102 protein-coding genes and 1 other annotated feature (2 of these 103 only partly in view) are annotated in these 115,343 nt (G+C 50.4%); of the genes, 88 read left to right on the forward strand and 14 right to left on the reverse strand.

All coding sequences use genetic code 11. The annotated features are described in order from the left end of the window. Nucleotides 1-111: the start of an acetoin utilization AcuB family protein gene (locus B0X71_RS06595; RefSeq protein WP_077588667.1), read on the reverse strand. It extends 531 nt beyond the left edge of the window; the window shows 111 of its 642 coding nt (coding positions 1-111); the start codon lies at nucleotides 109-111; the stop codon falls past the left edge of the window. A 22-nt stretch (nucleotides 112-133) separates the two neighbouring features. Further along, nucleotides 134-766, reverse strand: a complete 633-nt coding sequence (locus B0X71_RS06600) for a GNAT family N-acetyltransferase (protein WP_077588668.1) — start codon at nucleotides 764-766, stop codon at nucleotides 134-136. A gap of 161 nt (nucleotides 767-927) precedes the next feature. Here B0X71_RS06600 and acsA point away from each other — a divergent pair, with 161 nt between their 5' ends. Further along, nucleotides 928-2,646 carry an acetate--CoA ligase gene (gene acsA / locus B0X71_RS06605; RefSeq protein ID WP_077588669.1) on the forward strand — a complete coding sequence of 573 codons (1,719 nt, stop codon included), beginning with the start codon at nucleotides 928-930 and terminating at the stop codon, nucleotides 2,644-2,646. Nucleotides 2,647-2,697: 51 nt separating this feature from the next. On the opposite strand, the gene B0X71_RS06610 is transcribed toward acsA, so the two are convergent. Next, nucleotides 2,698-5,676: a transglycosylase domain-containing protein gene (locus B0X71_RS06610; RefSeq protein WP_077588670.1), complete on the reverse strand. Its 2,979-nt coding sequence runs from the start codon at nucleotides 5,674-5,676 to the stop codon at nucleotides 2,698-2,700. Between the two features lie 352 nt (nucleotides 5,677-6,028). Between B0X71_RS06610 and tyrS the strand changes: the two genes are divergently transcribed. Continuing rightward, nucleotides 6,029-7,294 carry a tyrosine--tRNA ligase gene (gene tyrS, locus B0X71_RS06615; RefSeq protein ID WP_077588671.1) on the forward strand — a complete coding sequence of 422 codons (1,266 nt, stop codon included), beginning with the start codon at nucleotides 6,029-6,031 and terminating at the stop codon, nucleotides 7,292-7,294. Between the two features lie 186 nt (nucleotides 7,295-7,480). Here tyrS and B0X71_RS06620 read toward each other — a convergent pair whose 3' ends face one another. Both B0X71_RS06620 and rpsD read right to left on the reverse strand, forming a co-directional pair. Beyond that, complete coding sequence (locus B0X71_RS06620) at nucleotides 7,481-8,281, reverse strand: cobalamin-binding protein (protein WP_077590920.1); 801 nt, start codon at nucleotides 8,279-8,281, stop codon at nucleotides 7,481-7,483. A 939-nt stretch (nucleotides 8,282-9,220) separates the two neighbouring features. Further along, nucleotides 9,221-9,823, reverse strand: a complete 603-nt coding sequence (rpsD, locus tag B0X71_RS06625) for a 30S ribosomal protein S4 (RefSeq protein WP_077588672.1) — start codon at nucleotides 9,821-9,823, stop codon at nucleotides 9,221-9,223. A gap of 346 nt (nucleotides 9,824-10,169) precedes the next feature. Here rpsD and megL point away from each other — a divergent pair, with 346 nt between their 5' ends. Beyond that, the gene (gene megL, locus B0X71_RS06630; RefSeq protein ID WP_077588673.1) at nucleotides 10,170-11,378 is read left to right on the forward strand and encodes a methionine gamma-lyase; all 1,209 of its coding nucleotides are present in this window, start codon (nucleotides 10,170-10,172) and stop codon (nucleotides 11,376-11,378) included. Between the two features lie 253 nt (nucleotides 11,379-11,631). Here megL and B0X71_RS06635 read toward each other — a convergent pair whose 3' ends face one another. Further along, the gene (locus B0X71_RS06635) at nucleotides 11,632-12,111 is read right to left on the reverse strand and encodes a GAF domain-containing protein (RefSeq protein ID WP_077588674.1); all 480 of its coding nucleotides are present in this window, start codon (nucleotides 12,109-12,111) and stop codon (nucleotides 11,632-11,634) included. A gap of 183 nt (nucleotides 12,112-12,294) precedes the next feature. Between B0X71_RS06635 and B0X71_RS06640 the strand changes: the two genes are divergently transcribed. The 5 genes from B0X71_RS06640 to rarD all read left to right on the forward strand — a co-directional run bounded on the left by B0X71_RS06640 (nucleotide 12,295) and on the right by rarD (nucleotide 19,270). Then, nucleotides 12,295-13,989 carry a septation ring formation regulator EzrA gene (locus B0X71_RS06640; RefSeq protein ID WP_077588675.1) on the forward strand — a complete coding sequence of 565 codons (1,695 nt, stop codon included), beginning with the start codon at nucleotides 12,295-12,297 and terminating at the stop codon, nucleotides 13,987-13,989. Nucleotides 13,990-14,042: 53 nt separating this feature from the next. Then, on the forward strand, nucleotides 14,043-15,155 hold the full coding sequence (locus B0X71_RS06645; RefSeq protein WP_077588676.1) for a cysteine desulfurase family protein: 1,113 nt from the start codon (nucleotides 14,043-14,045) through the stop codon (nucleotides 15,153-15,155). Beyond that, nucleotides 15,152-16,354, forward strand: a complete 1,203-nt coding sequence (gene thiI / locus B0X71_RS06650; protein ID WP_077588677.1) for a tRNA uracil 4-sulfurtransferase ThiI — start codon at nucleotides 15,152-15,154, stop codon at nucleotides 16,352-16,354. The genes B0X71_RS06645 and thiI overlap by 4 nt, the downstream gene beginning before the upstream one ends. 117 nt (nucleotides 16,355-16,471) lie before the next feature. After that, a complete protein-coding gene (mbcS, locus tag B0X71_RS06655; RefSeq protein ID WP_077590921.1) occupies nucleotides 16,472-18,043 on the forward strand; it encodes an acyl-CoA synthetase MbcS in 1,572 nt (523 codons plus the stop codon). Nucleotides 18,044-18,364: 321 nt separating this feature from the next. After that, nucleotides 18,365-19,270: an EamA family transporter RarD gene (gene rarD, locus B0X71_RS06660; RefSeq protein ID WP_077588678.1), complete on the forward strand. Its 906-nt coding sequence runs from the start codon at nucleotides 18,365-18,367 to the stop codon at nucleotides 19,268-19,270. Nucleotides 19,271-19,292: 22 nt separating this feature from the next. Here rarD and B0X71_RS06665 read toward each other — a convergent pair whose 3' ends face one another. Further along, nucleotides 19,293-20,093 carry an NAD kinase gene (locus B0X71_RS06665; RefSeq protein WP_077588679.1) on the reverse strand — a complete coding sequence of 267 codons (801 nt, stop codon included), beginning with the start codon at nucleotides 20,091-20,093 and terminating at the stop codon, nucleotides 19,293-19,295. A 239-nt stretch (nucleotides 20,094-20,332) separates the two neighbouring features. Between B0X71_RS06665 and B0X71_RS06670 the strand changes: the two genes are divergently transcribed. Continuing rightward, the gene (locus tag B0X71_RS06670; protein WP_077588680.1) at nucleotides 20,333-21,256 is read left to right on the forward strand and encodes a class I SAM-dependent methyltransferase; all 924 of its coding nucleotides are present in this window, start codon (nucleotides 20,333-20,335) and stop codon (nucleotides 21,254-21,256) included. A 60-nt stretch (nucleotides 21,257-21,316) separates the two neighbouring features. Next, nucleotides 21,317-22,507: an acetate kinase gene (locus B0X71_RS06675; protein WP_077588681.1), complete on the forward strand. Its 1,191-nt coding sequence runs from the start codon at nucleotides 21,317-21,319 to the stop codon at nucleotides 22,505-22,507. A 44-nt stretch (nucleotides 22,508-22,551) separates the two neighbouring features. Here the strand turns inward: B0X71_RS06675 and B0X71_RS06680 are convergent, their stop codons facing one another. Then, the gene (locus tag B0X71_RS06680) at nucleotides 22,552-23,013 is read right to left on the reverse strand and encodes a universal stress protein (protein ID WP_077588682.1); all 462 of its coding nucleotides are present in this window, start codon (nucleotides 23,011-23,013) and stop codon (nucleotides 22,552-22,554) included. 204 nt (nucleotides 23,014-23,217) lie between these two features. Between B0X71_RS06680 and ald the strand changes: the two genes are divergently transcribed. Next, nucleotides 23,218-24,333, forward strand: coding sequence for an alanine dehydrogenase (ald, locus tag B0X71_RS06685; RefSeq protein ID WP_077588683.1), 1,116 nt, complete (start codon nucleotides 23,218-23,220; stop codon nucleotides 24,331-24,333). 208 nt (nucleotides 24,334-24,541) lie between these two features. Here ald and B0X71_RS06690 read toward each other — a convergent pair whose 3' ends face one another. Then, complete coding sequence (locus tag B0X71_RS06690; protein WP_077588684.1) at nucleotides 24,542-25,642, reverse strand: M24 family metallopeptidase; 1,101 nt, start codon at nucleotides 25,640-25,642, stop codon at nucleotides 24,542-24,544. 81 nt (nucleotides 25,643-25,723) lie between these two features. Here B0X71_RS06690 and B0X71_RS06695 point away from each other — a divergent pair, with 81 nt between their 5' ends. Together B0X71_RS06695 and B0X71_RS06700 are read left to right on the forward strand one after the other, a co-directional pair. Next, nucleotides 25,724-26,404, forward strand: coding sequence for a metal-dependent hydrolase (locus tag B0X71_RS06695; protein ID WP_077588685.1), 681 nt, complete (start codon nucleotides 25,724-25,726; stop codon nucleotides 26,402-26,404). A 102-nt stretch (nucleotides 26,405-26,506) separates the two neighbouring features. Further along, a complete protein-coding gene (locus B0X71_RS06700; protein WP_077588686.1) occupies nucleotides 26,507-27,808 on the forward strand; it encodes a DRTGG domain-containing protein in 1,302 nt (433 codons plus the stop codon). Nucleotides 27,809-27,934: 126 nt separating this feature from the next. Here B0X71_RS06700 and B0X71_RS06705 read toward each other — a convergent pair whose 3' ends face one another. Then, nucleotides 27,935-28,234: a YtpI family protein gene (locus B0X71_RS06705; RefSeq protein WP_077588687.1), complete on the reverse strand. Its 300-nt coding sequence runs from the start codon at nucleotides 28,232-28,234 to the stop codon at nucleotides 27,935-27,937. Between the two features lie 99 nt (nucleotides 28,235-28,333). On the opposite strand from B0X71_RS06705, the gene B0X71_RS06710 reads away from it, so the two are divergent. The 34 genes from B0X71_RS06710 (at nucleotide 28,334) to pheT (ending at nucleotide 66,485) form a co-directional block, all read left to right on the forward strand. After that, complete coding sequence (locus B0X71_RS06710) at nucleotides 28,334-29,275, forward strand: DHH family phosphoesterase (protein WP_156889804.1); 942 nt, start codon at nucleotides 28,334-28,336, stop codon at nucleotides 29,273-29,275. 15 nt (nucleotides 29,276-29,290) lie between these two features. After that, the gene (dnaE, locus tag B0X71_RS06715; protein WP_077588689.1) at nucleotides 29,291-32,347 is read left to right on the forward strand and encodes a DNA polymerase III subunit alpha; all 3,057 of its coding nucleotides are present in this window, start codon (nucleotides 29,291-29,293) and stop codon (nucleotides 32,345-32,347) included. Nucleotides 32,348-32,464: 117 nt separating this feature from the next. Next, nucleotides 32,465-33,112 (forward strand): FadR/GntR family transcriptional regulator, encoded by a 648-nt coding sequence (locus tag B0X71_RS06720; protein WP_077590922.1) that lies wholly within the window; start codon nucleotides 32,465-32,467, stop codon nucleotides 33,110-33,112. Next, nucleotides 33,099-33,977 (forward strand): acetyl-CoA carboxylase, carboxyltransferase subunit beta, encoded by an 879-nt coding sequence (accD, locus tag B0X71_RS06725; protein WP_077588690.1) that lies wholly within the window; start codon nucleotides 33,099-33,101, stop codon nucleotides 33,975-33,977. The genes B0X71_RS06720 and accD overlap by 14 nt, the downstream gene beginning before the upstream one ends. Continuing rightward, entirely contained in the window at nucleotides 33,952-34,935 is a 984-nt protein-coding gene (locus tag B0X71_RS06730; protein ID WP_077588691.1) for an acetyl-CoA carboxylase carboxyltransferase subunit alpha, read from the forward strand. Before accD ends, B0X71_RS06730 begins: the two co-directional genes overlap by 26 nt. A gap of 92 nt (nucleotides 34,936-35,027) precedes the next feature. Continuing rightward, nucleotides 35,028-35,987, forward strand: coding sequence for a 6-phosphofructokinase (gene pfkA, locus B0X71_RS06735; RefSeq protein ID WP_077590923.1), 960 nt, complete (start codon nucleotides 35,028-35,030; stop codon nucleotides 35,985-35,987). Between the two features lie 25 nt (nucleotides 35,988-36,012). Then, the gene (gene pyk / locus B0X71_RS06740) at nucleotides 36,013-37,773 is read left to right on the forward strand and encodes a pyruvate kinase (RefSeq protein WP_077588692.1); all 1,761 of its coding nucleotides are present in this window, start codon (nucleotides 36,013-36,015) and stop codon (nucleotides 37,771-37,773) included. A gap of 26 nt (nucleotides 37,774-37,799) precedes the next feature. Further along, nucleotides 37,800-38,189, forward strand: coding sequence for an FxsA family protein (locus tag B0X71_RS06745; RefSeq protein WP_077588693.1), 390 nt, complete (start codon nucleotides 37,800-37,802; stop codon nucleotides 38,187-38,189). A 193-nt stretch (nucleotides 38,190-38,382) separates the two neighbouring features. After that, nucleotides 38,383-39,498: a citrate synthase gene (gene citZ, locus B0X71_RS06750; protein WP_077588694.1), complete on the forward strand. Its 1,116-nt coding sequence runs from the start codon at nucleotides 38,383-38,385 to the stop codon at nucleotides 39,496-39,498. A 69-nt stretch (nucleotides 39,499-39,567) separates the two neighbouring features. Further along, complete coding sequence (gene icd / locus B0X71_RS06755; RefSeq protein WP_077588695.1) at nucleotides 39,568-40,836, forward strand: NADP-dependent isocitrate dehydrogenase; 1,269 nt, start codon at nucleotides 39,568-39,570, stop codon at nucleotides 40,834-40,836. A 559-nt stretch (nucleotides 40,837-41,395) separates the two neighbouring features. Then, nucleotides 41,396-42,334: a malate dehydrogenase gene (gene mdh, locus B0X71_RS06760; protein WP_077588696.1), complete on the forward strand. Its 939-nt coding sequence runs from the start codon at nucleotides 41,396-41,398 to the stop codon at nucleotides 42,332-42,334. Nucleotides 42,335-42,484: 150 nt separating this feature from the next. Then, nucleotides 42,485-42,961, forward strand: coding sequence for a MaoC/PaaZ C-terminal domain-containing protein (locus tag B0X71_RS06765; protein WP_077588697.1), 477 nt, complete (start codon nucleotides 42,485-42,487; stop codon nucleotides 42,959-42,961). A 29-nt stretch (nucleotides 42,962-42,990) separates the two neighbouring features. Next, on the forward strand, nucleotides 42,991-43,695 hold the full coding sequence (locus B0X71_RS06770; protein ID WP_077588698.1) for a response regulator transcription factor: 705 nt from the start codon (nucleotides 42,991-42,993) through the stop codon (nucleotides 43,693-43,695). Continuing rightward, complete coding sequence (gene pnpS, locus B0X71_RS06775) at nucleotides 43,692-45,104, forward strand: two-component system histidine kinase PnpS (protein WP_077588699.1); 1,413 nt, start codon at nucleotides 43,692-43,694, stop codon at nucleotides 45,102-45,104. Before B0X71_RS06770 ends, pnpS begins: the two co-directional genes overlap by 4 nt. A gap of 88 nt (nucleotides 45,105-45,192) precedes the next feature. Continuing rightward, entirely contained in the window at nucleotides 45,193-47,814 is a 2,622-nt protein-coding gene (polA, locus tag B0X71_RS06780) for a DNA polymerase I (RefSeq protein ID WP_077588700.1), read from the forward strand. Between the two features lie 16 nt (nucleotides 47,815-47,830). Then, nucleotides 47,831-48,700, forward strand: coding sequence for a bifunctional DNA-formamidopyrimidine glycosylase/DNA-(apurinic or apyrimidinic site) lyase (mutM, locus tag B0X71_RS06785; RefSeq protein WP_077588701.1), 870 nt, complete (start codon nucleotides 47,831-47,833; stop codon nucleotides 48,698-48,700). A gap of 9 nt (nucleotides 48,701-48,709) precedes the next feature. Next, nucleotides 48,710-49,306 carry a dephospho-CoA kinase gene (coaE, locus tag B0X71_RS06790; protein WP_077588702.1) on the forward strand — a complete coding sequence of 199 codons (597 nt, stop codon included), beginning with the start codon at nucleotides 48,710-48,712 and terminating at the stop codon, nucleotides 49,304-49,306. A gap of 106 nt (nucleotides 49,307-49,412) precedes the next feature. Next, nucleotides 49,413-50,435 carry a glyceraldehyde-3-phosphate dehydrogenase gene (locus B0X71_RS06795; protein WP_077588703.1) on the forward strand — a complete coding sequence of 341 codons (1,023 nt, stop codon included), beginning with the start codon at nucleotides 49,413-49,415 and terminating at the stop codon, nucleotides 50,433-50,435. A gap of 254 nt (nucleotides 50,436-50,689) precedes the next feature. Next, on the forward strand, nucleotides 50,690-51,073 hold the full coding sequence (gene speD / locus B0X71_RS06800; protein ID WP_077588704.1) for an adenosylmethionine decarboxylase: 384 nt from the start codon (nucleotides 50,690-50,692) through the stop codon (nucleotides 51,071-51,073). A 279-nt stretch (nucleotides 51,074-51,352) separates the two neighbouring features. Further along, nucleotides 51,353-51,832, forward strand: coding sequence for a transcriptional regulator NrdR (nrdR, locus tag B0X71_RS06810; RefSeq protein ID WP_077588706.1), 480 nt, complete (start codon nucleotides 51,353-51,355; stop codon nucleotides 51,830-51,832). A gap of 11 nt (nucleotides 51,833-51,843) precedes the next feature. Continuing rightward, nucleotides 51,844-53,202, forward strand: a complete 1,359-nt coding sequence (locus B0X71_RS06815) for a replication initiation and membrane attachment family protein (RefSeq protein WP_077588707.1) — start codon at nucleotides 51,844-51,846, stop codon at nucleotides 53,200-53,202. A gap of 3 nt (nucleotides 53,203-53,205) precedes the next feature. Beyond that, complete coding sequence (gene dnaI, locus B0X71_RS06820; protein ID WP_077588708.1) at nucleotides 53,206-54,144, forward strand: primosomal protein DnaI; 939 nt, start codon at nucleotides 53,206-53,208, stop codon at nucleotides 54,142-54,144. 393 nt (nucleotides 54,145-54,537) lie between these two features. Further along, nucleotides 54,538-56,466: a threonine--tRNA ligase gene (gene thrS / locus B0X71_RS06825; protein WP_077588709.1), complete on the forward strand. Its 1,929-nt coding sequence runs from the start codon at nucleotides 54,538-54,540 to the stop codon at nucleotides 56,464-56,466. 1,055 nt (nucleotides 56,467-57,521) lie between these two features. Next, nucleotides 57,522-58,070, forward strand: coding sequence for a translation initiation factor IF-3 (infC, locus tag B0X71_RS06830; RefSeq protein WP_077588710.1), 549 nt, complete (start codon nucleotides 57,522-57,524; stop codon nucleotides 58,068-58,070). Nucleotides 58,071-58,097: 27 nt separating this feature from the next. Next, the gene (rpmI, locus tag B0X71_RS06835) at nucleotides 58,098-58,295 is read left to right on the forward strand and encodes a 50S ribosomal protein L35 (protein WP_077588711.1); all 198 of its coding nucleotides are present in this window, start codon (nucleotides 58,098-58,100) and stop codon (nucleotides 58,293-58,295) included. Between the two features lie 38 nt (nucleotides 58,296-58,333). Beyond that, on the forward strand, nucleotides 58,334-58,693 hold the full coding sequence (gene rplT, locus B0X71_RS06840) for a 50S ribosomal protein L20 (protein WP_077588712.1): 360 nt from the start codon (nucleotides 58,334-58,336) through the stop codon (nucleotides 58,691-58,693). A 59-nt stretch (nucleotides 58,694-58,752) separates the two neighbouring features. Further along, the gene (locus tag B0X71_RS06845; protein WP_232336803.1) at nucleotides 58,753-59,049 is read left to right on the forward strand and encodes a DUF1294 domain-containing protein; all 297 of its coding nucleotides are present in this window, start codon (nucleotides 58,753-58,755) and stop codon (nucleotides 59,047-59,049) included. A gap of 34 nt (nucleotides 59,050-59,083) precedes the next feature. After that, nucleotides 59,084-59,569 carry a dUTP diphosphatase gene (locus B0X71_RS06850; protein ID WP_077588713.1) on the forward strand — a complete coding sequence of 162 codons (486 nt, stop codon included), beginning with the start codon at nucleotides 59,084-59,086 and terminating at the stop codon, nucleotides 59,567-59,569. 67 nt (nucleotides 59,570-59,636) lie between these two features. Then, a complete protein-coding gene (locus B0X71_RS06855) occupies nucleotides 59,637-60,725 on the forward strand; it encodes a M42 family metallopeptidase (RefSeq protein ID WP_156889805.1) in 1,089 nt (362 codons plus the stop codon). A gap of 124 nt (nucleotides 60,726-60,849) precedes the next feature. Beyond that, nucleotides 60,850-61,686 carry a nuclease-related domain-containing protein gene (locus B0X71_RS06860; RefSeq protein ID WP_198038697.1) on the forward strand — a complete coding sequence of 279 codons (837 nt, stop codon included), beginning with the start codon at nucleotides 60,850-60,852 and terminating at the stop codon, nucleotides 61,684-61,686. A 270-nt stretch (nucleotides 61,687-61,956) separates the two neighbouring features. Next, a complete protein-coding gene (locus B0X71_RS06865; protein ID WP_077588715.1) occupies nucleotides 61,957-62,724 on the forward strand; it encodes a TrmH family RNA methyltransferase in 768 nt (255 codons plus the stop codon). A 35-nt stretch (nucleotides 62,725-62,759) separates the two neighbouring features. After that, nucleotides 62,760-62,927, forward strand: coding sequence for a hypothetical protein (locus B0X71_RS20850; RefSeq protein ID WP_156889806.1), 168 nt, complete (start codon nucleotides 62,760-62,762; stop codon nucleotides 62,925-62,927). A gap of 108 nt (nucleotides 62,928-63,035) precedes the next feature. Beyond that, entirely contained in the window at nucleotides 63,036-64,073 is a 1,038-nt protein-coding gene (pheS, locus tag B0X71_RS06870) for a phenylalanine--tRNA ligase subunit alpha (protein ID WP_077588716.1), read from the forward strand. Between the two features lie 12 nt (nucleotides 64,074-64,085). Further along, nucleotides 64,086-66,485, forward strand: a complete 2,400-nt coding sequence (gene pheT / locus B0X71_RS06875) for a phenylalanine--tRNA ligase subunit beta (protein WP_077588717.1) — start codon at nucleotides 64,086-64,088, stop codon at nucleotides 66,483-66,485. Between the two features lie 158 nt (nucleotides 66,486-66,643). Here the strand turns inward: pheT and rnhC are convergent, their stop codons facing one another. Beyond that, nucleotides 66,644-67,582, reverse strand: coding sequence for a ribonuclease HIII (gene rnhC, locus B0X71_RS06880; protein WP_077588718.1), 939 nt, complete (start codon nucleotides 67,580-67,582; stop codon nucleotides 66,644-66,646). An 83-nt stretch (nucleotides 67,583-67,665) separates the two neighbouring features. Here rnhC and zapA point away from each other — a divergent pair, with 83 nt between their 5' ends. From zapA to B0X71_RS06995, 23 genes are all read left to right on the forward strand, one after another. Continuing rightward, nucleotides 67,666-67,926 carry a cell division protein ZapA gene (gene zapA, locus B0X71_RS06885; RefSeq protein WP_077588719.1) on the forward strand — a complete coding sequence of 87 codons (261 nt, stop codon included), beginning with the start codon at nucleotides 67,666-67,668 and terminating at the stop codon, nucleotides 67,924-67,926. 5 nt (nucleotides 67,927-67,931) lie between these two features. After that, entirely contained in the window at nucleotides 67,932-68,471 is a 540-nt protein-coding gene (locus B0X71_RS06890) for a CvpA family protein (RefSeq protein ID WP_077588720.1), read from the forward strand. A gap of 143 nt (nucleotides 68,472-68,614) precedes the next feature. Beyond that, a complete protein-coding gene (gene polX / locus B0X71_RS06895; protein WP_077588721.1) occupies nucleotides 68,615-70,318 on the forward strand; it encodes a DNA polymerase/3'-5' exonuclease PolX in 1,704 nt (567 codons plus the stop codon). Nucleotides 70,319-70,331: 13 nt separating this feature from the next. After that, nucleotides 70,332-72,689, forward strand: coding sequence for an endonuclease MutS2 (locus B0X71_RS06900; RefSeq protein ID WP_077588722.1), 2,358 nt, complete (start codon nucleotides 70,332-70,334; stop codon nucleotides 72,687-72,689). A 25-nt stretch (nucleotides 72,690-72,714) separates the two neighbouring features. Then, nucleotides 72,715-73,128, forward strand: coding sequence for a DUF350 domain-containing protein (locus tag B0X71_RS06905; RefSeq protein WP_077588723.1), 414 nt, complete (start codon nucleotides 72,715-72,717; stop codon nucleotides 73,126-73,128). A 213-nt stretch (nucleotides 73,129-73,341) separates the two neighbouring features. Then, nucleotides 73,342-75,039: a long-chain-fatty-acid--CoA ligase gene (locus B0X71_RS06910; protein WP_077588724.1), complete on the forward strand. Its 1,698-nt coding sequence runs from the start codon at nucleotides 73,342-73,344 to the stop codon at nucleotides 75,037-75,039. Nucleotides 75,040-75,127: 88 nt separating this feature from the next. Next, nucleotides 75,128-75,709 carry a fatty acid metabolism transcriptional regulator FadR gene (locus B0X71_RS06915; protein ID WP_077588725.1) on the forward strand — a complete coding sequence of 194 codons (582 nt, stop codon included), beginning with the start codon at nucleotides 75,128-75,130 and terminating at the stop codon, nucleotides 75,707-75,709. Between the two features lie 16 nt (nucleotides 75,710-75,725). Beyond that, nucleotides 75,726-76,499, forward strand: a complete 774-nt coding sequence (locus B0X71_RS06920; protein ID WP_077588726.1) for an enoyl-CoA hydratase — start codon at nucleotides 75,726-75,728, stop codon at nucleotides 76,497-76,499. Nucleotides 76,500-76,519: 20 nt separating this feature from the next. Next, the gene (locus tag B0X71_RS06925; RefSeq protein WP_077588727.1) at nucleotides 76,520-77,293 is read left to right on the forward strand and encodes an electron transfer flavoprotein subunit beta/FixA family protein; all 774 of its coding nucleotides are present in this window, start codon (nucleotides 76,520-76,522) and stop codon (nucleotides 77,291-77,293) included. A gap of 30 nt (nucleotides 77,294-77,323) precedes the next feature. Continuing rightward, on the forward strand, nucleotides 77,324-78,289 hold the full coding sequence (locus B0X71_RS06930; RefSeq protein WP_077588728.1) for an electron transfer flavoprotein subunit alpha/FixB family protein: 966 nt from the start codon (nucleotides 77,324-77,326) through the stop codon (nucleotides 78,287-78,289). A gap of 629 nt (nucleotides 78,290-78,918) precedes the next feature. Next, nucleotides 78,919-79,278: a thioredoxin gene (gene trxA / locus B0X71_RS06935; RefSeq protein WP_269750109.1), complete on the forward strand. Its 360-nt coding sequence runs from the start codon at nucleotides 78,919-78,921 to the stop codon at nucleotides 79,276-79,278. A gap of 111 nt (nucleotides 79,279-79,389) precedes the next feature. Further along, nucleotides 79,390-81,183, forward strand: coding sequence for an excinuclease ABC subunit UvrC (gene uvrC / locus B0X71_RS06940; protein WP_077588730.1), 1,794 nt, complete (start codon nucleotides 79,390-79,392; stop codon nucleotides 81,181-81,183). A 193-nt stretch (nucleotides 81,184-81,376) separates the two neighbouring features. Next, nucleotides 81,377-81,985, forward strand: coding sequence for a succinate dehydrogenase cytochrome b558 subunit (locus B0X71_RS06945; protein WP_156889807.1), 609 nt, complete (start codon nucleotides 81,377-81,379; stop codon nucleotides 81,983-81,985). 50 nt (nucleotides 81,986-82,035) lie between these two features. Beyond that, a complete protein-coding gene (sdhA, locus tag B0X71_RS06950; RefSeq protein ID WP_077588731.1) occupies nucleotides 82,036-83,784 on the forward strand; it encodes a succinate dehydrogenase flavoprotein subunit in 1,749 nt (582 codons plus the stop codon). 22 nt (nucleotides 83,785-83,806) lie between these two features. Beyond that, entirely contained in the window at nucleotides 83,807-84,577 is a 771-nt protein-coding gene (gene sdhB / locus B0X71_RS06955) for a succinate dehydrogenase iron-sulfur subunit (protein WP_077588732.1), read from the forward strand. 222 nt (nucleotides 84,578-84,799) lie between these two features. Further along, entirely contained in the window at nucleotides 84,800-85,270 is a 471-nt protein-coding gene (locus B0X71_RS06960) for a hypothetical protein (RefSeq protein ID WP_077588733.1), read from the forward strand. Next, on the forward strand, nucleotides 85,267-86,496 hold the full coding sequence (locus tag B0X71_RS06965; protein ID WP_077588734.1) for an IS200/IS605 family element transposase accessory protein TnpB: 1,230 nt from the start codon (nucleotides 85,267-85,269) through the stop codon (nucleotides 86,494-86,496). Before B0X71_RS06960 ends, B0X71_RS06965 begins: the two co-directional genes overlap by 4 nt. Nucleotides 86,497-86,874: 378 nt before the next feature. Continuing rightward, a complete protein-coding gene (locus tag B0X71_RS06970) occupies nucleotides 86,875-87,351 on the forward strand; it encodes an acyl-CoA thioesterase (RefSeq protein ID WP_077588735.1) in 477 nt (158 codons plus the stop codon). Nucleotides 87,352-87,422: 71 nt separating this feature from the next. Continuing rightward, nucleotides 87,423-87,872 (forward strand): MarR family winged helix-turn-helix transcriptional regulator, encoded by a 450-nt coding sequence (locus B0X71_RS06975; RefSeq protein ID WP_077588736.1) that lies wholly within the window; start codon nucleotides 87,423-87,425, stop codon nucleotides 87,870-87,872. 17 nt (nucleotides 87,873-87,889) lie between these two features. Beyond that, entirely contained in the window at nucleotides 87,890-88,687 is a 798-nt protein-coding gene (gene racE / locus B0X71_RS06980) for a glutamate racemase (protein WP_077588737.1), read from the forward strand. Between the two features lie 184 nt (nucleotides 88,688-88,871). Continuing rightward, on the forward strand, nucleotides 88,872-89,621 hold the full coding sequence (gene rph, locus B0X71_RS06985; protein WP_077588738.1) for a ribonuclease PH: 750 nt from the start codon (nucleotides 88,872-88,874) through the stop codon (nucleotides 89,619-89,621). Further along, the gene (locus tag B0X71_RS06990) at nucleotides 89,618-90,214 is read left to right on the forward strand and encodes an XTP/dITP diphosphatase (RefSeq protein WP_077588739.1); all 597 of its coding nucleotides are present in this window, start codon (nucleotides 89,618-89,620) and stop codon (nucleotides 90,212-90,214) included. Before rph ends, B0X71_RS06990 begins: the two co-directional genes overlap by 4 nt. Nucleotides 90,215-90,878: 664 nt before the next feature. After that, a complete protein-coding gene (locus B0X71_RS06995) occupies nucleotides 90,879-91,868 on the forward strand; it encodes a HEPN domain-containing protein (RefSeq protein ID WP_077588740.1) in 990 nt (329 codons plus the stop codon). Between the two features lie 44 nt (nucleotides 91,869-91,912). Here the strand turns inward: B0X71_RS06995 and B0X71_RS07000 are convergent, their stop codons facing one another. Both B0X71_RS07000 and B0X71_RS07005 read right to left on the reverse strand, forming a co-directional pair. Beyond that, nucleotides 91,913-92,413: a DUF6241 domain-containing protein gene (locus tag B0X71_RS07000; protein WP_077588741.1), complete on the reverse strand. Its 501-nt coding sequence runs from the start codon at nucleotides 92,411-92,413 to the stop codon at nucleotides 91,913-91,915. A 386-nt stretch (nucleotides 92,414-92,799) separates the two neighbouring features. Then, entirely contained in the window at nucleotides 92,800-93,591 is a 792-nt protein-coding gene (locus tag B0X71_RS07005) for an SDR family NAD(P)-dependent oxidoreductase (protein ID WP_456299477.1), read from the reverse strand. Nucleotides 93,592-93,907: 316 nt separating this feature from the next. Between B0X71_RS07005 and B0X71_RS07010 the strand changes: the two genes are divergently transcribed. Next, complete coding sequence (locus B0X71_RS07010) at nucleotides 93,908-94,465, forward strand: class I SAM-dependent methyltransferase (protein WP_077588743.1); 558 nt, start codon at nucleotides 93,908-93,910, stop codon at nucleotides 94,463-94,465. Nucleotides 94,466-94,773: 308 nt separating this feature from the next. Further along, nucleotides 94,774-94,992 carry a hypothetical protein gene (locus B0X71_RS07015; RefSeq protein WP_077588744.1) on the forward strand — a complete coding sequence of 73 codons (219 nt, stop codon included), beginning with the start codon at nucleotides 94,774-94,776 and terminating at the stop codon, nucleotides 94,990-94,992. A gap of 87 nt (nucleotides 94,993-95,079) precedes the next feature. Here B0X71_RS07015 and B0X71_RS07020 read toward each other — a convergent pair whose 3' ends face one another. Then, nucleotides 95,080-96,216 carry a D-alanyl-D-alanine carboxypeptidase family protein gene (locus B0X71_RS07020; protein ID WP_198038698.1) on the reverse strand — a complete coding sequence of 379 codons (1,137 nt, stop codon included), beginning with the start codon at nucleotides 96,214-96,216 and terminating at the stop codon, nucleotides 95,080-95,082. Nucleotides 96,217-96,643: 427 nt separating this feature from the next. Here B0X71_RS07020 and B0X71_RS07025 point away from each other — a divergent pair, with 427 nt between their 5' ends. The 16 genes from B0X71_RS07025 to B0X71_RS07100 all read left to right on the forward strand — a co-directional run. Further along, nucleotides 96,644-97,168, forward strand: coding sequence for a DUF421 domain-containing protein (locus B0X71_RS07025; RefSeq protein ID WP_077588746.1), 525 nt, complete (start codon nucleotides 96,644-96,646; stop codon nucleotides 97,166-97,168). A 153-nt stretch (nucleotides 97,169-97,321) separates the two neighbouring features. Further along, entirely contained in the window at nucleotides 97,322-98,308 is a 987-nt protein-coding gene (locus B0X71_RS07030) for a tetratricopeptide repeat protein (protein WP_077588747.1), read from the forward strand. Nucleotides 98,309-98,409: 101 nt separating this feature from the next. Next, complete coding sequence (tig, locus tag B0X71_RS07035; RefSeq protein ID WP_077588748.1) at nucleotides 98,410-99,720, forward strand: trigger factor; 1,311 nt, start codon at nucleotides 98,410-98,412, stop codon at nucleotides 99,718-99,720. Nucleotides 99,721-99,926: 206 nt separating this feature from the next. Continuing rightward, nucleotides 99,927-101,198, forward strand: coding sequence for an ATP-dependent protease ATP-binding subunit ClpX (clpX, locus tag B0X71_RS07040; protein ID WP_077588749.1), 1,272 nt, complete (start codon nucleotides 99,927-99,929; stop codon nucleotides 101,196-101,198). 120 nt (nucleotides 101,199-101,318) lie between these two features. Beyond that, nucleotides 101,319-103,640, forward strand: a complete 2,322-nt coding sequence (gene lon / locus B0X71_RS07045) for an endopeptidase La (protein WP_077588750.1) — start codon at nucleotides 101,319-101,321, stop codon at nucleotides 103,638-103,640. Continuing rightward, a complete protein-coding gene (yihA, locus tag B0X71_RS07050; protein ID WP_077588751.1) occupies nucleotides 103,640-104,221 on the forward strand; it encodes a ribosome biogenesis GTP-binding protein YihA/YsxC in 582 nt (193 codons plus the stop codon). The genes lon and yihA overlap by 1 nt, the downstream gene beginning before the upstream one ends. A gap of 608 nt (nucleotides 104,222-104,829) precedes the next feature. After that, nucleotides 104,830-106,197: a glutamyl-tRNA reductase gene (hemA, locus tag B0X71_RS07055; protein WP_077588752.1), complete on the forward strand. Its 1,368-nt coding sequence runs from the start codon at nucleotides 104,830-104,832 to the stop codon at nucleotides 106,195-106,197. A gap of 91 nt (nucleotides 106,198-106,288) precedes the next feature. Further along, complete coding sequence (locus B0X71_RS07060; protein WP_077588753.1) at nucleotides 106,289-107,119, forward strand: cytochrome C assembly family protein; 831 nt, start codon at nucleotides 106,289-106,291, stop codon at nucleotides 107,117-107,119. Between the two features lie 80 nt (nucleotides 107,120-107,199). Continuing rightward, nucleotides 107,200-107,412: a hypothetical protein gene (locus B0X71_RS07065; protein ID WP_077588754.1), complete on the forward strand. Its 213-nt coding sequence runs from the start codon at nucleotides 107,200-107,202 to the stop codon at nucleotides 107,410-107,412. After that, the gene (gene hemC / locus B0X71_RS07070; protein ID WP_077588755.1) at nucleotides 107,409-108,344 is read left to right on the forward strand and encodes a hydroxymethylbilane synthase; all 936 of its coding nucleotides are present in this window, start codon (nucleotides 107,409-107,411) and stop codon (nucleotides 108,342-108,344) included. The genes B0X71_RS07065 and hemC overlap by 4 nt, the downstream gene beginning before the upstream one ends. Continuing rightward, nucleotides 108,328-109,035 (forward strand): uroporphyrinogen-III synthase, encoded by a 708-nt coding sequence (locus tag B0X71_RS07075; protein ID WP_077588756.1) that lies wholly within the window; start codon nucleotides 108,328-108,330, stop codon nucleotides 109,033-109,035. Before hemC ends, B0X71_RS07075 begins: the two co-directional genes overlap by 17 nt. After that, nucleotides 109,028-110,017 (forward strand): porphobilinogen synthase, encoded by a 990-nt coding sequence (gene hemB / locus B0X71_RS07080; protein WP_077588757.1) that lies wholly within the window; start codon nucleotides 109,028-109,030, stop codon nucleotides 110,015-110,017. Before B0X71_RS07075 ends, hemB begins: the two co-directional genes overlap by 8 nt. Then, the gene (hemL, locus tag B0X71_RS07085; RefSeq protein ID WP_077588758.1) at nucleotides 110,014-111,306 is read left to right on the forward strand and encodes a glutamate-1-semialdehyde 2,1-aminomutase; all 1,293 of its coding nucleotides are present in this window, start codon (nucleotides 110,014-110,016) and stop codon (nucleotides 111,304-111,306) included. Before hemB ends, hemL begins: the two co-directional genes overlap by 4 nt. Before the next feature lie 275 nt (nucleotides 111,307-111,581). Then, a complete protein-coding gene (locus tag B0X71_RS07090; protein WP_232336805.1) occupies nucleotides 111,582-113,012 on the forward strand; it encodes an MATE family efflux transporter in 1,431 nt (476 codons plus the stop codon). A gap of 117 nt (nucleotides 113,013-113,129) precedes the next feature. After that, complete coding sequence (locus B0X71_RS07095; RefSeq protein ID WP_077588759.1) at nucleotides 113,130-114,182, forward strand: AbrB family transcriptional regulator; 1,053 nt, start codon at nucleotides 113,130-113,132, stop codon at nucleotides 114,180-114,182. A 31-nt stretch (nucleotides 114,183-114,213) separates the two neighbouring features. Then, nucleotides 114,214-114,443, forward strand: a binding site (T-box leader). Between the two features lie 135 nt (nucleotides 114,444-114,578). Continuing rightward, a protein-coding gene (locus tag B0X71_RS07100) for a valine--tRNA ligase (protein WP_077588760.1) crosses the window boundary here: on the forward strand, nucleotides 114,579-115,343 show its 5' portion. 1,884 nt of this gene lie beyond the right edge of the window; only the first 765 of its 2,649 coding nucleotides appear in the window; it begins with the start codon at nucleotides 114,579-114,581; its stop codon lies off the right edge, out of view.

The following is a 115,343-nucleotide window of genomic DNA, read 5'->3' on the forward strand; positions in this document are numbered from 1 at the left end:
AATCGGTGCATGACGGATCCGTTTTTCTCTGAACAGTTTTAATACATCTTCCACAGTAGAAGAAGGACTTAACGTATGCACTTCTGTAGCCATGATTTCTTCCAGCAGCATTCACATTACACTCCCTTATGGATTAATACATGAAGCGGTTCATGAACCGCAATGAATCGAATTGCTGTATGGATTCCGTATCGACCCGATTGCCGATCCGGGCCATCAGGCAATTGGCAGGGTGCGAACTGATTTCAGGATCATCCGTCGCAAAGTATTCAAGTCCACCTGCCTGCATCATTTTCTCCATGACTTTGCGGTACTCCCAAACATTCAGTCCGGTGCCTTTCAAATCCCAATGCCAATAATATTCCGTTGTAATGACGATATAATCTTCAAACGAATCGTCCATCATGGAGACTTTCAGTAATGCCTTGCCTACACCTTCGCCTCTGAACTTCGGGATCACTTCAATGGCCCCCAGTTCAATCAGATTCTCCATATTGCCTTCTGACCAGCGTTCCATAGGATCCGGATACAGATATGTAACGTAGCCGACAATTAGATTATTGTGGCGGGCAATGAGGATCCGGCCTTCCGGAAGCTCTGCAATTCCAATAATAGCTTTATGCTGCTGTTCCGGCGGACGGAATGCAGTCAGGTGTTCATGAAAATCAAGACGGGAAAGCTCGTCTGGAGAAACAGGACCTTCGATGATGATTCGTCCTTGGCGTGTCTTCAATTCCATTGCATTATACGTTTTTGTGTGTTCCATCATTTCACCGCCTGTGGTAGCAATTAAGTCCATTATACATGAAGCGCATAGTTATTTGAAAAAAAAGAAGATTTCCCAAAGAAGTTAAAGCGTTTTATTTCACACAAAATTGTCAGAATGTTGTAGAATGTAAGAGTATCCAAAGGGAAAGGGTGATTGTGATGAAGACGGAAGAACTTCCGGCACGTATTGGGAATCACGAACTACATAATTACGAAGAGCTCGCAGCTGATTTTGACTGGACTGAAGTTGAGAAGGAATTCAGCTGGCATACGACGGGCAAAGTAAATATGGCCTACGAAGCGATTGACCGCCATGCCGAATCGGACCGCAAAAACAAAGTAGCTCTTTACTACAAGGATCAAAAACGGAAAGAATCATACACATTCTATGAAATGAAGCGTATGACAAATAGGGCTGCTAATATGCTGAAAGCGCATTCAAGTCTTGAAAAAGGTGATCGGCTGTTCATTTTCATGCCACGTTCTCCGGAGTTGTACTTCACACTACTCGGAGGGCTGAAAATGGGACTGATTGTCGGACCGCTCTTTGAAGCATTCATGGAAGGAGCAGTGTTTGACCGCCTGGAAGACAGTGGCGCTAAAGCCATTGTAACAACACCCGATCTGCTGCCACGAGTGCCTGTTGACCGGTTGCCAAACCTTGAGACGATTTTCCTTGTCGGTGAAGACATTCAGGAAGATGACCGAACCGTGGACGTTCTCCGGCATATGGAAACCAGCTCTGAGGAATTTGAAATCGAATGGCTGGATCGGGAAGATGGTCTGATTCTTCATTATACATCCGGGTCTACAGGAAAACCAAAAGGCGTTCTGCATGCCCAGAATGCCATGGTTCAGCATTATGCCACAGGGAAATGGGTGCTTGACCTGAATGATCAGGATATCTATTGGTGTACGGCAGATCCAGGTTGGGTGACCGGTACTTCTTATGGTGTGTTCGCCCCATGGCTCGTCGGTGCCACAAGCCTGATTGTCGGCGGACGTTTTTCGCCGGATGCCTGGTACAATGCAATCGAAGAATATGGAGTAACGGTTTGGTACAGCGCCCCGACAGCATTCCGCATGCTAATGGGGGCAGGTGATGCTCTTGTCCAGGAACATAACCTGTCTACGCTTCGCCACGTGCTGTCTGTTGGAGAACCGCTTAATCCGGAAGTCATCCGATGGGGGATCAAGGTATTCGATAAACGGATCCATGATACATGGTGGATGACAGAAACCGGTGCGATGATGATCTGTAACTATCCGACAATGACAATCAGACCCGGCTCGATGGGCAAACCGCTGCCAGGTGTAAAAGTGGCGATCGTGGATGACCGGGGCAACGAACTTCCGCCGAACCGAATGGGGAATCTCGCCATTCAAAAAGGCTGGCCGTCCATGATGCGGCAAATCTGGAACAATCCAGAGAAGTATGCTTCTTATTTCCTGAATGATGAGTGGTATGTATCCGGTGATTCTGCTTACATGGATGAAGACGGGTACTTCTGGTTCCAAGGTCGTGTCGATGATGTTATCATGACATCGGGCGAACGGGTTGGCCCGTTTGAGGTAGAAAGCAAACTGATCGAACATCCGGCGATTGCAGAAGCGGGCGTCATCGGGAAACCGGACCCGGTGCGCGGTGAGATTATCAAGGCATTTATCGCATTGCGGGAAGGTTACGAACCATCAGAAGAGCTGACGAAGGAAATTCAGCAGTTTGTGAAGAAAGGGCTTGCTGCACATGCGGCACCGCGGGAAATCGAGTTCAAGGACAAGCTGCCGAAAACCCGAAGCGGAAAAATCATGCGCCGGGTGCTGAAAGCCTGGGAGCTGGACTTGCCAACAGGCGATTTGTCTACAATGGAAGATTAATATTTTCTCCACTAAAAAAGTTCCGAAAGCAATTTGCTTTCGGAACTTTTTTTATGCTGCGTCATCTTCCGGAGGAGTAGGCTCTTCAGCCGGAGGAGCTGGTTCTTCAGCAGTACCGTTGTCCCCCTCATCAGCTGGAGGTGACTCCGCTGCACCGTCTCCTTCTGCCGGAGCAGGTTCTTCAGCAGGAGGAGACGGCTCTTCAGCTGCCGGTTCAGGTTCCGGTTCTGCAGGTTCTGGTGCTGAAGCAGGGACCGGATCGGGCTCCGGCAGCGCGACGATCACCCGGTTGGATGCCGAAGACGTTCTGCCGGTAATATCCACTGCCACTACATAATAGCTGCCAGGCCGCGGAAGCCGGTACGTGTTTTCTTCCGATTCAGCAATGGAAGCAATCCGGCTGCCGCTGCCGGTGTAAATCCGGTAGCCAACAACGTCATTGGAAGAAGAGTTGGACCAGCGGATGCTGTCTCCGCTTCTTTCTGCAGTTACCGCTGCAGGTGCAGAGCTGTCCGCTTTGAATTTAGCACCTGATACCACATTCGAGAATGGGGAGCCGGGCGGGAACAGCTTGCCTGGCTCGCCGCCGAGTTCTCCAAGCATCCGGTCGACGAATTCAGAAGAGACACCGACTCTGCCACCTGAAGTGAAATCAGATGGCGTGGATGGCAATGCGGCGTAACGGGTGCCATTGACAGTTGTATAAGAACCGCTTGTGATGCTGTCATCCGGTTGGGATGGAACCATGGCTTCCGCATTGAACAGGTCTTCCCGAACGAGTGACCCCGTACAGCCGCCACCTGGTGCCATTCCGGAGAATGCACAGAACGGGCGGGTGACGACACCTTCAGGCGCTACAAATGCCTCTTCTTCACCACCGACAAGTTCAGGATTCACTTCATAAATTGAATTCATCAATGTTGCCCACAATACATTATTTCGGGTGGATGGATGCGGGAAAGAATTATTGGCCGGATCATCTAATGTGAAATATTCATTATCGTAACCGAGCCAGGTTGTCAGCGTGACATTCGGGTTAAAGCCGGTCAGCCAAGAGTCCTTCGATTCCTGGGTCGTACCGGTTTTACCGGCGAAATCAGCAATGAATGCCAATTCGCTTTCTGCCCGCCGTGCAGTTCCGACGGAGCCGGTGAACGTATCCCGCATCATATCGGTCAGAATGTATGCTGTCTGCGGTGAAAATACCTGCACAGGATCAAGTTCCTGTTCAAAGACGATATTCCCATCAGCGTCTTCAATTCGGTCAACCATATAGGCATCGATGAATTCACCGCCATTAGCAAACGTAGTATAAGCATTTGCAACTTGTTCGACAGTACCTTCAATTCCGCCGCCAAGCGGTGCGGAAGGAACATTTTCGTATTCCGGATCAATGCTGGTCAATCCCGCTTTCATGGCGTATTCAAGCGGGTTGTCATCCATCATTTGATAGTAAAGCCGCAGAGCCGGCAAGTTCTGGGAAGATGCTAATGCAGCCCGGGCCGGCATGATGCCTTGCTCACTGCTGCCATAGTAATTCGTCGGTTCATAGACATCACCATTGGGCTGTTCCAATTCGAACTTTACATCGACTACGGGACTTCCTGCGCCGATCAGACCTTTTTCAACAGCCGGTCCATAAACGAGCAGCGGTTTAGCCGAGGATCCGATTGACCGGTAAGCCTGCGTTGCATGATTGTAATTTTCAAGCTCGTAATCCCGGCCGCCGACAAAGCTGACAATGCGTCCTGTGCGGTTTTCGATCAGGACACTGCCGACTTGGACGGGAAGTGAATCTTCGATCGGATTGCCTTGTCCATCAAGTGTGCCGGCCGGATACGTATAGCCATATTGTTCGTAGGCATCCTTTGCTTCCTCCATCGCGATATAGGTTTCCTTATCAATGGTGGAGTGAATGCGGTAACCGCCGGAATAGAGTGCCCGTTCTGCAAGAATGGCATATTCTTCATAGAGCTTGTCATTTTCCAGCAGGGATTCCGGTTCAACGCCGTTTTTCTCTGCAAGCACATCCATCAGAATGCGTGTTGCCCGGCGCTCCAATTCGAAGGTCAGGAATGGATATTCCTCAAAAGAACGAGGCTCGTTCTCACGGAAATCCTGTGTGATGTCATATGCGTTTGCTGCGTTATACTCTTCTTCTGTGATATATCCTGTCTCTTTCATCCGGAACAATACGGTTTTCATCCGGTTGATGCCTGGTTCAAGCCCTTCTGCATCTTTTACTGCCCCGGCGCGCGTAAATGGCGTGTAGCTGAAAGGTGCTTTCGGGATCCCGGCAATGAAGGCTGCTTGAGGCAGGGAAAGTTCATCGGCTGATACACCGAATATGCCTTGGGAGGCAGTTTCAATCCCGGCGATATTGGCGCCGGACGAGTTCCGGCCGTATGGAATGATGTTCAGGTAAGCTTCCATGATTTCATCTTTATTCATGAATTGTTCCAGCCGCATAGCGAGCAGCATTTCTTTTGCTTTCCGCTCATAGGAAACTTCGTTCGTCAGAATCTGGTTTTTGATGAGCTGCTGTGTCAATGTGGAGCCGCCCGTCTGTTCCGGTGCATTAGTCAAATCCTGCACAAGACCCCGAAGGACAGCTTTTGGCACAATGCCTTCATGCTCATTAAAATATTCATCTTCTGTTGCGAGAACTGCATCGATCGCTGTCTGGGATACGTCATCAAGCGTAATTTCTTCACGCTCCAAGTCCGTCCGCAGTTTCCCCAGATACTGTTCATCGCTGAAAAAGAGTTCCGATGTCTGGGTATAAGCGAATATCTGCTCGCGCATTTCCTCTTTCGTCAGGAGTTTTGTTTCATCCACAAGCGAAGCGAAGTAGCCGGCGCCTACCGATGCGGCAAAGATACCGCCGGCAACAAGGAAAATCGCCAAGAGCAATGCCAAATTCCAGAAAACTCCGGAGGTGATGCGGAGGCCTTTCATCCAGCGGCTAGAGACAAATTTATCGTACGACTCTTCGGCTTTAGTAAACCAAGTCGTCAATCGATCTTTCACTTAATTCCCCCCCTAAAATTCTTTTCCCATTATAGCACAATCTTCCCAGCATGACGAAAGGATTGACAACGCCGGAAAATGAGATAGACTACTAATTATATCTGAATAAGCAAAACGAAGAAGAGTCCGGAGTAGGGCACGCAATATCCGTTTCAGAGAGTCGGTGGCTGGTGAAAACCGACCGGAATGCGCGCTGCGAATTACAGGCTTGGAGTTTGCCGTGAGCGCCGCGTATGGCGCAGACAAGCGGGAGAATTTTTCTCCAAGCCGGGTGGTACCGCGCAAATTGCGCCCCTGCATGATGATAAATCGTGCAGGGCTTTTTTTGTTTAATTCTAAAGGAGGAATAATTATGACGAATGCATTGATCGAGGATCTGAAATGGCGGGGCGTGCTGTACCAGCAGACGGACGAGGAAGGGCTCGAGAAGCTGCTGAACGACGAAAAAACGGCCCTGTACTGCGGAGTTGACCCGACTGCAGATAGCATGCACATCGGCCATATCGTGCCGCTTTTAGTGCTGCGGCGCTTCCAGCTCCATGGCCATCAGCCGATTCTTCTGGTTGGAGGCGCCACTGGTATGATCGGCGACCCATCCGGACGGAACGAAGAACGGCAGCTGCAGACGACTGATCAGATTGATCGGAACGTCGCCGGCATTAAGAAGCAGATGGAACAGATTTTTGACTTCAAGACAGAAAATGGCGCAAAGCTTGTGAACAACCGAGATTGGATCGGCAAAATGGACATCATCGAGTTTCTGCGGGATTACGGGAAACTGATGTCGGTCAATTACATGCTGGCAAAAGACACGATCGCCTCACGGCTGGAAAGCGGCATTTCGTTCACCGAGTTCTCGTACACGCTGATCCAAGCCATCGATTTCAACCATTTATACGATCATCACAGCTGCCGGATTCAAATCGGTGGATCGGATCAATGGGGCAATATCACATCGGGACTTGAAGTGATCCGGAAAACCCATGATGAAGAAACGAAGGCGTTCGGCATCACCATTCCGCTTATCACAAAAGCGGATGGGACGAAGTTCGGCAAGAGTGCCGGCGGGGCTGTCTGGCTGGATCCCGAAAAAACCTCACCGTATGAGTTTTACCAATTCTGGATCAATACCGCAGATGCCGATGTAGTCAAGTACCTGAAGATTTTCACGTTCCTGGAGCGGGAAGAGATCGAAGCGCTGGCCCAATCGGTGGAGCAGGAACCGCATCTGCGGAAAGCGCAAAAAGCACTTGCCGAGGAAATGACGAAACTGATTCACGGGGAAGAAGCGCTCGAAACGGCCATCCGGATTACGAACGCGTTATTTAAAGGAGACTTGAAGGCGTTGTCGGCTGCTGAAATGAAAGACGCATTCAAAGACGTGCAGTCTGTTGATCTGGCGAAAGAAGATCAGAATATCGTGGAATTGCTCGTCCACGCCGGGGTCTCCCCGTCCAAACGCCAGGCCCGGGAAGATGTCACGAACGGTGCGATTTCCGTAAACGGTGAGAAAATTCAGGATCTGGATTACACAATCAGTGCCAATGATCGATTGGAAGATGCGTTTGCTATCATCCGCCGCGGGAAGAAAAAGTATCACATGGTGCGGTTTCAATAAAGAAAAAACCGGCGGGTTATTAGGCGGAAATTATATGGGTTGATCCGTTCCTTCCGTTCATTATGATTCCATTCAAAAAAATCCGTGTCCCATCTGCAGATTGTCTGCGGAACGGGCACGGATTTTTCGAGTTTCTTCTATAAGAAATGGAAGGAGTTCTCTCTTGCTTGCTGCTTGTATAGCGTGTCAGAGATTTGTGAGCCAGTGAGGAATTTCCATGTCCTCGTATTGTTCGGGGTGAATCAGTTTGCCAAGCCGGATGGCACCTTCCAAGAGGCGGGGGGAAGGGCGGCAATACAGAAATTCTTCCATTATATGAATATTGCTGATCGCCTTCATCTCCATCCAGCCGGGCCGTTTTTTCACGACTGCCGGTTTAACATTCGATGCAAGAACGCCGACCCACGCCAGCAAAATATAATCGGGATCCAGTTTCCGGACAGCTTCCCAATCTGTCTGGATGCTGGCTTCATCCACATCGCCGAAAACATTTGAAGCTCCGGTGATACGGCTGATTTCAGTCAGCCAATTAATCCCTCCTGGCGTGAACACCGGCTTTGGCCACCATTCCCAGTACAGGGACGGTGTCGACGCTGTGCGTCTGCCCCTTTCCCGGATTTCTTCCAGAATGATGTCATATTGCATCAGGCTGGATGTGGGATCGGTTCCGATGGCTTTGCCTGTCTTCTGCAGATCCTGCCGGATATCAAACAAGGACTGGGGATTCAGGACAAGATGAGGAATCCCGCGTTTTTCGAGCTCCGCCACATTTTTTTCCATGCCCGGCACACTGAGGGATGCGAGTACCAGATCCGGCTGCAGGCCCTCCAGGTCATCCATCCGGATAGAGAGGTCCGGGCCGAGACGCGGAAGCATGTTAACCTGCTCCGGCCAGTCGGAGAAATCATCAACGGCGATCAGCTGATCCAAGGCGCCCAGATAGGCGAGTAATTCCGTGTTGCTTGGACAGATTGAGATTATACGAATATGCGCCACCTCCATTTATTAAAGTGTAGCATACGCTCGCATTTCACTTCAGCCTGGAAGGGAAAATGTATAAAACGGATGAACACAAGGAGGAGGGGCGGAATGAATGCGGTGAAACTGATGGACCCGGATCATTTTCTGATCATCGCCCACAGAGGTGCCAGCGGTTTTGCGCCTGAACATGCAATTGTATAATTCGCTGACCAGCTCGCTTTCCTGCGTGCTTGCGCCGAACTAACTCGGGCTTTACGTCCGAGTGGATTTTGCCACATTGCTGTCCCGCGGGAGTCGCAGCTGATTTGCTCAGTTCTTATGGATAACGGAAGTTATTAAATATTATTATTTTCGTAAATTTAAAATGGAGACAACTGGCAGAACTTCTAATGAATAAAGGTATATCTTATACCCGCTACCAAATCCGTATGTGAAAACACTTAGCTATTTAATTGCGTTCACATGGCAGTATGAGTGTGATGGATATTAATAATACTTATTTTGCTATTAGGCGTTACTAATGGATTCCGTATTATTGCAGGATTTCCACCTCATTTATAGAAATATAGTATCTATCAGAAGGGGGAAATCGATTACGAGAGGAAAGTTTAGTGAATTTTGAAGAAGGCGAACTTTTAAACGTATATTTGTATGAATTGTATTATTTAGCAACAGGCTGTTGCCTGAAGGCAAATTCTGTCCAAGAATTGGGGGTCACTGCACCGGCAGAGGCGGCTTGACCGTTCGTCCGCAGCAAATGGTTTTGCCTGCGACGAGCTTGCGCAGGAGCAAGCGAGCTTTTACGGCCGGAATGCTGGTCTTGAAAAAATGTGAATTCTTTAGACAACTTAATATAGTTTGATTGATTCTATGAAGTAACGTAAAAGAAAAACCCGGAAAACCTGCATATCGCAAGGTTTTCCGGGTTTTAGGTGTCGCATGCTATTAACGTGAGTAGTACTCAACGATAAGAGCTTCGTTGATTTCGCCGGACAGTTCGCCGCGCTCAGGGAGGCGAGTGAATGTGCCGGTTTTCTGTTCGCCGTCGAATGTTACGTAATCCGGTGTGAAGTTGTTCACTTCAACTGATTCGTTCACGATGTCGAGGTTCTGTGATTTTTCGCGGAGCGAGATCGTCTGACCAGGCTTCACGATGTATGATGGGATGTCGAGACGAGCGCCATCTACCATTACGTGGCCGTGGCCGACGAGCTGGCGTGCTTGGCGACGCGTACGTGCAAGACCCATACGGTATACAAGGTTATCCAGACGTGACTCCAAAAGGATCATGAAGTTATCGCCGTGTTTGCCTTGCAATTTGCCTGCTTTGTTGAACAAGTTTTTAAACTGACGCTCAGTCAGTCCGTACATGAAGCGGAGCTTCTGTTTTTCCTGAAGCTGCAGACCGTACTCGGAAGTTTTGCGGCGCTGGTTGGCACCGTGCTGACCTGGAGCGTAAGGGCGTTTTTCTAATTCTTTTCCTGTGCCGCTCAATGAAATTCCGAGACGGCGTGACAGTTTCCAAGCTGGACCTGTATAACGGGACATGGATGTTCCTCCTAAATTGGTTTTTGTCGTAAAATAAAAACCAGATGCACTCATGCGGCAGCCATTTTATAGTTCTGCATCTTCGCCCAGCAGCCTAAGGTTACGGGATGCACCTTCACTTAAAGAGAAGGAATAAAATGGACAGACACGCCCATGCAACTGCTGCGATTATTTTACACAAGGACCAGTATACCTCGTAGAGGCTTATAAAGTCAACTAAAGGGATCCTATTCATTCGCTTTGCAGGTGCGAAAACCGGAAGGGCACCACTTTCTTTTTTAAACCCCTTGATGATAAGATAGAGTTGAAATGAAAGCGCTTTCTAATACATGGAGGGGTGTAAGGGATGAAAGAACAGAAAACGAATTTCGAGACGGCGATCGTGCATGCCGGTTATGACAGCAGAGAGCATCACGACAGCCTGACGGTACCGCTTTATCAGACCTCCACATTCACATTTGGAACTGCGGAAGAAGGGGAACGCCGCTTCGCAGGTGATAGCTGCGGCAATATTTATTCGCGGCTTGGCAATCCGACTGTCCGTGTACTTGAAGAGCGGATGGCGGAACTGGAACACGGGGAAGGGGCACTGGCCTTCGGATCGGGGATGGCGGCAGTCAGTGCTGTGCTGATCCATCTGACGAAAGCGGGAGATCATGTGCTTTGTTCGCGAGGGGTATATGGCTGCACGTTTGGCCTCCTGGAAATGATGGAAGAGAAGTACAACATCACACACGACCTTGTCTCGATGAAAACAGAGGAAGAAATCGAAAAGCATATCCGTCCGGAAACAGTATGTATTTACGTTGAGACGCCGATCAATCCGACGATGGAAATTGTGAATCTCCAGGCTGCGGCTGCAGTTGCAGAACGCCATGGCTTGAAAATGGTGGTGGACAATACATTCTGTTCACCTTATCTGCAGAACCCGCTGCTATTGGGAGCGGATTTCGTACTGCACAGCGCAACGAAATACCTGAATGGTCATGGGGATGTGATTGCAGGTGTACTGATCGGCAGAGATAAGCCGGAAATGGAGAACCTGCGGATGACGGTTCAGAAGGATGTCGGCGGCATTATATCGCCTTTTGATGCCTGGCTGATCTTGCGGGGATTGAAGACGCTCCCGGTTCGGATGGATCGCCATACAGATAATGCAGAGCGTGTGCTTGAATTTTTAAAAGAGCATAAGGCCGTGCAAACGATCTATTACCCGCTTGACGAAGAGAACGTGCAGGTCGAGACAGCGAGACAGCAAATGCGCCGGGGCGGCGGACTCATTTCATTCGAAATTGAAGGAGGAAGGAAAGAAGCGCAGGTGTTCATGAATGCTTTATCGCTGATTAAGATTGCCGTCAGTCTTGGGGATGCGGAAACGCTGATCCAGCACCCGGCGACGATGACCCATGCTGTAGTGCCGGAAGAACAGCGCAGCGCAATGGGCATCAGCGATTCGCTTCTTCGGCTATCGGTCGGACTTGAGCATGCCGATGATATCCTCCGGGATCTGGACCAGGCGTTCAAGCAATTGAAGACTGACTTGCAGCAAGCGTGAGAAAAATCCGCTTAGCGGTACAGACAGCTGGCAGTGGACTTGATTACTCTTAATCTCAAGCGATAAAAAGGAAGAACCCATCTCTCTTTGCAAACGGACTGCTGAACTTTGTGACTGCTCTGCAGGCAGCAAAGAAGTTAAACAGCCGGTCATGCTGCAAAAAGACATGGGTTCTTTGGTTCGTCAACACGTTTTCCGTGTACATAAGGAGACATACGGTCCAGCCATTGACTGCTCTTTGAACTGTGGGTTTCTAGAGATGCTTCAGTAAAGTTTCAGCGAATTTCTCAATGCCCGCCCGGTCTTCATCACTGAACCGGTTTTTCACAGGACTGTCGATATCAAGGACGCCAATAACCGTGTCCTCTTTAATAAGGGGAACGACGATTTCAGACTGGGAGGCTGCATCACATGCGATATGGCCCGGAAATGCATGGACATCTTCCACGACAATCGTTTTCCGGTCAGCGGCTGCTGTGCCGCAAACCCCTTTGCCGACTTGGATCCGGACACACGCCGGCATTCCCTGGAATGGTCCAAGCACAAGTTCTCCTTCTTCCATTACATAAAAGCCGACCCAATTTACTGTTTCCAGAAATTGATTGAGCAAGGCGGATGCGTTGCTCAGGTTGGCAACCCGGTTCGTTTCGCCTTCAAGCAGGGCATCGAGTTGCTTGGCCAGCAGGCCGTATTGTTCAGCGCTTGTTCCGCTGTAAGCAGTTTGAGTAAACATGGACGTCTCTCCTTTAATCATGAATGTGCCTATTATAATTCTTTCAGCTTTTTGGTGGCAAATGTGCAGTCTTCAGTAAATAATTTTCTTCTTTCTTTACAATTTAGCAAACATAATAACAGAAAGCATGTTAAAATGGAATGTAAATGTTATGCTTATGCAATCGGGAACAGGGGGCTTATGATGACGACAACTCTCATCATTGCGATACTACTATTAATCGTAATTTTTATCGTATTGTACTTTAAGCGAAATGAACATAAAAATGAAATAGATCGTTTGGAAGATATGAAAATACAAGTGGAATCGAAGCCGGTCATGGAAGAACTGGAGCGTGTCAACCGCCTGAATATGACCGGGCAGACAGAAGCGCTGACCGCCCGCTGGCGCAGTATGTGGACTGAAGTGAAGGAAGTGTATGTCCCGTCCATCGATTCAAAGCTGATAAGCGCAGATGAAGCGGCCGATAAGTTCCAATTCAGCAAAGCGCGGCAGCTTGAAACGGAAGCGTCAAATGAAATCGGGAAAATCGAAGGGCAGATGAAACAGATTCTGGCGGAACTGGATGACCTGGTGGACAGCGAGTCAAGGAACCGGTCTGAAATGGAGGCACTGGTCGCTCAGCATAAACAAGCGCGGAAGATGCTCCTTGCCCATCAGCATTCTTTTGGCAATGCAGCCGAGCCGCTCGAGAGACGGTTGGAGGCATTCCTGCCACTGTTTGATGAGTACGAGCAGTTAAGTGCAAACGGAAATTATCTCCAGGCACGGGAAATTGTGGCGGATCTCAAGAAAGAAGGGGATTTGATTTTTCCGCTGGTTCAGGAGATTCCGGCTCTGCTCACAGAGCTCAATTCCAAGATTCCGGCATCGATTAAAGAAATCCGGAGCGGTCAGCATGAAATGGAGTTAAAATCTTATTTCCTTGGCCACCTTGAGCTGGACCGGGAACTGGATCAGATGGAGGACGAACTGGAAGATCTGAAAGTGGATACCCGGTCACTCAATACCGATGTGATTAATCAGCGCATCAACGCGATCAAAGAAAAGCTGGAATCGTTCTATGAGCTGTTGGAAAAAGAAGTGGAAGCGAAAAAGTATGTTGACGAGCATATTATCGGTACCGGAGAAGTGCTGGAAATCACAACCCGGAAGACCCGGGATACGCTTGATGAATACATTACAATCCGTCAAAGCTATAAAATTCCGGAAAAAAAGCAAAAAGTGCCGCATGACTGCCGGCTTCGGGCAGAACACCTGCAGGAACGCTATAACTTGCTTATTCAGCAGTACAGCGAAGATCAGTGTGCGTTTTCGACGCTTGAAGAAGAATTGAGCGGAATCCGGAGCGAGCTGGATGAAATCAATGGAATTCAAGATGATTTTACCCAATTCATGAAAAACCTGCGAATCGATGAAACGGCAGCCCGGAAAAAAGTTGACGAGCTGAAAAATTTGCTGATCGCCACTGACCGGATGCTGCATAAAGCTAATATTCCAGGAGTTCCGGAAGAGATGGATGTCCGACTGGAAGAAGCGGAAGAGCGGCTATTCGTGGCGATGAAGAGTTTGAGTGAAGTTCCGCTCAATATTCAGCAGGTGGAAACCGATGTCAATATTGCAGACAATGTCATTAATGACACCCGAAAAAAAGCGATTGAAATGATCGAGAATGTTCAACTGATCGAACAGATTATCCAATATGGCAACCGGTACAGAAAAACCGATCCGAAAATGAATGCCCGACTACTGGAAGCGGAAGAATCCTTCCGCCAGATGCGGTATACAAAAGCGCTGGAAGAAGCAGCAACAGCTGTTGAAGCGCATGAACCCGGGGCGATGAAACGGATTGAAGTACTGGTGAAACAAGACGCATAACAAGTAAAAACCACCAGCCTGCGCTGGTGGTTTTCTTTACGGAGGCGAACCAAGTGATTTACCTTGATAACAGTGCAACGACAAAAGCGAGAGCGGAGGTGCTGGAGACGTTCGTATCGGCGAGTGAACAGTTCTACGCGAATCCCGCTTCACTTCATAAAATGGGAAATGCGGCGGAAGACCTGCTGGAGCAGGCCCGGCAGCAGGCTGCCCGGCTGCTCCATATGCAGCATGTAATTTTTACATCCGGCGGCACGGAGTCAAATAACCTGGCGATTGCCGGGACGGCACGCGCTCATTCACACCGGGGGCGGCATATCATTTCATCGGCCATCGAGCACCCTTCTGTGCTCAATACGCTGCAAGCGCTGGAGTTGGAAGGGTTTGAAGTGACGCTGCTGCCGGTCGACAGTGAAGGGCAAATCCGTTTACAGGACTTGCAGGATGCATTGAGAAAAGATACGATTCTCGTTACGCTCATGCATGTCAATAACGAACTCGGCACCGTCTTACCGATCGAAGAAGTCGCCGGCATTCTGAAGCCGACCCGGACATTATTCCATGTGGACGCTGTGCAATCAGCCGGAAAGCTGCCGATTGATCCATCGGGCTTGCCGGATCTGCTGTCTGTTTCTGCCCATAAGTTTCATGGTTTGAAAGGAAGCGGGGTCCTGGCGTATAATCAGGCGGACTTCCGGCCGGTGCTGCATGGCGGCGGCCAGGAGAGCGGGCGAAGAAGCGGAACGGTATCCGTGCCGCATGCGGCGGCCTTTGCAAAAGCGCTTCGTCTGATGGAACCGAACCCCTTATGGCCGGAATGGAACCGCGAGTTACGGGCATTTTTCAGTAAGTACCCGGAAGTGAAAATCATTAGTCCCCGGACCGGTGCTCCGTATATTTTAACTGGAGCGATGCAGGGGATTAAAGGGGAAGTGCTGGTTTCAGCCCTGCAGCAGCAGTCGGTGATTGTTTCAACCTCGAGTGCCTGCTCGTCAAAGAATCTGCAGGCAAGCCATGTTATCGATGCGATCAGTCTGCCGCCCGCACTCAGAGATGGCGTATTCCGCATCAGCCTCGGAGCGATGACTGAATCTGCGGATATCGCGGCATTTAAACAAGCGTTTGATGCCGCTTACCGCGTAATAAAAGGAGAACAGACCCAATGAAAAAGTACCAGATCCTGATTCGATACGGAGAATTATCAACGAAGGGACGGAACCGGAATTTATTCATCCGGAAACTGCAGGCACATGTCGGACGTGTGCTGAATGGCTTGGAGGATATCAGCATCCGCGCCGAGCGCGATCGGATGTTCGTCCATACGGACAGTGAATCCGCGATGCTGACAGCGAAAGAGCGGCTGCCGCGGGTATTCGGCATCCAGTCATTCAGCCCGGTCATTCAAGCGCCATTGGATATGGAAGGCATGAAAGAAACCGCAATCCGGCTGGTCGGCACTCTCGACCCTACCGGTAAAACGTTTAAGACGACAGTGAAGCGGTCGGATAAATCGTTCCCGCTGGAGACGAATGAACTGCAGCGGGAAGTTGGCGGTGCTGTTTTAAGCCGCTATGATGGACTGGCGGTCCAGATGAAAAAACCGGATATTGAACTCCGGATTGAAGTGCGGAAAGAAGCCGCGTATATGTCAGCGGAGATTATTCCGGGAGCAGGCGGGCTGCCGGCCGGTTCAAACGGCAAAGCGGTGCTGATGCTCTCAGGCGGTATCGATAGCCCGGTGGCCGCTTATCAGATGCTTCGCCGCGGTGTGGAATTGGAACTCGTTCATTTTTTCAGCCCTCCATTCACAAACGAACGGGCAAAACAGAAAGTGCTGGATCTTGCTGAAGTACTGACGGAGACCGGTACGCCGATCAAACTGCACATCATTCCGTTTACGAAACTCCAACAGGAAGTGCATAAACAAGTGCCGGACAATGTAACCATGACATCGACCCGGCGCATGATGCTGCGGATCGCAGACGAAGTCCGGGCTGCAGCAGGTGCCACTGCAATTGTCACAGGGGAAAGCCTTGGCCAGGTTGCAAGCCAGACATTAGAGAGTATGCAAGCGATCAATGCAGTCACGACGACGCCTGTACTTCGTCCGCTACTTACGCTGGATAAGCTGGAAATCATCGAACAGGCGAAAGCAATCGGTACATACGACATCTCCATCCGGCCATTTGAAGACTGCTGTACGATCTTTACACCAGCAAGTCCGAAAACAAAGCCGAAGCTCGAAAAAGTCGAGCGCTACGAGAGCTTTACGGATTTTGAAGAAATGATCCAGGAAGCTGTGAAGGAGCGGGAAATCTTGTCGTTCCCGCGCGAGAAAGTAAAACAGTTTGCAGACTTATTATAAACAGAGGGCCGCTGAATCATGAGCGGCCTTTTCTTTATTTTAAACGTTTTGAAAAATGAGTTTTTAACGGTATAATAATCTTGTACATAAGAACCAGTAAACAGGAGGGCTCACATGCTGAAACGGGAAGAATTATTAGCACCAAGCGAGTATAATTTGGTAAGCGAATTCGAGAAGTATGCAAAAGATGAGGGTAAGACGGCGCTTATTTGGGAGAATGCGGAAGGTGACTCCCAAGAAGTGACTTACAGCGACTTGATGAAGCGGGCCAATAGAGCTGCGAACAGTTTCCAGGACGCCGGTCTGGAAAAGGGAGATATTGTGCTGATTATGGTACCGCGACTGATTGAGGCATACGTTTGTTATATCGGCGCCTTGAAAGCAGGACTGATCGTCATTCCAAGTTCAGAGATGCTGCGTCCGAAAGACATTTCGTACCGGCTGACACACAGCGAAGCGAAAGCGGTTATTGCCTATGAACCTTTCATCGATCAGTTTTCAGGGGTCGCTGAAATGGAAGGGGTTACAAAGCTGGTGATCGGGCAGGCTGAGGGCTGGACATCCTTGACTGATAAGATGGAACAAGCACCGGATGTATTCGGCGATGTGGGCACGCGGAGTGATGATATGGCATTTCTGTCCTATACATCTGGCACGACGGGAAATCCGAAAGGGGTCGTGCACACGCATGGCTGGGCGTATGCACATTTGCGGACGACTGCCGAGCACTGGCTTGGGATAAATGAAAATGATATCGTCTGGGCGACAGCGGGACCCGGCTGGGCGAAATGGATTTGGAGTCCATTCCTCGCGGTTCTTGGCAGTGGCGCTATCGGATACGTTTTTAATGGCAAATTCGACCCTGCTGTTTATCTGCAGAAGCTTGAATACCGGAAAGTGAATGTCCTTTGCTGTACGCCGACCGAATACCGGCTGATGGCGAAGGAAAAGAATTTGGATTCGTATGATCTCAGTTCATTGAAGAGTGCCGTGTCAGCGGGTGAACCGCTGAACCGGGAAGTGATCGACACGTTCCGGTCGAAATTTGATCTGGAAGTGCGGGATGGCTATGGGCAGACGGAAAACACCTTGCTTGTCGGCACAATGCAGGGAATGGAAGCGCGACCGGGATCAATGGGGAAACCGACACCGGGCAACCGCGTGGAAATCGTCAACGAATTCGGGCAGCCTGCAGATGACGGGGAAGTCGGCGATATCGCTGTACATGTGAGCACGCCGGCGCTCTTTAGGGAGTATTACAAGGATTCAGAACGCACAAGCATGCAGTTCCGCGGAGAGTACTACATTACCGGCGATAAGGCTGTACGGGATGGTGACGGCTATTTCTGGTTTGAAGGCCGGGGGGATGACATCATTATTTCAGCGGGCTATACGATCGGGCCGTTTGAAGTGGAGGATGCGCTTGTAAAGCATCCGAGCGTGAAGGAATGTGCAGTTGTCGGATCACCGGACGAAATCCGGGGCACGATTGTTAAAGCCTTTATCGTACTTGTGGAAGGCGCAGAAGGGAATGAACAGCTGACCCAGGAACTGCAGGAGCACGTAAAAGAATTAACGGCTCCGTATAAGTATCCGCGGAAAATCCAGTACATCGATGAACTGCCGAAAACGGCGTCCGGGAAAATCCGCCGGATCGAGCTGCGTAAGAGCGAACAGGAACGCAAATAACCGTACAGACAGGGCCTGCTGAACAAGCAGGCTTTTTTGTTTGGGGAAAGGATAACATGGCAAAATGTTCGTTGAATCAAGTGAGATATTGAAATCAAGGTTGCTCATTCAGAGTTATGGCATAGAAATTGAAACTAAAGCGTAGAAATTAAAGCGTAGAAATTAAAATTAAAGTGTACAAATTCGATTTATAGCGCAGGAATCAAAGTTGAAACTCAGAAACCCGCAGGCCGGAACCCATTTACAACTCCAGACTCGAGTTCTATAATGAAGCATATGTTTCGGGTTGCAAAATAACGATAGAGAGAGATGAAGCGCTTTATGACCGAGGAAAAAAAAGGCGTCATATATGCGACGCTGACTTATATGATGTGGGGGATACTCCCGATTTACTGGAAGCTGCTCGATCACGTAGGCAGCGGGGAAATTCTGACCGGACGGGTATTCTGGTCGTTCTGGTTCACCCTGCTGCTCGTGCTGCTGCTTGGAATGGGAAAGAAATTCGCATCAGATTTAAAAGGTCTTCTGAAATCGAAAAAAGACTTCTTTTCATTATTAGCGGCTTCGTATTTGATTTCACTGAACTGGTTTTTGTTTATATGGGCGGTTACGAACGATCACCTGGTCGAGACCAGTCTCGGCTATTACATCAATCCGCTCGTGTCGGTGCTCCTTGGCGTTTTCTTTTTGAAGGAAAGGCTCATGCCGGCGCAGAGAGTGGCATTCGTACTGGCGGCAATCGGTGTCACGATTCTGACAGTCTCATATGGGCAGTTTCCGTGGCTTGCTTTCCTGCTGGCATTCAGTTTCGGTTTCTATGGACTCATAAAAAAGACAATCCGTCTGAACGCTTTGCGCGGGCTGGCGCTGGAGACGATGTTCGTGCTGCCGGTCGCTATCGGCTATTACGTGTTCCTGTTCGCGACAGGCCGGGCTGAATTTTTGAATGTCGGTTTGGAGACCGATGTTTTGATCATGCTGTCAGGTGCTGCCACGGCGCTGCCGCTGGTGTTATTCGCAATGGGAGCGCAGCGGATTCCATTGTATTTGATCGGTTTTCTGCAGTACATCGCACCGACTTCAATGCTTATACTCGGGGTATTCGTCTACGGAGAATCATTCGGATCAACGGATTTACTATCCTTCACGCTGATTTGGACAGCGCTCGTGCTGTTCACGTTATCGAAGGTGATGAATATGAAAGTTGTCAAAAAGGAGCAGGCGTGAGTGCCTGCTCCTTTTGTTGTCTTTATAAAAATGTGCGTCTCACTTTATGCCAGAACGAATTATCTTTCAGTTTTACTGTCTTTACGACCCGGTCGCTTAAGCCGATTGTCACAAGGTCGACATGCTGCACGCTGAGCGCTTCATTGTCCATACCCATTGTCGGATAATCGTTGCCGAATTCCGCCAGTTTCAGCTGAAGTTTCCGATTGCCGCTCAAAATGAAAGATGATCCAAGTGTCCGGTATTGGTTGCTGTTGACGGAAGCAAGCTCAGTTACCTGGAAACAAGGCAGAAGAGGATCGACAACCGAACCGTTGACTGACTTATTATAAGCGGTTGATCCGGTCGGTGTCGCCATGATCATGCCATCACCGCGGAACGTTTCAAAATGGGATCCGTCGATCGCAACGTCCATCACAATTGTTTTAATGATGTTCGAACGGATGCTGAATTCGTTCAGACAATAGAAAGCCGGATTTTCGTCCACGGTTACTTCGATGACCGGATAGCGCCGCACTTCGATCTGAGATGACTGAACCGCTTCGATCATCGTGTGAAGATCGTGGTAATGAAAATCACAGTACATGTTCAGCAAGCCGGTCGTGGAGATGCCTGCGTATAAACAATCCTGCCGGAAGCCGGTTTTGCGGACTGCCTGAAGAAACGTGCCATCTGCGCCGAGACTGACAATGATGGATGCATCCTCATGCCGTTCAACTGGCGTAAAGCCATACCGGCGGATTGTCTCGATTAATATGTCCTTTTTTTCAAGCGTATCAGAATCGTTTTTGGAATAAATGAAAATGTTCTTTCGATCTGCCAAATTAAACCCTCTTTTCATCACGTTTATGTCCATTCTAACAGGTTTGATCGGGTTTCTCCTGAAAAGCGCGACCTCTTCTGTATTACAGGCCTGATTCTAGGCGATATGACCGGACAAGGTCTCTTCACTGTACGAGGGGCGGCAGTTGCGCAATACAGCCGCTGTCTAGTAACATAAACTGAGACTAACTGACGGAAACCCACTCAGGAGAGTGGGTTTCCTTATTGGGGATGAGAGATATGAATTCACAGACAGAAAACGTATTTTATTTCCTGGACAAAGAGACGGGCATCATCAGTGAGAGGGAAGATCTGGTGTATCTGGAGAGCCTTCAGCTGGTATTGGAGAATTGGCTGGACGGCGAGATCCGTCTTTCTGAGCCGGCAGCCAAGGAAGATATCCGGAAAGCGATCCAATTGGCTGTACTGAAAGGCATGAAAGAGCACGTGCAGCCGCATCATCAGATGACGCCGGATTCACTTGGGCTTCTCATCAGCTACTTCGCTGAGCTGTTCATGAAAAAAGAGGTGTTCACAATTCTGGATCCAGCGGCAGGCACCGGTAATCTGCTGCTGACAGTCATGAATTATCTGGACGGCCGCACATCCGGTACAGCGGTGGAAATCGATGACCTCCTCATCCGGATCGCAGCCGCTTCAGCGGAATTGACCGAACAGCCAGTGACATTTTACCGGCAGGATGCATTGAGCCCGCTGCTGATCGATCCGGCGGACGCGGTTATCGCAGACTTACCTATCGGATACTATCCGGACACGGAAACCGCTTCGGGGTATGAACTGAAGTCAGACGATGACATGTCTTATGCGCATCATTTGTTCATCGAGCAGGCCATCCGCCATACAAAAGAAGGCGGTTATCTGTTCCTTGTCATTCCGCAGTCGTTATTTGAATCTCCGGAAGCGCCGAAACTTCATGCATTTTTGAAAAACACGGTGCATATCCAGGCGGTCATGGAATTGCCGGAGATAATGGTGAAAAATTCCGCATTCGCCAAGAGCGTGCTGATCCTTCAGAAACAGCAGGAAGAACTTCGGGCACCGGGTGAAGTGCTGCTTGCCAGGGTGCCGAATCTGTCCAATAAAACAGCCATGGTTCGCTTTTTTACTGAAGTGGACAACTGGTTCAAAGAAAGCAAGCAGTGATAGTTGTGCTGCTGTGCACAGCTCAATACGATTAAGAAAAGAAGATAAAGGAGTTTTTTTATGCCGAAAATACTGGCAGTTAACGCAGGCAGTTCATCTCTTAAGTTCCAGCTGCTGCAGATGCCTGAAGAAACAGTGATCTCAAAGGGGATTGTGGAGCGGATCGGATTCACAGAGCCTGTCTTTACGCTTGAAGTCAGAGGAGAAAAACATAAGCTGAACGAGCCGGTCACTGATCATCAGGATGCTGTCCGCATTTTATTGGAACAGCTTGTAGAAAAGGGAGCCGTGGAACAGCTTGCAGATATCGACGGAGTCGGCCATCGGGTTGTGCATGGCGGCGAGCGCTACAGTGATTCCGTTGCAATCGGAGATGAGGAAGTCCGCAGTTTTGAAGAGCTGTCTGAACTTGCGCCTCTTCACAACCCGGCGAATGTAACAGGAATTCAGGCCTTCCGCAAAACGCTACCGGACGTGCCGGAAGTTGCCGTTTTCGATACAGCTTTTCACCAGACGATGCCGGAAAGCTCCTATCTGTATTCCCTGCCGTATTCTTATTATAAGGAGTATGGCATCCGGAAGTACGGATTCCACGGCACCTCGCATAAGTTCGTAGCCCAGCGTGCGGCTGAATTGATGAACCGGCCGCTCAATACGCTTCGGATCATTTCTTGTCATTTAGGGAACGGGGCAAGCATTGCAGCAATCGACAGAGGGAAATCCATTGATACGTCAATGGGCTTCACACCACTTGCCGGTGTGACGATGGGGACCCGGTCCGGCAACCTCGATCCGGCCCTTATTCCGTTCATTATGGAAAAAACCGGGAAAACAGCGGAGGAAGTGCTCGATGTTCTGAATAAAGAATCGGGCATGCTCGGGGTATCCGGATTTTCAAGCGATCTCCGGGATATCGAGACGGAAGCGGCAAAAGGCAATGAACGCGCCATACTGGCCCTTGATGTATTCGCCAGCCGGATCCATAAGTATATCGGGTCGTATGCTGCACGCATGAATGGCGTGGACGCAATCTTATTTACTGCCGGAATCGGGGAGAACAGCCCGATCATCCGCCAGCGGGTGCTGAACGGACTGCAGTTCATGGGCGTCTATGCCGATGAAGAGCTGAATAACATCCGCGGAAAAGAAACGTTTATCAGCCATCCGCATTCACCGGTTAAAATCATCGTCATTCCAACGAATGAAGAAGTGATGATCGCCCGGGATGTTATCCGGGTGGCCGGAATTTAACTTCAGGGATAAAAAGAAAACCGGCAGCTCCGCTGCCGGTTTTGTCATGCATTCACTTCCGCGTGTTCTTCCGTCCGGACAACAAGGACATCACACCGGCTTGCGCGCACAATCTGTTCGGACACGCTGCCGATCAAAAAACGTTCTATCGCGTTCAGACCGGTAGCGCCGCAGACGATGAGATCCGCTTCCACTTTCGGTGCGATTTCGCGTGGGATCACTGTTTTCGGTGAACCGTAAGCGACCAGAATATTTACATCAGTGACACCGGCGGCTTCCGCTTCTTTTTTATATCCACCGAGAAGCCCGTCCGCAAACTTTTCAGCCCGTTCGGCGATTGAACGGTCATACGCTTCTATTGCTGCAAATGACCGCGTATCAATGATATTGACAAGATTCAGCGTCGCGTTGTTTCGTTTAGCAATCCCGACAGATTTCTTGAAGGCCCATTCCGCTTCTTTCGATCCGTCAACAGCAACCAGAACATGTTTATAAGGCAATGTCATGATTTTAGTCCCTCCTTAAATCTTATACTGTTTAATTTCGGCAGCGGGATTGGTTATTCCTGCTGTCAGAAAGTAAAAAACATGATTCAGCTGGATAAATTGTATGAAAGAATAGCGTATAAGCGGAGGATATCTGATAGAATGGATGTGGTTTGGTATTACTTTTTCACATATACATAAATCAGATTATGGGAGGTTTCGCACATGCAAATTGGGGTGCCTGCGGAAATTAAAAACAATGAAAACCGGGTTGCAATGACTCCGGCCGGCGTTGTCAATCTGACGCAGTACGGCCATGAAGTCTTCATCGAGACAGGGGCTGGGATCGGATCCGGATTTACGGATGATGACTACCGGGAAGCAGGGGCACACATTGCTGAAACAGCAGAAGAAGCATGGGCGCAGGAAATGGTGATGAAAGTAAAGGAACCGCTTCCGTCGGAATATGTTCATTTTCGGGAAGGGCTTATCCTGTTCACCTACTTGCATCTAGCTCCAGAACCGGAACTGACACAGGCATTGCTGTCAAGCAAAGTAACAGGGATTGCTTATGAAACGGTTCAGTTGGCCAATGGTTCACTCCCGTTGCTGACACCGATGAGTGAAGTGGCAGGCCGCATGTCGACGCAGATCGGTGCCCAGTTCCTGGAGAAAAACCACGGAGGCGCAGGCATCCTGCTCAGCGGCGTCCCTGGCGTAGACCGCGGCAAAGTGACGATCGTTGGCGGCGGTGTCGCAGGGACGAATGCAGCGAAAATCGCCATCGGCATGGGGGCGAAAGTGACGGTCATCGATTTAAGCCCTGAACGCCTGCGCCAGTTGGATGATTTGTTCGGCCGGGAAGTACAGACGCTGATCTCCAATCCGCTGCGAATCGCTGAAGCGGTGCGGGAATCAGATCTTGTCATTGGCGCTGTCTTGATACCAGGCGCTAAAGCGCCGAAACTCGTAACAGAAGAGATGATTCAGTCGATGAAGCCGGGGGCGGTTGTGGTTGACATTGCCATTGACCAAGGCGGTATTTTTGAGACAACTGACCGCATCACGACGCATGATGCACCAACCTACATCAAACACGATGTCGTTCACTATGCAGTAGCGAATATGCCGGGTGCTGTTCCGCGCACTTCCACACTCGGTCTGACGAATGTTACTGTGCCATATGCACTGCAGATCGCGAACAAAGGGATCATGCAGGCGTGCAAAGATAACGAAGCGCTGAAAAAAGGCATTAATACGCTCGGCGGTTATGTCACTTATAAAGCGGTTGCAGATGATCAGGGGCTGGGCTATACGCCGGCGGATGATTTGCTTCAGTAAATACAGAACCACTGCCAGGCAGTGATTCTTTCATGTAATATTGGAAGGTTGCTGAAGTCTGATGTCAGGAAACGTAGATTACCTTTCTGTGGTCCATAGTAAAATTTGATTCAATGAAAACACGCATAAGCTGGGATTTTCAGCTTTGCCGAAAGTGCGGGTTAAATATAAAAAACCGGCTCCGGAAAACGGAAGCCGGTTTTACTGTTTAATTTTCTCCGAGAATTTGCAGGTCTTTCGGAAATTGTGTAAGTATAGTAACCCCATCTTCTGTCAGTACAAGATCATCTTCGATCCGTACACCGGCAACTCCGGGCACATAGATGCCCGGCTCGACCGTGAACGCCATGCCGGCTGTAAGCGGCAGATCATTGGCGCCATGCAGGGAAGGATATTCATGCACGGAAATCCCGAGACCATGGCCGAGGCGGTGAGTAAAGTAGTCGCCATAGCCCGCATCTTCAATTACCTGGCGTGCCGTCCGGTCCAGTTCGGCAGCTGTGATTCCGGCTTTAGCGGCTTCCACTGAAGCCAGTTCTGCACGGAGTACCGTGTCATAAATCGCGCGCTGCTCATCGGATGGCGTGCCGAATGCGACAGTCCGGGTGATATCCGAGCAATAACCTTCCCAGATCACGCCAAGATCGAACAACACGAAATCGCCTTTCCGGAGCTTCCGGTTCCCTGGCTTGCCGTGCGGTGATGCGGTTTTGTCGCCGAATAACACCATTGTATCGAACGACATGTGAGAGACGCCGCGTTTTTTGAGTGCCAGTTCAATTTCAGATAGCACTTCAAGCTCAGTGATTCCTTCCTTCAGCGTATCACAGCCGATTTCAATGGCGTAATCTGCAAGTTCAGCCGCTGCTGCAAGCAATTCGATTTCCCGGGAATCCTTGATTACCCGCATGGCATTCAGCTGATCATCAATCGAGTGAAACGCTGCATCCGGAAAGATGCCGCTGAGTGCTTCCTGCCGGCTGACAGTCAGATGGGTTTTTTCCACTGCAAGCGCAGTGAGGCTGGCTTGTCTGCTCTCAGCTGCCTGCTGCAGGATATCCATGGCATCCTCCGTGTCCTCATGGCCGATAGCTCCGAACTGCCAGCCGCTTGCCTCTACATCCGGCACTTCCATTTTTGGACAGATGACGAACGGGTCGGCATCCGCGAACAGCATGACTCCGAAGAGCCGTTCATGGGGGTTGCTTCGGAACCCGGTTATGTAGAATACGTTATCCGGATTGGTGATGAAGGCAGCGCTGATTTTATTTTGCTGCAAGTAGTTCTGCAATTGGTGGGTTTTATTCATGATAGATCATCTCCTTCTGAGTGTAGCATACCAAATATAGGGGTATTAAACAGCTGTAGCCCAAAAAACAGGAGGGATTGGATGAAAGTCTCATATCACGGACATTCTGTCGTTAAAATCCAAACAGCAAATCATACCATTCTGATCGACCCGTTCATCAGCGGAAACGGTCAGACCGATCTGAAGGCGAATGAAGAAAAGCCGGATGCCATTCTGCTGACGCACGGACATGCGGATCACGTAGGCGATACCGTGTCACTTGCACGTGCAAATGATGCGCTGGTTATCGCTCCAGTGGAACTCGCTGAATATCTTGGGACAAAAGGTGTTAACGCACAAGGCATGAATATCGGAGGATCCTTTGAAGCCGAGTTCGGAAAAGTGAAATTCACACAGGCGTTCCATTCCTCATCATTCACGGATGATGAGCAAGGCATCGTTTATACGGGAATGCCGACCGGAATCCTCTTCACGGCAGAAGGAAAAACCGTATACCATGCCGGCGATACGGGGCTGTTCAGCGATATGAAGTTGATCGGTGATCGTCACGACATCGATCTCGCATTTTTGCCGATCGGTGATTTTTTCACGATGGGACCTGAAGATGCGGCGTATGCAGCAGATTTACTGAATGCCAAAACGGTGGTGCCGGTTCATTACAACACATTCCCGCCAATCGAGCAGAACCCGGACAAATTCAAAGATCTTGTAAAGAATTCGGAAGTCGCCATTCTGAAAGCCGGCGAGTCAATCGACCTTTAACGCACCTGGACCCGGAGAGAACTTCTCTCCGGGTCTGTCCGTTTCTCTGGGGATTATGATACACTTAAACCATAAGAGGAATAGGAAGAAACAGGTGAACTTATGGCAACAAAACACGAACAGATCCTAGCCTATATCGAATCATTGGAAGTTGGAGAGAAGATTTCCGTCCGGCGTATCGCCAAGGAACTCCAGGTCAGTGAAGGCACAGCTTATCGGGCAATCAAAGATGCGGAGACCCAACGGCTCGTCAGTACGATTGAGCGGGTCGGCACAATCCGGATTGAACGGAAAAAGAAAGAAAATATTGAACGGCTGACCTATGCGGAAATTGTCAATATTGTTGACGGACAGGTCCTTGGCGGCCGCAATGGGCTTCATAAATCGCTCACCAAATTTGTCATTGGCGCCATGCAGCTGGAAGACATGATGCGTTATACAGAAGCGGATAATCTGCTGATTGTCGGCAACCGGCTAAAAGCCCACGAATATGGCTTAAGAGCAGGCGCGGGTGTGCTTGTCACCGGCGGGTTTGATGTGACAGAAGCAGTGAAACGGCTGGCGGATGAACTCGAGCTGCCGGTCATTTCAACAAGCTATGACACTTTCACCGTCGCGGCGATGATTAACCGGGCCATTTATGATCAATTGATCAAGAAAGATATCTTATTAATCGAAGACATCGTCATTCCGTCGGAAGAAACCCATGCTCTCCAGGAGATGGATACCGTCGAACGCTATCATGAGCTGAATGAACGAACAGCGCATGGCGGATTTCCGGTCGTCGATGAGCGGGGGAAATTGAAAGGGATCATTACCACACGCGATGTGATTGGCTGCAGTCCGGATGAACGAATCGAAAAAGTGATGACGCGCGATCCGATTGCAGGCACGATGAAGATGAGTGTGGCATCGGCAGGGCACCGGATGATTTGGGAAGGTATCGATCTCTTGCCGATTGTTGGGGATTCCGGTTTCCTGGAAGGGCTTATCAGCCGGCAGGATGTGCTCAAAGCGCTCCAGACAGCACAGCGGCAGCCACAGCAAGGTGAAACGATTGATGACGTCGTCAAAAGCCAGCTACAGCAGACGGGGCAGGGCGAACTGACATTTACAGTGACGCCTCAGATGACCAATGCCTATGGCTCACTGTCATACGGTGCCTATACGACAATGCTGGCGGAAGCTGCTGAACAGACGCTAAAAATAAGAAAACGCAAAGACAGCGTACTCGAGAACATGACGGTATATTTCCTGAAACCGGTTCAGCTGGAATCCGTACTGACTGTCCGGCCGTCCATCCTTGATTTAAGCAGGAAATCAGTCAAAGTGGACGTGGAAATTACAGACGGGGACGAAGTTGTCGGGAAAGCATTGCTCACGCTGCAACTGCTCGACCGGTGACAAGAAAAGCGTAAGCGCCCTGGCAGCCCCGAAAAGCGCTGGAGTCTAGACAAAAAGAAAAGCGCAAGCGGCCCTGCAAGACTCGACAGAAATAAAAAATCCCCCTGCAAGTGAAGGGGGATTCCGTTATGGGTTAATTCGCTTTTCTTCCTCTACAAAATTGCCGTAATGGCGAGCTGCATTCCAATTCGTATAACTCATCATAAGCCCGAGGATGATGAAAACACCTGCGATGATATAGACGGCAGCTGTCGGATCCAGAAACAGCTGATTGATGCCGAAAGCAAGCAGGAATATACCGAGTGCGGTGCCCGCTTTACTTTTATACCAGTTTTTCTGGATTGGCAGATGTGACCGGAACTGTCTTGTTTTGTAGTAGAAATAAAACACAGCAGATACTGTAATGATAAATACAAATAGCAGCATAAAGGCCTCCTGTTGTTCATTGCTCTTTTCTTAGTCTAATTGTAGCGGCTCTGAAAAGAAAATGCGACCGGATATCTTGCTGAACAGGAGATGAACAATGTGAAAGGTCAAATCATTGACACAATTAAACAGTACAATACGATTGTTATTCATCGGCATGTCCGGCCGGACCCGGATGCATACGGTTCACAGATTGGGTTGAAGTTATTACTGCAGCATAATTATCCGGAAAAGCGGATTCTGGCAGCCGGCGAGCATGAACAGACACTGGACTACCTGGCAGCTCCTGATCACCCGACGGATGCTGATTTCAAGGATGCACTTGTCATTGTGACGGATACGGCGAATACGGAAAGAGTGGATGATGCTCGTTACAGTCAAGGTTCGAAGGTGATTAAAATCGATCATCATCCGAATGATGATGCTTATGGTGATCTGGTATGGGTAGATACTGCCGCAAGCTCGGCATCAGAACTGGTCTATGATCTTTATACATACGGAAAGCAAACAGAAGACTGGCGCATGCCGGATGAAGCGGCGCGCCTGCTCTACGCCGGAATCCTTGGGGACACCGGCCGCTTCATGTTCCCGAGTACAACAAAGCATACGTTCGAAGCAGCCGGTGACCTTGTGAGTTATTCGTTTGACCGGGAAGTTCTGCACAATGCAATGTATGAATTGGAAAGTCACTTGCTGCAGCTGCAGGGCTATCTGTTCCAGCACACGGAAATCAGCGGCAAGGGCTGCGCGTACGTTAAGCTATCAGCAGCAACTTTGGCGAAATTCGGTGTAACCCCGTCTGAGACGTCTTTGCTGGTCGGATCGCTCGGCGCAATGAAAGGGATTCGCGTATGGGCGATATTCATTGAAGAAGGGGACGAAATCCGGGTGCGCCTGCGGTCAAAAGGACCGGTCATCAATGAGCTGGCAAAAGAATTCGGCGGCGGCGGCCATCCGCGTGCATCCGGAGCAACTGTCTATTCCTGGGAAGAGGCCGATGAGTTTATTGGCCGGCTGCAGGAGATTTGTTCAGCCGGATAGAAGGAGGGGAACAATTTGTCGATCGTTTATCCGCACATTACGACATCGGCTGACTTGCTGAAAAGCATTGTGCGCGTTGATGATTTGTTTCCGTTCCTGACAGCGCAGGAGGCATCGGCGGCAGCACTGGTCAACACACGGCTATACGGCGTCCTGCCTTTTTGGGAAGCAGCCCGGCGTGCAGGGATTCACCCGGTATTGGGGCTGCCCGCTGCACTTGAGTATGAAGACCGGACCTATCCCGCTGTCCTTTATGCAAAATCGGATGCCGGGTACAGGAACCTCCTTAAACTGTCCAGTGCACTCGCGACACGCGACCGGGAAGATGTGCCGGATAAATGGGCAGCAGCGTACCGGGAAGGGCTGATCTGTGTCCTGCTGAATGACGGAAGCTGGCTGCCCGGAGGACAGGATGAGTTTATCCGGTATTTGCGGACGGTGTACGGTCAAGACGTATACGGAGCGGTCATGCGTCCCGGCGGTGTCCGAACTGAAGTCGAGGCCGGGTTTGTAACTCTTTGTGATGATCATGGCGTGCCCGTTATTGCCACGCAGGCCAGCCGGTATTTGACGAAAGAAGAGACGTTTGCTTTCGAAGCGGCCTCTGCAATTGCTCAAGGAGTTAAACTGTCAGATGACGAACGGCCGGTTCCGCCTGCAGACCAGCATGTGCCTGAAGCAGAGGAGTTCCGGTCCTGGTTCACTGACCACCCTGAATGGCTGGAAGCAAGTGCGCGTCTGATGAGCGAGTGCCAAGTCACAGTGCCGACTGATCAGAAACTATTGCCGGTGTTTCCGTTGCCGGAAAGCATAAGTGCTGCACAGTATCTCCGGTCTGCCTGTGAAAAGGGTATGGCCGCCAGAGGGTGTACGCATCCTGATTATCAAAAGCGCTTAGATTATGAATTGACTGTGATCGAATCGATGGGCTACAGCGATTATTTTCTGATCGTAGCTGATTTCGTGAAGTTTGCCAGGGACAGTCATATTCTGACGGGTCCGGGACGCGGATCATCAGCCGGCTCACTTGTTGCCTATGTCCTGGCCATCACGGATGTCGATCCGCTTGTGCATGGTTTGCTGTTTGAGCGTTTCCTGAATCCCGAACGGGTGACACTGCCGGATATCGATATCGATTTCGCCGATTACCGCCGGCAGGAAGTAATCGAGTATGTGGCCCGCAAATACGGGCCGCAGCGTACTGCCCAAATCATTACGTTTGGTACGTTGTCAGCAAAAGCCGTTGCCCGGGATGTGGGCAGGGTATTCGGATTTCCGCCTGAGGATCTTGAAACGATTTCCAAAATGATTCCAAGTAAACCGGGCATCACGCTGGCAGATGCGGAATCGGGATCGGCAGAGTTCCGCGCATGGATCACGGAAAATGAAGAACGGAAAAAATGGTTTCAGACGGCAAGCGCACTGGAAGGATTGCCCCGTAATGCATCCACGCATGCTGCAGGCATCATTTTAAGTCCAATTCCGCTCGTTAATGTCGTTCCCATTGAAAAGGGCAATGAAGGCATTTTTATGACCCAATGGCCAATGAATGAGCTTGAGAAGACCGGTTTGCTGAAAATGGATTTTCTTGGATTACGCAATCTCACCATTCTTGAGCGGATCCGCCATTTGCTGAACCGGGATACCGGGCATTGGCTTGATTACCGGCAGCTGCCGCTCAATGACGAACAGACTTACCAATTGCTGGCGGCTGGAGATACGACCGGTATCTTCCAATTGGAATCAGAAGGGATGCGCCGGGCACTTCAATTGATCCAGCCGACTGGATTTAATGACATTGTTGCTGTCAACGCGCTTTTCCGGCCGGGTCCGATGGATTTCATCCCGCTTTACGCGAAGCGGAAAAAAGGCGAAGAACCGGTCCGTTTCCTTCATCCGGCACTTGAGCCGATTCTTGGTGAAACGTATGGCGTAATTGTTTATCAGGAACAGATTATGCGAATCGCTTCTGAAATGGCCGGCTTTTCGCTTGGCGAAGCGGATCTGCTCCGGCGCGCGGTCAGCAAAAAGAAACGGGAAATATTGGATGATGAACGGGCGCATTTCATTAAAGGCGCAACGGGGAAGGGTTATAGCCAGCCGGTCGCGAACGACGTGTATGATCTCATTGTCCGATTCGCTAATTACGGGTTCCCGAAAAGCCATGCAGTTGCTTATAGCTTGATCTCATACTGGCTGGCTTATGCAAAAGCGCATCACCCGGCATACTTTTATGCGGCCCTACTCTCCGGTGCCGCCGGTAACCCCGAGAAAGTGAATCAATTGCTGCAGGAAGCGAAAAGTAGACACATTCCTCTGCTGCCGCCCTCCGTCCAAAAAAGCGGATCGGGTTTCCGGGTAGAAGGCGGGGGCGTCCGATTTGGTCTGAATGCGGTGAAGGATGTGCCGGGTTCTGCAGTGAAAGCGATTCTTGAAGCACGGAAAACCGGGCCATTTGACAGTCTGTTCCATATAGCGGAACGGATTTCGGGCGTGCATTTCAAGCGGAAATCCATGGAGCCGCTGATCAAAGCCGGTGCATTTGATGATTTCGGAGTCGACCGGTCAGTACTGCTGGCTTCCCTTGAAGCAGCGGCGAAACATGCCGAACTCGTCCGTCCATCAGAAGAGCCGGGTCTGTTCGACCCCGCTGAGGATATTTTCATTAAGCCTAAATATACAAAAGCTTCACTCATGCCCGATCGTGTAAAACTGGAGTTTGAGAAAGAAGTGCTCGGTTTCTATCTGTCGGAACATCCGCTGGAACAGGAAAAACAGAAACGCGGCCGGAACTTCCTGCCGGTTAATAAGATCAGGAATTGCCGGAACGGACAGGCTGTCACAGTGCTTGCCATGGTGCTGGACGTGAAGCAGATCCGGACGAAAAAGGGAGAAGCAATGGCTTTTCTTACGCTGCAGGACGAGACTGGTGAAACACGCGCTACTGTATTTCCTCGGGAGTACGCAGCGTATGCACCGTCGCTCGGGGACCAAGCGGTAATTGAAATTCAAGGAACGGTCGAGTTCTGGAATCAGAAGCCATCCATCATATGCAAATCCATTACATTTTAACTGCTGGCTCCAATTGGAACAGCAGTTATTTCTTTGCGCAGACCAAGCACTTCTGTTATTCTATAGCCATTGAGTGGTCTGACCACTTTCAAAATTATGGAAAAAGACGGGGTGCGCATGAAACAGCCAAAGCGCTTTTTGGATATTGTTACGGAAATCCGCAACATGACCCACAAACAGAACATCCGGCCAGGCGAATGGCTGCCCTCCGAGCGTGAACTGGCCGAAACGCTACAAGTCGGCCGTTCAACGATCAGGGAAGCTTTGAGAAGTCTTGAACTTCTGGGACTGATTGAGACCCGGCAAGGCGAAGGCACCTTTCTCTCTGACTTCAGGGATCATACCCTGGTTGAAGTTCTGGCAACATTCGTGCTGCAGGATGAGCAGTCGCATGAGGATGTCCGGAAGACCCGACTGATCCATGAACTGGCTGCTTTGGGTGATGTGTGCAGCAATAATGCCTTGACCGGACTGCCGGTATGGAAGGGACTGCGGGCAAAGCTTGAAGCAGTGGAACCTCTCCAGCGGGAGACGGTCGTCCGGGAGTTGCTGATAGTGAGCGGCAATCGGCTTTCTTTGAAGATTTGGCTGTTGCTTTGCCAGTACAGCGGCCAACCGTTCACCGGGAATGTGAACGAAACAGAGCGCGCGATACTTCTGGACCTGCTGGCAGCCATTGCAGCGGGCCGGCAGAAAGAGGCGGAAGTCTCATACATAAAATGGCATGAACTGATCGAAGGAGGGGATAACCATGATTATTCGTGATTTATTTAAACGGCATAAAGGGGAAGCGACTATTCCATCTGATGAATCGAAAAACGTGCCGGAAGGCTTGATGACCAAGTGTCCGGAATGCAAGCACATAGAATTGACGAAAGAGTTGATTAAACTCTACAAGGTATGCCCGAAATGCGGTTTTCATTTTAGAATGACAGCGTTTGAACGGGTGGGCAGTCTGCTGGATGCCGGCTCATTTGTCTCCATGGATGATCATTTGAAAACAGTCAATCCCTTAGGGTTTCCGGGATATGCCGAGAAAGTGCAGAAAGATACGGAGAAAACCGGACTGAATGAAGCAGTCCTCACGGGCATTGGCACGTTGGACGGCCGGGAGATTGCACTGGCTGTGATGGATTCCCATTTCAGAATGGGTTCAATGGGCTCGGTTGTAGGCGAAAAAATCACACGCGCGATCGAAGCGGCAACAGAACGGAGAATTCCATTTATCGTCTTTACGGCAAGCGGGGGCGCCCGGATGCAGGAAGGTGTACTGTCACTGATGCAGATGGCAAAAGCGAGTGTTGCGCTGAAGCGTCATTCGACGGAAGGCCTGTTGTTTATTTCGGTGCTGACCAATCCGACGACAGGCGGTGTATCTGCCAGTTTTGCATCTGTCGGAGATATCAATATCGCCGAACCGAGGGCGTTGATCGGTTTTGCTGGCCGCCGGGTCATCGAGCAGACGGTCCGGGAAAAGCTGCCGGATGATTTCCAGACAGCTGAGTTCTTGCTTGAACATGGCCAGCTGGATGCGGTTGTTCACCGGGAACGCATGCGAGAAACACTGTCCAGACTGGTGCGGCTGCATGGGAAGGAGACCTTAGATGTCAAAAGAGAAGTCAAAAGCTAAAAAAAAGACAAAAGCACTTCCGTTTGAAGAACCGCTGATTCAGCTGCAGAGTAAAATCGCGGAACTGAAAGAACTGACTCAGTCTGCAGATGTGGATATGTCAGCTGAAATCTCCGGTCTCGAGGATCGATTCACAAGACTCGAATCGGAGATATACGAAAACATGAAACCGTGGGATCGGGTCCAAGTGGCCCGGCATCCGAACCGCCCAAGTACACAGGAGTATATCGACTTGCTGTTTCACGATTTCATGGAGCTGCATGGCGACAGGCTGTACGGGGATGACGAAGCGGTCATTGGAGGAATCGCCTCTTTTGATGGATTGCCGGTTACGGTCATTGGTCACCAGCGCGGCAAAGACACGAAGGAGAACATCCGCCGCAATTTCGGAATGCCGCATCCGGAGGGATACCGGAAAGCGCTTCGCCTTATGAAGCAGGCTGAAAAGTTCCGGCGGCCGGTCATCTGTTTCGTCGATACAAAAGGAGCGTATCCAGGAAAAGCAGCCGAAGAACGCGGGCAGAGCGAAGCGATTGCCCGGAATCTGGTGGAGATGGCCGGGCTGTCCGTGCCGGTAATCAGCGTTGTTATTGGAGAAGGCGGCAGCGGCGGTGCATTGGCACTGGGTGTCGGCAATCACATTTTGATGCTGGAGAACTCAACCTACTCGGTTATTTCACCTGAAGGTGCGGCTTCGATTCTCTGGAAAGATTCCGGGCTGGCGCAGACAGCGGCAGAGGCGATGAAGATCACAGCGCCTGACTTGCTGCAAATGGGCATTATTGATCGCATTATCCCAGAAGTCCGCGGCGGTGCGCACCATGATGTTGAACGGCAGGCGGGATTTGTGTTTACGGCCCTGCAGCAGTCATTCGCTGAACTGCTGCCGCTTGACGGAGAGAGATTGATCGAACAGCGCTATGCGAAATTTAAATCGATAGGTGTATTTGAGGAGTAATAAACGCCGCGGATTCCGCGGCGTTTTAACTGCTTACGGCGGGAAATCGTGGTAAGGTGGAAAAAGGAAATGGTAAGTGGAGGAGATAAATGATGAAAAAGATCGGCGTATTAACAAGCGGAGGAGACGCACCCGGTATGAATGCCGCAGTCCGTGCGGTAGTGCGGAAAGGAATTTTTCATGGCCTGGAAGTGGCGGGTATCTTTAACGGCTACCAAGGGTTGATCGACGGTCGGATCGAATCACTCGATCTTGGGGATGTCGGCGATATTATCCAGCGCGGGGGCACAAAACTGCATTCGGCTCGCTGTCCGGAATTCATCACCCCGGAAGGTCAGCAAAAAGGAATCGAGCAGATGAAAAAGCATGGGCTTGAAGGCCTTGTGGTAATTGGCGGAGACGGTTCATACCGCGGAGCCATGGCGCTGTCGAAGCATGGATTTCCATGTGTCGGCGTGCCGGGAACAATCGACAATGACATCCCGGGCACTGATTTCACAATCGGCTTTGATACAGCGCTGAACACAATCATTGAAGCGATCGATAAAATCCGGGATACCGCGACAAGCCATGAGCGGACATTCATTATTGAAGTGATGGGCCGGGATGCCGGTGATCTGGCGCTGTGGGCAGGACTTGCCGGCGGTGCGGAAACGATTCTCATCCCAGAAGAAAAGTATAATATCAAGGATATGCTTGTACGTCTCGATAAAGGGAAAGCACGCGGTAAGAAGCACAGCATCATCATCGTCGCAGAAGGCGTAATGAGCGGCGGCGAGCTGGCGAAGCTCATTGGTGCTGAAACGGGAATTGACACACGGGTCTCTGTGCTGGGTCACATTCAGCGCGGCGGCACACCGACCGGGCGCGATCGCGTGCTGGCGAGCCTGTTTGGAGCGCGCGCTGTGGAAGTGCTGAAGGAAGGCGCAGGGGGCCGGGCGATTGGCATGAAAAACAACCAAGTGGTAGACTATGACATGACAGAAGCTTTTAATAGCTCTCATAAAACAGATTTAAGCTTATTTACTTTATCAAAAGAATTATCAATTTAAATGGATAAATGGAGTGGTGGACAGAATGAGAAAAACGAAAATAGTCTGTACAATCGGACCGGCAAGCGAATCACCGGAACAGCTGGAAGCGCTGATTAATGCAGGTATGAATGTCGCGCGTCTGAACTTTTCGCACGGCGACCATGAAGAACATGCAGTCCGGATTGAACGCATCCGGGAAGCCAGCAAGAAAACCGGAAAAATTGTCGGGATTCTGCTGGATACAAAAGGTCCGGAAATCCGGACACACACGATGGAAAATGATTCGGTTGAACTTGAAAAAGGCCAGTCGATCGATGTATCGATGTCTGAAGTGAAAGGGAATGCCGAACGTTTTTCCGTCACTTATGAAAAACTGATTGAGGATGTTTCAAGCGGATCAACAATCCTGCTTGATGACGGACTTATTGCTCTCCAAGTGACCGGTACGGATAAAGCAGCCGGCTTGATCCATACATCTGTTCAGAACTCGGGTACCCTGAAAAACAAAAAAGGGGTCAATGTTCCCGGAGTATCCGTGCAGCTGCCGGGCATTACGGAAAAAGACGCCAATGATATCCTTTTTGGCGTGGAGCAGGGAGTCGATTTCATCGCGGCTTCATTCGTCAGACGGGCATCGGACGTCATGGAGATCCGCAGTCTGCTGGAGAAAAATGACGCAGGACATATCCAGATCATTCCGAAGATCGAAAATCGGGAAGGTGTCGATAACATCGACGAAATCCTGCTGGTTTCCGATGGACTGATGGTTGCACGAGGTGATTTGGGCGTTGAAATTCCTGCAGAGGAAGTGCCGCTCGTTCAGAAAAACCTGATCGACAAATGCAACCGCGCCGGTAAACCGGTCATCACGGCGACGCAGATGCTCGATTCCATGCAGCGCAACCCGCGACCGACCCGCGCGGAAGCCAGTGACGTGGCAAATGCAATCTTCGACGGATCAGATGCAATCATGCTGTCAGGTGAGACGGCTGCCGGGCAGTATCCGGTGGAAGCCGTGCAGACGATGCACCGCATTGCAGAAACAACGGAAGATGCACTTGATTACCGTTCAATCGTAGCAGCGCGCAGCCGTGAAAAAGAAGCCAATATGACAGAAGCGATCGGTCAGGCTGCTGCCTATACAGCGCTGAATCTGAAAGTGAAAGCAGTCATCGCACCAACTGAAAGCGGTCATACCGCTAAGATGATCGCGAAGTACCGTCCGGGTGTTCCAATCATCGCCGTGACTTCCACCGATATACCTTCGCGTAAGTTGACATTAGTGTGGGGCGTTCAGCCAATTGTTGGCCGGCGTGCAGGTTCAACAGATGAAGTGCTGGAATCAGCTGTGGAAGAAAGCCTGGCGCATGACCTGGTTGAACATGGCGATCTTGTCGTCATTACAGCGGGCGTACCGGTCGGGCAAGCAGGTACAACAAACATGATGAAAGTGCATCTCATCGGCGATATGCTCGCCAAGGGACAAGGAATCGGCAAATCGCATGCCTATGGCAAAACAGTCGTTGTCCGCAATGCAGAAGAAGCGCTTGCTGCTGATGTGGAAGGCAAAATCATCGTTACGATCGGAACAGACCGGGATATGATGCCGGCTATTTCGAAATGTGCCGGTGTTATAACAGAAGAAGGCGGCCTGACAAGCCATGCCGCTGTGGTCGGCCTGAGTCTTGGTGTTCCGGTCATTGTCGGTGTTACAGGAGCTACAACCCAGATTCCGAATAATTATGATGTAACCATCGATGCAGAAACAGGGATTATCTATCATGGACATGCAAGTGTCCTTTAATTGAAAAAGAATGGGAGTGCAGCTTTATGAAGTGGCTGGTGCCGGCGTTTGTGATTATTCCCACTGTTGAACTGGCCCTGCTGATTTGGGCAGGAGATATAATTGGCTTCTTTCCGACGCTGCTGATCATTGTGCTGACTGGTGTAGCCGGTGCATACTTGGCCAAAAAGCAGGGAGTGAGAGCTATCCGGGATATCCAGGAAGAACTGGCGGCATTCCAACCACCTGGCGACGCACTTCTCAGGGGTGCCTTCGTGCTCGCTGGCGGACTGCTGCTGCTGACGCCCGGTTTTCTTTCCGATGCGACCGGCTTGGCGCTGTTGTTTAAGCCGACGCAGCAACTCCTGAAGCCGCTTATTATGAGAGGGATCCGGAAACGGATGAAAAACGACCGGGTTATCGTAATGAAACGATAGCCCGGTTTCTCCTTTCCAACTGGCAGTAAATTGATAAAGTTTTGGGGAAATAACCCTTTTGCATTCACAATTGCGCCATAATTGATTATAATGACCATGTAAGAAAGAAAATAGGTTCATATGAGCAGATGAGCCATCATTCTGCGTTTTTTTTGTGGAATGGTGAATTATACTGAAAGAAGGAGCGATTGAGATGACCGCAGGTAAAGGTTTGGAAGGCGTTGTGGCAACACAGACTGCCATTAGTTCTATCATTGATGATACGCTTACATATGTTGGCTACAACATTGATGATCTGGCGAATAATGCAAGCTTCGAAGAAGTGGTGTATCTCTTGTGGCACAAAAGGCTGCCAAAAGCAGATGAACTTGCAGAACTGAAGCAGCAGCTGGCAGATAATATGTCAGTGCCGCAGGAAGTGCTTGACCAGTTCAGAACATATCCGATTAAAAATGTCCACCCGATGGCTGCGCTGCGTACAGCGATTTCTTATTTGGGCCTGTTTGATGAAGAAGCTGAAGAAATGACAGATGAAGCAAACTATCGGAAGGCGATCCGCCTGCAGGCGAAAATTGCGGCTGTGGTTACTGCGTTCGGCCGTATCCGCAAAGGCGAAGAGCCGATTCAGCCGAAGACCGATCTCAGCTATGCAGCGAATTTCCTGTACATGCTGTCAGGTGAAGAGCCGGAAGACATTGAAGTTGAAGCGTTCAACAAAGCGCTGGTTCTTCATGCCGATCATGAACTGAATGCATCCACGTTCACAGCGCGGGTATGTGTGGCGACATTGTCAGATATCTATTCCGGTGTGACGGCTGCAATCGGTGCACTTAAAGGCCCGCTTCACGGTGGCGCAAATGAGCAGGTTATGAAAACGCTGATGGAAATCGGCGACGAATCGAACGTTGAAAGCGTCATCCAAGGTAAACTGGATAATAAGGAAAAAATCATGGGCTTCGGCCACCGTGTATATCGTCAGGGAGATCCGCGTGCGAAGCACCTCCGCGAAATGTCCCGCAAGCTGACGAAACTCCGCGGGGAAGAAAAGTACTACAATATGTCAGTTAAAATCGAAGAGATCGTGACCAGCCAAAAAGATCTGCCGCCAAACGTCGATTTCTACTCGGCATCTGTCTATAACGCGCTGCGAATCGATCACGATTTGTTCACACCGATCTTTGCGGTATCCCGTGTGTCCGGATGGCTCGCGCATATTCTGGAACAGTATGCAGATAACCGCCTGATCCGTCCGCGTGCAGAGTATGTCGGCCCTGGTATGCAGCAGTATGTGCCGGTGGACGAACGATAAGAATTGAATCCCTCAAAGGGCTGTACACGGTGCATGCCCTTTGATATTGACAACAGGAGGAATTTAACAATGGCTAACGGAGAAAAAATTGCAGTAAATAACGGTGAACTTAACGTGCCGAACGAAGCAATCATTCCATTCATCGAAGGAGACGGAACAGGTCCTGATATTTGGGCCGCAGCATCCCGTGTTCTTGAAGAATCAGTGAATAAAGCATACAATGGCGAAAAGAAAATCGTCTGGAAAGAAGTCCTTGCAGGCCAGAAAGCATTCGACAAGACCGGTGAATGGCTGCCGGAGGAAACGCTTGATACAATCCGTGAATACTTGATCGCGATCAAAGGACCGCTTACAACACCAATCGGCGGCGGTATCCGTTCACTGAACGTGGCTCTCCGTCAGGAACTCGACCTGTATGTGTGCCTGCGTCCTGTCCGTTATTTCCAGGGTGTCCCTTCACCGGTGAAACGGCCTGAAGATACAGACATGGTCATCTTCCGTGAGAACACAGAAGATATCTATGCAGGTATTGAATATGCAAAAGGTTCAGATGAAGTGAAAAAAGTGCTGGACTTCCTCCAGAACGAAATGAGCGTCAAGAATATCCGTTTCCCTGAAACTTCCGGTATAGGCATCAAGCCGATTTCAGAAGAAGGCACGAAGCGGCTTGTGCGCGCGTCGATCAATTATGCGCTGACAGAAGGCCGTAAATCAGTAACGCTTGTTCACAAAGGAAACATCATGAAGTTCACAGAAGGCGCGTTTAAGAACTGGGGCTACGAAGTGGCCGAACAGGAATTCGGCGATAAAGTCTTCACCTGGAACGAATATGACAAGATCAAAGACGAGCAGGGAACTGATGCTGCGAATAAAGCGCAGGATGAGGCACTTGCCGGCGGTAAACTCCTGGTGAAGGATGCCATTGCGGATATCTTCCTTCAGCAAATCCTGACACGTCCGAGCGAATTTGACGTTGTAGCAACGATGAACCTGAATGGCGACTACATCTCTGACGCTCTTGCAGCGCAAGTCGGCGGTATCGGAATCGCACCGGGTGCAAACATCAACTATGAAACTGGACATGCAATTTTCGAAGCGACTCACGGCACTGCACCAAAATATGCTGGTCAGGACAAAGTGAATCCGTCTTCTGTTATTCTGTCAGGTGTTCTTATGCTTGAGCACCTCGGCTGGATCGAAGCCGCTCAGTTGATCTCAAAATCAATGGAAAAAACAATCGCATCGAAAGTCGTAACTTATGACTTTGCTCGTCTCATGGACGGCGCAACTGAAGTGAAGACTTCTGAATTTGCTGATGAACTGATTAAAAACATGTAAGTTAAAGAGGAGCTTCGGCTCCTCTTTATTTTGTATATATACACGGCTACAAGGCAGAAAATGAGTGCTTTACTATATAAGATGAACTAAAGAAAAGAACCCTTACAAGCCGCTTCGGACGCTTAGGGAAGGCAAAGATGATTGCTTCTCAGCGCTATGCCCCTCGGCGCAAAGTAGTGCCCTCGTGTCCACTGGGCACTTCCTTGGCTCCCGCCATGAGCCGGGAAGAATATCCGTCTCATCGCTCCGCCCTGCTGACAGCCCGACGTCCTGTCGCGCCAGCTGCAAAGGCGGAGGCCAAAGGGCATTTGGCTTCTACCTTTCCTGTGGGCCTGAAAGCACGGCTGTTTTGCGAAATATCGATCAGTTAAAATCATTATTTCATCTTAGATAACGATTCGATTATTTTTAAAACAGAAATCCGGCAGCAGAACGGAATAATACAGCGGCAGGAAGGGTATTTATTGTATGTGGTTGTCTGCGGAATGGTTTATTTATTTGCCGCGGCAGCGATTTTGTCAGGCATGTTAAGAAATCAAAAAGGCAAAGGAGAATCCACATGACATTCAAACGCAAAAAAATTTCAGTTATCGGTTCAGGTTTTACAGGCGCAACGACTGCGTTCTTGCTGGCACAGAAAGAACTTGGCGATGTCGTCATCGTCGATATCCCGCAGAACGAGAATCCGACAAAAGGGAAAGCGCTCGATATGGCGGAAGCAGGTCCGGTGCAGGGATTTGATACTCGTCTGACCGGGACATCCGATTACGCGGATACAAAAGATTCCGATCTTGTGATCATCACAGCGGGGATTGCCCGTAAACCCGGCATGAGCCGCGACGACCTTGTGCAGACCAATCAGAAAGTCATGAAATCCGTTACAGCGGAAATTGTCAAACACTCGCCGGATACGACAATTCTTGTGCTGACAAATCCGGTGGACGCCATGACGTATACTGTTTTTAAGGAGTCCGGATTCCCGAAGGAGCGGGTCATCGGCCAGTCAGGGGTTCTCGATACCGCCCGTTTCCGGACCTTCGTAGCAGAGGAACTGGATCTGTCGGTTAAAGATGTGACCGGTTTCGTTCTGGGTGGGCACGGAGATGATATGGTACCGCTCGTCCGCTATTCATACGCCGGCGGCATTCCGCTTGAAACGCTCATTTCCAAAGAACGCCTGGACGCCATCGTTGATCGCACGCGCAAAGGAGGAGCCGAAATCGTGAATCTGCTCGGCAACGGTTCTGCCTATTACGCTCCTGCCGCTGCGCTTGTTGAAATGGCGGAGGCCATTTTGAAGGATCAGCGCCGCGTTCTTCCATCGATTGCTTATCTTGAAGGCGAGTATGGAATGAATGGCATTTACCTGGGTGTGCCGACGGTTCTCGGGAGCAAGGGAATCGAACAAATCATTGAATTGGAATTAACAGAAGATGAGAAGACTGAACTTCAGAAATCCGCAGACTCTGTAAAAAAAGTAATGGAAATTCTGGTTTGATAAAAAATTGAAGCCGTCCGCGCGTATACTCGCGTGGACGGCTTTGCTTTGTGCTCCTGCGCAAAGCTCGTTGCAATCATTCCCTGCTCGATTTTTTTATGCCGTATTGGTACTATAGAAATGACAGAGTAACAGAAAGGGGAATCATCTTTGCTGTTAGGAAAAAAGCGCAAGCTGGGACGGAAGATTGAGGAAATCACAGTCGGTGAAAAGCTGAAACTGACGGAAAATATTGAAGATAAGGATTTACTGCTGTATCTGGGTCTTACAAATGACGGTAATCCGCTGTATGTCCAGCATGATTTTGCTTCCCGGACGACCTATGAGAAGCCGATTGTCCCGACGATTATGCTGACAGGTATTCTGACATCGGCAATTTCCAAGTATATGCCCGGACCCGGTTCTCATGTAATCGAACAGCAGCTAAAATTCACCCATCCGGTATACCATTATTCAACAGTAGATTTTCTTTTTGAAGTGATCGAAGTGAATGTTCCGGATAATGAAGTAACCGTTCGGGTGACTGCGCAGAACGAAGACGAACAGCAAGTGATTGAAGGATTCATCAAAGCCAGTCCGCCAAAATTACTGGATAAGCTAACCACGCAGGCGATGGACAATTTCTGAAACTTCAGAAACGGAGTATGAGAGCGACTATGACTAAAAAAGTACTGATTATAGAAGATGAAGAATCCATTGCGACACTGCTGTCCTACAATGTACGGCAGGCGGGCTATGAGCCGCTTGTTGCCCATGATGGACAGGCAGGTTTCAACATGGCGCTGGCTGAACGGCCGGCTTTGATTGTGCTTGATCTGATGCTGCCGAAGATGGATGGCATGGAAGTATGCAAAGCGCTGCGTCAGCAACGGGTCGATATTCCGATCATTATGCTGACAGCGAAAGATGATGAAGTGGATAAAGTGCTGGGCCTTGAACTGGGAGCAGACGATTACATGACGAAACCGTTCAGCCCGAGGGAAGTGACTGCCCGCATCAAAGCGGTTTTGCGCCGGACAGAACAGGGGATGAATGGAGAGAATGAGACCAAGGCATTGACCATTGGCGGGCTGGAAGTATATCCGTCGCGCTTTGAAGTATTCCTGAATAAACAGCCGCTGGAATTCACACCGAAAGAGTTTGAACTGCTGGTCTATTTGATGGAAAACAGAAATCGCGTACTGACGCGTGATCAATTGCTGAGTGCCGTCTGGCAGTACGATTTTGCAGGGGATACCCGGATTGTGGATGTCCATATCAGTCACTTGCGGGAAAAAATCGAAGAAAACAGCCGGAAACCGCTGTTCATCAAAACGATCAGAGGGCTCGGTTACAAGCTGGAGGAACCGAAACCGGTATGAGCTCGATGAAGAATCGGCTGCTTCTTTTGTTCATGGCTTGGAATGCCACGTTGCTGGCCGGTCTTTTTCTGCTGATCGGACAGCTTTTTCCGCTTTACGCAGGAGAGGAAGGCACCCGGCCGGAGTTTCTGTGGCTGATGCTTGCCTTGTTCTTTGTGTTTGCGTTTATCCTGAACTTCATTTTCGGCACTCGCTTAATCCAAGTTTATGCCCAGCCGATTCAAGCAGCGGCGGAAACCGCCATGGAATTGGCGAAAGGCAATTACAAGGCCAGGGCACCGGAAGTCCGCTCCGGCAGAACACTGCAACTCGGGACGGCGGTCAATGTTCTGGCCCGGAGCCTGCAGGAGATGTCGGCTGTCCGGGAACTTGAACAGGAACGGCTGAAAACATTGATTGAAAACATGGGCAGCGGATTGATTATGATCGGCCGCCGGGGAAAAATATCGCTGATGAATAAATCGTTCGCTGCATCGTTCGGGCTGAGCCTGGAGAATACACAGGACCGGGCATATCAGGAGATTGCATTGCCGGACCGGCTGATCGCGCTTATTGAAGATGTATTCTTATCAGAGGATTCGATAAATACCCAGATTACCGTCACCGACGGCGTGCATACAACACATTTTGCCGTTTACGGAGCCCCTGTCATCAGCGGGCACGGCAAGTGGCTCGGCATTGTGATTGTACTGCACGATATCACGGAACTGAAACGGCTTGAGCAAATCCGGAAAGATTTTGTTGCCAACGTCTCCCATGAATTGCGGACACCGGTCACATCCATCAAAGGGTTCACGGAAACATTGCTGGATGGTGCTTATGAGGATAGGTCATCACTTCTCATGTTTCTGGAAATCATCCAAAAAGAAAGCAATCGCATTATGCTGCTGATTCAGGATTTATTGGATCTGTCTAAAATCGAGCAGTCCGGCTTTCATTTGAACTTAGGAGATACGGATCTCAATCATGTGGCTGCCAGGGCTGCTGAAACGGTGCAGCTTGCTGCGTCGGATAAAAACATCCGGCTGGTCATCGAGACAGCCAGTGACGCCCGGATTCAAGGGGACGCAGACCGGCTGCTGCAGGTAGTGACGAATCTTCTCAGCAATGCGGTTGTCTATTCACCCGAAGATACAGAAATCTGGCTGCGGATCAAGGAAGGGAAACGGCATGTGACAGTGGAAGTGGAAGATCAGGGGATCGGGATTGCCCAGCAGGAAATCCCCCGGGTTTTTGAACGCTTCTACCGGGTCGACCGGGCACGCAGCCGCAATTCCGGTGGGACAGGCCTTGGACTTGCGATCGTCAAGCATTTGACTGAAGCTCACCATGGCCGGATCCAAGTGATCAGCGAACCCGGGCAAGGCACGACGTTCCAAGTGGTGCTGCCCAGAACACAGCCAGAATAATCGGCATATGCCGCCGTTTTCTTTTCGCTTTGCCCTCGTGGTAAAATGAAGGAAATGGTGGTTTTTTAGTTGAAAGGGGTTCAATGACGTGACAAAGAAAGTATTGCTTTTGGACGGAAACAGTTTGGCTTACCGTGCGTTTTTCGCACTGCCGCTTCTGGCGAATGAACAAGGGATTCACACGAATGCAGTTTACGGATTCACGATGATGCTGCAGAGAATACTGGATGAAGAACAGCCGACACATATGCTCGTCGCGTTTGATGCCGGAAAAACAACATTCCGGCACGAGACATTCAGCGAGTATAAAGGCGGTCGGCAAAAGACGCCGCCCGAGCTGTCAGAGCAGTTTCCATATTTGCGGAAACTGATTGAAGCTTATCAGATAAAAAGCTACGAACTGCCGAATTATGAAGCCGATGACATTATCGGCACATTGAGCCGGGAAGCGGAAGAAGCAGGGGATGAAGTAATCATCATTTCCGGCGATAAGGACTTAACGCAACTTGCTTCGGGTTCGACGGTTGTGTACATCACGAAAAAAGGCATCACGGATATCGAGAAATATACAGTGGATCATATCCAGGAAAAGTACGGGTTGACGCCGCAGCAGATCATTGACATGAAAGGGCTTATGGGAGACGCTTCCGATAATATACCGGGCGTGCCGGGCGTCGGTGAAAAGACGGCGGTCAAGCTGCTGGCCAAGCATGGCACAGTTGAAGGTGTATACCGGGATATCGAGCAGCTGAAAGGCAAACTGAAGGAGAAGCTCGAGCAGAATGAAGAGCTGGCACTTGTCTCCAAACAGCTTGCAACGATTGAACGGCAGGCGCCGATTGAAGTGAAAGTGGAAGACCTTACTTACAGTGGACCGGACATGGATCAATTGCAGCGCATATGGCAGGAACTGTCGTTTAAATCGTTATTGGAGAAGCTGGATGCGCCGGAACAGCAGCAGGAACAACAAAAAGAACTGACGTTCCAAGTAGTCGAAGAAGTAGTGCCGGAGATGCTGTCCGGAGCGATGGCCGTACAATTGGAAATGGCGGGAGAACAATACCATACCGAACCGGTGCTTGGTTTGGCGCTCGCCGATGCCAATAGTGTTTATGTCATTCCGCCGGATGTCATGCAGGCATCGGATATCCTGAAAACCTGGCTTGAAGACGGGGCGAACAAAAAATACCTGGCCGATTCAAAGGCGGCATCTGCAGCGTTTCACCGGTCGGGCATCGACTTGGAAGGTGCGGAATTCGATTTAATGCTCGGCGCTTACATCGTCAATCCTTCACTGACTTATACCGACGTAGCCAATATTGTCCGCGAATACGGTTATACCGATGTGTCCACCAATGAGCAGGTATATGGAAAGGGTGCAAAGAAAGCTGTGCCGTTTGATGAATTGCTGCACGAACATATTGCCCGGAAAGCGAAAGCGGTATGGGAAGTGCGGGCTATTGTGGAGAGCCGGCTGCAGGACAACGAGCAATTCGGGCTCTATCATGACCTTGAACTGCCGCTTGCCGTCATTCTTGGTCAAATGGAATCACTCGGCGTCCGTGTCGACCGCCGTCAGCTGGAAGAGATGGGACAGGAGCTTACAGCGAAACTGAAAGATATCGAGGCTGGCATCCATGAAGCGGCCGGTGAGGCGTTCAATATCAATTCACCGAAACAGCTCGGTGTCATTCTGTTTGAAAAACTTGGACTTCCGGCCATCAAGAAAACAAAAACCGGCTATTCGACGGCAGCGGATGTCCTTGAAAAGCTGGAAGGCAAACACCCGATCATTTCGCAGATTTTATTGTACCGGCAGCTCGGAAAATTGCTGTCGACGTACATTGAAGGGCTGTTGAAAGAAATCCATGAAGACGGGAAGATTCACACGCGGTTTCAGCAGGCGTTGACACAGACCGGCCGGCTGAGTTCCATCAATCCGAACCTGCAGAACATACCGGTCCGCTTGGAAGAGGGCCGGAAAATCCGGAAAGCGTTCGTGCCATCTGAACCGGGCTGGGTAATGGTGGCGGCCGATTACTCACAAATTGAATTGCGTGTGCTTGCCCATATTTCAGGCGATGAAGGACTGGTTGAGGCATTCCGGACCGGACAGGATATCCATACAGCGACCGCAATGGATGTCTTTCATGTGCCGGCGGATGAAGTAACAGCCAATATGCGGCGCGTTGCGAAAGCGGTCAATTTCGGAATTGTCTATGGCATCAGTGAATATGGATTATCTGAGGGATTGAAAATCAGCCGGAAAGAAGCGGGCGAATTCATCGATCGGTATTTGGCGAGTTTCCCCGGCGTTCAGCGCTATATGGAAGAAAGCGTAAAACAGGCAAAGAAAGACGGATTTGTGACAACACTTATGAACCGTCGGCGTTATCTCCCCGATATCAATAGTTCAAATTTCAATATGCGGAGTTTTGCGGAACGGACAGCGATGAATACACCGATTCAGGGAAGTGCTGCGGACATCATCAAAAAAGCAATGATCGATATGGCGGATGCGTTGGAACAGGAAGGCATGAAGACCCGCATGTTGCTGCAAGTGCACGATGAACTCATTTTTGAGGCGCCGCCGGAAGAGCTGGAGAAATTGAAGATCCTTGTGCCGAAAATGATGGAATCGGCTGTGCCGCTCAATGTGCCGCTGAAAGTTGATTTTGCACACGGGGATACCTGGTACGACACGAAGTAAAAGGAGAGGTTTCAACATGCCGGAATTGCCGGAAGTGGAAGGCGTTGTCCGGCTGATCAAGCCGGCCGTCGAAGGCCGAACAATAACAGACGTTTTCATATCGGATACTGTCCGGAGATCGAAAGCCGGAGGAAAAGATGCCATCTTGAAACGGATCAGTGAGGAAGGATTTATTGAAGAACTGACGGGTGCATCATTTCTGTCCGTGGAACGCCGGAGCAAGTACATCTATTTTGATATGCAGAAAGAAGGCCGGTTTTTATTTGTAAACCATCTCGGCATGACGGGCGCCTGGTTTCATGTCGGTTCGCTTGAAGAAATCCGGGAAGAGAAATTCAGGCGGCATGTCCATGTTATTTTCACACTTGATGACGGATCGCTGTTCGTGTATTCCGATATTCGCCGCTTTGGTGAAATGCGGGTGCTGCAGGATGAATCCGGCTATCCGCCGCTCCTGCTGATGGCACCGGAGCCGTTCGGGGAAGACGCCCTGCAGCATTTTCTGGAGATGAGCGAAAGGCCGAAATACGCCAAAAAGCCGGTTAAGGAAGTCATCATGGACGGCCAGGTCATTTCAGGCTGCGGCAATATTTATGCGACAGAGGCGCTGTTTAAAGAGCGGGTCCGCCCGGACCGGCCAGTGGGTGGTTTGACTTCTGAAGAAAAAGTGAAACTGTTCCAGACGATCGCCGATATCCTGGCAGAGAGCATTGAAGCGGGAGGCAGCACCATTTCCGATTACCGGAACGTAAACGGTGAATCCGGGAGCATGCAGCACCGTCTGAAAATGTACGGGAAAAAGCACTGCCTGGAATGCGGTCATGAAACGGAGAATATGAAAATCGGGGGCCGGACATCCACGTTTTGTCCGGTGTGCCAAAAGTGAGTGAAGCAGATGATTATTGGACTGACAGGCAGTATCGCGAGCGGCAAAAGTACGGTCGCCGCGATGCTGAAAGAAAAAGGGTACGCATTGGTGGATGCTGATGCAGTGGCGCGTCAAGTGGTGGAGCCGGGAACGGAAACACTGGCCCGGATCAGCCGGGCATTTGGCGAAGATGTGCTGCAGGCTGACAAGACATTGAACCGTGAAAAATTGGGAGCACTGATTTTTAACGACCCGAATAGCCGGAAAAAACTGAATGATATCATCCATCCGGCCATCCGGCAGGAAATGCTCAGGCAACGGGAAGAGTGGCTGGCGAACGGCGCGCAGACCGTAATCATGGACATTCCCCTGCTGTTTGAAAGCAAGCTCGAACATTTTGCCGATAAGATTCTAGTGGTAAGCGTAAGTGAAGAAAATCAGCTGGCCAGACTGATGCAGCGCAACGGACTGACAGCACAGGATGCACGCGCCCGGATCTCCTCCCAATTGCCGGTATCCGAAAAGGAAAAGCGGGCGGATGCCGTCATTTATAATAACGGTTCCATCGCTGAAACGGAGCGTCAGCTGGAGTGGATCCTGGAGAAATGGAATGCCGCAGTCTGAAAGGCAGCGAAATGATAAAAAATACGTGATTCTTCCTTCTAATATGTTATACTAATTTCATGAAAAGCAGGCAACAGTATAACTTAATTTATTGGGGGACGCATAAATGACAATATCTATTGCCATCAATGGGTTTGGCCGTATCGGCCGCATGGTGTTCAGACAGGCGATTCTCGAGGAAGATATTTCAGTAGTCGCAGTAAACGCAAGTTATCCCGCAGAAACACTGGCTCATCTCGTTAAGTATGACACAATTCACGGCCGGTTCAGCGGTGAAATCGAAGCGGATGGTGATGCGCTGATTGTGAACGGCAAACGGATTGCGTTATACGGAGAGCGCGATCCGCTTAATTTGCCTTGGGAGCAGTTGGGAATAGATATCGTCATTGAGGCGACGGGCAAGTTCAACTCCCGGGACCAGGCCGCTCTCCATCTTGAAGCGGGAGCGAAAAAAGTGATTTTGACGGCTCCCGGCAAGAACGAAGACGTCACGATCGTCATGGGTGTCAATGAAGATCAACTTGATGTGGATAAGCACCATGTTATCTCCAATGCCAGTTGCACAACGAATTGCCTGGCGCCGGTTGCAAAAGTGCTGAATGACACGTTCGGCATCGAAAATGGACTGATGACCACGGTGCATGCATATACGAACGATCAGAAAAATCTGGATAATCCCCATAAAGATTTGCGACGCGCCCGAGCAGCGGCTGAATCGATTATTCCTACTTCTACCGGTGCCGCGAAAGCGCTGTCACTGGTGATTCCGGAACTGAAAGGGAAGTTGCACGGCATGGCGCTGCGTGTACCGACGCCGAATGTCTCCCTGGTGGATCTGGTTGTTGACCTCAAACGGGAAGTGACGATCGAAGAAGTGAATGCGGCATTCGAACGAGCGGCAGAAACGGATCTGAAAGGCATTCTGGAAGTGACGATGGAACCGCTCGTATCCGTCGATTTTAATACGACCAGTACGTCGGCTACGATAGACGGGTTGTCGACGATGGTGATTGGTGCCCGGAAAGTGAAAGTGCTCGCCTGGTATGATAACGAATGGGGATATTCGGCTCGTGTGGTCGATCTGACCAAGAAAGTGGCAAAAGAATTATACGCGCAAACCCTTCAGTAATAAGCATGAAAAGCCGTTCTGCTGCCTTTGCGGCATGACGGCTTTTTTGTGCTGGCGTTTTTTTGAATCTTTTCTATTGCAATTGACGTACGTACATCATATAATGAATCTCGTGAACTTGTTGAGGGGGATTTCAAACGACCTACGACTTCATTCACGCGACTGCTTAAAGGGTTAGGACCTCTCCGGACTAACTTTCCCCCGTGGTAGTCACTTTGATTAAATCTTAACTTACTCAAAGGGGGAAACGAACCTTGGAAACAATGGGACGTCACGTAATCGCAGAACTATGGCAATGTGAATTCGACAAATTAAATGACATGGACTTTATTGAGCAGACTTTTGTTGATGCAGCACTTAAATCTGGGGCAGAAATTCGGGAAGTGGCTTTTCACAAGTTTGCGCCACAAGGCGTGAGCGGAGTAGTCATCATCTCTGAATCTCACCTTACGATTCACAGCTTTCCAGAGCACGGTTACGCGAGTATTGACGTATATACGTGCGGCGATCTGAATCCGAACGTCGCTGCTGATTATATTGCAGAAGCACTCGGCTCACAGCATCGTGAAGTTGTTGAAGTGCCACGCGGCATGGGGCCTGTCAGCCTTGGCAAAACAAAAGTTATCGCCAGCGCCTAATCCATGTACTTAAAAATCAGGCAGAGAGCAGAGGAGAAATCCTCTGCTTTTTCTTTTGCCTTGAAATAGGAAATGCTGTGTTTGCGTTGTAGAATGAAGAGCCAGCCAGGTTGTGACCGGGCAGGCAAAAAGCATTTTTGCCCTGAACGAAAAGATTTGATACGATAGCCTTCCGGCAGTGAATCCGGCATTCGGGGTTTAAAGAAAATTCCGCCGGCTCTCTTGATTTTTGGTATACTGAGAGACAAGACATTTAGTGAATGCGGGGAGTTGTACGAAATGAAATGTCCGTCCTGCCAACATAACGGCACCCGGGTCGTGGATTCGCGTCCGGCAGATGAATTGAAAGCAATCAGAAGACGCAGGGAATGTGAAGCGTGCGGCTACCGGTTTACGACATTCGAAAAAGTGGAAGAAACGCCGTTGATCGTGGTAAAAAAAGACGGTTCCCGGGAAGAATTCAGCCGGGAGAAAGTCTTGAAGGGTGTCATCCGCGCCTGTGAAAAGCGCCCGGTGCCTCTTGAAGTGTTGGAAGATCTCGTGTTCAATATAGAAAAAGATCTGCGGCGCATCGGCACCGCAGAAGTGAAATCAGAAGACGTCGGCGAACTGGTCATGGACCGGCTTGCCGGCATCGATGAAGTGGCCTATGTCCGGTTTGCTTCCGTTTACCGGCAGTTCAAGGACATTACGGTGTTCATCGATGAACTGAAGGATTTGCTGAACAGAACTCCGGACAACAAACCGGATACAGAGTAAGGTGATAAGAAATGTCTGCTTACTATAAAGAATTGCAGCCGACCGATTCCTATATCGTCTGTCTGCCTTATCCGTTTACTGATTACGACCGCAAGCTTGTAACATTGCTGTATCAGCCGATGATCGGCCTGGAAGCTGTTTCCTTTTATCTGACATTGTGGGCGGAAGGTGAGATGATGAAGGAAGAAGCGGTCCATTACCGGCTGATGAATAGCTTAAACATATCAGCAGCTACGATATTCACGGTCCGCACTCAGCTTGAAGCGATCGGACTCTTAAAGACATATGCCAAGGATGGGGAACACCGGTCCTTCATCTACGAATTGACACCGCCGCTTGATCCAAGGAGCTTTTTTGCTGATCCGCTGCTGTCGATGTTTCTGTTCAGTAAAGTTGGAGAAGCGGCGTACAAGCGGATTCGGGAACATTTCACCCCTCATCCTGTTTCAAAAGAAGGATTTACGGAAGTATCCCGTACATTCACGGATGTGTTCCGGCCTGTCCATGCAAAAGAAGGCTATCCCAATCGGGATGCTGACAGCCAGACGCGGGAGCGGAGCGGCTATCAGGCGACACCGGAATTCGATTTCGGTCTGCTTCGGCAAGGCTTGTCTGAACAGCTCGTGCCCGCACGTGTCCTGACACCGCCGATTCGGGAAATTATCGCCAAACTCGCTTTTTTATACAGTTTCAGTCCGCTTGATATGCAAAAAATCGTATTGATGGCAATCGGGGATGATCTGCAGCTGCATGCGGATGTGCTTAAAAAAGCGGCTGCAGATGTTTATAAGATGTCGGTTTCCGCCAAGCCGCCTGAACTCGTACCCGCCAAAGCGAAAGCGAAGAGTTCCCGCAAGGCAGCTCCCAAAACGAAACAGGAAGAAATGATCGATTATCTGGAGTCCGCTTCACCGGCGGATGTGCTGCGGGATATTGCCGGCGGCAAGGAGCCGATGGTGTCGGATGTGCAGCTGGCCAACCAGCTTGTGCTGAGCCATGGAATGGAACCGGCCGTCGTCAATGTGCTGTTGCAGTATGTACTGCTCCGGACAGACATGAAGCTGACGAAAGCCTATGTCGAGAAAATCGCTTCTCATTGGACCCGTAAAAATGTGACGACCGCCAAGGAAGCGATGGAACTTGCCCGGACAGAACACGATCAGTACATGAAATGGAAAAAGGAAGGTTCGCCTTCCCCCGCCCAAAACCGGCGGAAAACCGGTCGGGAAGAAAAGCTACCCGACTGGTTCTACAGCAAAGAGGAAGACCGGAAAAAACCGGAATCGCAAGCTGCTGCTTCGCCGTCACTTGAAGAAGAGAAGCGGAAGCTGCTGGCAGAGCTGGCGACGCGAAAAGGCAAGGGGGAATAACGGATGGAGCCCATCGGTAAAACGTTAAAACGAGTCATAAATGACCCCGGATTTTCCAGCCGCTACGAGGAAACCCGCAATGAAGTACTCAGACATGCAGGCGTTCAGGCATTTCTGGAAACTCATGCTGATCAGGTGGATAAGCAAACTGTAGACAGAGGCCTCAGCAAATTGCTGGAATATGTCGAACAATCGCATGGCTGCGATAAATGTAAAGATCTGGGGCATTGCATCAATGTTCTAAAAGGCCATGAACCGAATCTGACTCTCGTAAACGGCAACATCAGCCTGACATACACGAAATGCCGCCGGAAAACAGCCGCCGACCACAAGCGGAAAGCGGAAAATATGATCCATAGCATGCACATGCCGAAAGAAGTGGCGGGTGCTTCGCTCATCGGATTCGAACCGGATGCCGAGCGGATGGAAGCGTTCCGGGCAGCGAACCGGTTCCTTGCCGGTGTTCAAGGCCCTCATGATCTGCCGGCCAAGGGATTGTATTTCCATGGGAAATTCGGCGTGGGCAAATCATATCTGCTGAGCGCCATAGCGAATGAACTCGCTGAAGTTAACGTTCGGACTGTACTTGTGTATGTGCCGGAATTCCTGCGGGAGATGAAGCAGGCGATCGGCGATCAGACGCTTCAGGAAAAGATTGATTATGTGAAAAAGGCACCGGTGCTCATGCTCGATGATATCGGCGCAGAATCGATGTCGAGCTGGGCGCGGGATGAAGTGTTCGGCACGATCCTCAATTACCGGATGGCCGAAAAACTGCCGACGTTCATGACGTCCAATTTCAACTTCACGGAACTGCAGCATCATTTGACATACAGCCAGCGCGGTGAAAAAGAAGAAGTTAAGGCAGCCCGTGTCATGGAACGGGTCCATGCACTGACCATTCCAATCGCGATGGATGGGACAAACCGCCGCCATCAGTGATTTTCCGGTTGCAATCTGCCGGACGCCGTCGTATAGTAAATGACATACCAAATGAAAATGCAATGACGAGGACAACAGGAAATGAATCCGGCTGATAAGAGAGGGGAGCCCCGGCTGAAAGCTGCCCAAGCATGGACATTTGCTTACCGCCTCCGAGCAGCGGCTGCGAATCTAAGTAGCAGCCGACGGTAACGGCCCGTTAGCCGTTTCGAGAGCTTCACTTGCGCTGTTGGGCGCAGGGAGAAGAAGGGTGGAACCGCGAGCTAAGCTTCGTCCCTTTTATGGGATGGGGCTTTTTTGTGTTCCCGGACTTTTGATCGGTGAAACCGATTAGGGCGCGGAGCGGCAAACCTGTCACAACAAAACAGATTTTATTTAAAAGGAGAGATTCGCATGGCAGAAAGCATTAAACTTACATTTCCCGATGGAGCGGTCAAGGAGTTTCCGAAAGGAACAACAACTGAAGATGTCGCTCAGTCGATCTCACCGGGACTGCGCAAAAAAGCGCTGGCCGGAAAACTTGACGGCAGATTTGTCGATTTGAAAGATCCGCTTGACCACGATGGAGAAATCGCGATTGTTACACCGGATTCGGAAGGCGCGCTGGAGATCCTCCGTCACTCGACTGCTCACTTGCTTGCGCAGGCAGTCAAACGGCTGTATCCGGATGCGAAGCTTGGCGTCGGTCCGGTCATCGAAACCGGCTTTTACTACGATATCGACACAGAACAGACGATCACTGCAGAAGACCTGCCGGCGATTGAAAAAGAAATGAAGAAAATCATCGGCGAGAACCTGGAGATCAAATGTGTCCAAGTATCACGCGATGAAGCGAAAAAGCGCTACGAGGAAGTCGGCGATCCATATAAACTGGAGCTGATTGATGCGATTCCGGAAGATGAGAACGTTACAATTTATGAACAAGGTGAATTCTTCGATTTGTGCCGCGGCGTTCACGTGCCGGCGACCGGCAAGCTGAAAGAATTCAAATTGCTGAGTGTGGCAGGTGCCTACTGGCGCGGCAATTCCGATAATAAGATGCTCCAGCGCATTTACGGAACTGCTTTCTTCAATAAAGAAGATTTGAAAAAACACCTTGAACTGCTTGAAGAAGCGAAAGAACGCGATCACCGCAAAATCGGCAAGGAACTGAAATTGTTCACAAACTCCCAGAAAGTCGGACAGGGCTTCCCGCTCTGGCTGCCGAACGGGGCGACGGTCCGCCGCATCATCGAGCGCTATATTGTTGATAAAGAAGAACGGCTTGGTTACAGCCACGTGTATACACCGGTGCTTGGAAGCGTCGAATTGTACAAGACGAGCGGCCACTGGGATCATTACCAGGAAGACATGTTCCCGGTTATGCACATGGACAATGAAGACCTCGTGCTCCGGCCGATGAACTGCCCGCACCATATGGAAATTTACAAACAAGGCATTCATTCATATCGTGAACTGCCGATCCGGATTGCCGAACTCGGCACGATGCACCGCTATGAAATGTCGGGTGCGCTATCCGGTCTTCAACGGGTGCGAGGCATGACATTGAATGATGCGCATATTTTCGTCCGTCCGGATCAGATCAAGGATGAATTTATCCGGGTCGTCAATCTTGTGACGGAAGTGTATAAGGATTTCGGTATTGAAGATTACTCGTTCCGTCTGTCTTACCGTGATCCGGAAGACAAAGAAAAATACTTCGATGATGATGCAATGTGGGAAAAAGCGCAGTCCATGCTGAAAGATGCAATGGATGAAGTTGGCATCGATTATGTGGAAGCAGAAGGGGAAGCGGCATTCTACGGACCGAAGCTCGACGTCCAGGTGAAAACAGCGCTCGGCAAGGAAGAGACATTGTCGACTGTCCAGCTCGACTTCCTGCTGCCGGAACGCTTTGATCTGACGTACATCGGGGAAGACGGCAAGCAACACCGGCCGGTTGTTATCCACCGCGGCGTCGTCTCGACGATGGAGCGCTTCGTCGCTTTCCTGATTGAGGAATACAAAGGAGCCTTCCCGACATGGCTGGCACCGATACAGGTGGAAATCATTCCGGTATCCCTTGAAGCACATGCGGATTATGCGGATAAAATCAAAGAACAGCTGCAGGCGCACAAGATCCGGGTGGATATCGACAGCCGTGATGAAAAACTCGGCTATAAAATCCGGGAAGCCCAGACAAAGAAAATTCCGTACATGCTTGTCCTGGGCGATCAGGAACTGGAAAGCGGAGCTGTCAATGTCCGGAAATATGGAGAGAAAAACTCGGAATCCATGCCGTTTGATGAGTTCCTGAAGGGGATTCAAAGTGAGTTGAAGTAAGTGTTCTGAATGGTTTTTTGACTATATGATTCTAAATGAGCATTTTTGCCAGCATCATATTCCAACCATTGCCAGTGACTGCGAAGTCCTAGGGTCTGTTCGCTTCGCTGCGTAAAAACTCGCTTGCTCCTGCGGTTACTCGTCGCAGTCAAAACCGTTTTCCGCGGTCTGCCACTATGCGTCCTCCAGGGTCTCGGCTGGACCGGCTGGTTCCGCAGGCGTCTCGTATTTTCCTCCGCTTGTTCCTGTGCAAGCTCGTCGCAGTGAAAACCGCTTGTTCCTGCGCGGCGGGGATTACAGCAAGGAAGGGATAAGCGAATGAAGCAAAAAATCATGGATGCTGGCAGCATGTACTTCACAAGAAACTTCGACCTGTTCACAGGCATAGCATGTTGAAGAAATTGCTTAAGGCGGACGCTTTCGGGCCTACAGCAAGTGGGTCATGCAACTGGTGCGACAGGACGTCGCGTTGCCAGCTGCCCGGGCACGGCTTCAGCTCCTCCGGGATATTCAGCTCGGTGCTCCTGCGCAAGCTCGTCGCAAAAAGTAATTGCTCATCCCGCCGGAGTCGTCGCCTGCCGCTTTTTCTTCTAGGTTCATCTACCGATAAAGAGAGGCAAGTAAAACATCAACACGACTCTTGATGAAGATGTTATTGAAAAGTTGTTGATAAGCTTCGGCGCGTCCGTGGGATTAGCGATGCCATAAGACGGGCGGGGTTTTGGCTCGGCTTATGGCAAGAGCTATCCCCTAAGCGGCCGAAGCGGTTTAATAGAGATTTCGTTAAGACTTCTCAATAGAGCTATAGGCGATCTCGAGTAAACGTGTTGACATGGAGTTTGACCCGTGCTATTATAGATAAGGTTATGAATACTTATTTGTGGCTAAGCAGGAGCGCCCGCTTCTCACCTGTTCGACGCTTGAGTCGGCTGGTTATGCACATGTTGACTTACTTCACGCATCGAAGCGTGTTTGTCATACTTATGCGGGCGGACCTCTTGTGTCCGTCCGTTTTTTAGTTGGAACGGAACCTGTAAGCCAGGTACAAAGAATGTATTCACGAAACTATCTGGAGGTGGATTACGATTAGTAAAGATGTATATGTAAACGAGGGTATCCGTGCCCGCGAACTCCGTGTTATCGATCAGAACGGCGAACAGCTCGGTATTAAATCGCGCAATGACGCTCTTGATATTGCGGCTCGTGTCAATCTGGACCTCGTACTTGTCGCACCTCAGGCTAAACCGCCGGTGGCCCGGATCATGGACCACGGGAAGTTCAAGTTCGAGCAGCAGAAAAAAGACCGTGAAATCCGCAAGAACCAAAAAGTGATCAACGTGAAAGAGGTTCGTTTAAGCCCTGGTATCGATGACCATGACTTCAACACGAAACTTCGCAATGCGATCAAGTTCCTTGAAAAAGGGGACAAAGTGAAAGCTTCCATCCGGTTTAAAGGCCGTGCCATCACGCACAAGGAAATCGGACAGCGCGTACTGGACCGTTTTGCTGATGAATGCAAAGATGTTGCCACAGTTGAACAGAAGCCGAAGATGGACGGACGCAGCATGTTCCTTATGCTGGCGCCGATTGCTGAAAAAGAGTAACAGAAGAACTGTTTAGGAGGAAACAACATGCCAAAAATGAAAAGCCACCGCGGCGCAGCTAAGCGCTTCAAGAAGACAGGTACCGGCAAAGTGAAACGCAACCGTGCGTACACAAGCCACTTGTTCGCAAACAAATCAACAAAACAGAAACGCCACCTGCGCAAAGGCAAACTTGTCTCTGCAGGCGATCTGAAGCGCATCAAACAACTCATCTATAACTTATAATCTGATTTTATTATACGAATCACCAGGAGGTCATTAATATGCCACGCGTAAAAGGCGGAACAGTAACGCGCAAGCGTCGTAAAAAAGTCATTAAATTAGCCAAAGGGTATTACGGCTCGAAACACACACTCTTCAAAGTAGCAAACCAGCAAGTGATGAAGTCCGGTCAGTATGCTTACCGTGACCGTCGTCAGAAAAAACGGGATTTCCGCAAATTATGGATCACTCGTATCAACGCAGCAGCACGTATCAACGGCCTTTCTTACAGCCGTCTCATGCACGGCCTGAAAGTGGCTGGCATCGACGTCAACCGTAAAATGCTCGCTGATCTTGCTGTAACCGATGCAGCTGCATTCGCTGCACTTGCTGATCAGGCAAAAAAATCAATCAATAAGTAATGAGCTTAAAAAGGCTGGTGACAATGTCACCGGCCTTTTTTTAATGGAGGAATGGATTGATGGGAGCAGGACTGATGAATGTGCTGGGTCTCGAATTGGGCGTATTGATTTTATTTGCAGGGATGAACGTCTATGCTTTTGTTCTGATGGGAACAGACAAGCGCCGGGCGGAGCAAGGGAAGTGGCGGATTCCGGAGCAGCGGCTATGGACGGCAGCCGTGCTTGGCGGCGGAATCGGTGCATATTTCGGCATGCGGCATTTCCGGCACAAGACGAAGCGGACGAATTTCCGGATCGGCTTTCCGGCGTTGGCTGCAGTGGAAACAGTAGCTGTTGTGTGGCTTTTATTCGTATAATACAGAGAAGAAGAGATGGAAAGGGGAGATCGGCATGAAACTGGATCGGCTGTTTGAGATGCAGCGGGAACTCGATTCATACATACAGACCAATCAAGGCATAGAGGAAGATGTCTTCAGAAAGAAAGGGCTTGCGCTTTTAGTGGAGTTGAGTGAGCTGGCGAATGAGACCCGTTGCTTTAAATTCTGGAGCGTGAAAGGTCCGTCGGCACGTGAAGTGTTGCTTGAGGAGTTCGTGGATTCACTTCATTTCATTTTGTCGCTTGGCATAGAAAAGGATTTGGATGTGCTCACAGAGTGGCCAGAGGCGATTACGGATACGGATTTGACGGAGCTGTTTTTATGTACCCAGGCAGCGGTCCATGCATTTTTGGATACATACCGCATGTCAAATTACCTGACGATCTGGAGTTGTTACGGAGCTATTCGAGACGTGCTCGGATTTTCGGAAGCGGAAGTGATTGATGCGTATCTGGCGAAGAATAAAAAGAATTACGATCGTCAGCAGCAAAACTATTGAATTTTTTGATAGTTGCCGGCCTTTCATTTATAATGAAGAAGTATGATTATTTAGGAGGTCGAATGAATTGGCAAACTTAGACGAAAACTTGCAAATGCTGAAAGACCTGACGGATGCGAACGGGATTCCGGGCAATGAACGGGCACCGCGCGACGTCATGCGAAAGTACATAGAGCCGTACGCGGATTCAATTGAAACCGACGGGCTCGGAAGCCTGATCGCGAAGAAAGTCGGGAAAGAAGACGGACCGAAAATCATGCTGGCCGGTCACCTCGATGAAATCGGCTTCATGATCACGAAAATCGACGACAAAGGATTCCTGAAATTCCAGACCGTCGGCGGCTGGTGGAATCAGGTCATGCTCGCCCAACGTGTGACGATCACAACCCGCAAAGGCGGCGAAATCACGGGCGTCATCGGTTCGAAACCGCCGCATATCCTGAGCCCGGAAGCGCGCAAGAAGCCGGTCGAGATCAAGGATATGTTTATCGATATCGGTGCTTCATCCGCGGATGAAGCAAAAGAATGGGGCGTCGCGCCTGGCGACATGGTCACGCCTTACTTTGAATTCAACGTCATGAACAACGACAAGCTGCTCATGGCAAAAGCGTGGGATAACCGCATTGGCTGTGCGATTGCGATCGATGTGCTGAAAGCGCTGAAAAACGAAGATCACCCGAACGTCGTCTACAGCGTCGGCGCGGCTCAGGAAGAAGTTGGCCTGCGTGGAGCACGGACGGCGGCCAATAAAATCCAGCCGGACATCGGCTTTGCCGTTGACGTTGGGGTTGCCGGAGATACACCGGGCATTACGACCAACGAATCCAACAGCAAAATGGGTGACGGCCCGCAGATCCTTGTGTTTGACGCTTCCATGGTGTCACATAAAGGCATCCGCGACCTCGTCGTCGATACAGCTGAAGAAATCGGCATCCCGTTCCAGTATGAAGCGATGGCTGGCGGCGGAACAGACGCTGGTGCGATTCACCTGTCCGGCAATGGTGTGCCGTCTCTCGCGATTGGTGTAGCGACGCGTTACATCCACTCACACGCGGGTATTCTGCACCGTGACGACTACGAAAACGCAGTGAAACTCGTGGTTGAAGTGATCAAAAAACTGGACCGCGACACAGTGAACCGTCTGACATTCGAATAAACGAAGGAACCCCTTGCTATTATGGTGAGGGGTTTTATTTTTGAGGATTTATTAAAGGTGATGGAAAAATGAGCGACGGGCCCAGGTAGTATTGCTAAGCTGATGACAAAAAGGGGAGATGCATTTGTCGGAAGCGGAAGCGATGCGGCATTTATTGGCACGGTTGGATTTTAGTTATTTACAGCGTACCTATTTGGAAAGTGAACTTCATAACCGGGAAGCTGGGATTCGCGGGGAGAGCCGGATCGAGTCGAAGTTCAAGGAGTTTTTTATACCGGAAGCGTATGAAGTACTGTGGGATGTAGGCTTGTCGATCGGGGACTGGCATGTTCAGTTCGATGGGCTGCTGCTGACAGCTCGATGTGCGATTATCATAGAGTCGAAGAACATCAGCGGAGAATTGTCTTTTGATGAAGCCACGGGGGAATTTTACCGGAAGAATACGGACGGCGAGCGGCAAGTGTTCGATCATCCGGCCGTTCAGCTGAACAAAAACATCTATTTCCTCCAGCAATGGTTTCAGCGGCAGGGAGTGTCGATGCCGGTAGGTGGACTCATCGTGTTTACAGCAAAGCAATGCGAGTTCATGACAAAGCCGACGCTGGCGGAGATGTGCAAGCTGTATGGGATGCCGGGACGGCTGATCGAAATGCTGAAGAAATATCCGCCTGTGTGCGACGGTGCATTTCAGGAAGCGGTGCGACAGATTCCACAGCATTTGACGCCTTATAAGCGCCGGCCTTTGTGTGACAAGTATTTTATTCCGGTGCAGGACTTGAAGAAAGGAATTCTTTGTACGAAGTGCCGGGCGCTGAATGTTCAGCTTATGGAGAGGAGCTGGATCTGCGGCACGTGCGGTGTGCGCGAGCGGGATATCGGCGGGCGGCTGGTGGATGAATACGTTGCCCTGGTGAATGGCGAGCTGACGAACCGGGGAATGCGGGATTTTTTTGGAATATAGTCGCGGCATGTGGTGACTCGAATGTTAGTGAAGGAGAACCTGGTTTCAGAAGGAAAGCGGAAGGATAAAGTTTATAGGAAAACTGATAAGAATCTGTAGCATCAATCATAAATCGAAATTAACGATCATAAGTGGAAGATTATAGAGCATAAAATTAAAATAGCGATCATAAACGACTGACTATAGAGCATAAATTAAAATTAACGATCATAAATCTCAACTCCAGTTTATGCTATACTATTCCAAGCAAAAGAAAGGCGTGACAGTGCAGTGAAACGTATTGAATCTCCGCAAAATTCGCTCGTGAAGCATTGGAAGAAGCTCGTGACGACGCGGAAAGAGCGCGATAAGTTTAAGGAATTCCTCGTGGAAGGATTTCATCTGACCGAGGAAGCATTGAAAGAAAAGCATCTGATTAAAGGAATCATCGTCCGCGATGGCGTGGATATCCCGGCTGAGTGGGACACGGAAGATCTCGTGGTATACGAAGTGTCCACGCAAGTGGCGAAGGAAATTGCCGAAACCGAGCATTCGCAAGGCATCTTCGCACATGTGAGACAACCTGAGCACGGGGCGGAAGATGAGAAGTCGTGGACGAAGCTCCTGCTGATCGACGCCGTCCAGGATCCGGGTAACATCGGCACCATGATCCGCACGGCGGCAGCGGCCGGCATTGATGCCGTTATTCTCGGCAAGGGCAGCGCAGATCCATTCAATCCGAAAACCGTCCGTTCGGCGCAAGGCTCGCATTTCCACTTGCCCGTCGTGAAAGGCGAGCTGGCCGAATGGATCGAACGCACGCAGGCACAGAACATTCCGGTGTACGGCTCGGCGCTCCACAATGCGAAGCCATTTTACGAAACCAAACCGGCTGATCAATTTGCGCTTCTTGTTGGCAATGAAGGCAGTGGCGTTGATCCGCAATATCTGGATCAGGCAGACGAAAACCTGCTGGTACCGGTGTATGGCTCGGCGGAATCGCTGAATGTCGCCGTCGCAACCGGCATTCTTCTGTACGGACTCGTTGCGAAAAAATAACATTCCTTTTATAATGAAGGAAATACACGAAAAGCATGGACCGGGAAGAGTACGCCGCCATCGCTGCAAACCAGGGAATCCGCGCCTTGACTGAAAGCGCGGAGTTGCAGCGGGCCGCCGAAGTTCACCCCGCGAGCTGCCCTCAGGACCGGTTTTTATTCAGCCGTAAAGAGTGGCCGGTGAAGAGCCGTTACTTAAAATGAAGTGATTGCGCATATATTGCGTGATAACCAGGGTGGTACCGCGAAATCAAAGCCTCGTCCCTTTTCTAGGGAAGAGGCTTTTTTTATTTCCAAAAGGAGGAAGACGAAATGGAAAACGAATTGCAGCAGCTGAAGGAAGAAGTGCTCGGCAAAATCGCCGATGCGGCTGATGTGAAAGAACTGAACGATGTCCGGGTCGCTTATCTCGGCAAAAAAGGGCCAATTACGGATTTATTGAAAGGCATGGGCAAACTGCCGGCGGAAGAGCGGCCGAAAATGGGCGCACTCGTCAATGAAATGCGCCAGGAAGTAACCGGAAAACTGGAAGCCCGCAAAGAAGTGCTCGAAGCGGAAGCGATCACGAAACAGCTCGAGGCGGAAGCGATTGACGTGACACTCCCGGGCCGCCCGGTGAAACTCGGTAACGCGCATCCACTGACACGCGTCATTGAAGAAATTGAAGATCTGTTCATTTCGATGGGCTATGCGATCGCAGAAGGTCCGGAAGCGGAAAAGGATTATTATAATTTCGAAGCGCTCAATTTGCCGAAAGGGCACCCGGCGCGCGATATGCAGGATTCCTTCTATATAATGGAAGACATCCTGCTGCGCACGCACACGTCGCCGGTCCAGGCGCGGACGATGGAAGCAAAAGGCGGCGAACCGATCCGCATCATCTGCCCGGGAAAAGTGTACCGGCGGGATAATGACGACGCGACGCATTCACATCAGTTCATGCAGATCGAAGGACTTGTCGTCGGTGAAGGCATCCGCATGAGTGATTTGAAAGGCACGTTGACGGTTTTCGCAAAGAAAATGTTCGGTGACGAACGTGAAATCCGGTTACGCCCGAGCTTCTTCCCATTCACAGAGCCGTCCGTCGAAATGGATATATCGTGCTTCAAGTGCGGCGGAAAAGGCTGCAACGTATGTAAAGGAACAGGCTGGATCGAAATCCTCGGTGCCGGCATGGTGCACCCGAACGTGCTTGAGATGGCCGGTTATGATTCAAAGAAATTGTCCGGATTCGCATTCGGCATGGGACCGGAGCGGATTGCGATGCTGAAATACGGCGTTGACGATATCCGCCAGTTCTATACGAACGACACCCGGTTCTTATCCCAATTCCAACGGACAGAAGTGTAAGGAGGCAGACGCATGTTAGTATCAATTGATTGGTTAAAAGACTATGTAAATACACAAAATGAAACCGCGGAAGAGCTCGCGGAAAAAGTGACGCGTGCCGGAATCGAAGTGGACGCCGTTATCGACCGGTCGGAAGGTCTGAAGAAACTGGTCATCGGCTACGTCGAGGAATGCGGCAAGCACCCGGAAGCGGATAAACTATCGCTGTGCCAGGTGAATGTTGGAGAAGAAACATTGCAGATTATCTGTGGCGCTCCGAATATCGGACAGGGCCAGAAAGTCGTCGTGGCACTTCCGGGGGCGAGGCTTCCAGGCGGTGTGAAAATCAAGAAAGCGAAATTGCGCGGCGAAGTGTCGAACGGCATGATATGTTCGCATCAGGAACTCGGTATTGAAGGGAAAGTTGTGCCGAAAGCATACGCCGACGGCATTTACGTCTTGCCGGAAGATGCACCGATCGGGGCGGATGCCATTGAATACTTGAATCTGAACGATCACGTGCTTGAACTCGGCCTGACACCGAACCGCGCGGACGCCATGAGCATGCTCGGTGTCGCTTACGAAGTGGGAGCTATCCTGTCAGAAGACGTGAAGCTACCGGAAATCACTTATGAAGAAGCCAATGAAACAGTGGAATCCAAGCTGAAACTGCGCGTGGAAGCACCGGAAGACAATCCGCTCTACATCGCGAAAGTCGTGAAGAACATCGAAGTGAAGGAATCGCCGGCATGGTTGCAGCAGCGGCTCATGGCAGCTGGCGTCCGTCCATTGAATAACGTCGTCGATGTCACGAACTTCGTATTAATGGAATACGGCCAGCCGCTTCACGCATTCGATTACGATGACTTGAAGACGGGCGAAATTGTTGTGCGCCGTGCGAAAGACGGTGAAACGATCACGACGCTGGATGATGCGGAACGCAAACTCGCACCGCATAACCTCGTGATCACGAACGGTCAGGAACCGGTGGCGCTTGCGGGTGTCATGGGCGGCGCCAACTCGGAAGTCAGCACAAAAACGACGACCGTCGTCATCGAATCCGCTTATTTCGCCCCGGCTTCGGTCCGCCAGACGTCGAAAGACCAGGGCCTCCGCAGTGACGCAAGTTCGCGTTACGAAAAAGGCATCGACCCGAACCGGGTGGAACCGGCGGCTGAACGGGCGGCGCAATTGCTTGCTGAACTGGCCGGCGGGGAAGTGCTCGCGGGATCCGTTGTGGTGGATTCGCTCGACCGGACCGAAAGAACGGTCGCCGTGTCACCCGATTTTATTAACGAACGCCTCGGCATGAAAATTCCGTTCGAGGATATGATCCAAATTCTCCGGCGGTTGAAATTCGAGACGGAAGCAGCGAATAACCAGCTGATCATCAACGTGCCGACGCGCCGGCAGGATATCCAGATCGAAGAGGATGTCGTGGAAGAAATCGCGCGGCTGTACGGCTATGACGAAATCCCGGCGACGTTACCCGAAACGGAATCCTCACCGGGCGGGCTGACACCATACCAGGAAAAGCGCCGCCTCGTGCGCCGCTATATGGAAAGTGCCGGACTGCTGCAAGCGGTGACGTATTCATTGACGTCTGAGAAATCCGCGCAGCAATTCGCGCTGAACGCAACCGAAACGACGAAACTGCTCATGCCGATGAGCGAAGAGCGGAGCGTGCTCCGACAGAGCCTCATCCCGCATCTGTTGGAAGCGGTCACGTACAACACGGCGCGCCAGAACGATTCGGTGGCTCTGTATGAAACCGGCTCGGTGTTCCTGAAGTCAGACGGCGAACTCCCGGAAGAACAGGAGCATCTCGCGGCGGCCATTACCGGCATGTGGCTTAACAACAGCTGGCAAGGTGAGAAAAAACCGGTCGATTTCTTCGTGCTGAAAGGCATCGTCGAAGGCTTGGCGGCTAAACTCGGCAGCGAGCTGACGTTCCAAAAAGGCCAGCTCGACGGACTGCATCCGGGGCGCACAGCCGATATCTTATTCAATGGCGAACGAATCGGCGTCATCGGACAAGTGCATCCATCTGAACAGAAGCAGCGGGACTTGAAAGAGACATATGTGCTTGAACTTAACCTGCATAAATTGCTGGTGTTGGAACCGGCACCGCTCGTCTTCGAACCGGTATCACGCTTCCCGTCCATCTCACGCGACATCGCGCTCGTGCTGGGCAAAGACACGCAAGCTGCGACGATCGAGTCGATCATCCGGAATGCAGGCGGACGCCTCCTGAAAGATGTCACGGTGTTCGATGTATATGAAGGCAAGAACATGGAACCGGGTAAGAAATCCGTGGCGTTCTCGCTCACGTACTTCGATCCGGAAAAAACGCTGACTGACGAAGAAGTCGCAGCGGCGCATGACAAAGTACTGAAGGCATTGGCAGAAGCAGGCGCAGAACAGCGCAGCTGATTTATAGGAAAAGGCGGAACCATCACCCGGTTCCGCCTTTTTTCTGTTTAGGTGGTTTTTGCAAGTAAGTGGCCGGATTCCGCAAGTAATCACTGCTAAATCGCAAGTACCTAACCAAGATTCGCAAGTAACCCACCAGTTTTATTTACATAACAGAATTATCCTTTAATTTTCTTCTTTGCCAACACTTCCGCTTTTTTCGTGTTGGCAAAATGGACCTTCGAAATCGTCTGCAAAAATTCCGGTCCTTTTTTCAATAAAATCCGGGCAGCAGCTTCATCAACGCCTTGTCCGGCTCCTTTCGGAAGGAGCACACCTGCTTTGCGGCTCAGCTCGTCCATGGCATCGAGGAACGCCACGCGCGCAAAAATGGAAGCACAGGCGACGGACACGTGGAGGCCTTCCGCTTTTGTCGAAAACAGCACACCGTCCCGTACGATTTCCGCTTGATCTTTCAAATGCCGGTAGTAGACGCCGCGCTCGGCGAATTGGTCAATCAGAATGGCATCCGGTTTTTCGCCATCGAGCTTCCGCAGCACATGCCGGATCGCCTTGTTGTGCATCAAGGCTTTCATCTTACCTTGAGACCAGCCCTTGGCCTGCACGTCATTGTATTTGTCGTTCGGCAATGTCAGGGTGCTATGGATAAAAGATGCTTTCAAGTCCGGTGCAATTTTCCGCATATAATCATCCGTCAGCTGCTTGGAGTCTTTCACACCAAGTTCCATTGCGAGCTCGACTTTGTCCGCCGGTACATAACAGGCAGCGACGGTGATGGGCCCGAAAAAGTCACCCGTGCCCGTTTCATCCGAGCCGATGACGGATTTCTTTGCAAAATCTGCCGGCAGCGTGTCACCTTTGGCAGAGGAAGAGGCGGTTTTCGCTTTTTCTTCCACCGTTCCCCATTTTGCGGCTTCCCGGCCGGCGCCGGCGCCCTGGAACAGCACTTTGCCGGATGTGTAGGCCGTAATGGTCGTATCGGCCAGTTTGGCGGAGAATTGGACCGAGGCTGCTTTCGCTGGAACTTCATTTGTTCCATAAAATTTTCTCAATTCGGCAAGCTTACTGCCGCTTAGCTTTACAACAGCGTTTGACATGGATGGTCCTCCTTCGATTGATTCACAATTGATCTTAATTCATGTATGATAGTAGATAGATTATTCCAAAGGGGGATGGAGCGTTGTCAGAACCAGAGAAAAAGCGCCTTCAAGTAGAAATATTCGGACAGACTTATAAAATGGTGGGCAGTGAATCATCCGGCCATATGCGGCTTGTGGCGTCGATGGTTGATGACAAGATGCGGGAGCTCCATTCACAAAATGCATCACTTGATACGGCGACACTTGCTGTCCTGGCTGCCGTAAACGGGTTCCATGACTATCTTAAACTGAAACACCAGGTAGAACAAATGGAATCTGAATTGAAAAGATTGAAGGGTTGACTGAAATGCTGGATATACTTTTACTGATCTTACTGGTCGGCGGCCTGATTGTGGGGTTCGTTCGCGGTCTTGTCGTTCAATTGATTCATATGGTGGGTTTTATTATTGCGCTGTTTATCGCCCGGCTGTACTATATACCGCTGGCTGAGAATTTCGATTTATGGATTCCGTATCCGGCAATTACGGAAGCTTCCCGGTTCACGATTGCAGTTGAAAGACTGAATTTGACCGAGACGTTTTATCAGATTTTCGCCTTTGCGCTTATTTTCTTTGCTGCCTGGCTCTTGCTGCAGATTATTGCATCGATCCTGAACTTCCTGAAGTACATGCCAGTTCTCGGGTTTTTCTCCCGGCTCCTCGGTGCAGTGCTCGGATTTGTGGAAGCCTACATACTGGTGTTCTTCGCACTTTATCTGTTTGCACTCCTCCCGATCGCCATTGTGCAGGATGCACTGGAAGGTTCGGGGATTGCCCGGACACTTTTGGAGAACACGCCGTATTTCTCCTCGCAGGTAAAAGAATGGTGGTACATTTATCTCCAATGAAACTTCTCTCCTCGTGAGGGAAGTTTTTTTCAGGGATGACCGGAAATCCGGGACTTATTTTTTTCCGATGCGTAAAATAAGGGTAAAGCTATGTAAAAGACAGCAGGAGAGCTGTCCTTCTTTTATTCGAATGGAGGTTTGTCATGAATAAAAAAACGATTGTGCGCACGCTTGAAAAAATATCGCTTTATATGGAATTGAAAGGAGAGAACTCCTTTAAAGTATCGGCGTTCCGAAAAGCCGCTCAAGCGCTTGAACTTGATCAGCGCAGCCTGAGTGAAATCGAAGATGTGACGAAGCTGAAAGGCATCGGCAAAGGGACCGGGGATATCATCACCGAATTGATCGAAACCGGTCATTCCACCGTGCTGGAAGAACTCGAGAAAGAAGTGCCGAAAGGGTTGCTGCCGCTGCTCAGCCTGCAGGGGCTCGGCGGTAAGAAGCTGGCCCGGCTGTATGCGGAGCTCGGCATCGATTCAGCGGAATCGCTCCGGAAAGCGTGCGAAGAACACCATATTCAGAAGCTGGCCGGTTTCGGTCCAAAATCGGAAGAAAAGATTCTGAAGGAACTCAATGAACACGAGACGCGCCCAAATCGGCTGCCGATCTGGAAAATGGCTGACACGGTCGAATGGCTGGAAGCGGTTCTGCGGGACCTCAAAGAAATTGAGCGGTTCCAAGTGGCCGGCAGTTACCGGCGGACGAAAGAAACGAGCAAGGATCTCGATTTCATCATCGCAACAAAAAAACCGGATGCCGTAAAAGACCAGCTGCTTGAATCCCTGCCGATTCTTGAAACGATCGCAGCCGGATCGACGAAAGTTTCGGTGACACTCGATCAACAGACGCCGGTGGACGTCGATTTCCGGCTCGTCGCCCTGGAAGAATTCGCGTCCGCCCTGCATCATTTCACGGGTTCAAAAGACCATAACGTGAAATTGCGTCAGCTGGCGAAGTCGCAAGGCAAGAAAATCAGCGAATACGGCGTGGAACAGAAAGACGGCAGCGTCGAAACGTTCGAATCGGAAGAAGCGTTTTTCGCCCATTTTGATCTGCCGTTCATTCCGCCTGCCGTGCGGGTGGATGGCCGGGAACTCGATCGGCTCGATGAACTGCCGGACCTTATTGAACGGGAAGACGTGCAGGGCGATCTGCATATGCACACGACGTGGTCGGATGGTGCCCATTCGCTGACCGAAATGATTGATGCCTGCCGGGAAAAAGGGTATAAATATATGGTCATCACCGACCATTCCCATTACTTGAAAGTGGCGAATGGCTTGTCGCCGGAACGGCTGCGGAACCAGCACAAGGAAATCCGGAAGCTGAATGAACAATACGACGACATTGAAATTCTCTCGGGAACCGAAATGGATATTTTGCCGGACGGTTCGCTTGATTTTGATGATGAACTGCTCGCTGAACTGGATTTTGTCATCGCAAGCATTCATTCAAGTTTCAGCCAGTCACAGGATAAGATCATGAACCGGCTCCATAACGCCATCAAAAACCCCCATGTCGACATGATTGCCCATCCGACCGGGCGGATTGTCGGCCAGCGGGATGGCTATAACCCGGATGTAAAGCAGCTGATCGAATGGGCGAAGGAATATGGCAAAATCCTTGAACTAAACGGCAGTCCGTACCGGCTCGATCTGGCGACGGAATGGCTTGAGCTTGCCCAAAAAGAAGGCGTGCCAATCGCCATCAATACAGACGCCCATTCAACGGATGGCCTGGATGTCATGGACATCGGCGTGAAGTACGCGAAAAAAGCATGGTTGAAAAAAGCGACGGTCGTCAATACGTGGCCGTATGAACGATTAATAGAGCATTTAAAGCAGTAGGAGGTGTTCCGGTATGATTGCCGATCGCGCACTTGATACATTGGAATACGATAAAATACGGAATGAAGTGGCGAAATTCGCCGCTTCTGCAATTGGAAAAAAGCATGTTAACGAATTGAAGCCTACGACAGAACCGGCGGAAGTGAATCGGCTGCTGGAAGAAATGGACGAAGGGGCACAGGTGCTCCGCATCCGCGGGAATGTGCCGCTCGGCGGTCTGTTTGATGTCCGGCCGCATGCCCGCCGTGCACAGATCGGCGGGACGCTAAGCCCGGCTGAATTGATGGAAACAGCGGCCGTCATCCGGGCAAGCCGCATTCTGCGTCAGTTTTTCGAAGCGATAGATGAAGACGGGGATATCGAAATACCGCTGTTCCTGGAAAAGAAAGAATCCTTGCCCATCCTGACCGGACTTGAACATGAAATTAACGGCTGCATCGACGATAACGGCGGGGTGATGGATTCGGCGAGTTCTGAACTTCGTCAGATCCGGTCGCAGAAGCGCATGCAGGAAAGCCGTGTACGGGAACGGCTCGAGAGCCTGATCCGCGGAAAGAATGCAAAAATGCTGTCAGATTCAATCATCACGATCCGCAACGATCGCTTTGTTATTCCGGTTAAGCAGGAGTACCGCGGCAGTTTCGGCGGGATTGTGCATGACCAGTCGTCATCCGGTCAGACGCTGTTCATTGAGCCGGATGCCGTCGTACAGGCGAATAACGAAGTGAGCCGACTGAAAATGCGGGAAAAAGAAGAAATTGACCGCATCCTGCAGCAGCTGTCCGGGCTTGTCCAGGAAGTGGCGCATGAATTATTCACAACCGTCGATATTCTGGGGGGCATTGACCTTGTGTTCGCAAAAGCCAAATACGGCGCAGCGAATAAATGTTCAAAGCCGGAAATGAACACAGAAGGCTACATTAATTTGAAAAAAGCACGCCATCCGCTCATTCCGACGGATGAAGTCGTCGCCAACGATATTGAATTCGGCCGGGAGTACACAGCCGTTGTCATCACCGGTCCGAATACGGGCGGGAAGACCGTTACATTGAAAACGGTCGGTCTTTGCACACTGATGGCGCAGTCCGGGATTCCGGTGCCGGCACTTGACGGTTCGGAGCTCGCGGTATTCGATCAGGTGTTTGCGGACATCGGCGATGAGCAGTCGATCGAGCAAAGCCTCAGTACGTTCTCATCGCATATGGTGAACATTGTCGATATCCTCAAAAAATTCGACGAAAACTCGCTCGTTATTTTTGATGAGCTCGGGGCTGGGACGGATCCGCAGGAAGGGGCGGCACTCGCCATTTCCCTGCTGGATGAAGTGTACGGCCGCGGAGCACGTGTCATGGCGACAACCCATTATCCGGAACTGAAGGCATATGGTTTCGACCGGGAAGGGGTCATTAACGCGAGTGTCGAATTTGATGTTGAGACACTCAGCCCGACGTACCGGCTCCTTATGGGTGTGCCGGGCCGAAGCAATGCATTCGAGATCTCCAAGCGGCTCGGATTGCCGGATCACATCATCGATCAGGCGAAAAGCATCACCGGCACAGATCGCCGGGAAGTGGACGGCATGATCGCTTCTCTGGAGAAAAGCCGGCGTGATGCCGAGCGCGATGCCGAGCAGTCAAAAACGCTTCTTGAAGAAGCGGAAGGCTTGCGGAGTGATCTGGCTGCCGAACTCGAAGCATACGAAGCCCGAAAGCAGGAACTGGAAGACAAGGCGAAAGAAAAAGCCCGAAAGCTCGTGGAAGATGCACGCCGGGAAGCGGAATCCGTCATTTCGGAATTGCGTGACCTTCGGATGAACCACGCGGCAAACGTAAAAGAACACGAACTCATCGATGCCCGCAAACGGCTTGACAGCGCAGCACCGGAAAATAGGGTGCTGAAGAAAGCGAAAAAAGACAAGCAGGATGTTGAACTGAAGCCGAATGATGAAGTGAAAGTACTATCGTACGGCCAGAAAGGAACGCTGCTTGAAAAAATGTCGGATAATGAATGGCTTGTGCAGATCGGCATTCTGAAAATGCGGCTGCCGGAATCAGATCTGTCCTACATCAAGCCGGAGAAGCAGAAAGAGCCGGCAGCGATGACGACGATCCGCAATCGCGACAGCTATGTGAAAATGGAACTCGATCTCCGCGGTGAGCGCTACGAAGATGCCATTTCCCGCGTCGAAAAGTATATCGATGATGCCCTGCTTTCGAATTACCATCAAGTGTCGATCATTCACGGCAAAGGGACCGGCGCACTCCGGGAAGGCGTTCAGAAATACCTGAAGAAACACCCGCGCGTGAAAAACTACCGATACGGGGAAGCAGGCGAAGGCGGATCAGGTGTGACAGTCGCTGAGCTGAAATAAAGAAGTCACAGAGAAGGGGCCGATTATGGAAGAGTCAAGCTTCTGGACGCATCCGCTGGTGGAAACGGCCGGATATTTCAGCGTATTCATGCTGTGTCTGGTCGTAGCGATGGTCGTTTTTGAACTCGTAACGAAGTACAAAAACTGGGAAGAAATTCAAAAAGGAAACATAGCTGTCGCACTGGCTACAGGCGGGAAAATTTTCGGCGTAGCGAATATTTTCCGCTATTCGATCGAGAATCACAGCTCATTGCCTGAAATGATCGGCTGGGGCATGTATGGCTTTGTGCTGCTTATTCTAGCTTACTTCCTGTTCGAATTTTTAACCCCGAAATTCAAAATTGATGACGAAATCGAAAGGGACAACCGCTCGGTCGGCTTTATTTCTCTTGTGCTGTCTGTTGGGCTGTCATTTGTTATCGGCGCAAGCATTTCTTAGGAGGAAACGGCATGGAAAAACTGGCGAAAGTGCTGCTCGGCGCCTGTGCGGCGTTCATTATTGCCGGCATTTTTTACCTTATGTTTTTATAAGCGGAAGCGCAGGGAAAAATTCCTGCGCTTCTTTTTCATCACTTGGTTGTAAGCGCATACATAGTGGGGTATAATAAAAAATAGGAATATTCACTCACTTTATGCAAAAGGGGATGAAAAAATGATTGAGAAGCCGTGGCTGTCCCATTATCCGTCTGAAATCCCGCCCACATTGACGTATGAACCGATTCCAGTCCAAGAATATTTGACGAGAACAAGCAAAAAGCATGGAAGTAAAACTGCTGTCCATTTTCTCGGAAAAGAACTGACGTATAAGGAATTGCATGAATCGGCACTGAAATTCGCCAATTATCTCCAGTCCCTTGGTGTCGAAAAAGGCGACCGGGTCGCCATCATGCTGCCGAACTGCCCGCAGAGCCTGATCGCTTATTACGGCGTCCTGTATACGGGCGGCGTTGTCGTGCAGACCAATCCGCTTTATACGGAACGCGAAATCGCTTATCAGATGAAAGATTCAGGCGCAAAAGTAATTGTGGCACTCGACCTTCTGTACCCGCGGGTTGCAGCGGTTCTGAAAGAGACGGAACTTGAAAATGTGATCGTTACGGGCATCCGGGATTACCTGCCGTTTCCAAAGAGCATGCTGTATCCGCTCGTGCAGAAAAAGCAGCAAGTGGTAGCGGTTAAAGTGGAACATAGCGGCATCAATCATTTATTCAGTGAAATCATGAAGCGGGCGGAACCTTCTGTCAGGGAACAGTCATTCAATTTTGAGGAAGATCTGGCGCTGCTGCAGTACACAGGCGGTACAACCGGATCTCCAAAAGGGGTCATGCTGACGCATAAAAACCTGATCGCCAATGCGACGATGTGCAATGCATGGATGTACCAGACGAAAGAAGGGGAAGAGACGGTGCTCGCCATTATTCCGTTCTTTCATGTGTACGGCATGACAACCGTCATGATCCTCGCTGTCATGCAAGGCAATAAGATGGTGCTGCTGCCGAAATTCGAACCGGAAACGGCATTAAAGACGATTCAGAAGCAGAAGCCGACGATTTTTCCGGGGGCGCCGACCATCTACATCGGTCTCATGAATCATCCGGATTTTCATAAATACGATCTGTCTTCCATTGAAGCTTGTCTGAGCGGCTCTGCACCGCTACCGACTGAAGTGCAGGAGAAGTTTGAACAAGCGACCGGCGGTAAACTTGTGGAAGGGTACGGACTCTCAGAGACGTCTCCTGTCACTCACTCCAATCTATTGTGGGGCGAACGGGTTAAGGGCTCAATCGGTCTTCCATATCCGGACACGGAAGCGGCGGTCTTCAAACTCGGCACGACTGAACCCCTGCCGCCTGGAGAAATCGGGGAAATCGCCATCCGCGGCCCGCAGGTGATGAAAGGCTATTGGAACCGGCCGGAAGAAACGGCAGCAACGATTATCGACGGCTGGCTATTGACCGGGGATATCGGCCGGATGGATGAAAAAGGTTATTTTTACGTAATAGATCGCAAAAAGGATATGATCATCGCCGGTGGTTTCAATGTGTATCCGCGTGATATTGAAGAAGTGCTGTATGAGCATGAAGCCATCCAGGAATGCGTCGTAGCCGGCGTGCCGGATCCGTACCGTGGTGAAACGGTAAAAGCATACATTGTGCCAAAAGACGGGTATACTTTAACAGAAGAGGAATTGGACACGTTCTGCCGGGCTCATCTGGCGGCATTTAAAGTCCCGCGCATCTATGAATTCCGCAAAGAGCTGCCGAAAACCGCAGTCGGGAAAATTCTGCGCCGCTCGCTCGTGGAAGAAGAGAAAAAGAAACTGGAGGAGAATGCTTCTGTTCCTTCGTAAGCGCTTGACACTGAATAGTTTTAACATTAATATGAAAATATGAATGAGCCGTCATTCATATTTTCATTTTTTTGGTGGTGAGAATCGGATGAAGAAAGATAAACCGAAGTACAGGATAATCATCGATGCTGCTGTGACCGTCATCGCGGAAAACGGCTACCATCAGGCACAAGTATCAAAGATTGCCAAACAGGCCGGAGTTGCAGACGGCACCATTTATCTGTACTTTAAGAATAAAGAGGACATTCTCATTTCGGTATTCGAGGAGAAGATGAGCCTGTTCACAGACAAGCTCATGGAAATCCTTGAAACGGAAATGCCGGCATCCGATAAACTGAAGTTCATGATCGAAAACCACTTCGATGTGCTGAGTGCCGACCGGCATCTGTCGATTGTCACCCAGCTTGAACTGCGCCAGTCCAATCATGACCTTCGAATGAAAATCAATGGCGTGCTCAAAGAGTATTTAGTTTTGCTTGACGTTATCCTGAAGGAGGGAATGGAAAGCGGAGAATTCGACCAGGATATGGACATTCGCCTGGCGCGCCAAATGGTGTTCGGCACGATGGATGAAACCATCACGACATGGGTCATGAATGATCATAAATACGATCTTGTCAGACTGGCACCGAAAGTTCATCGCATGCTGATGAAAGGGATGCGCGCATAGGAAAGGAGACGAATTGATGGAAGCGATTACATGGAAAAACGAGGATGGCGTAGCGATTGCTGCAATTAACCGTCCTCCGGCGAACGCTTTATCGCGTTCACTGATTCTGGAAGTTAATGAATTGCTTGATGCTGTGGAAAACGATGCGGAAGTCCGCGTAGTCGTGCTGCATGGGGAAGGCCGGTTTTTCTCAGCCGGTGCAGACATCAAGGAATTCACCTCTGTCACATCGGGGGAAGAGTTTTCGAAACTGTCAGCAAGCGGCCAGCAAGTATTTGAACGGGTGGAGACTTTCTCAAAACCGGTGATTGCCGCCATCCATGGTGCTGCCCTTGGCGGCGGGCTGGAACTGGCGATGAGCTGCCACATGCGGTTCGTAACAGAAACCGCTAAGCTCGGACTGCCGGAACTGCAGCTTGGCCTCATTCCGGGCTTTGCCGGCACGCAGCGGCTGCCGCGCTATGTCGGCATGGCGAAAGCAGCAGAAATGCTGCTGACGAGTGATCCCATCAGCGGTGAGGAAGCGGTCCGGCTTGGACTTGCCAACCGCGCCTATGCGGAAGAGGCGTTATTGCCTGAAACACTGAAACTCGCAAAGAAGATTGCGAAAAAAAGTCCGGTTTCCGTCAGTGCCGCACTCCGGATGCTGCAATTCACAAAAGATGCGCAGTATCACGCGGGGGTGGATGCCGAAGCGGAAGCGTTCGGCACTGTTTTCGTATCGGAAGACGCGAAAGAAGGCATCCAGGCTTTCCTTGAAAAGCGGGAAGCAAGTTTTAAAGGGAAATAATATTCGGGAGGGAAACGTTCATGAACATTTATGTATTGGTAAAACGCACATTCGACACGGAAGAAAAAATCGCAGTCTCCAACGGTAAAATCCAGGAAGACGGCGCGGAATTCATCATCAACCCATATGATGAGTATGCAGTGGAAGAAGCGATCCAGCTGCGCGATGAGCACGGCGGGGAAGTGACCGTTGTGACCGTCGGAGAAGAAGATGCAGAAAAGCAGCTGCGCACAGCGCTCGCAATGGGCGCGGATAAAGCAGTGCTGATCAACACGGAAGACGATGTGGAAGAGTCTGATCAGTATACAACAGCGCTGATTCTTGCTGAGTATCTGAAGGACAAAGATGCAGACCTGATTCTTGCAGGAAACGTGGCCATCGACGGCGGATCCGGACAAGTCGGCCCGCGGGTCGCTGAACGCCTCGGCATCAATTGCGTCACAACAATCACTGACTTTAAATACGACGGCACAAATGTGACGATCGTCCGTGACATGGAAGGTGATTCTGAAACAATCCAGACAACGCTGCCGCTTCTTGTGACAGCCCAGCAAGGTCTGAACGATCCGCGGTATCCGTCGCTTCCAGGAATCATGAAAGCGAAGAAAAAACCGCTTGAAGAACTGGAAATCGATGACTTGGATCTAGAAGAAGACGACGTGGAACCGAAGATCGAAACGGTGGATGTCTACCTGCCGCCTGCGAAAGCAGCGGGACGGATTCTTGAAGGTGAACTGACCGATCAGGTGGCTGAGCTGGCCAGCCTGCTGCGCAACGAAGCGAAAGTTATATAATCGGATTTTTATATAGGAGGGTGACTGAATATGTCGAAGAAAGTACTGGTACTGGGTGAAGCGCGTGAAGGCGCATTACGAAACGTGTCATTTGAAGCGATTGCTGCAGCGAAGCAAGTTTCGGGTGGCGGAGAAGTGGTCGGTGTACTGATTGGAGATTCCGTGCAGGATCTGGCACAGGAACTGTCCCAGTACGGCGCAGACCGCGTCATCACTGTGGAGCATCCGCACCTGAAAACATATACGTCTGACGGGTTCGGCCAGGCATTCATGGCGGTTGTCGAACAGGAAAATCCAGAAGGCATGGTATTTGCACATACAGCAAACGGTAAAGATCTGGCACCGAAAATCGCATCGAAACTGCAGTCCGGGCTCGTGTCGGATGTCACGGCGATTGAAGGGGAAGGCGATGATGCTGAATTCATCCGTCCGATCTACTCCGGAAAAGCGTTTGAAAAAGTGCGTGTGAAAGACGGCATTGCGTTTTTGACAATCCGTCCGAATAACATCCCGCCGCTTGAAAAAGGCGAAGGCGGCGGAGACGTCAGCTCCCTGTCCGTTGACATCACGAACCTGCGCACGATCATTCAGGATGTTGTGAGAAAATCGACGGATGGCGTGGACCTGTCCGAAGCGAAGGTCATCGTAGCCGGCGGGCGCGGCGTTAAAAGTGCGGAAGGCTTCGAACCGCTGAAAGAACTCGCTGATCTCCTCGGCGGTGCGATCGGCGCATCCCGCGGAGCATGTGACGCTGATTACGTCGATTACTCTCTGCAAATCGGTCAGACCGGTAAAGTTGTTACACCTGACCTTTACATCGCTGCAGGTATCTCAGGTGCCATCCAGCATCTCGCTGGAATGTCCAACTCGAAAGTAATCGTCGCCATCAATAAAGATCCGGAAGCGAACATCTTCAAAGTGGCGGATTACGGAATTGTGGGCGACTTGTTTGAAGTCGTGCCGATGCTGACAGAAGAATTCCGCAAAATGATGTAAATGATTATACAGGCGGCCTGTAATTATGCAGGCTGTTTTTTTATTTTGGGGATGGTGGTTGAGTTAAAGTACACTCGCTGGTTTTTAAAATGCGTTCGCTGATTTTTAAAGTTCACTCATTGACGCTTAAAGTGCATTCACCGGACTTCAACCGTCATTCAGTCCATTTTGAAGTGGATTGGGCTTCAGGGGATCAAAAATTTCTCCTAGCATGATACGGATCTGAAGTAGATAAGACGGTGCCACAGCCCATCCTACTTAAAGTGTATTCGTTAGCCCTTAAAGGACACTCGCCGATTTTTAAAGTGCACTCACCAGCGCTTAAAGTGCATTCACCAGACTTCAATCGTCATTTAGTTCATCTTAAAGAGCATTCAGCTCCTGAACATCAAAAATTTCTTTTAAAACGGTATCAATCTGTTCTCAATTGGACAGATTGTCACCATCTTCAACTTAGATCCATCTCTTCTACTCATAACCACCCTTCATTAAAGCTGCTCATCGGCTTGTTTTCCGCCTGGAGCAATGACACTCACATAAAGCATTTTTGCACGAGGATTAACAGAAACGAGGGGCGGGTAAAGAAGAAATAGGCAAAAAATTCGCCCGCCCAAAAACGCGGTGCTATAATCAGTAGGGAGAACAGGCTATATTACTCAAGGAGGAATGTTTCAATGGCAATCGTAAAAGGAACAGATCAGAACTTTAAACAGGAAATTTCAGACGGTCTTGTACTTGTGGACTTCTGGGCAGCTTGGTGTGGGCCTTGTAAAATGGTCGCTCCTGTATTGGAAGAACTGAACGAAGATATGGGCGACCAGCTGAAGATCGTCAAACTCGATGTTGACGAAAATCAGGAAACTGCCGGAAATTTCGGTATCATGTCGATTCCGACGCTTCTGCTGTTCAAAGACGGCCAGCAAGTGGATAAAGTCGTTGGCTTCCGTCCGAAAGATGCATTGGCTGATATGGTCAGCAGCCACGCATAATAATGTCTGAACCGGGTCCCGTGAAGGTGCCCGGTTTTTTTATCGCATATCGATCAACACGATCATCCCTTGGGAATGAAACAACAAGATCTGCAAATAAGGTGATAAAAGATGAATGAATGGATCAAAAATAAGCTGTCCGTGCTGCCCGATCAGCCGGGCTGTTATTTAATGAAAGACCGGCAAGGCACGATTATTTATGTCGGGAAGGCGAAAGTGCTGAAAAACCGGGTACGTTCTTATTTTACCGGCAGCCATGATGCCAAGACGCAGCGGCTGGTCGGTGAAATCGAGGATTTCGAATATATTGTAACATCATCGAATATCGAGGCGCTGATTCTTGAACTGAACCTGATCAAAAAGCATGATCCGAAATACAATATCATGCTGAAAGACGATAAATCGTATCCATATATTAAAATTACAGCAGAGCGGCATCCGAAACTGATCACGACCCGGCAAGTCAAAAAAGACAAAGGGAAATATTTCGGGCCGTATCCGAATGCCTATGCAGCCAATGAAACGAAAAAACTCCTCGACCGGCTATACCCGCTCCGCAAATGCCATACACTGCCGGATAAGGAATGCCTTTATTACCACATCGGCCAATGCATGGCGCCGTGCATCCATCCGGTCGAAAAAGAAACGTACCAGGAAATGATCGATGAGATCACGAAGTTCCTGAACGGCGGCTTCCAGGATGTTAAAAAAGACCTGACTGAAAAAATGCGGCTTGCCTCTGAGAACCTGGAGTTTGAGCGGGCGAAAGAGTACCGCGATCAGATTGCGCATATTGAAACGGTAATGGAAAAGCAGAAGATGGCGATGAACGATTTCACAAACAGGGATGTCTTTGGATATGCAGTTGATAAAGGGTGGATGTGCGTTCAGGTGTTTTTCGTGCGGCAAGGTAAATTGATTGAACGGGACGCCTCGATGTTTCCGCTTTACCGCGATCCCGAAGATGAATTCATGACATTCCTTGGCCAGTTTTATGAGAAGCCGAACCATGTGAAGCCGAAAGAGATTTTCCTTCCGCCTGGAACAGATGCCGACCTGGCAGGCGAATTGCTTGATGTGCGGGTATCTGTACCGCAACGGGGAAAAAAGAAAGACTTGGTGGACTTGGCCGTGAAGAATGCACAAATCGCCGTCCGGGAAAAATTCCAGCTGATTGAACGGCAGGAACAGCGGACGGTCGGTGCCTGTGAAGAACTCGGAGAAGCGTTGAACATCGCAGTCCCGCTTCGGATTGAAGCGTTCGACAATTCGCATATTCAAGGGGCGGATGCCGTATCGGCGATGGTGACGTTTGTCGACGGCCGGCCGTCCAAGAAAGATTACCGCAAGTACAAAACGCGGAGCGGTGCTAAACCGGATGATTACGAAGCGATGCGTGAAGTCATCCGGCGCCGCTACTCCCGGGTGCTGCGTGAAGACCTGGCATTGCCGGACCTTATCGTCATCGATGGCGGGAAAGGCCAGATGGAAGCGGCGCGTGAAGTGCTTGAAGATGAGCTCGGTCTTGAAATTCCGATTGCAGGGCTGGCGAAGGATGCAAAACACCAGACGGCCCAGCTGTTATTCGGCTTCCCGGCCGAAGTGGTTCCGCTTCCGCGCACGAGTGAAGCATTTTATATGCTGCAGCGGATTCAGGACGAAGTGCACCGCTTTGCAATCACGTTCCACCGCCAATTGCGGGGCAAAGGATCGATTACTTCTGTGCTGGATGAACTGCCGGGCGTTGGACCGAAACGGAAAAAGCAGTTGTTGAAGCATTTCGGTTCTGTCAAAAAAATCAGGGAAGCAACGGCGGAAGATTTCCAGAAAGCCGGCATGCCCGCCGGTGTCGCAACAGCAATTGAAGCGCATTTCCATTCCGGTAATACGCAGCAAGAAGGGTGACCGTCCGCTGTTTATCCGCGTTATGCGGGCAGTGCAAAAGTTCAGGGTCGCCTTGACGCTCCTGTACGGGGGGAGTACAATAAAACTGTCATAATTTTGTATGATGATAGACGGTGCAGCGGTCAGGGGAAGACCGGCAGAACAAGCCGCCCCTGCTGCTGCCGATTTTATTGTGCCGAGAGGGGGAAAAGCTTTGACTACACATCGTGAATTTCTTTTGAAACGTCTTCATTCATTGCTGGGAATCATCCCGGTAGGCATCTTCCTGACACAGCATTTGTTCGTCAACAACTTTGCTGTCCGGGGACCGGAAGCATTTGAAGCCGGTGCTCATTTCCTGGAGAGTCTGCCATTCCGGATTTTTCTTGAAATCTTCGTGATTTTCCTGCCATTGTTGTTCCATGCATTTTATGGCCTCTACATAGCATTCACGGCGAAAAACAATCCGGGCGAGTATGGTTATCTCCGCAACTGGGCATTCGTACTGCAGCGTTACACGGGCGTCTTCCTTGTAATCTTTATTGCATGGCACGTCTATGAAACACGCATTCAGGCGGCATTCGGCGCAGAAGTCAATTTTGAAATGATGGCAGAAATTCTGTCGAACCCGTTCATGGTCGCATTCTATGTACTGGGTGTCCTGACGGCAACATTCCATTTTTCAAACGGAATCTGGTCATTCCTCGTCAGATGGGGAATCACACAGTCACCGGGCTCACAGCGCGTGGCAACAGCTGTTACGATGCTGTTCTTCGTTGTACTGTCGATTATCGGCGTACAGGCTGTGTTCGCATTCGTCTAAACACGGCGCAAAATTAGTTCTTGGGAAATGAAAGAGGAGTGAGAAGTTAAATGGCGAAAGGCAAGTTAATCGTTGTCGGCGGAGGCCTCGCAGGTTCAATGGCAACTGTGCGGGCTGCTGAAGCCGGCACACAAGTAGATTTGTTTTCACTGGTTCCGATAAAGCGCTCACACTCTGTATGCGCACAGGGCGGCATCAATGGCGCAGTAAATACAAAAGGGGAAGGCGACTCCCCCGATATTCACTTTGACGACACGGTATACGGCGGTGACTTTTTAGCGAATCAGCCACCGGTTAAGGCGATGACGGATGCAGCTCCGGCGATTATCCGATTGCTGGACCGCATGGGCGTCATGTTCAACCGGACACCGGAGGGACTGCTCGATTTCCGCCGTTTCGGCGGAACGCTTCACCACCGGACGGCATTTGCAGGCGCGACTACAGGCCAGCAGCTCTTGTACGCAATCGAAGAGCAGGTGCGCCGGCAGGAAGTGAATGGGCTTGTAACAAAATATGAAGGCTGGGAATTCCTCGGAATCATCCTGGACGACGACGGAAAAGCGCGCGGAATTGCGGCTCAGAACTTGAAGTCCATGGAGATCCAGACATTCCGCGCCGATGCAGTGATCATGGCAACTGGCGGACCGGGGATCATCTTCGGAAAATCCACGAACTCCATCATCAATACCGGATCGGCAGCTTCCATTGTTTATCAGCAGGGTGCCTATTACGCAAACGGTGAATTCATCCAAATCCACCCGACAGCCATTCCGGGAGACGACAAGCTCCGGCTCATGTCGGAATCGGCCCGTGGTGAAGGCGGGCGGATCTGGACGTATAAGGACGGCAAACCGTGGTATTTCCTGGAAGAGAAGTATCCGGCTTACGGAAACCTGGTGCCGCGTGACATCGCGACCCGGGAAATTTTCGATGTGTGTGTAAACCAGAAGCTCGGCATCAATGGTGAGAACATGGTCTACCTGGATCTCTCGCATAAAGACCCGAAAGTGCTGGATCTCAAACTCGGCGGCATCATCGAGATTTATGAGAAATTCACAGGCGACGATCCGCGTAAAGTGCCGATGAAGATCTTCCCGGCTGTGCATTATTCAATGGGCGGTCTGTGGGTCGATTACGATCAGATGACGAACATCCCTGGCTTGTTCGCTGCCGGTGAATGTGATTATTCACAGCACGGAGCAAACCGCCTGGGCGCTAACTCGCTCTTATCCGCCATTTACGCAGGCATGGTAGCAGGACCGAACGCGATAGAATACATTAAAGGGCTTGATGTGCTGGCTGAAGATCTGCCGACGGATATCTTTGACCGCAAACAAGCGGAAGAAGAAGCGAAGTGGGAGCATATCATGGGCATGAACGGCACAGAAAACGCTTATGTGATCCATAAGGAACTCGGCGAGTGGATGACGGACAATGTGACAGTTGTGCGCTACAATGATAAACTGAAGGCGACGGATGAAAAAATCGTCGAACTTCTGGAACGCTATGAAAACATCAATATTCTTGATACACAGCGCTGGAGCAACCAGGGTGCCATGTTTACCCGGCAGCTGAAAAATATGCTGCTGCTCGCACGCGTCATCACACAAGGTGCGTTGAACCGGAATGAGAGCCGAGGCGCTCACTTCAAACCGGATTTCCCTGAACGTAATGACGCCGAGTGGCTGAAGACGACGATGGCGAAATTCGACGGTGAGAGTGCGCCGATCTTCCATTATGAAGAAGTGGACATCTCCCTGATTCCGCCGCGCAAGCGCGACTACTCTGCAAAATCATAAAACAGGAAGGAGTCCTTGAATCATGGCTGAAGCAGCTAAAACGGTCATTTTTGAAATCGAACGGCGCAACGGAACTGACGAAGAGTCATACTGGGAATCGTTCGAAGTACCATACCGTGCAAACATGAACGTTATTTCTGCGCTCATGGAAATCCGCCGGAATCCGGTGAACCGGGACGGCAAAGTGACGACACCGGTTGCATGGGACATGAGCTGTCTCGAGGAAGTGTGCGGCGCCTGTTCCATGGTCATCAACGGCCGGGCCCGCCAATCTTGTACAGCGCTCGTGGATCAGCTTGAACAGCCGATCCGCCTGCAGCCGATGAAGACATTCCCGGTTACCCGCGACCTGATCATCGATCGCAGCCGTATGTTCGACTCACTGAAAAAAGTAAAAGCATGGGTGCCGATCGACGGAACGTATGACCTTGGAGAAGGTCCGCGTATGCCGGAACAGAAGCGCCAATGGGCATATGAACTGTCCAAGTGCATGACATGCGGCGTATGCCTCGAAGCGTGCCCGAACGTCAACGAAAAATCGGACTTCATCGGTGCAGCGCCGATTTCACAGGTTCGCCTGTTTAATGCGCATCCGACAGGTTCCATGAATAAAGATGAGCGCATCAATGCGCTGATCACAGATGGCGGCCTGCAGGGCTGCGGCAACTCGCAGAACTGTGTGGAATCTTGCCCGAAAGGCATTCCGCTTACAACTTCCATCGCTGCAATGAACCGGGCAGCTACGGTTCAGATGTTCCGTAACTTCTTCGGAAGCGACAGCATGGTAGATTAAGTAAAAAGAGAACCCCGTGAAAACGGGGTTTTTTATCGTTTTAGGCGAGAAGATCCCCACCTCCGGGAGCGACAAGGGCAAAGCCCAGCGAACAGGTGGGGGATGAATCGCTTTTTTGATGTTTGTAAGAACATTCAGCTACTTACCACTTCCTGCTGGCAACCGGGACGTTCGCTTGCTAAACTGGAACAAACGTTCTTACTTTGACAGGAGGGAATCGGGATGAAGAAGTGCCTGTTCAGTAACCGGATGGCAAAAAATCGGCTGCCGGCTGAAACGGTCGGCCAGCTGACGCAGCTGCTCTGTGACTTCAACCGCCTGCAGTGCACCGCTTATCAGTCGCAAATCCGTGATCTGCGTCTGCAGGCTAACGGAGTTTCCGTTACATACACCGATTCCCTCCATATCCGGATGAAAAAGCAGTTCGGCCTGAACGATTACTATACGAACAGCGCCATCCAGAATGCGAAGGCCTTGATCTCCAGTCAGAACGAGCTGAAAAACCTGTACCGGGACCAGGCCCGCGAAAAGATCCGGAAACTCAGAAAAAAACTGAAACAAGTGCGGACGAAACGCACCCAAACGCAAACGATCAAGGATAGCCTGAGAGCGGGGAACCTGAAATTTCCGAAACAAAGCCACTGGCAACGAGAGACGGCGCACGTATCATCCGCAAGCACCGTGGGAAGGTGAAGACCGGCTCGTACAGCCAGCTTTTCTTCAACGCCTATGATTTCGAAATCCGGCACATCAATGGTCTGCTGAAGCGCTTGAAACAGCAGGCGGGCGCGCTGCAGTTCCGCCTCCGCCGGCTTGAAGAACAGCTGGCAGCACGGGAAGCGACCATTCCAAGTGCTGTCTTCGGCGGCAAAAAGCGCTTTCAATCCCGCCGCCACTGTGAGACGGCCAAACAGAAAAAACGGTGGAAAGAAGACTTCAGTTCCGCCCGAAACAAACGGATGCGGATTTCCGGGCGGAAAGATGCCAAGCACGGTAACTTCGTTTTTCTGTACAATGAACAGTCCCACACCCTGTATTTGACACTTCCGAACCGGAAGGTGGTTGCATTCGCCGATGTCCGCTTTCCGTACGGACAGGCGCTACTGGATGAGACCATTCAGGCGCAGCGCACCTGTCCGAATAAAAAAGTGAACGGCAAGGCCATCGCCTGGGAACTGGAAGACCATGGCGGCTATTATGTGATCAAAGCCATCATTGAGATTGAGCCGAATCCGCACACAAACTATAGCCGCACGACGGGCGTCATCGGCATCGACTGCAACGTGGACTGCTTCTCTTGGTGTGACGTGTCGGCGGATGGCAATTACCTCGCAAGCGGCCACATCCGTTTTCCGATTGCCGGGAAGCGGAGCGGCCAGGTGACAAAAGCAATTGAAGCGGCGGCGATCAACGTCGTCCGCTTGGCGAAAGACGCAAACAAACCGATTGCCCTGGAAAAACTCGATACCACGCTCAGCCGGACCGGCGACCGCTACGGCAACAAAAAAGCCAACCGCATGAAAAGCCTGTTCGCCTCAAGAAAAATGGCGGCCAGCGTGAAAGCGCGAGCGGACAAGGAAGGGGTGGCCGTGTTCGACGTCCATCCCACCTACACCTCCGTCAGCGGCAAGTTCAAGCACATGCGCCGGCTCGGCATCAGCGTCCATGAAAGCGCCGGCCTCACCATCGGCCGGCGGGCGCTCGGGTACAACGAACGGGTTCCGCGCTTCCTGCACACCTTTGTCGCCGACCGTAAGAAAACGAACCACCACTGGGCGCAGTGGCACGACCTGAACAAAAAAATCGACCTGTTGCCGGAGAAGATCCGCCACTTGTACAACATGCACCAGCCACTGAATGGCTTGTCCCTGGACCACTTGTTGGAAATGGAACAATTGAAAATCAGAAGACTGATATAAACCAACGGAAGAACCGGAACCCCCTGAAGGGACGCCGGCCACAAGAACAGATGACCGGTCTCCGCAGGCCGAAATTCCGGTTCTTCCCCACTGAAGCGCATCACCCGCTGTCGTGCAGCTGGTTGTTCGCGGAAACAGCCGGTTTGGCTGCGGAAGTGAACGGCCACGACGGCTTCCCGGAAGCCCGATCACGCGCAGCTGGCGATAGTGCGACCACGCCCGTTGGACGGCAGGTGGGTTCCGGAGCCGCGCGCTATAGGGCTTGCGTGTTTTGGAATCCCCCACCTCAAAAGGCGGATGCCTTTAGGTGGGGGTAGTTCAATTTGGGTGAAAATTGCTATACTGATAGAATACTGAAAAAGAACTGGGGGAACGGCCATGCGCGCTGCCTATATTAATGATTTTGAACAATGGAAAGAAGAGTTCCGGTTTGCCGTGCCAGTGACGGTCCGGTTTTCTGATACGGATATGTTCGGCCATTTGAATAATACTGTACCGTTTACATATTTTGAATATGCCCGCATCGAATATTTCAAGGAACTGGGCCTTATGCAGCAATGGCTCGATGGAAATGGCGATAAAATCATCGTCGTTGCTGATCTGCAATGTGATTATGCCAAGCAAGTCTTTTTTGATGAAGAGCTGGCGATCCATGTGAAAGCGGGGAAGATGGGGACTTCATCAGTTGATCTCCATTATTGGGGAACGAATGCCCAAGGCGAGACATGCTTGACGGGGCGGGGAACCATCGTGCAGATTTCAAAAGCGACCGGGAAGAGTGCTGCCTGGGAGGAGAACGAAAAAGCCTTGTTTGATTCAGTGACAGGGACATCGGTGAGAGCAGCACAGCAGTAAGGATTGCGAAAAGTGCGGAAAACCGTCACTATAGAAAGTAAGGATTAGCACTGGAGGAGTGAGCGAAGGTAATGAATAAGGAAAAACAGGCAATTCATAATGAAGAACGTGTGGCGTTCGTGGAAAAAGAACTCCGCTATATTTCCGGCATTATTAAGCAGAAAGGCCGGGAATTGCTGAATTCATATACAATCACACCACCGCAATTCGTTGCGCTGCAATGGCTGTTCGAGCACGGGGACATGACAATCGGCGATTTGTCGAACAAAATGTTCCTGGCATTCAGCACCACGACGGATCTTGTGGACCGGATGGAAAAAAATGAACTTGTGCTCCGGGTCCGGGATGAACAGGACCGGCGCGTTGTGCGGATTCACCTGCTCAAAGAAGGCGAACGGATCATTGAAGAAGTCATCAAGAAACGACAGCATTACCTGCAGGATGTCCTGACCGATTTTTCACCGGATGAAGTGAAACAGCTGTCGACCCTGCTTGAAAAACTGCACCGGGAAATGAAATAAGGATAGAGGCGAACAGAGTGAATGCACCTATAGGGGTCATGGACTCCGGTGTCGGAGGCCTGACTGTGGCAAAAGAAATTATCCGGCTGCTTCCGGCTGAACAAGTGGTGTATATTGGAGATAATGCCCGCTGTCCATACGGGCCGCGGCCATTCCATGAAGTGCGGAAGTATACGTGGCAGCTGGCGGAAAAACTTATGCAACAAGGCGTGAAAATGATCGTGATTGCCTGCAATACGGCGACTGCCGCTGCATTGAAATCCCTGCAGAAGCATTTGCCGATTCCGGTAATCGGTGTTATTTTTCCGGGAGCGCGTGCGGCGATCAAAGCATCGGCCACAAAAAAAATCGTCGTGCTTGGCACGAATGGAACGATTGAAAGCGGAGCGTACGAACATGCGATCAAATCGCTGCAATCTGCTTCAGTCATTATTCCGCTCGCTTGTCCGAAGTTTGTCCCGCTTGTTGAGAGCCGGGAGCATGAAGGCGAATTTGCGCGGAGAATGGTAACGGAAACACTGGCGCCGATCAAGCAGCTGTCGTTTGATACGGCGATTCTTGGCTGCACGCATTATCCGCTGTTGCAGCCGTTTATTGAAAAGGAGCTCGGGGAACGGGTGACGGTTCTATCATCCGCTGCGGAGACCGCCCGGGATGCCAAGAAGTACTTGGAGCATGAGGGCACACTCGCGGACAGGACCGAACCACCGAAGCATATTTTCTATACGACCGGCTCCGTGCCGATTTTCAGGGAAACTGTGAGCGACTGGCTGCAATTGGATGAACCGGATGTCAGGACTATCCGTTTTATTTAAAAACCGCCTTGTGCGGTTTTTTGTTTTGGGTAAAAGTGTTTCTTCGTCGGAGTTTGTATTTGATGAAAAGAAATCGCTTCAAGCGGACGCTTTCCGCTAAAATCAAACGATACACCGTGCCGGCTTTTGTTCGATGCGCTGCGTTTATGGTACGATAAATGCGGAGCAATGGAGGAGGATTTACATGGCAAGACATGATGGAAGAGAAGCGACTGAATTACGGAATATACAGATTGAAAAGGATTATTTGATTCATCCGGAAGGCTCGGTGCTTATTACGGTGGGGCAGACGAAAGTGATCTGCACGGCGACGATAGAAGCAAAAGTGCCGCATTTTTTGCGCGGACAGGGCAAAGGCTGGGTGACAGCTGAGTACTCGATGCTGCCACGAGCGACAAATCAGCGAACGCAGCGTGAAGCTTCCCGCGGTAAAATCGGCGGACGCACAATGGAAATTCAGCGCCTGATCGGCCGGGCGTTGCGTGCCGTCATCGACCTAGAAAAACTCGGTGAACGGACTATTTGGGTGGATTGTGATGTCATTCAGGCAGACGGCGGAACCCGGACCGCTTCGATTACCGGTGCATTCGTTGCGTTGTCTCTCGCGTGCGCAAAACTGGATCTGCCGGTATTTCCAGTGACGGATTATTTGGCAGCAACGAGCGTCGGTGTATTGGAAGAAGCTGGTGCGGTGTTGGATCTGGACTACAGTGAAGATTCCAAAGCGGAAGTCGACATGAACCTTGTCATGACCGGGGCAGGCCAATTCGTTGAAATCCAAGGGACCGGCGAAGAAGCGACATTTTCCCGTGCGCAGCTGAACGAATTGCTGGACCTCGGTGAAGCGGGCATCCAGCGACTGGTTGCCGTGCAGAAAGAAGTGCTCGGTGACATCAGCAGCCGAATCGGAGAAAAGGCGGGAACTATCCAATGAAACAAATCATTATCGCAACGAATAATAAAGGGAAAGCAAAGGATTTTGAAGCGCTCCTCAATCCATTGGGTTATGAAGTGCTGACTTTGCAGGATATTGAAGAAGAGATCGATGTGGAAGAGACCGGTACGACATTCGAGGAGAACGCTATCCTGAAAGCGGAAGAAACAGCGAAAATCCTGAATAAACCGGTGATTTCCGATGACAGCGGACTTGAGATCGATGCGCTGAACGGGGAACCGGGCATCTACTCGGCCCGTTATGCAGGCGGCGAGAAAAGTGATAGCGCCAATATCGATAAAGTGCTGTCAAAGCTTGAAGGCGTACCGGAAGAACAGCGTACGGCCCGCTTCCGCTGTGTGCTGGCAATTGCAGCACCGGGTGAGCAGACAGAGACATTCTCGGGTTCTTGCGAGGGACGGATTCTAAACGGACGCCGGGGAGAACATGGTTTTGGGTATGATCCGATCTTTTACGTGCCGGAACTTGATAAGGCCATGGCGGAACTCGCGCCGGAGCAGAAAGCGAAGATCTCTCATCGCGGAAACGCCCTGCGTGAGCTGAAGGCAGCAATGCCATCGTGGCTGAGCTAAGGCTAATTTCATGTTTTATTTAAAATGGCATTGACTTTTGTGTCCGGAGTTTCTATAATTAAACTTGTCGTTCGATTATGAAGGACACGAGTCCCAGTAGCTCAGCTGGATAGAGCAACGGCCTTCAAGAATAGGAGCCTCCGTAGGGAAACGAGAACCTGCAGAGTGCACGGCACTATATCGGTGAAACCTTAACAGATCATGCTGATGGCAATACCGAGGAAACTTACGATCTCATACGTATGAGATTCAGGTGTTTTAAAGGCTCAAGTTCACTTGAGGGTAGAAACGCTAAAACATAATCAGGCGACTGATTATCGTGAGGTTCCGTAGAGACTACACGTGCCGCACCTGAAATGGTGAAGATATAGTCCAGACTTGCAAACAACACCTGTTGGTGGCGAAAGCCATAGCGGTAAGCTAAGCCGTCGGTCGGGAGTTCGAATCTCTCCTGGGATGTTAGAAGACATATTGAGCTGTTTTCATCAGTTCATACACAAAAAAGAGCCTTAAAACGTTTGCGTTACGACGTTTCAAGGTTCTTTTTCTTTATTCCTGTTTTTATGGTGCGGGAGATTAACTATATTGTAACCTTTTGATAAAAATAAAGGGTTTCCTTCTCTTTTATAGAAGTAATCGGAGTAGAAGGGGAGTGAGGATAACGATGAAAGTAGCTTTTATTTCAATTTTATCCAACCTGGAAATACGGACGGAAATTAACAGTAACAGCTATGCCGGCATGGAGCTAATAAAGGCGGGAGCCAATATACGAGGTTACCAGGATCGGCAATTCATGAATTCGATCGGAACGTTCACTTTCAGAGGATTTATGAACAAGCCCTGTCTTTATATGAATGAAGAAATGGCTCCGGAAGGAAGCAGGCTGTCCCAAATGACTGAAGGAATGATAAGAGTCCGCGGTGTGGTGGAATATATTTTACTTTCTCTTTGGTTGGTTAAGGATAACGCGGTCAATGCGGATCTTATAGTCAGCAGATCAGAGGATGGCCACATCATAGAAAACAAAGCAAAAACCACACTTTCAACAAGTGATGGAGAATTCGGAAGCACCCAGTTTTCCGAGCAGGAGTTAAAAGATTCGCAGCGGTGGTTTTCTTTGCTTGGAGAAACTGCTTTTGGCAATGGTGTCGAAAAGCGGGGAATGCCGGGGGAAACAACTGCTTTTTTTCATTATATAGAATCGGATAAATTATCTCCCTATCACAGAGCCGATAGGTTTCAGCGCATGCTGCGATTTATTGCGCTGGCGCGTTCACAGTCGTCCTTATTTGCGAAGATTACCTTTTATATTTCAGCTTTAGAGGCAGCGCTGTCTACATCGTCTTCGGAATCGGACGTTCAAGTAACAGATAGCGCTTCCAGGGTTTTAGGGAATGATTCTGACGAACGGCTCCAACTCACCAGGATCATATCGACTGCTTATGCTTTCAGATCCACTTACATTCATGGCTCCGTACACGATCAGGAAAACTTCAAGAACAAAATGGTACCCTTCGAAAGTGCTGCAGAACTTGCTGATGGAATGGACAGTATTCTGAGAAAGATGACGAAAGATTTTCTGACGGAGTTAAACCATGTGCCGGCTTTGCCAGAAGAAGAATTCAGTGTATGGATTAAAGGATTTCCTGGATGAGCAGAGGAAGATAGAGGAAAAGGCAGCCTATGAGCTGCCTTTTTTCAATCACTGAAGTTTTCTTCGGCAAACTGTTTCTTCTCTTCCTCGCTCAGTAATCCGGTTGCTTTCCCGACTGTCCCGCCTTGAAGCTTCCAAACGAAGTTATGAACCGATACGGCATTGCTGAAATTCCCTTCCCGCCATTGTTCCAATACGCCTATATAATAGGCGCTATGCTCATACTCGTTTCGGTTGGCCTGCACGATGGTCAGCAAGTTTTCAATGTTCTGCGGGTTGCTTTCAACACTTCCCCATTTTTCGCTGGCTATGACATGTTGGTGTGTCATTTGGTGGAGGTAGGTTTGCACTTCGGATTCTTCCATGCTTACTTCCACGTCATTTTCACGAACTTCCCCTTTGTGTTGCTCTCGTTCATTGATTTCTTCAGCAGTCTGGGCTAATTCGTCTGGACTAGCCAAGTCTTGTTTGATGTAATAATACCCGCCGACTGCGAGCGCTGCAATCAGTCCCAAAACGATTACTACATGTTTAAAGGTCTTCATTTCTTGTACCTCCAAATGGTTATGTTGTTGCCAAGTCATCCAGCCATGCGTTGCAATGGAAAGTGAAAATAAAAAAAGTTATCCATACTTTCCTTTGATAATTAACCGATCAGCTGCTGAATGGAAAATTTCAATTTAAACAAGTTACCCGAAATTTCCATTCCAACTTACTGGACTTTAGACTCATTACATTTCTGTATTTTACCATACTTAAGATCTTAAGTTGTACAGCAACTCTTATTTGTATGAGAAAATGAGTTTTATGAACGTCTATGAAGGACTAATGACAATGAAATCATCCGCTGACCGGAGCAGCCGCCGGATTCCACATAAAAAATGCTCAAAATATCTCAGGAAGAGACATTTTGAGCAGTTCTTTTTTTCGGTTAGATTCCAAATGTTTTTCCGCCATTCACGGAAATCGACTGCCCGGTGATGAACCGGGAAGCGTCTGAAGCAAGAAACATGACTACGTCAGCAATGTCTTGCGGCTTTCCGGTCGTCTCCAACGGCACGTCTTGCGTGTATTGGTCGATAACGGCCGGATCGAGATGCTGATGGCGCTCGACCGGAATAAAGCCGGGATTCACCAAGTTCACAGTGATTGCATGTCGCCCAAGTTCATTGGCCCAGGATCGCGTCATGCCTAGCTGGGCTGATTTTGCTGTCACATAATTGGCGAAGTTGGGCGTGCCGAGCTGCACCACTTCACTTCCGATGGTGATGATCCGGCCGGCCCCGATCTTTTTCATGCCCGGCAATACAGCTTTTGTCAGGAGGAGTGGGGCTTTGGCAAAAAATTTCAACTGATCTTCATAATCCTGCCACGTGCTGTTTTCTATGGACAGTTCAGGCTGCGGACCGGTCGCGTTATTAACAAGAATATCAATTGGCTGGTTAAAACGATCTGTAACTTCCGTCACGATGTGTGCTGCTTCCTGTTCATCCGTCACGTCTCCCTGCACTGGGAATGCATTCCCGCCACTGTCGGTGATTTCCTGAACAGTCAATTGTGCCGTTTCCTGATCCGTGGCGTAATTGATGAAAACGGTGGCGCCAGCAGAGGCCAGGCCTTTACTGATCGCTTTTCCGAGTCCTTTTGATCCGCCGGTGACCAATGCGATTTTTCCGTTAAGCTGTTGGTTGATGGGATCGCCTCCAAAATAAAGAAGATGCAGTCAGCTTACACCAAAGAATAAAACATGTAAAAGGCAGTCTAAAAAAATTGATCGCATGATTCGGTCAAATAAATACCAGGTGACTGAAAACAGAAACAGGAACTAAAGCCATAGATTCGACAAAAGGGTTTTTGGATAACCGTACTAGTAAAGTCATGTAAGGCCTTTAATAAATAATGAGGAGTAAGATACTGGGGCGGAGAAGGAGACGTGATAAAGTTAGAGACACTAAGGATTGACAGCTCCTGCTGCCAAGTGATTTCATGACATATCTTCTTCTCTGCCATTGGAATAACGAGCGGGAAAAGAGGGTCAGATGGTTATCCTGCAATTTGTCGGTCAGTACATAAAGCACCCGCGCAAGGTCGGGGCAGTTCATCCGAGTTCGCGCAAGCTCGCGCACCAAACGGTGGCATTCGTTGACTTTGAATCTGCCGAATGTATCGTCGAGTACGGGCTGGGTACCGGTGTGTTTACCGAGTTACTCGTCCAGCGAAAGCATGGGGATACGAAATTGCTGGTATTCGAAAGCAACCGGAAATTCTATGAAATCCTTCAGCGGAGATTCGGGGGAATGGAGAACGTGCATATTATTCATGATTCAGCCGAGCACGTCGGCCGCTATGTGGAACAATATGGAATCGGCAAAGTCAGCCATGTTGTATCCGGCCTGCCGTTCACAAGTCTTCCGAGAGAAGTTTCCGAACGCATTCTCCAGGAAACCCGAAACGTACTCGGAATGGAAGGGGAATTTGTCACATTCCAATACAGCAAACTGAAACAAGTCTATTTCAACTCGTTTTTCAGTGACATCCAAATCAATAAAGTACTGCAAAATATACCGCCTGCCTATGTATTTAAGTGCAGCCGGTGAAAAAGGCATGCAGAGATGCGGTGACCCCCGGCATCCCTGCATGCTTTTTTGTTGAATACATCGGACTTCTGATGATGAACAGAGAAGACAAATGAACACACGGGATAAACCAGCTGACAAACAACCGTGGCCGCTGTAAGATGAGTAAGGCTGTTTGATCTAAAAAAACAGGGAACACAGAGACTAGTCTGTATCTTATAGCTGCCAATGTACGTCTAACTTGAAAATAAAATACAGTTTTCGAAAGTGGAAATTCATTGTATATTAATTAGTAGATAGAGCCGGTTGACCGGCTGGGGGTATTAAAGATGGAAGAAGTATATTTGGTTACAATGGAAATTGAGAAGCTGAGCTTTCCGGTCGGCTATTTCATGCTGGATGAAGCGCTGCGGATTAAGCGGGAAATGCTGGAGACGTATCGCAGCATGGGATTTAAAACGAAAGTGCATATTACCCGGTTTGAAAAACTGCCAGCAAATCCTCCGGGGTTGGACCAACTGGCGCCGGATGTTTTAGCGGCAAATTGATTAACAGGGAAAACTAATAAAGAACTCTTCGGTTTTTGAAGCCGAAGAGTTCTTTTGCGTGTTTATGCAGCGAGCCAGTGAGGATTTTTACTCAGTTCCCAAATATGTCTCAAGTGTCATAGAATGCTGATTGATAGATTGGGCTGCTTCTTGACCGACATAACGTAAGTGCCATGGCTCATACTGATAGCCGGTGATGGATTCCTTGCCTTCGGGATACCGGATAATGAACCCATAATCACTGGCGTGTGCCTGTACCCATTGGCCTTCAGCGGTTTGCGCGAATTCCGTGGAAAGGTATTCTCCTGAAGACAATGCGGAACTGGAAACATCCATGGCCAATCCTGTCTGATGTTCACTTTCCCCAGGGCGGGCACTGAATTGATTTGCCTGTTCAATACCGTACTGTTCAGCGTAGTTTTGGAAAATCCGTTCTTGTTCATCGTAAGATCGGTAACCTGAAACAGCGATCAACTGAAGCCCGTCCTGCGTGGCGGCGGCGAACAGATCCTCCAGTGCAGTGCCTGCTGCTTGCTTCATTTTTTCTGTGCCGAACATATAAACCTCAGGTGTCATCAAATTGGCCGGTACGTAATCAGCAGGTAAACTGCGTTCTTTGTTGACCAGTACAGTCAGTTCTTCAGGATTCGTCACAACCGGTGTGAATGACTCATTGAGTGTCCGGGCGAGGAAAACTGAAAATTCCTCCCGTGTGGTGAATTCGTCCGGGTGAAACAAGCGATCAGGATACCCAACGGTAATGTAGCGGGCGGCCAAGTCCTGAATTGAATCAAACGCCCAGGCATCTCTTCCTACATCACTGAAACGAGGGGCGTCTAAGGCGCTGTCGAACGTGTACGCCCGGTCCAGTATTGCTGCCACTTCATCTCTTTCAATCGGTTCATCAGGCTGAAAGGAACCATCTGGATAGCCGGTGATTATACCGGCATCTGCAGCCGCACCGATCGAACCGGCTGCCCAGTGGCCGGAGTCCACATCCGTAAAGGTGGGGGGAGATGAAGTCAGTTCCAGTTCTCTCGCTAGAAAGGAAGTGGCTTCCGCTCTTGTAATGTGATCTCCCAGCCCGAAATCACCGTTTGGATAGCCCTCGATTACGTTTCTCTCTGCAAGATAAGTTATTTCATCTTCTGCCCAATGACTTTCCGATAAATCGGTGAACTCTGTTGCTGCTTCGGTGAGATTGTCAGGACCCAAGGCGATCATGCCAAACGCTGCGCAAATCAAAGCAGTTGAAGTTCTAATGGGGATTCTCTCCTTTCTGTTGCATGTTCTTAGTTTTCCCCTTCCCTTATAAGCGACGAATAAACGCGGCAATCGATCACGCATGAAATAACAGCCGGCTGCTGTATGTGTTCATGTGAAACGAGGGGAGCCGGAGAGTTCTAAGCTGATGAAATACTGAGGGTGATTGCAAGTTCAGGGTTCAGTAAAACCCACTTCGTCGATCGAACAGAGAACTGATTTTTGGCGATGAATCATTGTGTCCTTTTTAAGAATGATAAGTGCGTTTGAGTGCAAATCCAGCAGGGTAAGTAAAGGGTAATCATTTATGAGGATTGGATTAATGCAGAGCCCCGTACAAGGGAAGCTCTCCTTCGGATGCTCATGTTAAAGGAGGGGGAGTCGGCCAGTGTTGGAATCTTTCTGGTTCGACAATTGGAATACCGTATGGCGCATAATTTTCATGTCTATCCTGATCTACGTATTTCTGATCATCATTCTGAGAGTGGCAGGCAAGCGGATTCTTTCGCAGTATAATATGTTTGACGTTATTATTTCTGTTGCATACGGTTCATCGATAGCCACAGCACTCATATCGAAGAGTATCTCGTTTACAGAAGGAGCGCTCGTGCTGCTGATGCTGACACTGTTGCAGTTCTCTGTGGCGCTGTTCGAAAGGAAATCCCCAAAATTCTATTCAATCATCAGCGCGAAACCTGTCTACCTGTACTATGATGGCGAGTATTGTGAAGATGCCATGCGAAAAGAACGGGTTGTAAAGAGCGATGTCAGACAATCCGTTCGGCAGAATGGCAAAGGATCGATGGAAGATATTGAAGCGGTCATACTTGAAGGTGATGGAAAAATATCGGTAATTTCAAAAAGCGATGCAGGGTCGAAGGACGCGATGCAGGATGTGAAACAGCCAAAGTGAAGTTTTCCGGTCATCTGCTCCGCCGTGAATCAGCAAGGCACCCATCGGAAGCGGACACGTCACAGAAACGTGCCGCTTTTTTTATAATAATGCTGCTGAATGCCACCTGAAAACAGCTATGCTATGATGAAATCAGTAAATGAGGTGATTGGAATGCAAAAAAAGCACGGCGGTCTGAGACGTAAAGGAAACGTCATTGTGTTCCCGACGACGATCGACCGCCTGATGGAAGAAGGGATTACTGCCCTGCAGCAGGAAAATTTTTCTGCGGCCCACGACAGGCTTTCTGAAGTGCTGAAGTATGAACCGGGCAATCCGGCTGCGCTGGGTGCCTACGCCTATGCGCTTTATGAACTTGGCGATTATGCGGCAGCTCTTGAAGTCACAGACGAACTGCTCAAAATTGGTCCTCTTCATTATTTGGAAACGATGGAGCTCCACATTAGTCTCCTGATGCAGCTCCGCCGATACGGAGAAGCGGAACAGATGATCGAAGCGCTGATCAGTGAAGGTGTGCTTCCGGAAGACCGGATCGCTCAGTTCCGGCAGCTGCAGGAGCTGAACGAACGGATACAGGATCAAACACCCACTCAGGAACCGGCAGTGGAACCGATCAATTTTCCGCTGGATGAATTCTTTGCCCTGCAACACGAGGAACAGGAGCGGGCCGTCATGGAATTGGAGCCCCAGGCATTCCGGCAGCTCCAAGCCGAAATGATCCAAGCGGTGGAGCATCCGAACGTTGATATGCTGGCAAAGACATATATCTTATTCATGCTGCAGCGGGCACAGGCAGACGGGATGGTAAAAATCGAGAAATTTCATTACATAGGTACGTTCCATATCCAGCAACTGCCGGATCCGCTGACAAGCGAACGGCTGCTGACCATCAAATCACTGTTTGAAGAAGCGCTGCTCCAGGATCCGACCCGACTCGAGATGATTACGGAATTATTCGACCGCCATACGTATTTGCTGTTTCCGTTCCAATGGGACGAATTCGGGGCATCCGAAGTCGCAGAAGTGTATTTGAGTTATCTGGAAGCCGTGTTTACAGGCAGCAGTCCGGATACCGCACACCCGGATCTTCTGCAGCTGCTCTTGCGCATTGAAACGTGGTTCGAGCTGCGCAACGGATAAATCAGTTGAAACCCAAACGCAGTATGCTATACTAAAAGGGCTGCAAAAATCGAAGAAGCAATTTTTTAGGTTGTTTAAAAAATGTTTGGAGGTAGTTATAAATGTCAGTTAAGGTAGGCGAAAGAGAAGGCAACACGATCACTCTGACGATCGAAGTGCCGGCAGAGCGTGTCAATGAAGGGCTCGACACAGCATTCAAAAAAGTGGTAAAAGAAATCAACGTACCCGGTTTCCGCAAAGGGAAAATGCCGCGTCAAATGTTTGAAAAACGTTTCGGTGTAGAATCCCTGTACCAGGACGCGCTGGATGCCATTCTTCCGGATGCATATGCAAATGCAGTGGAAGAAGCCGGCCTCGAGCCAGTTGACCGTCCGGAAATCGACATCGAAGAAATGGAAAAAAACAAGCCGCTCGTGTTCACTGCTAAAGTAACTGTAAAACCGGAAGTGAAACTCGGTGATTACAAAGGGCTTGAAGCAACAAAGCAGCCGACAGACGTGACGGACGAAGATGTTGAAGAACAGCTGAAAGAACGCCAGGAGCGTTTGGCTGAACTTGAACTGAAAGAAGACGAAGCGATCGCAGAAGGCGACACAGCGGTCATCGACTTTAAAGGCTTCGTGGACGGAGAGGCATTTGAAGGCGGCGAAGGTGAAGATTATTCACTGGAAATCGGTTCAAACACCTTCATCCCGGGCTTTGAAGAACAGCTGATCGGTTCGAAATCCGGCGACGAAAAAGAAGTGAAAGTGACATTCCCTGAAGAATATCACGCAGCAGAACTCGCTGGAAAAGAAGCGACATTCGAAGTGAAAGTGAAAGAAGTGAAGTCGAAAGTCCTTCCGGAACTGAACGATGAATTTGCGAAAGAAATCGACGAAGAGATCGAAGGCCTCGATGCACTCCGCGCGAAGCTGAAAGAAGATCTGATGAATGAAAAAGTATCCGCTTCTGATATGGCTCTCCGTGATGAGCTCGTTGAAAAAGCGGCAGACAACGCAACAATCGAGATCCCACAGTCCATGGTGGATACAGAAGTAGACCGCATGCTGCAGGACTTTGAACAGCGTCTGTCCCAGCAGGGCATGAACTTGGACCTGTACTACCAGTTCTCCGGCCAGGACGAGAATGCACTGCGCGAGCAAATGCAGGCTGATGCTGAAAAACGCGTACGCGTTTCATTGACACTCGAAGCGATCGCAGCTGCTGAAGACCTGAAAGTGACTGCAGAAGACATCGACAAAGAACTTGAGAAGATGGCTGGCCAGTTCAACATGGAAGTGGATCAGATCAAAGCAGCTCTCGGCGGCACGACAATGCTTGAAAATGATATCCGCATGCAGAACACTGTGGAATTCCTCGTGGACAATGCAAATGTAACAGAAGGCGGCGCAACTGACGCGGCTGAATAAGAACGATCAATTTCAAAAGACAAGGCGGCAAAATGGCGCCTTGTCTTTCATTACATAAGCCGCATCTTCAAGCGGCCCCTATCCCAAAAAGGCTTGGCCGGCGGCACTTTCTGCAAGGCTATTCCGTAAAACATAGAGCGAATCTAATTAGTTGCCACGGGCAGTAATATCTTATAATATTAGACTTTGAATAGGGGTGAATTACAGTGTTCAAATTCAACGATGAAAAAGATCATCTGAAGTGTTCCTTCTGTGGAAAACCGCAGGAACAAGTACGCAAACTGGTTGCAGGACCGGGCGTATACATCTGTGACGAATGCATCGATCTTTGTACAGAGATAGTAGAAGAGGAACTTGGTTCTGAAGAAGAAACTGAGTTTAAAGAGGTTCCGAAACCGAAAGAGATTCTTGATATTCTGAATGGCTATGTCATTGGGCAAGACCGGGCGAAAAAGTCGCTGTCTGTCGCTGTATATAACCATTATAAACGGGTTAATTCCAATTCGAAGATCGACGATGTCGAACTGTCGAAATCCAATATCGTGCTGATCGGGCCGACAGGGAGCGGGAAAACGCTCCTGGCGCAGACACTGGCACGCATTCTCAATGTGCCATTCGCAATCGCGGATGCGACATCCCTGACAGAAGCCGGGTATGTCGGTGAAGACGTTGAAAACATCCTGCTCAAGCTGATCCAAGCAGCGGATTATGACGTGGAACGCGCACAAAAAGGCATCATTTATATCGATGAGATCGATAAAGTGGCACGTAAATCCGAAAACCCATCCATCACACGGGATGTATCGGGTGAAGGTGTACAGCAGGCGCTCCTGAAAATCCTTGAAGGCACAACAGCAAGCGTGCCGCCGCAGGGAGGACGCAAGCACCCGCACCAGGAATTCATCCAGATCGATACAACGAATATCCTGTTCGTGGTCGGCGGTGCCTTCGATGGCATCGAGCAGATCATCAAGCGCCGTCTCGGCAGCAAAGTGATCGGCTTCGGTGCGGATCCGAACAAAGAAGAGCAGGAAGGGCAGTCGCTCCTCAGCCAGCTCATTCCGGAAGACCTGCTGAAATTCGGTTTGATCCCTGAATTCATCGGGCGTCTGCCGGTACTCGCGAGCCTCGAGCAGCTGGATGAAAATGCCCTTGTGCAGATTCTGACAGAACCGAAGAACGCGCTTGTGAAGCAGTATCAGAAAATGATGGAGCTGGACGGGGTTTCACTGACGTTTGAAGATGAAGCACTCGTTGAAATCGCAAAACTTGCGATTGAGCGTAAAGCCGGTGCCCGCGGTCTGCGGTCCATCATTGAAAACATCATGCTCGATGTGATGTTCGACTTGCCTTCACGCGAAGACATCGTCGAATGTGTCATCACAGAAGAGACGGTAAAAGACGGCGCACAGCCGAAGCTGATCTTATCAGACGGCACAGAATTCATTAAAGACAACAACGAAAAAACATCCGCGTGATGTTTTATATTGAATGACTTTGAGCTGACTCTTCACTAGCGCATGCACGGCAGGCGTGGGAAAGGGTCAGCCGTTTTTTTCAGCCGAAAGGCTTTGAATCCTATGGAGGTGGACTCCCAGATGGCAAATGACATAAAACTGCAAGTGCCTTTGCTCCCGCTTCGTGGTCTTCTCGTATTTCCGACCATGGTGCTGCATATCGATGTCGGCCGTGAACGGTCGGTGGCAGCGCTGGAGCAGGCGCTTCTTGGTGATGAAATCGTTTTTCTCACCACTCAAAAAGAAATGAGTCTTGAACAGCCGGGCTTGGATGATTTATATGAAACCGGCACATTGGCTCGCGTAAAACAGATGCTGAAGCTCCCAAACGGCACGATCCGTGTGCTTGTGGAAGGTCTTGAACGCGGACAATGGGCGAATTACACGGAAGGGGAGACGGTCACGACAGTGGATGTGACGCCTTACCCGGATCCGACGGAACGGACAACTGAACTCAATGCACTCATGCGTATGCTGCTTGAACAGTTTGAAAGCTATACAAAAAACACGAAAAAAGCATCAAAAGAATCCATCAGCACCGTTGCCGATATCGAAGAACCGGGCCGCCTTGCCGATACAATCGCTTCTCAGATGAAGATAAAGATTGCGGGCAAGCAGGAAATCCTGGAAACATTCGATGTAACGGAACGGCTGGAGAAGCTGATTACACAGCTGCACAGTGAACAGGAAGTGCAGGAGATCGAGAAGCGGATCGGCCAGCGTGTGAAAAAAGCGATGGAGCAAACCCAGAAGGAATTTTATTTGCGCGAGCAGATGAAAGCGATTCAGAAAGAATTAGGCGATAAAGACGGCAAATCGGCTGAAGTCGTGGACCTTCGTAAACGAATCGAAGAAGCCGGTATGACGGAATCCGCTGAAAAAACAGCGCTTAAGGAACTGGATCGGTTTGAGAAATTGCCGGCCGCAGCAGCTGAAAGCGGCATCGTCCGCAATTACATCGAATGGCTCGTCACGATTCCATGGTCAAAAGCGACGGAGGACCGGCTGGATATCAATCATGCCGCCGAAGTGCTGGAGCGCGATCATGACGGTCTTGAAACCGTCAAAGAACGCGTGCTGGAATATCTGGCTGTCCAGCAGATGACGAACTCGCTGCGCGGACCCATTCTATGTCTCGTCGGACCGCCGGGTGTCGGGAAAACTTCCCTTGCGCATTCGATTGCGGAGTCCCTTGACCGCAATTTCGTCCGTGTGTCGCTCGGCGGCGTACGGGATGAGTCGGAGATTCGCGGCCACCGCCGGACATATGTCGGAGCGATGCCGGGTCGTCTCATTCAGGGAATGAAAAAAGCGGGGACGATCAATCCGGTGTTCCTGCTCGATGAAATCGATAAGATGTCGAACGATTTCCGGGGCGACCCGTCTTCGGCTATGCTCGAAGTGCTCGATCCGGAGCAGAATTCGACATTCAGCGACCATTATATAGAAGAAAGCTATGACCTTTCCCAAGTGCTGTTCATTGCAACAGCGAACGATCTCGGGTCGATTCCCGGCCCATTGCGCGACCGAATGGAAGTTATTCAGATCGCGGGGTACACGGAAGGCGAGAAACAATTGATCGCGAAGAATCACTTGATTCCGAAGCAGTTGAAAGAACACGGCCTGACAGATGATAAGCTCCAGTTCGAAGCTGATGCGATTCTGTCGGTCATCCGCTATCATACCCGGGAAGCGGGCGTGCGCGGATTGGAACGCCAAATCGCATCAATTTGCCGGAAAGTGACGAAACAGCTCGTGTCCGGTGAAAAAGAAGCCATTACGGTGAATGAAGCGCTGGTGGAAGAGTACCTCGGCAAGAAAAAATTCCGCTACGGCCAAGCCGAAACGGAAAATCAGGTTGGGGTTGCGACAGGGCTCGCGTATACGGCGGTCGGCGGCGACACGCTGCAGATTGAAGTCTCCCTGTCACCGGGCAGCGGGAAACTGCAGCTCACCGGGAAACTCGGCGATGTGATGAAGGAATCTGCACAGACGGCTCTGTCATTTGTGCGGGCACGGGCAGAATCCCTCGGCATCGATCCGGATTTCCATAAAAATCATGATATTCATATTCATGTTCCGGAAGGCGCCGTACCGAAAGACGGTCCGTCCGCCGGTATCACGATTGCCACAGCACTCGTGTCCGCCTTATCGAAACGGCCGATCCGCCGTGAAGTCGGCATGACCGGAGAAATCACATTGCGCGGGCGCGTATTGCCGATCGGCGGCGTCAAAGAAAAAACATTGAGCGCACACCGGGCAGGCTTGCGGACAATCATTTTGCCGAAAGAAAACGAACGTGACATCGATGATATTCCGGAAAGTGTACGTGAAGCGCTGACTTTCAAGCTCGTATCACAGGCGGATGAAGTCTTGAATGTGGCGCTTGAAGGAGATATTTAATGAAAGTGAATAACGTTGAACTGGTCATCTCGGCTGTCCGGCCGGAACAGTACCCGGAAGGCGGACTCCCCGAGTTCGCACTCGCCGGCCGGTCGAATGTCGGAAAATCCTCCTTCATCAACCGGATGATCGGACGGAAAGCGATGGCGCGCATTTCCTCAAAGCCCGGCAAGACCCAGACGCTAAACTTCTATAAAATTGAAGAGCAGTTATTCTACGTCGACGTGCCGGGGTACGGTTATGCGAAAGTATCAAAATCCGAACGGGAAGCATGGGGGAAAATGATCGAGCGCTACATCACCGGCCGTGATGTGCTGCAGGCGGTCATCCAGATCATCGACCTCCGGCATCCGCCGACGGAAGATGATGTCATGATGTACGATTTCCTGAAGCATTACAATATTCCCTGCATCATCATTGGAACGAAAGCGGACAAGATCCCGAAAGGCAAGTGGGCGAAGCACAAGAAAATCATCCGTGAAGGACTTGAACTGGAAGAAGGCGATCCCCTCATCGTCTTCTCCTCTGAAACCGGTCTCGGGAAAGATGAAGTATGGGGCGAAATTCTGAAACGCATGTAAGGTGCAGCTGCGGCTGCGCCTTTTTTTTATGGGGAAGCGAATTTCAGTGGTTCATTTGCTGGATTCGGGGAATAGGTTCAAAGAGACTGCGTGACATGGGGGATTATTACTTGTTTAAGATAAATTTTCAGGCGTTCGCAAGTATTTTTGCTTGATTCGCAAGTGTTTGATTTGATATCGCAAGTATTGCACCTAGAATCGCAAGTAACGGAAGGTGTTTTGCAAGTAATGAAATCCTCTTCGTTTATTGGGATGAGTGTGAGAAAACCATGCTAGAAATTTACGAATCTTGTGGTATAGTTGCTGTATCTGCAAGTATCGCTGCTTGAAACGTAACTGTTTAATCAGAGTTCGCAAGTATTACATAGTATATCGCAAGTAACGGAAGGCAGTTCACAAGTAACGAAGGGGCTGTTAATATCCCGGGCTCGCAGAGTCTTTGTTCTTGAGGCTGGTTCCCGGCTTTGCTACACTTAGACAGTAATCATTCTAATGTAGTTGCTCAATTGGCTTGAATTCAACGCTTGTTCACAATTCACCGCTGTGGAATCAAGCTTTTATGCTATAATTGGGTATATGAAACTTGATCGGAAAGGTGTCATGAGTCCATGCATACCATCGTAGTGGGAGTTAATTTCCGTACAGCGCCTGTTGAGATCCGCGAAAAGCTTTCGTTCACGGAAAGCAGTATTCCGAATGCGATGCAGCAGCTGCAGGAACAAAAAAGCATATTGGAGAACGTGATCGTATCGACCTGTAACCGGACGGAGATTTATGCAGTCGTCGACCAGGTACATACAGGGCGCTATTATATCAAGGATTTTCTGGCGAAGCATTTCGGGCTGCCGCAGGATACGTTTTCACCGTACCTTTTCGTTTATGAAGGCGACGGTGCTGTTGAACACTTGTTTAAGGTGACGTCCGGCTTGGATTCCATGGTGCTCGGCGAAACCCAGATCCTCGGACAGGTGCGTTCAAGCTTTCTGGCCGGCCAGAATTTCGGCACGACCGGAACGGTATTCAACCAGCTGTTCAAGCAGGCAGTGACGTTCGCGAAACGCGCACATTCGGAAACGGCAATCGGCGAAAATGCCGTGTCTGTTTCATATGCGGCTGTTGAACTCGGCAAGAAGATTTTCGGTTCCCTGAAAAACAAACGAGTCGTCATCCTTGGCGCCGGTAAAATGGGCGAACTGGCTATTCAGAATCTGCAGGGAAGCGGCGCGAAAGATATCACTGTCATCAACCGGACATTTTCGAAGGCAGAGGAAGTGGCAGCGAAATTCGACGGACAGGCAAAACCGCTGCAGGAACTTCAATGTGCACTGCTGGAAGCGGATATTCTTATTTCGTCGACTGGCGCAACCGAATATGTACTTGATCATGAAGTGATGAATTATGTGGAAAAGCTTCGCAAAGGCAAACCGCTTTTTGCGGTCGACATCGCAGTGCCGCGGGACTTGGATCCGCGCATCGGCGACTTGTCGAACGTGTTCTTGTATGACATCGACGATCTGCAGGGCATTGTGGACGCGAATCTTGCAGAACGGGAACGGGCAGCGAATGAAATCCGCCTCATGATCGAACAGGAATGCGTGCAGTTCAGCGATTGGCTGGCGACACTCGGTGTGGTTCCGGTTATTTCGGCCCTGCGCGGTAAAGCGTTGGCGATCCAGACGGAAACGATGGCGAGCATCGAAAACAAAATGCCGGATCTTACAGACCGGGAACGCAAGATTTTGAGCAAGCATACCAAATCGATCATCAACCAGCTGCTGAAAGAGCCGATTCTGCAGGCGAAGGAAATGGCGGCGTCTCCGAAATCCCGGGAGCAACTTGAGCTGTTCCAGCAGATCTTCGGAATTGAAGAAGCGGTGGAACAGGAATTGGCGCAGCAGGCAACGCTTGCTAAAGCCCGCGTAAAAACCGCTGCCGATCAGCAGCAGGCACAGCAAAAACCCGGATTTTCATTTTGACCGATCGACAAGAGCGTTTCTGTATCTGTATGTTAAACTAGAGATACGGAACGCTCTTTTTGCGTTGACCGGCTGAATAAAGGAGAAGACGATGGCGGATCTGACAATGGCAAGGCTGCATGAAGCGATGGTCATTCTGTACGCTGTCAGCCTTGTTTTTTATTTTATCGATTTTCTGTATAAGGAAACAAAGGCGAGCCGTTGGGCACTCGGGCTGCTCGGTGCTGTCTGGGTGCTTCAGACGGTATTTCTTATCATATATGTGGTTGAGACAGGCCGGTTCCCGGTATTGACATTGTTTGAAGGCATTTATTTTTACGCATGGCTGCTTGTGACGCTGTCGATTGTGCTCCGGATTTTCACGAGACTCGATTTCGCGGTGTTTTTCATCAATGTGATCGGCTTCGTGTTCATGACCGTCCATACATTCGCGCCGGTGCAGATTGAACGGTCACCGGTCGGGGAAGCGCTCGTGTCCGAGCTCCTGCTGATCCACATCACGTTTGCGATTTTGTCGTATGCCGCATTCTCGCTGGCATTCGTGTTTGCGGCGCTGTATTGGATTTTATACCGGCTGCTGAAAGAAAAACGCCGGCCTGTGCAGTGGAGCCGGCTGCCGTCGCTCGGCCAGGCGGAACAGGGCATGACGGCGTCGATTTTGGCCGGCATTCCGCTGTTGTTCGTGTCGTTGACACTCGGGCTGCAATGGGCATATGTGTCTCTTGAGGAATTCTCCTTATGGGATGCGAAAATCGTCGGTTCGTTCGTGCTGCTGCTTATTTACAGCGGCATCCTGTACTTCCGCCGAAAAGGTCCGTTGAACGGCAAGGCGTATGCGAGTGCGCATGTGTATGCCTTTTTATTCGTGCTTATTAACTTCCTGCTTGGCAGCAGGCTGTCAGAATTTCATTTTTGGTACTAGCATGAATTGACCCGTGGCTGAAAAATTGCCACCGTATTTTTAATGCGACGAGCGAGCGAAGCGGCGCAGGAGCACTTGTATTGTATGCGACGAGCAAGCACAGCGGCGCAGGAGCACTTGTATTGTATGCGACGAGCAAGCACAGCGGCGCAGGAGCACTTGTGTTGTATGCGACGAGCAAGCACAGCGGCGCAGGAGCACTTGTGTTGTATGCGACGAGCAAGCACAGCGGCGCAGGAGCAGGCTGTCAGAATTTCATTTTTGGTTATAACGGAAAGGTTGGAGAAAGTTGAGAAAAATAATTGTAGGTTCCCGCAGAAGCAAATTGGCGCTCACACAGACGAATTGGTTCATCGAGGAAATGAAAAAAGCGGGCGCGCCGTTTGAATTTGAAGTGAAGGAAATCGTCACGAAAGGTGACAAGATCGTGGATGTTACGCTATCGAAAGTCGGGGGCAAAGGGCTGTTCGTGAAAGAAATCGAGCAGGCGCTGGAAAATAAGGAAATCGACATGGCAGTCCATTCCATGAAAGATGTGCCTTCCGTATTGCCGGAAGGGTTCACGATCGGCTGTGTGCCGCGCCGGGAAGACCCGCGCGATGCGTTCATTTCAAAAGGCAACGTCAAGCTTGCCGATCTGCCGGCAGGGGCAATCGTCGGGACGAGCAGCCTGCGCCGCAGCGCTCAGCTTCTCCGAATCCGGCCGGATGTGAAAGTGCAGTGGATTCGCGGCAATATCGATACGCGGCTCGGAAAGCTGGAAACAGGTGAATTCGATGCGATTATTCTGGCAGCTGCCGGACTGAAACGCATGGGCTGGAGCGATAACGTGGTTACGGAATACCTTGATGCGGAACAATGTGTGCCGGCGATCGGTCAGGGTGCACTCGGCATCGAATGCCGGATTGATGACGATGAACTGATTTCCGAACTCGCCAAACTGAATGATCCGGCAACGATGACAGCAGTCAGTGCAGAACGCAAATTCCTCTCGGATATGGATGGCGGCTGCCAGGTGCCGATCGCCGGTTATGCGACGCTGTCGGATGAAGGTGTTTCATTCACCGGACTTGTCGGGGCACCGGACGGTTCGGTCATGTACCGGGAGACGATCCAGTCGCAGGATCCGGTTGAAGCGGGCCGGATCGCAGCAGAGCGCATCAGCGCACAAGGCGGTTATGACCTCATCCAGAAAGTGAAAGCGGAAAATGACCTCCACTACTGATCGGCCGTTGCAAGGCGATACGATTATTTTCACCGGATCATCACTGCCGGAAGAAGCGGTGAAGCTTGCAGCGTCATACGGAGCGAACGTGCAGTATGTGCCGTTGATTGAAACGGTGCCGACGGATGAGCCGGCACCGGATTTGCATGAATATGACTGGCTCATTTTCACGAGCGCATCAGCGGTGGAAGCGTTTCATGAACAGCATGCACGGCCGAAAGCGAAAATCGCTGCGGTTGGCAGTAAGACAGCGGCCGCTCTGGAGCAGGCGGGCTATCATGTCGATTTCGTGCCGTCTGTATTTGCGGCGGATGCATTTATCCGTGAATTTCCGGAAGTGGCACCGGACGGCCGCTGCCTGTTCATCCGGGGCGCGCGGGCGAAAGATACGATTTATCAATTGCCGCTCGCAGTGGACGACTGGACGGTGTACGATACGGCCCCATGCAGGGGAAACGCCGAACGGCTTGCCCGGATGACGGATGCAATCGTCATTTTTGCAAGCCCTTCCGCTGTTGAAACCTATATGGAAGCGGGTGGCCAGTGGCGGACGATCGAGGCTGCCGCCATCGGTTATGTGACGGAACAGGCAATCAAACAAGCCGGCGGTCGCGTCAGCGCGGTGCCGGCTAACCATACGTACCCGGACGTGATCCGGACAATCGTGAAAGGCAGGGTTCAAAATGACTGAATTGAATTTCCGGCGCCATCGCCGTCTTCGGACATCGGCGAATATGCGCGCTATGGTAAGGGAAACACAGCTCGACAAACAGGATTTCATTTACCCGATTTTTGTGGTGGACGGAGAAAATGTGCGCAACGAAGTGAAATCGATGCCGGGTGTTTATCAGCTGTCACTCGATCTGCTCGGGGAAGAAGTCGACGAAGTGGCTTCACTCGGCATTCCGTCTGTGATTTTATTCGGCGTGCCGGATGCAGCTGATAAAGACGCAGAAGGGACCGGGGCTTTCCACGATCACGGCATCGTGCAAAAAGCGACCCGCTTTGTGAAAGAACGCCAGCCGGACTTGCTTGTCATCGCTGATACGTGTCTGTGCGAATACACCAACCACGGCCATTGCGGCGTCATTGAAAACGGCATCGTCCTGAACGACAAAACGCTTGAATTGCTTGCCCGTACGGCAGTGAGCCAGGCGAAAGCGGGCGCGGACATCATTGCGCCGTCGAATATGATGGACGGCTTTGTCGCTGCTATCCGCGCGGGACTCGATGAAGCCGGGTTCGACCATATTCCGATCATGAGCTATGCGGTGAAGTATTCATCCGCCTATTATGGTCCGTTCCGCGATGCGGCGAATTCCGCTCCGCAATTCGGCGACCGCAAGGCGTATCAGATGGATTATTCAAACCGGACCGAAGCGCTGCGCGAAGCGGCGTCCGACGTCGAGGAAGGCGCGGATTTCCTCATGGTAAAACCGGCGCTGTCATATCTCGACATCGTGCGCGACGTAAAGAATAACTTCGATCTGCCGGTTGTGGCCTATAATGTGTCCGGTGAGTATGCGATGGTGAAAGCCGCTGCGGCGAACGGCTGGATCGATGAAAAACAGATCGTGCTTGAAACGCTGACGAGCATGAAGCGGGCGGGCGCCGATCTGATTCTGACGTATCACGCAAAAGACGCGGTGCGCTGGCTGGAGGGAAAAGCATGAGCTACGAAAAATCTCAACAAGCATTCAAAGAAGCAGTAAACCTGATGCCGGGCGGCGTTAACTCGCCGGTCCGCGCATTCAAATCCGTCAACATGGACCCGATTTTCATGGAAAGCGGCAAAGGGGCGGAAATCACCGACATTGACGGCAATACATATGTCGATTATGTCTTGTCATGGGGGCCGCTCATTCTCGGCCATGCCCATCCGGATGTTGTGGAAGCGGTCAAAAAGACAGCGGAAAGCGGCACGTCGTTCGGCGCACCGACGGTCATTGAAAACGAATTGGCGAAACTTGTGATCGACCGGGTGCCGTCGATCGAAATGGTGCGCATGGTATCATCCGGCACGGAAGCGACGATGAGCGCATTGCGGCTGGCGCGCGGCTATACCGGGCGCAATAAAATCCTGAAATTCGAAGGCAATTACCATGGACACGGTGACAGTCTGCTGATCAAAGCGGGTTCCGGTGTGGCAACACTCGGACTGCCGGATTCACCGGGTGTACCGGAAGGCGTGGCGCAGAACACGATCACGGTTCCATTTAACGACCTCGAAAGTGTCCGCTATGTATTTAATGAATTCGGTGATGACCTGGCAGGTGTCATCGTTGAGCCGGTCGCAGGAAATATGGGCGTCGTCCCGCCGGCGGAAGGGTTTCTCGAAGGGTTGCGTGAATTGACCGAACAAAACGGCACTGTCCTTATTTTCGATGAAGTCATGACCGGATTCCGTGTCGGTTATCATTGCGCCCAAGGCTATTACGGCGTGACACCGGATCTTACTTGTCTCGGTAAAGTCATCGGTGGCGGATTGCCGGTTGGCGCATACGGCGGCAAACGCGAGATCATGGAACAAATTGCGCCGGCCGGTCCGATTTATCAGGCGGGCACATTATCCGGCAATCCGCTGGCTATGTCTGCCGGACTGGCAACATTGTCGAACCTGACTGAAGAAAGTTATGATACGTTCAAAGAGCAGGCGGATCAGCTGGAAGCGGGATTCCGTGAAGCTGCGGAGAAATACAACATTCCGCATACCGTGAACCGCGCTGGTTCGATGATCGGATTTTTCTTTACGAATGAAACCGTCACGGATTTCGAAACGGCGAAGACATCCGATTTGAATTTATTCGCGGAAGTATATGAAGGCATGGCGGAACAAGGCATTTACTTGCCGCCGTCCCAATTTGAAGGATTGTTCTTGTCGACTGCCCATACAGCAGTGCAAATCGCAAAAACAGTGGAAGCATTCCATACGGTCTTCGCAAAAGTAACGAAAAACGCATAAATGAGACAAACCGCCAACTTTTCCACGTTGGCGGTTTTTTTCATGATTGCATATCAATTAAAGGAAAAAATGGATCAAAAGACGGAAAAAGAGAATGTGTATTTTAATGTTATTTACGATAACTTTTTAAGGGTTTGAAGTGTGATTTCGGTTACATAACTTAGTTTTCTGAAATAATTTAAAGCTCTTGACCCCCCTATATTAAAAGGGTATAGTACTCCTCATTGGTTAAAAAAACCGCCTGTGAATAAGGCGTTTAGAGGAGTTTATAAATAGTGAAATTCAGATTCAAACAGCCTGCATTGGCAACCGCCGGAACGACAAAAGGCCTGTCAGTTGGAGGACATACAAATCAGCTTCCCGCCACTAATGATAAGGAAAAAATCACTATGGCTGCTTTGGCTGTCCCAATCTTCGTCGAGCTTGCGCTTGCGATGCTCATGGGGAACGTGGATACGCTGATGCTCAGCCAATTTTCGGATAAAGCGGTCGCCGCTGTCGGCATCGCCAACCAAGTTATCTTTCTTTTAATTGTCATGTTCGGCTTTATCGTCACGGGAACGACCGTGCTGATGTCCCAGGCACTCGGTGCGGGGAATAAGCAGCGGGCGAATGAAATTGCCGCCATCTCACTCGCAGCGAATTTGGCGATCGGCCTGTTGCTGAGCGGCATCGTATTCTTATTCCAGGAACAGATTCTGGCCTTAATGAATGTGACCGGTCAAGTCGCAGCGGACGCCAGCAGCTACCTGGTTTTTGTCGGCAGTTTCATGTTCATCCAAGCCATATTGGTCACCATCAGCGCCATCCTGCGCAGCCATAGCTTTACGAAAGATGCGATGTATGCCAACATCGGGATGAATGTCATCGGCATTGTGCTGAACTACATCGTGCTCTTTGAACCATTCGGCCTGCCTTCTTACGGTGTCGCTGGTGTCGCCATTGCCACAACCGTTTCCCGGGTGCTCGGCTTGATCGCGCTTATCGTCCTGATGAAAAAACGGATCAAAGAACCGATGGGTCTGATGAAAGTGTTCAAAATGCCAAAAGAGCATTTGCAGGAATTGCTGCGGATCGGTCTGCCGGCAGCCGGTGAACAGATTGCGTATAACATGAGCCAGTTCGTCATCATCTTCTTCATCACGACGTACATGGGTACGTTATTCGTCACAACCCGGATCTATGCGTTCAACTTGATGAACTTCATCATGCTCGGTAGTATCGCGCTTGCACAGGCGACTCAGATTCTGATCGCCCGCCATGTCGGTGCAAAGGAATACGACGATGCCTATAAACGCTGCATGGACAGCTTGAAGCTCTCCATCCTGACGGCGATCGTCACAGCAGTCGGCTTCTCATTCGTCGCTGAACCGCTCCTGTCGATTTTCACCGATGATGAAACGATCATCCGGAACGCAACGGTACTCATTTACCTGGCAATCATTCTGGAGCCGGGCCGTGCATTCAACATCATGATCATCACATCACTCCGGGCAGTCAACGACTTGAAGTTCCCGCTCATCATGGGCATTATCTCGATGTGGGGCATCGGCGTGGTCGTCGCGTATGTCCTCGGTGTCCATTTCGCCTTGGGGCTCGTCGGCATCTGGATTGCCTACATCCTGGACGAATGGTTCCGCGGTATCGCCATGCTATTCCGCTGGCGCGGGCGTTCGTGGCTGTATGCCTTACAAAACCGGCCGTAATGATCGATTAGCATCTGTTCTCTTTGGAGCGGATGCTTTTTTTAATGGAAATTTCTTTACGAGGAAATGAAACCAAAAATCCGTTATACTATTTAGAGAGACGAAAGAAGGGTTTCCATGAACGATTTCCTCAAAACATTGGCCATTTCTGTTGCGGCGGGAGGGCTCCTCGATTTGCTTGGCATGTTCCTGCCATGGCTGCTCGGCCCGATGCTGGCACTGCTGCTATTGCGTCAGTTCACATCCATGACGTTTTACTGGCCGCGAATGCTGCGGACAATCGGGCTCATTTTAATCGGCGTGCAGATCGGCTCATCGTTCAACCGGGAAGCGGTGCTGCTCATGTGGCTCGATTTGCCGATGATGGTGTTCATGACGCTGGCACTCGTCGGATTTGCGCTGGTGCTGGCATTGCTGTTCCGGAAAATGACGGGGGAGTCGATCCAGACGAGCATGCTCGGTTCATTGCCGGGCGGGCTGTCGCAGATGGTGCTGCTGTCAGAAGACATCAAGTCAGCGAGCACAACGATCGTGACAATCATGCAGACATTCCGGATCTTGCTCGTCGTTCTCGTCGTGCCGTTTTTCACGATTTTCCTCGGTGGCCGGGAAGGCGGCACAGCACTCATCCTGACAGAACCGGAATTCAGTCTGCCGGCATTTATGGCAGCAGCAGCAGGCGGGACGGCCCTGTACTCCGGCATGAAAGCGGTCCGTTTCCCGCTGCCTGAGATGATGGCACCGATTGTGGCGCTCGCGGCTGTCCAGTCTGTGACAGGCACGCTGCTGTTTGAAATGCCGCCGATTCTGATCATCTGTGCACAATTATTCATCGGAGCGCGGCTCGGTCTGCAAATGGAGCAGATCGGTGAAAAGATGACGCTGCGCATCGGTGCTGCCATTGTCGTGAATAACTTGCTGCTCGTCGCATTCGCCGGCGGAGTGGCGTATGTGCTGTCGCTGTGGATTTCGAGCGGTCTTTTCATTGATTATTTCCTGAGTGCGGCGCCGGGCGGCATGGCGGAAATGGTGTTGACGGCGATTGAAGCGGGCGGCGACGTGGCGCTCATCACCGGTTTTCACCTGTTCCGGATCTTCTTCATCCTGTTGATTGCGGCGCCTGCAATTGCTTATTTCATTAAAAAACTTGACGGAAAAACCGAAGTGTAGGTACAATAACTCTAACTTGATAGCCATGCAGTGACATGCAGTGATGAGGAAAGTACGATGTGCGGCCGTTTCAGAGAGAATGCGGAAAGGTGAGACGCGTTCACGGGCAAAACCATCGGAAAGTCCCCTCGGAGCAGTTTCCGTGAACTCTTCAGTAGCGGAAACCGGACCTGAAATCCGTTATCGAATGAAGTGCCAGGCGCGCTTTTTCTCCGTGCCTGCGAATAAAGGTGGTACCGCGAAAGCTCCTTCGTCCTTTAAGACGAAGGGGCTTTTTGTGTTTTGTAGATTTTACTGGTGGAGTTAGTGGATTCCGCTGGAGTCTCGCAGTGTTGTTCCACTGACTCATTCAACAAAGCCCAACAATAAAGGTTTAATCTAAAGGAGGAGTTTTCAATGACAGAGAAAGTACAGACAGAGATGTCGACGAAGTACGATCCGAAAGCGATCGAACAGGGCCGCTATGAATGGTGGCTTAAGGGTAAGTTCTTTGAAGCCCAGCCCGAATCGGACAAAGAGCCGTACACAATTGTGATTCCGCCGCCGAACGTAACCGGAAAACTTCACCTCGGCCACGCATGGGACACCACACTGCAGGACATTCTGACGCGCATGAAGCGCATGCAAGGTTATGACACGCTATGGCTCCCAGGTATGGACCACGCCGGCATTGCGACGCAGGCGAAAGTGGAAGGGAAGCTGCGCGAGGAAGGAAAATCACGTTACGATCTCGGGCGTGAAAAGTTTTTAGAAGAAGCCTGGAAATGGAAAGATGAATACGCCCAGACAATTCGTGCGCAATGGTCGAAGCTCGGTCTCGGGCTGGATTACTCCCGTGAACGTTTTACATTGGATGAAGGCCTGTCGGATGCAGTTAAGGAAGTATTCGTCCGGCTGTACGAGAAAAAGCTCATTTACCGCGGCGAATACATCATCAATTGGGACCCGGCGGCAAAAACGGCGTTGTCCGATATCGAAGTAATCCACCAGGACGTACAAGGTGCTTTCTACCATATGCGTTATCCGCTGACAGACGGTTCAGGCGGCATTGAAATCGCGACGACGCGTCCGGAGACGATGCTCGGCGATACGGCTGTGGCGGTTCACCCGGAAGATGACCGCTACAAGCACTTGATCGGCAAGACGGTTACGTTACCGATC

This window comes from Planococcus lenghuensis (assembly GCF_001999905.1).
Classification (GTDB): Bacteria; Bacillota; Bacilli; order Bacillales_A; family Planococcaceae; genus Indiicoccus; species Indiicoccus lenghuensis.

What these genes read in the sequence shown, in the direction of transcription:
- B0X71_RS06600 (WP_077588668.1), bottom strand. Translation starts at nt 766, where the DNA reads ATGGAACACACAAAAACGTATAATGCAATGGAATTGAAGACACGCCAA.
- acsA (WP_077588669.1), top strand. Translation starts at nt 928, where the DNA reads ATGAAGACGGAAGAACTTCCGGCACGTATTGGGAATCACGAACTACAT.
- tyrS (WP_077588671.1), top strand. Translation starts at nt 6,029, where the DNA reads ATGACGAATGCATTGATCGAGGATCTGAAATGGCGGGGCGTGCTGTAC.
- rpsD (WP_077588672.1), bottom strand. Translation starts at nt 9,823, where the DNA reads ATGTCCCGTTATACAGGTCCAGCTTGGAAACTGTCACGCCGTCTCGGA.
- megL (WP_077588673.1), top strand. Translation starts at nt 10,170, where the DNA reads ATGAAAGAACAGAAAACGAATTTCGAGACGGCGATCGTGCATGCCGGT.
- B0X71_RS06635 (WP_077588674.1), bottom strand. Translation starts at nt 12,111, where the DNA reads ATGTTTACTCAAACTGCTTACAGCGGAACAAGCGCTGAACAATACGGC.
- B0X71_RS06640 (WP_077588675.1), top strand. Translation starts at nt 12,295, where the DNA reads ATGACGACAACTCTCATCATTGCGATACTACTATTAATCGTAATTTTT.
- thiI (WP_077588677.1), top strand. Translation starts at nt 15,152, where the DNA reads ATGAAAAAGTACCAGATCCTGATTCGATACGGAGAATTATCAACGAAG.
- rarD (WP_077588678.1), top strand. Translation starts at nt 18,365, where the DNA reads ATGACCGAGGAAAAAAAAGGCGTCATATATGCGACGCTGACTTATATG.
- B0X71_RS06670 (WP_077588680.1), top strand. Translation starts at nt 20,333, where the DNA reads ATGAATTCACAGACAGAAAACGTATTTTATTTCCTGGACAAAGAGACG.
- B0X71_RS06675 (WP_077588681.1), top strand. Translation starts at nt 21,317, where the DNA reads ATGCCGAAAATACTGGCAGTTAACGCAGGCAGTTCATCTCTTAAGTTC.
- B0X71_RS06680 (WP_077588682.1), bottom strand. Translation starts at nt 23,013, where the DNA reads ATGACATTGCCTTATAAACATGTTCTGGTTGCTGTTGACGGATCGAAA.
- ald (WP_077588683.1), top strand. Translation starts at nt 23,218, where the DNA reads ATGCAAATTGGGGTGCCTGCGGAAATTAAAAACAATGAAAACCGGGTT.
- B0X71_RS06690 (WP_077588684.1), bottom strand. Translation starts at nt 25,642, where the DNA reads ATGAATAAAACCCACCAATTGCAGAACTACTTGCAGCAAAATAAAATC.
- B0X71_RS06695 (WP_077588685.1), top strand. Translation starts at nt 25,724, where the DNA reads ATGAAAGTCTCATATCACGGACATTCTGTCGTTAAAATCCAAACAGCA.
- B0X71_RS06700 (WP_077588686.1), top strand. Translation starts at nt 26,507, where the DNA reads ATGGCAACAAAACACGAACAGATCCTAGCCTATATCGAATCATTGGAA.
- B0X71_RS06705 (WP_077588687.1), bottom strand. Translation starts at nt 28,234, where the DNA reads ATGCTGCTATTTGTATTTATCATTACAGTATCTGCTGTGTTTTATTTC.
- B0X71_RS06720 (WP_077590922.1), top strand. Translation starts at nt 32,465, where the DNA reads ATGAAACAGCCAAAGCGCTTTTTGGATATTGTTACGGAAATCCGCAAC.
- accD (WP_077588690.1), top strand. Translation starts at nt 33,099, where the DNA reads ATGATTATTCGTGATTTATTTAAACGGCATAAAGGGGAAGCGACTATT.
- B0X71_RS06730 (WP_077588691.1), top strand. Translation starts at nt 33,952, where the DNA reads ATGTCAAAAGAGAAGTCAAAAGCTAAAAAAAAGACAAAAGCACTTCCG.
- pfkA (WP_077590923.1), top strand. Translation starts at nt 35,028, where the DNA reads ATGAAAAAGATCGGCGTATTAACAAGCGGAGGAGACGCACCCGGTATG.
- pyk (WP_077588692.1), top strand. Translation starts at nt 36,013, where the DNA reads ATGAGAAAAACGAAAATAGTCTGTACAATCGGACCGGCAAGCGAATCA.
- B0X71_RS06745 (WP_077588693.1), top strand. Translation starts at nt 37,800, where the DNA reads ATGAAGTGGCTGGTGCCGGCGTTTGTGATTATTCCCACTGTTGAACTG.
- citZ (WP_077588694.1), top strand. Translation starts at nt 38,383, where the DNA reads ATGACCGCAGGTAAAGGTTTGGAAGGCGTTGTGGCAACACAGACTGCC.
- icd (WP_077588695.1), top strand. Translation starts at nt 39,568, where the DNA reads ATGGCTAACGGAGAAAAAATTGCAGTAAATAACGGTGAACTTAACGTG.
- mdh (WP_077588696.1), top strand. Translation starts at nt 41,396, where the DNA reads ATGACATTCAAACGCAAAAAAATTTCAGTTATCGGTTCAGGTTTTACA.
- B0X71_RS06770 (WP_077588698.1), top strand. Translation starts at nt 42,991, where the DNA reads ATGACTAAAAAAGTACTGATTATAGAAGATGAAGAATCCATTGCGACA.
- pnpS (WP_077588699.1), top strand. Translation starts at nt 43,692, where the DNA reads ATGAGCTCGATGAAGAATCGGCTGCTTCTTTTGTTCATGGCTTGGAAT.
- mutM (WP_077588701.1), top strand. Translation starts at nt 47,831, where the DNA reads ATGCCGGAATTGCCGGAAGTGGAAGGCGTTGTCCGGCTGATCAAGCCG.
- coaE (WP_077588702.1), top strand. Translation starts at nt 48,710, where the DNA reads ATGATTATTGGACTGACAGGCAGTATCGCGAGCGGCAAAAGTACGGTC.
- B0X71_RS06795 (WP_077588703.1), top strand. Translation starts at nt 49,413, where the DNA reads ATGACAATATCTATTGCCATCAATGGGTTTGGCCGTATCGGCCGCATG.
- nrdR (WP_077588706.1), top strand. Translation starts at nt 51,353, where the DNA reads ATGAAATGTCCGTCCTGCCAACATAACGGCACCCGGGTCGTGGATTCG.
- B0X71_RS06815 (WP_077588707.1), top strand. Translation starts at nt 51,844, where the DNA reads ATGTCTGCTTACTATAAAGAATTGCAGCCGACCGATTCCTATATCGTC.
- dnaI (WP_077588708.1), top strand. Translation starts at nt 53,206, where the DNA reads ATGGAGCCCATCGGTAAAACGTTAAAACGAGTCATAAATGACCCCGGA.
- thrS (WP_077588709.1), top strand. Translation starts at nt 54,538, where the DNA reads ATGGCAGAAAGCATTAAACTTACATTTCCCGATGGAGCGGTCAAGGAG.
- rpmI (WP_077588711.1), top strand. Translation starts at nt 58,098, where the DNA reads ATGCCAAAAATGAAAAGCCACCGCGGCGCAGCTAAGCGCTTCAAGAAG.
- rplT (WP_077588712.1), top strand. Translation starts at nt 58,334, where the DNA reads ATGCCACGCGTAAAAGGCGGAACAGTAACGCGCAAGCGTCGTAAAAAA.
- B0X71_RS06845 (WP_232336803.1), top strand. Translation starts at nt 58,753, where the DNA reads ATGGGAGCAGGACTGATGAATGTGCTGGGTCTCGAATTGGGCGTATTG.
- B0X71_RS06850 (WP_077588713.1), top strand. Translation starts at nt 59,084, where the DNA reads ATGAAACTGGATCGGCTGTTTGAGATGCAGCGGGAACTCGATTCATAC.
- B0X71_RS20850 (WP_156889806.1), top strand. Translation starts at nt 62,760, where the DNA reads ATGGACCGGGAAGAGTACGCCGCCATCGCTGCAAACCAGGGAATCCGC.
- pheS (WP_077588716.1), top strand. Translation starts at nt 63,036, where the DNA reads ATGGAAAACGAATTGCAGCAGCTGAAGGAAGAAGTGCTCGGCAAAATC.
- pheT (WP_077588717.1), top strand. Translation starts at nt 64,086, where the DNA reads ATGTTAGTATCAATTGATTGGTTAAAAGACTATGTAAATACACAAAAT.
- rnhC (WP_077588718.1), bottom strand. Translation starts at nt 67,582, where the DNA reads ATGTCAAACGCTGTTGTAAAGCTAAGCGGCAGTAAGCTTGCCGAATTG.
- B0X71_RS06890 (WP_077588720.1), top strand. Translation starts at nt 67,932, where the DNA reads ATGCTGGATATACTTTTACTGATCTTACTGGTCGGCGGCCTGATTGTG.
- polX (WP_077588721.1), top strand. Translation starts at nt 68,615, where the DNA reads ATGAATAAAAAAACGATTGTGCGCACGCTTGAAAAAATATCGCTTTAT.
- B0X71_RS06900 (WP_077588722.1), top strand. Translation starts at nt 70,332, where the DNA reads ATGATTGCCGATCGCGCACTTGATACATTGGAATACGATAAAATACGG.
- B0X71_RS06905 (WP_077588723.1), top strand. Translation starts at nt 72,715, where the DNA reads ATGGAAGAGTCAAGCTTCTGGACGCATCCGCTGGTGGAAACGGCCGGA.
- B0X71_RS06910 (WP_077588724.1), top strand. Translation starts at nt 73,342, where the DNA reads ATGATTGAGAAGCCGTGGCTGTCCCATTATCCGTCTGAAATCCCGCCC.
- B0X71_RS06915 (WP_077588725.1), top strand. Translation starts at nt 75,128, where the DNA reads ATGAAGAAAGATAAACCGAAGTACAGGATAATCATCGATGCTGCTGTG.
- B0X71_RS06920 (WP_077588726.1), top strand. Translation starts at nt 75,726, where the DNA reads ATGGAAGCGATTACATGGAAAAACGAGGATGGCGTAGCGATTGCTGCA.
- B0X71_RS06925 (WP_077588727.1), top strand. Translation starts at nt 76,520, where the DNA reads ATGAACATTTATGTATTGGTAAAACGCACATTCGACACGGAAGAAAAA.
- B0X71_RS06930 (WP_077588728.1), top strand. Translation starts at nt 77,324, where the DNA reads ATGTCGAAGAAAGTACTGGTACTGGGTGAAGCGCGTGAAGGCGCATTA.
- uvrC (WP_077588730.1), top strand. Translation starts at nt 79,390, where the DNA reads ATGAATGAATGGATCAAAAATAAGCTGTCCGTGCTGCCCGATCAGCCG.
- sdhA (WP_077588731.1), top strand. Translation starts at nt 82,036, where the DNA reads ATGGCGAAAGGCAAGTTAATCGTTGTCGGCGGAGGCCTCGCAGGTTCA.
- sdhB (WP_077588732.1), top strand. Translation starts at nt 83,807, where the DNA reads ATGGCTGAAGCAGCTAAAACGGTCATTTTTGAAATCGAACGGCGCAAC.
- B0X71_RS06960 (WP_077588733.1), top strand. Translation starts at nt 84,800, where the DNA reads ATGAAGAAGTGCCTGTTCAGTAACCGGATGGCAAAAAATCGGCTGCCG.
- B0X71_RS06970 (WP_077588735.1), top strand. Translation starts at nt 86,875, where the DNA reads ATGCGCGCTGCCTATATTAATGATTTTGAACAATGGAAAGAAGAGTTC.
- B0X71_RS06975 (WP_077588736.1), top strand. Translation starts at nt 87,423, where the DNA reads ATGAATAAGGAAAAACAGGCAATTCATAATGAAGAACGTGTGGCGTTC.
- rph (WP_077588738.1), top strand. Translation starts at nt 88,872, where the DNA reads ATGGCAAGACATGATGGAAGAGAAGCGACTGAATTACGGAATATACAG.
- B0X71_RS06990 (WP_077588739.1), top strand. Translation starts at nt 89,618, where the DNA reads ATGAAACAAATCATTATCGCAACGAATAATAAAGGGAAAGCAAAGGAT.
- B0X71_RS06995 (WP_077588740.1), top strand. Translation starts at nt 90,879, where the DNA reads ATGAAAGTAGCTTTTATTTCAATTTTATCCAACCTGGAAATACGGACG.
- B0X71_RS07000 (WP_077588741.1), bottom strand. Translation starts at nt 92,413, where the DNA reads ATGAAGACCTTTAAACATGTAGTAATCGTTTTGGGACTGATTGCAGCG.
- B0X71_RS07010 (WP_077588743.1), top strand. Translation starts at nt 93,908, where the DNA reads ATGGTTATCCTGCAATTTGTCGGTCAGTACATAAAGCACCCGCGCAAG.
- B0X71_RS07015 (WP_077588744.1), top strand. Translation starts at nt 94,774, where the DNA reads ATGGAAGAAGTATATTTGGTTACAATGGAAATTGAGAAGCTGAGCTTT.
- B0X71_RS07020 (WP_198038698.1), bottom strand. Translation starts at nt 96,216, where the DNA reads ATGATCGCCTTGGGTCCTGACAATCTCACCGAAGCAGCAACAGAGTTC.
- B0X71_RS07030 (WP_077588747.1), top strand. Translation starts at nt 97,322, where the DNA reads ATGCAAAAAAAGCACGGCGGTCTGAGACGTAAAGGAAACGTCATTGTG.
- tig (WP_077588748.1), top strand. Translation starts at nt 98,410, where the DNA reads ATGTCAGTTAAGGTAGGCGAAAGAGAAGGCAACACGATCACTCTGACG.
- lon (WP_077588750.1), top strand. Translation starts at nt 101,319, where the DNA reads ATGGCAAATGACATAAAACTGCAAGTGCCTTTGCTCCCGCTTCGTGGT.
- yihA (WP_077588751.1), top strand. Translation starts at nt 103,640, where the DNA reads ATGAAAGTGAATAACGTTGAACTGGTCATCTCGGCTGTCCGGCCGGAA.
- hemA (WP_077588752.1), top strand. Translation starts at nt 104,830, where the DNA reads ATGCATACCATCGTAGTGGGAGTTAATTTCCGTACAGCGCCTGTTGAG.
- B0X71_RS07060 (WP_077588753.1), top strand. Translation starts at nt 106,289, where the DNA reads ATGGCGGATCTGACAATGGCAAGGCTGCATGAAGCGATGGTCATTCTG.
- B0X71_RS07075 (WP_077588756.1), top strand. Translation starts at nt 108,328, where the DNA reads ATGACCTCCACTACTGATCGGCCGTTGCAAGGCGATACGATTATTTTC.
- hemB (WP_077588757.1), top strand. Translation starts at nt 109,028, where the DNA reads ATGACTGAATTGAATTTCCGGCGCCATCGCCGTCTTCGGACATCGGCG.
- hemL (WP_077588758.1), top strand. Translation starts at nt 110,014, where the DNA reads ATGAGCTACGAAAAATCTCAACAAGCATTCAAAGAAGCAGTAAACCTG.
- B0X71_RS07095 (WP_077588759.1), top strand. Translation starts at nt 113,130, where the DNA reads ATGAACGATTTCCTCAAAACATTGGCCATTTCTGTTGCGGCGGGAGGG.